The following is a 115,343-nucleotide window of genomic DNA, read 5'->3' on the forward strand; positions in this document are numbered from 1 at the left end:
GGTCAGGCTGTTGCCGAAGCCATTCGGCAAAAGGTAGAGCTAGAAGGGATACTTGATGCCCTGAAGCCTGGCGAATCGGTGGTAGTGGCACGGGAAAGTGTCGAAAAAGTAGCTCCTAACCGAAAGCTGATCGCAATACTTACCGTAGTACTGGGCTTTGTGGCAGCGTTTGTTGCTGTCTACTTCGCTGAGTTTGCATCTCTGGTCAGAGAAAAGCTGAAAGAACAGAAGGCTCGATAGTTCATTGACTTCGAGGCTTATGAAACACCCAGATTGAGAGATAAAGTATGACTAAAAAGTTCGCACTTATTGGTGCCGCTGGCTATATCGCACCACGTCACATGAAAGCAATCAAAGATACTGGGAATGACCTGATTGCTGCCATGGATAAGAACGACTCGGTAGGCATCATTGACAGCCATTTTCCGGAAGCCGATTTTTTTACTGAGTTCGAACGGTTCGATCGCCATATCGACAAGTTGCGGCGTGCAAGAAATGGCGGGGCGGTTGATTACATTTCTATCTGTTCGCCGAACTATCTGCACGATAGCCACATGCGTTTTGCACTGCGTGCTGGAGCTGATGCGATCTGCGAGAAGCCCCTGGTGTTGAACCCCTGGAATATCGATGGTCTGCTCGATATTGAGAAGGACACTGGTAAAAAAGTTAACACTATCCTGCAGTTGCGGGTTCACCCGTCCATTATTGCTTTGCGGGAGAAAGTCCAGTCAGAAGAGAGAAGCACCAAGCACGAGGTTGACTTGACGTACATCACCTCTAGGGGGCATTGGTATCTTCAGTCCTGGAAAGGAGACCAGAAAAAATCGGGTGGCATTGCAACCAATATTGGCGTGCATTTTTACGATATGTTGCACTTCATCTTTGGCGAGCTGCAGGGGAATATCGTTCATTATAGCGATGATACGATGGCTGCTGGCTACCTCGAGTATGAAAAGGCACGGGTACGGTGGTTCCTGTCAGTGGACTACAAATATGTACCAGAAAGTGCCAAAGCACAGGGCCAGCGTACCTATCGCTCTATCACAGTAGATGGCGACGAGATTGAGTTTTCGGGCGGATTTACTGACTTGCATACTCGGAGTTACGAGGAAATTCTTGCCGGGCGTGGGTTTGGCCTGGAGGAGAATCGGGTTGCCATCGAGACCGTTTCAACGATTCGAAACTCTACGCCTGTGGGCCTCACCGGCGACTATCACCCCTTCCTGAAGGGGTGATGATCAATTATTGCTTGCCTCTTGTCCTCTCCTCTGAATTGGTGGAAGAGAGGACATGAAAGACAATTGATGGAGCAAATATGTCTGTAACCATTCATCCCAGTGCTATCGTCGATGAGGGGGCTCAAATCGGCGAAGGTTCTCGAGTTTGGCATTTCGTGCACGTATGCGGTGGAGCCCGGGTTGGTAAGAATGTGTCCATGGGCCAGAACGTGTTCATTGGAAACAAAGTAACTATCGGTGACAACTGCAAGATTCAGAACAATGTGTCGGTATACGACAACGTCCATCTTGAAGACGGCGTGTTCTGTGGCCCGAGCATGGTATTCACAAACGTATACAACCCTCGTTCTCTGATTGAGCGCAAGAGTGAATATCGCGACACACTCGTGAAGAAGGGTGCAACCTTGGGTGCCAACTGCACGGTAGTGTGTGGTGTCCAAATTGGTGAGTTTGCGTTTGTCGGTGCCGGTGCAGTCATCAACAAGGATGTACGTCCCTATGCTCTGATGGTCGGCGTGCCGGCGAGGCATATTGGCTGGATGAGCGAGTTTGGTGAGCAGTTGGATTTGCCCCTTACAGGGGATGCAGAAACTGTTTGTAGCCACACCGGCGACAAGTATGTTCTGTCCGGTGGTGTGCTTTCAAAGGCCTGACCGGGTTCAGGTGACAACACTCATTGTGAATATCAGCGAATTTCGCAGCTAGAAAAGGTTATCGTCAATATGCAATTCGTAGACTTGGCTGCCCAACAGGCAAGAATCAAAGAAAAGCTTGATGCCAATATCCGGAACGTTCTTAGTCATGGAAAGTACATCCTCGGGCCGGAGGTCGCTGAACTCGAAGAAAAGCTGGCCGCGTTCGCGGGTACAAAGCACTGTATAACGGTAGCTAACGGTACAGATGCTTTGCAGATTGCTCAGATGGCTCTTGGCGTCGGCCACGGGGATGAGGTGATAGTGCCGGGGTTTAGCTATATCGCAACTGCTGAAACTCCTGCGGTGCTTGGCGCTAAGCCAGTGTATGTAGATGTAGACCCGAAGACATACAACCTGGACGTCAGCAAGCTTGAGGCAGCTATCACGCCACGTACGAAAGCGATCATTCCTGTATCACTGTACGGACAGTGTGCTGACTTTGACGCTATTAATTCAATCGCAGATAGGCATGGGATCCCTGTTATCGAGGATGGTGCGCAGAGCTTTGGTGCAACATACAAAGGGCGGAACTCCTGTAACCTGAGTGCCATTGGCTGCACGAGCTTTTTTCCGTCTAAACCTCTGGGTTGCTATGGTGACGGTGGGGCAATTTTTACCAATGACGAGGAGTTGGCGGTTGTTTTGCGCCAGATTGCTCGACATGGGCAGGACCGTCGCTACCACCACCTTCGTGTTGGGGTTAATAGCCGCTTAGATACGCTTCAGGCAGCAATCCTTTTGCCTAAGCTGGAAATCCTTGCTGAAGAAGTTGAATTGCGTAATCAGGCCGCGCAGCGGTACACGCAATTATTTGATGATGCGGGTATCGAAACAACGCCATTTGTTGAAGCCCATAATGTCTCCGCCTGGGCGCAATATACCCTCCAAGTTGAAAATCGCGGAGCAATACAGGACAAACTACAATCCGAGGGTATTCCGACAGCGGTCCATTACCCGATACCTCTGAATAAACAGCCAGCGGTCGCAGATGGCAGTGTCAAGTTACCGGTTGGCGACGCGGTGGCGGAGGTTGTCATGAGTTTGCCAATGCACCCGTATATCACTGAGGAAGAGCAGAAGAGTGTTGTGAGAGCGTTAACGAAGTGAGTGCTCTGAAGTACCGTTCTGACGTCCAGGGATTAAGAGCCATTGCGGTGTTAGCTGTGATGGTTTTTCACCTGAATCCGTCTTGGATGCCCGGCGGTTTTATCGGGGTCGACGTGTTTTTTGTGATCTCCGGCTTTTTGATTACGTCGATTCTGATAAAGATGAAAAATCAGCCCGATTTCAGTCTGGCCGGTACTTTGAGGTACTTTTATACCAGTCGTTTCAAGCGAATCGCACCCGCTTATTTTGCAACGCTTCTGGTAGTGACACTTGTCGCTGCGACACTTTTTCTGCCCTCTGATTTTGCGACGTACAAAAATGGTCTGGAAAAGGCTGCGTGGTTTTTCAGTAATGATTATTTTGCCAATTTCGGAGATTACTTTGCTCCATCCAGCCATGAACAGCCACTACTGCATACATGGTCATTGGCGGTAGAAATACAGTTTTATCTGCTGGCACCTTTGCTCATTCTGTTATTGTCCCAAAAGTATGTTAAGTGGGTACTGGCTGTCCTTTTGGTTGGCTTCGTTCTGTTGTCAGAGTATAGGTTACGAGTTACGGGGGTTGAACAGGCAACGTATTATAGCTTGTACGCTCGGTTACCAGAATTCTTCGCAGGTTGCCTGGCGGCGTTTTACCAATCCGATTTCCGGCGGAAATCCATACCCGGAGGCGGGGCGCTGGGTTTGCTTTTGATTATATCAGCAGCTTTAGCCCAACCTTCGCTGGGACATTTCCCGGGAATGCCGGTTTTAGTGCCTATTGTTGGCAGTGTTTTACTTCTGATCTCCAGCAAAGAAACAATCGCGAGCAAAATTCTTTCCACCAAGGCGCTTCTGTGGATAGGTACATTGTCATATTCCCTGTACCTGTGGCACTGGCCCGTACTGGCCTTTATCCGATACTTCACGGGTGCTGATGTGCTGGATATAACATTCACTCTTTTGTTTGTTCTGATGACTTTTGGCTTGTCGATGATTTCTTATTATTGGGTGGAACGCCCACTGAGATCACGGACCACGGGGAAAAAGCAACTTGTGGGATGGGCCATATTAGTGGCTGCTATGTTGGGAACGTCGCAAACTATGGCCAAGGTCAATGACGCTTTTAGTCCCCCATTGCTCGATATCGAGTACCGCCGATATGCCGATCCTGCAACAATCTGCCACGGAAAAGTGATTTCAGATTGCATTCGCGGTGATAAGCTGAGCTCGCGGGAAATACTGGTTCTCGGTGATTCTCATGGGGCAATGCTTAATTCTTTTTTTGATGCGGTCGGCAAAGATTTTGAGTTCAAGGCGAGGGTGATAACCGCTAGTGGTTGTTTAACAATACCCGGCTTCGATTACTGGCGTATCGCAGAGTGGGCTCAGAATGATTGCATAAGGCAGATCAAAGAAGGGGAAAAGTATATTGGCGAGGTTTCTACCGTGGTGTTGGTTGGTAAATGGCGCTATCACGTTCCCAATTCGGAGTTTATGGAAGCGTTGTCGGACTTTTTAAAAGTCATGGATTCGAATGGGAAGTCCGTTGTCATTTTGTCCCAGATCCCAATGTTTACCCAGAGTGCTCTCAGGGCTAGGCGGTTCAAAGCGTTGGGTACGGACGGAAGTCTGGAAAAGGACCCTGCTTACCTGTCTGCTAATAAGAAAGTCGAAGCGTTGGTTGCAGAATATGCCAATGCTCGATATGTCGATTTAAGCAATCTTCCGCTCTTTGATGACGCCCCCTTCTATCATAACAATTTGATTTACAAGGATCGGCACCACCTTAACGAAGTAGGGGCTCAGGCTTATGCGCAGGATGCTATACGTTATCTGTCAGGTCCTGAAGGGAGTTCATCGGCGTTTTAAGGTGCTCCCCTTTTGCCGAGAAAGTGGTAAAGCAGGACGAGTATAGCTCTAAGTGTTGAGGCAAAGCAGAACTTCCGTGTTGAAAAGACTTTCTGAACATCGCTTTTTTAGGGCTGTGGTGACACTTGCGTCTGCGAGTGCGGGAGGGCAGTTGATAATGCTGGCGGCCATGCCGCTGCTTACTCGACTGTACGCTCCGGATGCCTTTGGAGTTTTCTCGGTATTTGCTTCAGTCATGGGCGTTGTCCTGGTCATATCCAGTTTAAGGTATGAATTGGCGGTTCCCTTGCCAGGAGCACGCAGAAGTGCTCTGCAGCTGCTTTTGATTGCTCTGGTAATCAATGTTTGCATTTCGTTAATTGCCACAGTTGCAGTTGCCGTGTTTCGCTTTGAAATTGCGAGTTTGGTTGATACACCGTTACTAGCGTCCTATTTATGGCTATTGCCACTGGCGATATTGAGTGGCGGCACCTTCAAGGCGTTGAATTATTGGGCAATTCGCAGCAAGGATTATCGCAAAATTGGTGTTACCAAACTGACTCAGGCTTGTTCGAATGTAACTGTTCAAATTCTGGGTGGAGTTTCCGGTTTAGGGGCTTTCGGGCTTATTCTGGGTCAGATTTTGGGGCAGTCCGCTGGAATAACCCGGTTGGCTAAAGGGTTGAGCTTAAATGAGCTAAGGGAGGGGTTTAACAAACTGCGCTCAATGGCTTTGTTTACGCGATACAGTAACTTCCCCAGGTATGATGCGCCCGCCGCAGCGGTTAACGTGTTGAGCGCTCAGCTTCCGAATGTTGCCATGGCGTTACTGTTTGGGCCAGCAGCAGCAGGCTTTTATTATTTGGCAGATAGGGTCTTGGCGGTCCCGATGAGCATCGTAGGCCAGGCTGTGGGGCAGGTCCTGTTCAGCCAGGCAAGAGAAGATTTGGCGTCGGGGGCATTATTCAAGCGGGTTCTGGGATTGTTGTTAGGGTTGTCAGGGCTGGCTTCCGCGATTTGTTTGGTGGTCACTCTAATTGCTGAGCCTGCTTTTGTTTTTATTTTTGGTGACGGTTGGAGGGATGCAGGGGTTTTTTCCAGTTGGTTGATACTGGGGTTGTCTGTTCAATTTTTATACTCTCCACTATCTACTGTGCTGATGGCGACCAATGGGCAGTTGGTCAACCTTTCTATCCATACTCTTCTTTTGCTTCTCAAATTTTCGGCTCTATATGCTGCGTTTATCTTGGACAGTCAGCTAATTGCAGTTCAATTAATCTCTGGCGCGATGTTCCTGGGTTACGGGGTCGGTATTTTTGTGATTGTGTATCGGGCGCGCGGATATCGTCGTGAGGGTGTTTCTTGAAGTTAGTGTTTCCGAACTTTGACCATGCTGCGTTAAAGCTATTTTACTTTGTGAGTCTGGTGCTTTTTCGCCTGTCTCTGGATTTCACGTACCTCTTTGTGATCGCCCCAGTCTATAGTTTCATGGGGTTTGGGGTTGAGTTCGATGTGGGCACGTACCTGCTGTCCTGGGCCGGTTTCCTGATTTTTTATCCCTTTCTTCCCGTGGTATTAGAGCGCTTGAGCGACGTCATACTCTTGCTGGCATACCTGACATTCTTGACGCCACTCAGCAGTTTCTATGGGATGACGGACGTTTCGGCGTTTCCATTTTTCGTCTCAACGCTATCTTTCTTTACGTTTTTGGTGCTGACGAGAAAGCCGGTTCTCAATGTGGTTCCTCAGGTTGTATACCTTCGTGAGGGGAGATCGATAGTTAAACTTGTTTCGCTCTTGCTTTTGGCGTTCCTGGTGAGTTGGTATTTCGCTAGCGGTGCGGTTCGATATATTAACTTCGATTTTTCAAAGGTATACGAGTTCAGGGAGTTGTCGGCAGAGGTAGCTAATGTCGGATTTCTGGCATATCTGAATTCTTGGATTTACCAAGTGGTGAGTATATTCCTCTTAGCTGTATGCCTCTGGGAACGAAAATATTTCTTCGTTGCCTGCCTGTTCTTGGTCCAAATATTTTTCTTTGGAGTAACGGGTCATAAATCTCTGCTTTTCTACCCCTTTCTTGTACTTGGGGTCTGGTTCTATTTTAAGCGAACCTCAAGTGCTCTATGGTTGCCCACTCTTTTGTTAGGACTGGTTTTCACAGCTACGGCTACCTATTTCCTGATTGACAATATCTGGCCAGTTTCTCTTTTTGTAAGGAGAGCTTTGTTTATTCCTGCGTCCTTAACATACGACTATTTTTCATTTTTCTCAGTTAATGATTTTGTGTTTTGGGGAAACTCAGTTCTCTCTTCGGTAGTTGAGTATCCTTACTCTAAGAATATTGCCCCAATGATAGGTGAATATAACGAGCTAGGTGGAAATGCAAACAATGGTTTTGTATCTAACGGCTACGCTCATGCGGGTTTGGTAGGGGTATTTATCTACACGGTTATATTCTCGGCTTTTGTGCTGCTACTTGAGAAATTTACAGAATATTTTCCGTTATGGTTTTCTGTAGCCATAACGGTGATCCCGATTCGTTCGGCCATTATTTCTTCAGATTTGCTCACGGTTATTCTTACTCATGGGCTTCTCTTGACACTGATTTTTGTTCTTTTATTCAGGTTTGGGAAGCCATCGAGGCAGCGCTAACGTTTCTGTTTACCTCCTGGAAGCCGTTCCGAAACTTAATTATTGAGATATAGCGAAAATACCTTATGAATGTTGCCCATTTAACCTCTGCTCATCCGCGCTATGATACCCGTATTTTTCTCAAGGAGTGCGTATCGTTAGCGAGCAATGGTTACGCCGTCGCCTTGGTAGTTGCCGATGGCAAAGGCGATGAAAACGTAGATGGCGTGTCCATATATGATGTGGGGTCGTTTTCAGGGCGTTTCCAAAGAATACGGCTCGGGCCAAAACGGGTCCTGGAAAAGGCCATCGAACTGGATGCGGACGTGTATCATATGCACGATCCGGAACTCATTCCGATCGGCCGTGCACTGCATAAACGTGGCAAACGGGTTGTATTTGATGCCCATGAAGATGTGCCCAAGCAGTTGCTGGGGAAGCCCTATCTCAACAAACCTGCAAGATGGTTGTTGTCAAAAACCTTTTCCGTATTTGAACGTTATGCCTTGCGAAAATTTGATGGTGTGGTGACTGCAACCCCCTACATTCGCGATAAGTTCCTGGCAATGGGTTTTCATTCTCTCGATATAAACAACTTCCCTCTGTTGGGGGAGCTTTCTTCTGGCGATCCAGATTGGTCGAACAAGAAGGCTGAGGTTGCTTATGTTGGAGGGATTGCCCAGATTCGGGGAATTCTGCAAGTTATTGAAGCTATGGGGGATACCCGCTCCGAAGCGCGCCTACAGCTGGCTGGAAAGTTCAATGCAGCGGCAGTTGAACAAGTTGCAAAAGAAAGTGAGGGGTGGCGTCAGGTTGATGCTTTAGGGTTTGTAAATCGGGAGCAAGTCAGGGATCTCCTGAGCCGTTGTGTAGGTGGCCTGGTTACTTTCCTTCCATCTCCTAACCATATCGACGCCCAGCCCAATAAGATGTTCGAGTACATGAGTGCTGGTGTTCCCGTGATTGGGTCCCACTTCCCTCTCTGGAAGGAAATCATAGAGGGGAATGAGTGTGGCATCTGTGTGGATCCTCTGGACCCTGTTGATATCGCCAAAGCCATCGATTACTTGGTTACGCATCCTCGTGAAGCTGAAGTAATGGGGCGAAATGGCCAGATTGCGGTTCAGGAAAGGTATAATTGGGGCATTGAAGAGAAGAAGCTCCTGAATTTTTACGAAAAGCTTAAGTGAATCTACTATGCAGAAGATCCTGACCATTATCGGTGCCCGCCCTCAGTTCATTAAGGCAAGTGTGGTGTCGCGTGCAATTCAGCAAGCAGAGGGTATCGGTGAAATAATGCTGCACACTGGTCAGCATTTTGATGCCAATATGTCCGATGTGTTTTTCAATCAGCTTGGCATCCCTCGACCAGATATCCAACTGGATATTCACGGGGGGAAGCATGGAGAGATGACTGGGCGGATGCTCATTGAGATTGAGCAGGCTCTTGCGGAGCACGAACCTGACAGGGTTCTGGTTTATGGTGATACCAACTCCACGCTTGCTGGAGCGTTGGCAGCGTCAAAGCTCCATATCCCGGTAGCCCATGTTGAGGCCGGCCTGAGAAGTTTCAACATGGATATGCCAGAAGAGATCAATCGAATTCTGACTGACCAGGTCAGCGACGTACTGTTCTGCCCAACCACAACAGCTGTTCAGAACCTCGATAAGGAAGGCTTTGGAAATAAACCAGCCAAGGTACTGCAAGTTGGTGATGTGATGCAGGATGCTGCTCTGCTGTTTGCGGAAAAAGCCGCGCCCCCTGTCTCGGATACTGCTCTTCCCGACAAATTTGTATTGGCGACGCTGCACAGGGCTGAGAATACCGACGATCCTGTGAGGCTTGAGCAGATCGTACATGCGCTCAACCTGGTCCACGAAGAGCAGGCACCTGTCGTCCTCCCGATTCACCCGCGTACCCGTAATCTGATTGCAAAACAGAATCTAGATCTCAAAGTACGTGTCATTGATCCCGTCGGTTATTTCGAAATGGTTTGGTTATTGAACCATTGTCAGTTGGTGTTGACCGACAGCGGAGGCGTTCAGAAAGAAGCGTTTTTCTTTGGTCGGCCGTGCGTGACGATGCGTGACCAAACCGAGTGGGTGGAATTGGTTGATGAAGGCGTCAATGAGCTGACCGGGGCCGACACTGCGCGGATAGTGGGTGCTGTTAGTCGCAATCTTGGGCGCCGGGTGGTCGATACAAATCAACTTTATGGGGGCGGTCAAGCTTCGAAAAGGATCGTTGAAGAGCTGAAAGCGGCAAGGTAATGGCAAAAACTATCTGGATCATAAATCAGTATGCGTCTACGCCTGAGTATGGTTATGCGGGTCGCCACTACTACCTTGGGCGGGAATTAGCGAAGCTCGGCTTTAACGTATACCTCATTACCTCTGCTGCTCATCACTTGTTAAGGGAAAAACCCGTCTTTGATTCCAAATTCCATTTTGAGAAGGAGGGCGGGCTAACAGTCGTGTGGGTGAAAATGCCCGAATATTCGGAGGCGCATAGTCAGGTAAGGGCCCTCGGATGGTTCCTTTTCCCTTGGAGAATTCAGTCTTTAGCCAAACGAATAAAAGATCGTCCTGACGTAGTCTTATGTTCATCTCCCTCAATTTTTTCATTTTGGGGCGCTAAGCGGTTAGCTCGGAGATTTGGTGCACGGCTAATGTTTGAAGTACGAGACATCTGGCCGCTGACCTTGACTGAAATTGGCGGACATTCTCGGTCCCACCCATTTATTCGGCTGATGCAGAAAGTTGAAGATCAGGCTTATCGTGATTCTGAACGTGTGATTTCCAATCTAAAAAATGCAGTTGAGCACATGGTCGAGCGCGGAATGGAACCGAGGAAGTTTTCCTGGATCCCGAATGGGTTTTCACGGGATGAAGTAGAGTCGGAGGTTCCTCTGGATAGCAGTGTTCTGGATCAGTTACCTGAAAATAAATTTGTTGTTGGGTACACGGGCACCATAGGTGTGGCAAACGCTCTCGACACACTGATTGACGCGGCAGCTCTTCTGCGAGAAGAAGGGGATATCGTATTTTTGGTCGTGGGAGGCGGTAAGCAAAAGCAGGAATTACAGTCCCGGGTGGACGCAGAAGGACTGAAAAACATTTGCTTTATTGATCCGATTCCGAAGGTTCAGATTCAGGCAATGTTATCCCATTTTGATGTGTGTTACCTCGGATGGTTGGACGATCCTCTATACCGGTTTGGGATTGGTGCCAATAAAATTCCTGAGTACCTTTACGCGGGAAAGCCTGTACTGCATGCCTATTCAGGCAGTTGTGACCCTATCGCAGAGGCCAGCGCTGGTGTTTCCGTTGCAGCGGGACAGCCGGATAAATTAGCCGCCGCTGTAATGGAACTCTATGAAATGTCAGCCAGTGACCGCGATGCCCTCGGGAAAAACGGGCACAATGTAGCAATGGAAACATATGAGTACGGTCACCTGGCTAAACAACTCCGGGACGTCATGTTTTCGGAGGGTGTGACGTGAACGTATTGCTGACCGGCGCCACGGGATTTGTTGGCAAGGCACTGGCGCGGGCACTTCGCGATGATCCGAAGTATACGCTCACCTGTTCTGTCAGAACCGAATCGTCGGAAGTGCCCGGAGTGAAAGTTGTAACCGGCGATATTTCTGGCGTAACAGATTGGTCAACAGCGCTCCATAATCAAGATGTGGTGATTCATTCTGCTGCACATGCTCATGTTATGGATGACGACAAGAGCGATTCGCTTGACGCCTATCGCCGAGTTAACGTCGAGGGAACGCTTCGGTTGGCTCGACAATCGGTGGAAGCCGGTGTGCGACGTTTTGTTTTCATTAGTTCTATAAAGGTTAATGGAGAGCAGACGCGGCCTGATTGTCCCTACACGGAGGAGGATGTTCCCGCACCAGTCGATGCTTGTGGGTTGTCTAAGCTGGAGGCGGAGACAGCGCTACTGGAACTTGGCAGAAGGTCTGGGTTGGAAGTTGTCATCATTCGGTCACCGTTGGTTTATGGTCCAGGCGTAAAGGGAAATTTCGCCTCATTAATCAAGTTAGTTGATCGGAGCGTTCCTCTGCCACTGGGTATGGTCAACAACCAGCGCTCATTGGTGGCATTGGCGAACCTTGTGGACCTCATTATTCTATGTGCGGACCATCCGGCGGCGGCTAATGAAGTATTTCTGGCAGGCGATGGGCAGGATCTTTCAACAACCGAGTTGTTACGAGCGGTTGGCGAGGCCTTAGGGCGGTCCCCAAGATTGTTGCCCGTACCCGTAAGTATCTTGAATCTGGGTGCGCGATTAATGGGCAAAAAAGAAATGGCTTATCGAGTGCTGGGGTCGCTTCAGGTTGATATATCAAAGGCCCGTAATCTTTTGGGGTGGAAGCCTCCGGTTACGCCGCAGGGCGGGCTTGAGCAATGTTTTGAGCAGGAGAATATAGAGTGATCCGTGCCTTTGATTTTTTCTTCTCTCTGGTGGGGCTGGTGGTGGGATTTCCAATCCTGATCGTTCTGCTGGTCGTCGGTTTTTTTGATACAGGGTCGCCAATCTTTACTCAGCAACGTGTTGGGCGGAACGAAAAACCATTTACCTTGGTGAAGTTCCGTACTATGAAAAAGGGGACGGCGTCCGTTGCCAGCCATCTGGCAAGTGCCGATTCGATTACTCCCTTTGGACAGTTCCTTCGCCGAACTAAACTGGATGAATTACCGCAACTCTGGAATGTGTTGAAGGGCGAAATGAGCCTGGTCGGCCCGAGACCTTGCTTGTTCAATCAGGAAGAGTTGATTAGTGAAAGGAAAAGGAGGGGCGTTCTGGCTGCGCGCCCGGGCATTACGGGGCTTGCACAAGTTAATGAAATCGATATGTCGACACCGGCTTTACTTGCGGAGACCGATGAGAAAATGCTGCAGTCGCTGGGGGTCAGGGATTATTTCCGGTATATCGTTCAGACAGTATCGGGAAAAGGTGCAGGGGACCGTGTGCGCCGCTGATGACGGCACCGTTTGCCAGAATTGGAATGCTTGGTAGAGGCAATTGTTTTGAAATCAGGTTTGATCAGCAAAATTATCAGTCTATCCAGGCCAGCTAAACGCGCAATATCTGTTGTGACGGATTTGTGCTTGCTCTCGCTGGCTATATGGGCTGCCTTCGCGTTGCGTTTCGAGAATCTTAATTGGTGGCCCGACAGTAAGCAGTTGATGGTTTCAGCGCTGACAATAGTGCTGACAATCGCAGCTTTTATTAAATTGGGCCTTTATCGGGCCGTTATTCGTTATCTGAGTGAACATGCATTTCTAGCGATTATGCTTGGAGTGGCGTTTTCGGGGATTTCGCTCATCGTATGTGGTTTCCTCTTTCAGGCGTTAGTTCCGCGTTCGGTGCCTGTAATCTATGGCGCCTTTGCTTTCCTGTTGGTGGCGGGTACACGCTTCACAGTGCGTGCTGTCATCGAGCAGCGTGGACGTAAGGTGAAAGATGGTGTTTTGATAGTCGGTGCCGGCCCCAAAGGCCGGCAGTTGGTATCCGCGTTGTCGCAAGGCACTGAATATCGGCCGGTTGGTTTTATTTCGACTGTGGATTCTAATCATAAATCCTTGATAGGGAACTTGCCGGTATTTTCGATTGATCATATTGAAAGGGCTGTGCGAGAACTGGGAGCTTCCAGGGTACTGCTTGCGCTGGAGGATTCGGTGCCCGTCAATCGAAAAGACCTGATGAAGGTTCTGGAAGCTTTATCAGTCCCTGTACAGACGGTACCGTCAATGTCTGAACTCGTTGCGGGTTTGGCCAGGATCAATGACATTCGTGATCTGGAGATTGAAGATCTCCTGGGACGAGATCCGGTGCGGCCGGACACAGCGATGGTTTCCTCAAGCTTGTCCGGTAAGGCTGTATTAGTCACCGGTGCCGGCGGTTCCATTGGCTCTGAGCTCTGTCGCCAGATTCTGCGACACAAACCGAGCGCTCTGGTGTTATTTGAACAGTCTGAGTTTTCACTTTACTCGATAGAGCGAGAACTCAAGTCGATTAACCAGGTTGAAGCTCTCGGTGTATCTTTACATGCCGTTCTCGGAAGTGTGACGCACCGTCGACGTTGTGAGGCTGTGATGAAAGCATTTGGTATTCAAACTGTATACCATGCCGCAGCCTACAAACATGTTCCGTTGGTAGAGCATAACGTTATCGAGGGGGTCCAGAACAACGTATTTGGAACTCTCCACGTGGCCGAAGCCGCGATTGCGACGGGCGTTGAACGTTTTGTCCTCATTTCAACCGACAAAGCCGTACGACCGACGAACGTGATGGGGGCATCCAAGCGCATGGCGGAACTGGTTCTGCAGGGCCTGGCCAAGCGGCAGCGTGAAACTGTTTTTTCAATGGTACGGTTTGGCAACGTGTTGGGCTCTTCAGGGTCTGTGGTCCCGTTGTTTCGCGACCAGATTCGTGACGGTGGCCCTGTTACGGTTACCCATCCGGATATTATTCGTTACTTCATGACCATACCCGAAGCCAGTCAGTTGGTACTTCAGGCTGGCAGTATGGGGCAAGGCGGTGAAGTGTTTGTGCTGGATATGGGGGAGCCGGTAAAAATTGCCGATCTCGCTCGTAAAATGATCCATCTGATGGGCCTTGAAGAAAAAAATGAGGACAATCCAGATGGTGAGATCGAAATCATTTTTTCCGGCCTTCGCCCTGGTGAAAAGCTGTTTGAAGAGTTGCTTATAGGTGACAATCCGCAGGGAACGGCACACCCGAGAATTATGATGGCGCGGGAAGTTTCGTTGCCGTGGAGCGAAGTTGCTGAATTGTTAGAAAGCCTCTCTCGTTCGAGCCAGGCTTTTGACTGTGGGGCAGTCATTGGTTTGTTGAAAGAGGCTCGGACAGGGTATGCACCCAATGGCGAGCTTGCGGATCTGGTTTGGTGTAATAGCGGGAGTCATAAGCCAGAGGTGCCGAACGATAGCAATATCTTTCACCTGAAGTAGAGTCTCTAGTTCAGGAATTTGTTTTGTAGGGTTGCTGTGAATCTGGACCACGGTGCTCAAAGTTTTTGGGGCTATAAAAGCCCCATATTTTTGGAGGTAAAATGAAAAAAATCGCGGTTGTCGGCCTTGGGTACGTTGGTCTGCCTTTGGCAGCGGCATTCGGTGAAAAGCGTGACGTGGTGGGCTTCGATATTAATGCGAAGCGCATTAACGAACTAAGGAAGGGTATCGATTTCACACGTGAGGTGTCCGGTGAAGAACTGGCGGCCGCCAAGGGACTGTCATTTTCCGAGACGGTAGAGGGCATTTCAGAGTGTCAGATTTATATCGTAACTGTTCCAACGCCCATTGATGAATTCAAGACGCCCGACCTTACTCCGCTGATAAAAGCCAGTGAAACGGTTGGTAAGGTACTGAACAAGGGTGACATTGTTATCTATGAATCCACAGTATACCCGGGAGCTACCGAAGAAGTTTGCGTTCCGGTCCTGGAGCGCGTTTCTGGCCTGACGTTCAACTCAGACTTCTACGCGGGTTATAGCCCTGAACGTATTAATCCGGGCGATAAGGAACACCGGGTAACGACCATCAAGAAAGTTACATCCGGCTCTACACCGACTATTGCTGATGAAGTGGATGCCCTGTACGCAGGTATCATTACAGCTGGGACCCACAAAGCCAGCTCTATTAAAGTGGCCGAGGCCGCGAAGGTTATTGAGAACACTCAGCGAGATCTGAACATTGCTCTGATGAATGAACTATCGATGATCTTTGCCCGGTTGAATATCGATACTCATGAAGTGCTGGCGGCTGCGGGCACTAAATGGAATTTCCTACCATTCAAGCCAGGCCTGGTTGGCGGGCACTGTATTGGTGTCGATCCTTACTACCTGACCCACAAGGCGCAGGCGATCGGCTACCACCCTGAGATTATCCTTGCCGGGCGCCGTGTCAATGACAACATGGGCCCTTATGCTGCTGCAGAGCTAGTTAAAGCTATGATCAAGTCTGGGAAAGCGGTTGCGAACTCGAAGGTTTTGGTCATGGGACTCACGTTCAAAGAGAACTGTCCAGATCTGCGCAATACCCGGGTTATTGATGTCATCAAGGAGCTCGAGGATTATGGCTGTTCAGTAGATGTCACTGATTGTTGGGCAGATGCGGCTGAAGCAGAGGAGGAATACGACATTGCACTGAAAGCTTCTCCCGATGTAAGTGCATACGATGCCTTGGTCCTTGCTGTACCTCACCAAGAGTATGCCGGAATGTCTGCGCAGGAGCTGCGTGGTTATCTTAAGCCCGACGGCGTCTTGTTTGATTTGAAAGCTGTTTTGCCCCTGGGGGATGCGGACCTTAGGCTGTAAATCCGACCGGCCAGTTCGAATCTTGATGGTAAATTAGAGAACTAATATCAAAATTACCGGTTCCTTTTCATATGTTTAACAACAGCTCCATTCTGGTTACAGGCGGTACGGGTTCTTTCGGCCACACCTTCGTCCCGATGCTTCTGGAAAAGTACAATCCGAAGAAGGTAATCATCTTCTCCCGAGATGAAATGAAACAGTGGGAGATGGCCAAGAAGTTCGCGGGGGATCAACGGGTCCGCTTCTTTATTGGTGACGTTCGTGATAAGGACCGTTTGTACCGCGCTCTTGATGGTGTCGATTACGTAGTCCATGCCGCTGCCACAAAGATTGTGCCTACGGCTGAGTACAACCCGTTTGAATGCATCAAGACCAATATCAACGGCGCGATGAACCTTATCGATGCCTGTATAGACAAGGGGGTTAAACGGGTCGTTGCTCTCTCTACGGACAAGGCAAGTAGTCCAATTAACCTCTACGGAGCCACGAAACTCGCCTCGGATAAGCTATTTGTATCCGGAAACTCCTACGCTGGCGGACATGAAACACGATTTGCTGTCGTGCGGTACGGCAATGTCATGGGTTCTCGGGGCTCGGTTATTCCCTTTTTTATGTCGGTTAAAGACAACGGAGTTCTGCCCATTACCGACGAACGTATGACCCGTTTCATGATTTCCCTGGAAGAGGGTGTGGAACTGGTCTGGCATGCGTTTGAAGATATGGAAGGTGGCGAAATTTATGTCAAGAAGATCCCATCCATGAAGGTGACGGATCTTGCCCGTGTTGTTGCCCCGGAAGCTTCCCACGAAATTGTAGGCATCAGGCCGGGAGAGAAGCTCCATGAGCAGATGATTGGTGCTGAAGATTCTTATTACACCTACGAGTATCCGGAGCATTTCAAGATCTTGCCTGCTATCCACGATTGGAGCGCCGATGCGGCGAGGATCAAGGATGGGAAAAAGGTTCCGGAGGGGTTTGTCTACTCCAGTGACAACAACACCGAGTGGATGAAGGATGAGGAGTTGCAGCGCTGGATTGATGCCAACCGGGAAAAAATCGGGAGTATCTGATTGATGATCCCATACGGGCGCCAGGAAATTACCCAGCAGGATATTGATGCTGTTGTTGACGTTCTGAAATCGGATTTTCTGACTCAGGGACCGAAAGTGCCTGAGTTTGAGGCGAAAGTCGCCGAACATGTGGGCGCCCGCTTCGGTATCGCGGTGAACAGCGCAACCTCGGCATTGCATATTGCGTGTGCCGCTTTGGGGTTAGGTGAAGGGGACTACCTGTGGACGTCCCCGGTAACGTTTGTTGCTTCTGCAAACTGCGGGCTTTATTGCGGTGCCCGGATCGACTTCGTAGACATTGACCCTCGCACCTATAACCTGTGTCCGGATGCCCTGGAAAAGAAGTTGATCCAGGCTCGCTCTGAAGGGCGCCTGCCAAAGATCGTTGTGACGGTTCATCTTTGCGGCCAGTCATGCGACATGGAGAGGATCAAAGCGCTTTCTGACGAATATGGGTTCCGAATCGTCGAAGACGCTTCCCACGCCATTGGCGGTAAATATCAGGGTGAGTTCGTCGGCAACGGGCGATACAGCGATATTACGGTCTTTAGCTTTCATCCCGTCAAAATTGTAACGACCGCTGAAGGCGGCCTTGCAGTCACCAACAATCCGGATTTGGCCAGTAAGATGGAGTTACTGCGTAGCCACGGCGTGACTCGAGATCCTGCGCTGATGACACATGAGCCGGATGGTCCCTGGTATTACCAGCAGGTCGGCCTTGGATTTAATTATCGGATGACGGAACTTCAGGCAGCCCTTGGCGTTAGCCAGATGGAGCGGCTTGATGACTTTGTGTCGCGCCGCCATAAGCTGGCCCGGCGGTACGATGAACTCTTGGCTGATTTGCCGGTGGTAACGCCATGGCAGCATCCGGATTCCTATTCGGGTCTGCACCTCTATGTGATACGTCTCAAATTGGGTGAGCTTGGTGTGAGTCACCGTCAGGCCTTCGAATCTCTGAGGGATCAAGGCGTCGGAGTGAATTTACATTATATTCCGGTTCACACCCAGCCATACTACGAGTCCATGGGGTTCTCTGCAGATGATTTTCCGGAGGCAATGCAATATTACCGTGAGGCCATTAGCATCCCGATGTTTCACGGTCTGACGTTTGAGCAGCAGGACGAAGTGGTCGAAGCTCTCAAGCGAGCACTGACTTTATGAAGCTTGCGATCATTCCTGCAAGGGGAGGGAGCAAGCGAATCCCGGGAAAGAATATCCTGGATTTCTCCGGCAAACCGATGATCGCCTGGTCGATCGAAGCTGCACTGGAAAGTGGGTGCTTTGATGAGGTGATTGTCTCCACGGACGATGAGCAAATTGCTGACGTAGCTCGCTCATTTGGAGCAACTACGCCCTTTAGAAGGCCGGATAGCCTCGCTGACGACTACACCGGCACCCTGCCGGTTATCAAGCATGCTGTTGAGTGGTTCTTAGCGACAGGTAAGCCGGTAGATCGGGCGTGTTGTATCTATGCCACTGCCCCTTTTATCACTGCGGCTGATATTCAGAAAGGTGAGCAAACGCTGCTGAAGTCTGGCGCCAGTTATGCGTTTTCTGTGACAACCTACGCTTTTCCAATCCAGAGGGCACTCCGGCTGCTTGAAGGTGAACGCATTGCCATGATGGACCCTCAGCAATTTTCTACACGTTCTCAGGATCTGGAAGAAGCATGGCATGATGCCGGTCAGTTTTATTGGGGGACGGCTGAGGCGTGGCGAGCGGAGCGGGTGATATTCGGACAAGACTCTGTTGCTGTGCCGATTCCCAGGTATCGCGTTCAGGATGTTGATACGTTGGAGGATTGGGAATCTGCTGAGTATCTGTTTGACGCTGTCAGGGCTCGGTCGAGGAATAACTGAAGTGGCCAGGTTCGGTTTCCGTGTGGATGCGTCATCACAGATTGGTTCTGGTCATGTTATGCGTTGCCTCACATTGGCAGACGTTTTGATGGAACGGGGCGTGACATGTCTCTTCATCATGAGAAAGCATCCAGGTCATCTGCAACAGCAAGTATTGGATAGTGGGCATGATGTCATCATGCTTCCCGAACCCTCCGTGCTTGCTGAAAACGATAACGCTGATGAGTCTTCAGCCCATGCTTCCTGGTTGGGTGTAGGCTGGGATACAGATGCTCGGGAAACTCTTGAATCTATTGCTTCAGATACACTCGACTTTCTTGTCGTCGATCACTATGCACTGGACTATCGTTGGGAATCCTTTGTTTCGCAATCGGTCGGTCATTTGATGGTCATTGATGATCTTGCGGACCGTAAACACGAATGCGATGTTCTGTTGGATCAGAATCTGGGGCGGGAAACCTCGGATTATGGATCGTTAGTACCCTCCGCAACGACAAAGCTGATTGGAGCTCGCTACGCTCTTCTACGCCCCGAATTCAAACTCGCAAGGCGGCGCAGTCTGGCAGCGAGGACGCACCGAGAGCCCTGTTCGCTATTCGTGTCCATGGGGGGCGTGGATCGCGAGAATGTTACAGCCAACGTACTGCATATAATTGAGGGTATTGCTGAGCTTTCCGGGTGGAATGTAACAGTTGTTTTGGGAAGCGCTTGCCCTCATGTGGCGTCAGTCAGTGGTTTGGCAGAGACTATGAGTTTGAAGACTCGGGTCATTGTGAATGCTGGCAACATGTCAGAGCTAATGACGGAGGCAGATTTGGCCATCGGTGCTGCCGGTGGCTCCGCCTGGGAGCGCTGTTGTTTGGGATTACCCGCTTTGTTGGTTGTTATGGCCGAAAACCAGAGGCAGGGGACGCACTCCCTTGAGTCTCTGGGAGCGGCGCTATCGGTAGGGGCTCCATATGAAATCGGCGGGACACTGGCTCCTTCGCTACGACAAGCCCTTGTACCGGGTGAGTTGGCCCGTATGAGTGGGATTGCTGCAGGTGTATGCGATGGCAATGGGGCTGACAGGGTCGTTGATGTTCTGATGAAGGCGATAGCATGATGCAAAAACGGCTGCGCCCTATGAATCGGGAGGATTTGCCTCAGGTACTTAATTGGCGTAATCACCCGGATGTGCGCCAGTTCATGTATACAAGCCACGTCATTACTCCAGAAGAGCATGCCCGATGGTATGCCCGAATGAGTTGCCAGGAAGGGATCTGGTTATTGATATTTGAGGTTGGCGCAGTGGCAAAAGGCTTCGTCAATATCTCGAGGACGCGATGTCAGCATGTGGCAGACTGGGGTTTCTATCTTTCACCGGACTCGGAGAAAGGTACGGGAAAGCTATTGGGGCGCGCAGTACTTGAGTATGCATTCGATGAACTGGGGTTACACAAGCTTTGCGGACAGGCACTGGGATTCAATGAGCGCTCAATTCGGTTTCATGAGCGGCTTGGCTTTAATCGCGAGGGTGTTCTCCGTGATCAGCATTGTGATGGGAACGGCTTCCATGATGTTGTTTGTTTTGGACTGCTCTCTTCAGAGTGGCGATGTGGTAATAGACAAAGGGAGGGCCATCAATGACTGACTCTAAAATCGTTATCAATGGTCGTGAGATATCTCAGGCGCAGCCTCCGTACGTGATCGCAGAATTGTCGGCGAACCACAATGGCAGGTTGGAAACCGCCATGCAGATTATTGACGAAGCTGTTAGAGCGGGAGCGGATGCTGTCAAGCTCCAAACCTACCGACCAGATACGATCACTTTGAATTCGGACGCACCGGATTTCAGGATTGAAGGCGGCTTGTGGGATGGGCGAACACTTTATGAGCTCTATGAAGAAGCTCATATGCCGTGGGAATGGCATAAGCCTCTTTTCGAGCATGCAAAAGAACGCGGAATTACTATTTTCAGTTCACCGTTCGACCGAACTGCCGTAGATCTGCTGGAAGATTTGGGGGCCCCTGCCTATAAGATTGCCTCGTTTGAGGCGGTGGATCTTCCGTTGATCGAGTACGTTGCCAAAACTGGAAAGCCGATGATTATTTCCACTGGCATGGCTGATGCCGAGGAAATTCAGGAGGCAATCGACGCCGCGAAGGGTGCTGGCTGTACCCAGTTGGCTATCTTGCACTGCGTGAGTGGCTACCCTGCACCTGCTGAGGATTACAACCTGCGAACGTTGGTTGATATGCAGCGGAGGTTCGGTCTGGTGATGGGCCTGTCTGACCACACACTCGATAACACTACCGCGATTGCAAGTGTTGTTCTCGGCGCATCCATTATAGAGAAACACTTTACTCTTGATCGCTCTGGCGGTGGTCCGGATGACAGCTTCTCTCTTGAGCCTACGGATATGTTGGCGTTGTGTCGGGACAGTAAAACTGCCTGGAAAGCGTTGGGGCAGGTGGATTATGGAAGAAAGTCGAGTGAGCAGGGTAACGCCCAGTTTCGACGATCTTTGTACTTTGTGAATGATATTGCCGAAGGTTCAGTGATCAAACCGGGTGATGTGCGGAGTGTCAGGCCCGGGTTTGGTTTGCCTCCCAAATTTTTAAACAAGGTTATCGGCAAGGTCGCCACACGTGACCTCAAACAAAACACCCCGGTAAACGAAGACGACTTCTGTTGATCCTTTAAATAAGGATTGTTCCGGGCAAACAAGGATGTTCGTCCATGATCGAAATTAACCACCATGGCGCCACCACCGGCGTCACCGGCTCCTGCCATGAGCTCACGCTTGGTTCTGGCACCGACAAGTCCGGTATCCTCATAGATTGTGGCCTGTTTCAGGGGCAGGAGGAGGGGCGCGATGGCAGTGCCTCAGATCTCGCGATCGGTTTTCCCATTGGCCACATCAAGGCATTGGTGGTTACCCACGTCCATATCGACCACGTGGGCCGTATTCCATACCTTTTGGCCGCAGGATTTGACGGCCCTATTTATTGTTCGCAGCCCTCCGCCATCATGCTTCCCGAGATTCTCGAAGATGCGCTGAAAATTGGATTTACCCGCGATCGCAGGCTCATTGAAAAGTTCCTGGACCTGATTCGTTCCCGACTGGTTCCGCTTCCATACAATCAGTGGCAAAGGGTATTTTCCGATCACTCGTCACTGGATATCAGGCTCCAGTCTGCTGGGCATATTCTGGGATCGGCCTATATTGAGTGTGATGCGGTTTCCGACGGGGTGGGGGAGAGAATAGTCTTCAGCGGCGACCTGGGAGCCTCACATTCCCCTTTGCTACGGGATGTTGTATCTCCTGAACGGGCTGACCGGTTAGTCATTGAAAGCACCTACGGCGACAAGAATCACGAAGATAGGGAAGGCCGGCGTTTCCGTCTCAAGAGTATTCTGAAACACGCTTTGGCCGATGGCGGAACGGTCCTGATACCGGCGTTCAGTATTGGTCGAACGCAGGAGTTGCTCTACGAACTGGAAGGACTGATCCATCAATTTGGCAGTCAGCCGGTTGCTCCTGAGCTGCCTTGGCGGGACCTCGAGGTTGTAGTGGATTCGCCGTTGGCTGCAGATTTCACGCGAATTTACAGGGACCTCAAGCCCTTTTGGGACAATGAAGCCCTGAGCTTGGTGGCGAAAGGGCGCCATCCGCTGTCATTTGAGCAACTGACGGTCATTGACTCCCACCAGGACCATTTGAACGCAGTTGAGTATCTTGCCAGGTCTCACCGGCCATGCGTTGTGTTGGCTGGTTCCGGAATGTGTGCCGGTGGTCGTGTGGTGAACTATCTGAAGGCATTGCTGGGTGATACACGTAATGATGTCTTGTTTGTTGGCTATCAGGCGGCGGGCACTCCAGGGCGGGACATACTTTCATACGGGCCAAAGGGAGGATGGGTAGAGCTCGATGGCGAGCGCTATACTATTCAGGCTGGTGTGCATCAGGTTGGGGGCTATTCGGCTCATGCAGGACAGTCTGATTTAGTCAGGTTCGTGTCTGGAATAGACGTTCTCCCGCGGGAAATCCGGTTGGTTCATGGAGATACCAGTGCCAAACAGGCGCTTAGGAAATGTTTCCAATCACTCGGTTCTACGGACATAATAATTCCAGAGCATTAGGTAAAATAATCTATTCGGCCGGTGCCCCAATAAAAAAAATCAGGGTGAAAGATATGATGGTAGCTGGTGAGGTTCATTATTAACCAAGCGTAAATTAAATAATTTGCCCCATCTTTAAATGTTGTTTATTATTACCTCGACTTTTGGTCAAATTCCTATTTTATTTTTTAAAACCCTTCATTGATTAAGGTTTTAATTCCATGGCAAAGATTAACGATTACTACCAGAAAAAACAGCTTATGGAAAAGCTTGCTGCAGAGCTGGAACAGCTTGAAAAAGACCAGGCTCTGAAAGGCGAACTGGAGTTTGAAAATAAAGTTCGTGATTTGATGAAGGAATATGATAAATCACCGAAAGACGTACTGCAGATTCTGTCCGCGATTGATCCTTCTATCGGTGGCGTCAAGGTTGAAGCAGCGGCGGGTACTCGCGCCAAGCGTCCTATGAAGACCTACAAAAACCCGCATACTGGCGAGGTTGTTAAAACTCGTGGCGGTAACCACAAAACTCTGAATGAGTGGCGTGAGAAGCACGGTAAGGAAGCTGTTCAGAGCTGGCAGCAGGATTAATATCCTTAGCGTGTAACGGTTTTAAAAGGCCCGGCATTTGCCGGGCTTTTTTATGATTGAAATACGATCACGCGATTTCGGCCGGCTTCTTTCGCTGAGTAAAGAGCATTGTCCGCCTGTTGCATCCATTGCATGTAGTTTTCGGGTGTGTCTGTTAATTGAGCAATACCCATGCTGATGGTGTATTGAATATTGCCTGCGGTTGTATCCACAATGCTCTGTTCAATTGATTCCCGAATGCGTTCGCAGATGATACTGGCGCCCTCGGCATCCGTCTCCGGTAGAATTATCCCGAACTCCTCACCGCCATAACGTCCAGCACTGTCTGATTGTCGGAGATTATGTCGAGTCAGGTGCGCTGCATGTTTTATGACTTCATCACCTGCGAGATGTCCATAGGTATCGTTTACGTTCTTGAAATGATCAATATCGAACATGACCAGTGATGTGGTGTGTCCATATCGGCGATATCGCTCATATTCAGCATCCACCAGGTTTTCCCAGGTTCCCCGGTTCTGAAGCCCGGTCAGGCGGTCGGTCATGCTGAGTTTCGCCAGTTGCTCATTGGCCCGTTCCAGGGCCCGCTTGCCGGTAGCGATGTCCGTGACGTCATACACCATCAGGCACACTTTCTCGACCTCCCCGGTACTTCCGGAGAGAGGGCTGATGGTCAGGTTCTGGAACATATAGGCTTCGGTGCCTGTGATTGGTCGGGTGTTCCGGAACCTGAACAGGTAAGGGCGCTGCTCCCAGGAGGTAAAAGCACGGGTCTTCAGCATGGCAACCGCATCGACCTTCCGTGTCAGCCAGGCTTCAGGGATGTCTGGAAAAACATCAAACAGGACCTGATCACGGATTTTGCTGGCGGTAATGCCGCTGTGATTTTCCATAAAGCCGTTCCAGGCCTGAACCCGGAAATCCAGGTCCAGTACCACCAGGCCAACCTCAACCGATTCCAGCATGTCGGCCAGCCAGTGGAATTCGTTCAGTTCGGTGTGAGTCATCGGCATAGGATCAGTCCGTAAGGTATTCGAGGCGTTGTTCCAGGTAGGGTACCGAGTCTTCCGTTAACAGCACGAGCATATCGCATTGAATGTTGCGATCTTCAAGCTCATAGCTGATTTCTATACAGAGCAGTTGCTCATCCCGGCCGCTGTGATGTTCCAGCAGTTCGTTAATCTGGCGATGTTGTCCGAGTACGGTTGGGTGGCCCAGCCCGAGTTTGAGATCCAGTTGATCGCCGATCCCTTTGAGAAATGCCCCAAACAGAATGCTGGACATGTCCATAAGAACTTCGACATTAACCGCTGCTCCCTCCACGGAGTCGTAGTGCAACATTTCCGCCATTTCGCCGAAGCTGGCGTCTGCAAAAAGGAGTAAGGCTTCCCCTGCGATGCCTGCCCCGGTAAAGCCCTGGCAGACCGCAGAGTATGTATCGTCTTGCTGGGCAGCGGATATCGCCATGTGCAGTTCGGAATTTGCAATAAAGGCGACCTTGGGAATCGGTTGTTTAACAAACACCCTGAGCAATCGAGCGAGGAGATCTGACGATCGTCCCATGGCTACGTTGGATATTTCCTGAAGATAGTCATTCAGGGGCACTGAAATCTCGGCGGAATGGCTGCCCCGGTTATCTTTCAGCGCGCAGTCATTCAGCGCTGAATCTTCAAGGTCACTCGGACTGTAGAATCCATACTCCCTGAGCAGGGAGAGTACGATGCCGGTTTCAGTAGGCTTCTTGATGAAATCGATGGCGCCAAGTTTCTGAACGCGTTCACGGGCCTCAGGCTGGATATCGCCTGACACCACGATGGTGAGAACCGGAAGATCTTCCTGGCGTATGATCTCGAGTACCTGATAGCCGTCAATCTCCGGCATATTCAGGTCTAGAAACAGAAGCTCGGCTTCATGACGCCTCAGCTTGTCGAGGGCTTCTCTTCCGTTTTCTGCAAACTGGATATTGGCTGCAAGAATGTCTGGTAAAGCCCTCGCCATCTGTTTTCTGGCAAGTGCGGAGTCATCGCAGATAAGAATGCCGGTGGTCATGCGTGTTGCCGTGCCGGGTGAGTGGTCAATATGAAAACCTGTATTCAATAAGCAGCAAAGTATAACAGTGGCTGCATTCATGTACACATAGGCTACATCACGTATTCACTGATCAACGTCTGCGTTGCTCTATCGGCTTCTTTTCTGTGAGTAAAGTCAAACTTGGCTCACGATTAATCGTTTGTCACCAGTGAATGTGATGATATTCACGCTATTGGCTGCGTTGCCTCAGATATAGTGCATTTGTGGCCAACAGGAAACATTGAGTAACAAAAAGAAAGGCCGCCCGCCAGACACGGTAAAACCAAGAATAAGCCTGCTGGTGGAAGAGTCGGGCGTCGGAAACGGACTCTAACAACACTAATCAGAGACATTTGCTATGAAGCAGCATGCGTATGGATACGCTGCCCTGGTCATTTCCTGTCTGGGTATGGCGCCCGTTGCCCTGGCAGAACTCAGGCCCATTTCGGATGAAGCCATGGGCGATGTGACTGGGCAGGCATTTATGCAGGTCGAGAATATTCCGGGGCCGAACCACGAATTTACCCGCATGACTCTGGGCGTGGATGTGCAAACCCGGGTAAATATCGACGACATCCAGGCGGGCACTATCAACGGTGGGTCGGATTTTTCCGCTACTTACGTTGCGCTTGGCCATATTTCCAGAGATGGGACGACCGTCCAATACGACGGCAATACCTATGCCGAGGGCGAGACGGTTCCTTTCGAAGCGGTTCAGCCCTACATCGAACTGGCAGAAGATCCCACGGGCCAGGAATTGGCTGGTTTCCGGATGGGGTTCCAGCAAGCACGGGGATCGGTCTCGTCGGTTACCTCCAGTTTCAGTGGTAATATTGGTGTCACACTCGTGGACGGTGCCGGAGTATCTCACGCGGCGACGCTGTTTGATGCCAATACCCAGGCAACGGACTATCGAGCCACCCACATTGGCATTAATGATGGCTCGGCTGACTGTTCAGCGGGGACCAACTGCGCCCCTCTGAGCCATCTCCAGTCGATCATCGTGGGCACCGACAATGGTGATGGTACCACCGGGTATACGGATGACTTCTTTATCGGATTCCAGCGTGAAGATGTGGAGTGGCAAAGCCCGGATGGAGCGAATGTCATCAATGCAGGGCAGGGTGTCTATATCAACCTGCCGAGCAGCATGCAGGTAGACCTCGGACAGCTGACGAGCAGTAATGGTATTTCCCGGCTACGCACCCATCAGACCGATTTGGGGGCGAAGCTGTTTTAAGTGTTAAACTCCTGCAGCATTGAAACCTATCAGGCAGGAGTTTTACCTTGATCCGCTCGTTTTACTGGCATGACTACGAAACCTTCGGTGTGGACCCGGTCCATGACCGCCCGTCCCAGTTTGCCGGTATCCGTACCGATGCGGATCTGAATATCATCGAAGACCCCCTGGTCATGTACTGCAAACCAGCAGACGATTATCTGCCATCTCCCGAAGCTTGCCTGATCACAGGAATTACCCCCCAGAAGGCACTGGAAGACGGGTATCCCGAGGCCGAGTTTATTGCTCAGATCAACGAAGCCTTCAGTCAGCCGGGAACCTGTGTGGTCGGCTACAATAGTCTCCGTTTTGATGATGAGGTCACTCGCCACACACTCTATCGCAATCTCCGGGACCCTTACGGGAGGGAGTGGCAGAACGGAAACTCCCGGTGGGACATAATCGACATGGTGCGGTTGACCTATGCGTTGCGCCCGGATGGCATCAACTGGCCGAGAAAAGAAGATGGCAGCCCGAGTTTTCGTCTCGAAGAGCTGACCGTGGCCAATGGTATTGCTCACGAAAGTGCCCATGATGCGATGTCCGATGTGGAAGCCACGATTGCGGTTGCGCGGCTGATCAAGGAAAAGCAGCCGAAACTGTTCGACTTTGTACTACAGAACAAAGACAAGCATTCCGCACGGGGAATGCTGGATACCGGCACGATGAAGCCGGTCTTTCATATTTCGGCGAAATACCCCGCCAGCCGGGGATGTTGTGCGCTGGTGGCCCCTGTTGCAGAACACCCCACTAACAAGAATCTCGTGATCGTCTACGATCTTCGGGAAGATCCCGAAGAATTGATTCAGGCATCACCGGAACAGATTCGTGAGCGAGTGTTTACCTCTCAGGCAGAGCTGGGAGAAGGTGTGAGCAGATTTCCCCTGAAGGGCGTTCAGTTGAACAAATGCCCGGTGCTGGCCCCGGCCAACATGCTGTCCACACTGTCGAAAGAGAGGCTGTCTGAGTTGGAGTTGGATGGCAATCTGTTGCGTGAAAATCTCGCAAAATTGCGTAAGGCCACAGACCTGCCTGCACGTATTGCACAGGCCTTCGACCAAAGCTTTGAGGGCAGTGATCTGACGGATCCGGATGAGCAGCTATACGCTGGCGGGTTCATGAGTAAAACGGATCGGGAGAAACTGAACTGGCTGGTTCAGCAACCTGTTGAAAGTCTTGGCGAACAGGATGTGCGCTTCGACGATGATCGGCTGCCCGAAATGCTGTTCCGATACCGGGCGCGGAATTTCCCGGGCACCCTGATTGGGGAGGAGATGGAGCGCTGGGAGTCCTTCCGATCTCAACGGCTTATGCATCCGAAGAAGGGATGGCGGTCCCTGGAAGCGTATGGACAGGAGCTGCAACGGCTCGCTGCCGACCCGGAACTGACTCCGGAGAAGCAACAGATTCTCGAGGATCTTCATCTGTATGGGGAATCGTTGATTCCTTACATGTGAACTACGCATGGGGACAGACTTAAGTCTGTCCCCATATCTACTCAGCGTCGTTTGGTGAAGTAAACGCTTAGCCCTTGTCCGGTCAGGCTTTGTACTTCGTTGCCCAGCGCTTCCGCCTGAATCTGTTTCTGCACAGGAAGCGTTGCCAGACTGTGGCCGTCTGTATCCCGGGCTTTGATCAGTTTCCAGTCCACCTCATTGCTTACCAGCCCCATCAGTTCCCGGAACTGTGCTGTATCCTGCGGCTGGAACCAGCGATCACGACATCCGCCAAGGGTGTAGAAATCATCATCGGCCAGCAATTCCTGCCAGACGGAATCCTGGCGGTTAGTCATCACCATCCGGCGTAATTGCTTCAGTGCACTCCGTGTTGGCTGGAGCCCGTGCTCGGCAATCAACCGGCGGATCTGTCGGTCGCCTTTTGTCTGTTCCGCAATACTGGTGTGCATGTGAACCACTGCGCCGGTGCCCGTAGCCTCAGAAACCAGAGCGGCGAGAGACAGTTCGGTCATGGCAGGGGAGGGCATTCGGCCAACTTCAATCCAATGAACCTGATGGCCGTCTGCGATAAAGTGCTGGGCGATAGACCAGGGCCAGAACACAATATTGTTCAGGTCCATGTCTGCTGCCATCCGGGTTGCCCTGGCAATGTTTGCCAGGGACTCGTCGACCGCAATCACCTCTACATCATCAAGGTAGCGGGCCAGTTCCATTGCCCTTTGCCCGGACTGGGCGCCGCAAACCATGATCCGCAGTGTCTCCGGCAGATGATCGGTGCCAAGTTTAAGCTCCGAGGCCATCAGGCGCTTCAGGCTTGATCCGGTTCGATAGGCCAGCTGTGACCATGTGGGCCATGCCTGAGGAACATCGACTTTGTCCAGGCAAAGTTCGTCCGCCTTCTCATCAAAGTTCTGTTTAATGGCTTCTTCGCTTGCACGGTCGTAGTAGCTGGCGGCAAGCAACGGCTGAAGGCCCAGAGGCCAATCCGTCAGAGCCCATTGGCCTAATTGCACGGCAACGTCCTGGTGGAACAGGGCTCCGTACATGGCACTGATTATCAGAGATCCGGCCAGGGCGTCTTGAGGTTCGCCCATAGCGAACTGCGCCTTGAGGCTTTCGTTGATGGCCAGAATCAGGCGCTCTTCATCATCTTCTGCACACAGTGCGAAACCGGTCCGGTTGGCGTACTCACCGATCGCCAATGCCAATGCCTGCAGTTCGTCCCGCAGCTCGACTGTATGAGCTACTTCTGCCAGTACCGCACGGCGCAAGAGGGCAACGAGCTCTTCGATCGCAGGGTTGGGCATCAGTGTTTTCTGCAGGGCCAGAATCAGTAACTCATCTTCTGACGCCGCCTCCAGCAGGATCTGGGCATCCGGGTTGTCCAGATCATATTGCTGATGGATGATGGCTCCGACGAATCGGCCAAGTTCCTGATGGGGTAAGCCTGGACGGCTGAGAAGCGCAATGGCATCCAGCGCCAGTGCTGAATCTGCTTTCTTCACTTCAAGGTGCTGCGCGCAGGAAAGCATACCGCTGTAGACAGATTCCCACTCGGCACCGGTCTCGAGAAGCTTGCGGTAGTGGAGGTACGCAACGTCGAACTGGCCCTGAAGCCTCTTGGCATGTGCCACACCACAAAAAGCGGCCGCCGATTGCCGGTCGAGCTCCAACGCTTGCAGGAAATACTGTTCAGCCAGAGCAGGGCGTTCGGTCTTGAGCGCCCAATAACCGAGGTTTGTGAACTGTTGAGGCTGCTCGGGGTTCGCATCCAGGCTCGCATTGAACAGTTCCTGAGCTTTGTCGAGCCGCCCATCGTCCATCTCAACCCGCCCCAGCAAACCCAGAGCCATGGCACTGTTCGGCTCCAGTTCGAGTGACTGCTGCAGGTAACTGCGGCATTCTGCCCGAGCCTTCAATCGGCTGATGTGGCTCAGCGCCGGATCGTTTGAAACCCGGTAGGCCTCGTTAGCCTGGAGCAACTGCCGTGCGGCATCGGCCTGCTGGCCTCTGGTTTGCTGAATGTGATGCTGTGCTTGCATGGGACACCTCTTGGAATCTGCCGTTTAATGGGAGCGGCAAAAATCTGCAGTTTTGACGTTCGTGCTGCTGTTATGGAGGGATATAGCGAAAGGCGTGCCAATGAGTAGTCACTGCGTTGATTTCGGTGCCTGTGTTAATCTATGTGATAAGTCGACAGTGAGAATGGATATGGCGCAAGAGCAGGATGTTCGCTGGTTGCAGCGATTTGAAAACTTCAAAAAAGCCTACAGACAGCTGGATAGTGGTATTGCGCTGTCCGCTTCGAGAGAGCTCTCGGATCTGGAAAAGCAGGGGTTAATCCAGGCCTTTGAATATACCTATGAGCTTGCCTGGAATGTGCTCCGTGATTATTTGCGCTGGCAAGGTAATGCCGACATCGTGGGTTCCAGGGATGCTATTCGGGAAGCGTTTGCCAGCAGTTTGATTGAGGACGGCGAAGGTTGGATGCGAATGCTGAAGGACCGAAACCGCACCTCCCATACCTATAATGAAGAAACAGCTCGTGAAATTCTGAATAACATTGTGGGGTCTTATCGGGCGCTGTTTGAGAGCTTGCAAAACCGAATGAATGGGGAGGCTGAGAAGCATGGCCTCGCCTGAGCTCGTTGTAACTGATGAAAGTGTTGGCCTTCCGCCCTATGTGATGAAGCAACTGAAGGTGGTGTTGGAGGCGCATAAAACGGTCGAGGCTGTAACGCTGTTTGGCTCCCGGGCTAAGGGTAACTACCGTCCGAATTCAGATATTGATTTGATGCTGACTGCGCCGGACCTCTCGTGGGAGGAGTTTACTCAGATTGAATGCGAAGTGGATGAGTTGTTGCTTCCCTGGAAGGTAGATCTTGTTCTTGAGCATCAGGTTGATAACCGGGCGTTATTAGATCACGTAACGCGGGTAGGAATTCGGGTAAAATAAAAATGGCCGGGCAATTGCCCGGCCATTTTGTCAGGGCGTAAAACTTAACCCTGGAGCAACTGCAGAACCTGCTGTGGGCGGGCATTTGCCTGGGCAAGCACGGAAAGGCCGGCTTGCTGGAGTACCTGGGTGCGAGCCAGCTCCGCAGACTCTGCTGCGAAGTCGGCATCCTGAATCCTGGAACGGGCTGCCGACAGGTTTTCGGACGTGGTGCTCAGGTTTGCAATGGTGGATTCCAGGCGGTTCTGGACGGCACCGAGGTCGGCACGGATCCCGCTGATGGTTTCCAGAGCGGCGTCCAGAATAGAGAGTGCGCTGGTTGAACCTTCAACAGTGCTGATGTCGACTTCGGCAACGGTTTCCGGTTCTGATCCCACGGCTACGCTGGCAGTTGCATTGTTGATAATGCTGCCTGATCCCGCCGTTGCGGATGAGGATACGGCAAAGCTGACGGCTGAATCGAATGTCAGCTCGCCGCTTGCGCGAATGCTGTTCGCTGCCCCGCTGGTTAGCGGTGTGGCCGCGGTATCTGCGCTACCCTGGAAATTGACGGTATTGAGAGTCGCATTAGTGGTGAAATCTTCAAGAACGATATCACGACCATTTTCCTGAATAAGGGTTAGTGTCCCGTCTTTTACCTCGGCTGTAATCCCTGTCTGGCCACTCGCGGCGTTAATTTCCCGTGCTAGGGGGGACAGATCGTTAACATCTGAAATCTGGGCGGAGATTGTAGATGTTTGGCCGCCACTGCCGAGTGTCATGGACACTGTTCCAACGCCGCCCAGTGATGAGAGCGTTGCGGTGGTGCGTGCGTAGGCTGTTACACCGGTGGTACTTGCCGTTGCATTGATCGCTGCAGCGATTTCCTCAGCGGTGTCGCCAGCCTCTACAGTCACATCCTGGCTGTCCAGGGAGCTGGAGATCGTGACCGTCTGTGCTCCTATCGTATTTTGAGTAGGGGCCGGAGCGGCTTGAGCTGCTGTGGCTGAACCTGTTCCTTGCTCCGCGGTCGCGTTTGCCTCGCTAACGGTGTTGTTGGCGAGTGAATCAACGCGGGTGCCTGTGATGGATACGGATATCGTTTGGTTTTCGTTGGCTCCGGCCTGGAATTTCTGAGCCTGGAACGTGCCATCCAGAAGCGCGAGCCCGTTGAATTCAGTGGTCGTTGCGATTCTTTCCAGCTCGTCTTTGAGCTGATTTACTTCTGCTTGCAATGCCTGGCGGTCTGAGGCTGAGTTGGTAGCGTTTGCAGACTGAACGGCAAGTTCCCGCATTCGCTGGATAATGTTGCTGGATTCTCCTAGCGCTCCCTCAGCAACCTGGGCCAGAGATATACCGTCGTTGGCGTTTCTGATCGCCTGATTCAGGCCTCGTACCTGTGAGGTAAACCTTTCTGAGATGGCAAGCCCGGCAGCGTCATCTTTTGCTGAGTTGATACGCAAACCTGACGACAGTCTCTGAAGAGTCGTGTCTGCATCACGCTGAGATGTATTCAGGTTGCGCTGTGCATTGAGTGATGCAATGTTGGTGTTAATGATTTGTGGCATGGTTTATCTCCCTGCTCCTGAAAGCCAGGATCAGCGATTAACTCTGGATTTCGCGGATGCCGGCAAAAGAATGTCGTTTGCAGGAATAAAGGCGAAGTGTGTGCCATCGATAAAATAATTAATTAAAAACAGATAGTTGTTTTTAGCGCTGGGCTTGAGTGACGGATCGTCGGTGGCCTGCTTTGCCGATTCTTTGGCACAATGAAGGCAGCGAATTGCCGGTTTTACATTCCTTTACAAAGTTTCTTTAAATTTCTCTAAAGGTCAGAAAGCTGGTGCCGTTAAGTGGAGTAACAGGGCGGCGCTACCAACCAAAAAATCGGGCGCCAGACCTTTTCCATGAAATAACGACATATGTCGAAGGGGAAGTACTATGGCTCTCGGTATCAACACTAACGTCGCATCTCTTAACGCTCAGAACCAATTGGGTCGTTCTCAGAGTCTTTCTGATCAGGCTCTGCAGCGCCTTTCTTCTGGTTTGCGGATTAACTCGGCAAAAGATGACGCGGCAGGTATGGCAATTTCCACCCGCTTCGATGCGCAGATTCGGGGGCTGACAGTAGCTCAGCGTAATGCCAATGATGGTATTTCACTGGCTCAAACTGCTGAAGGTGCTTTGAACGAGGTGACTAATAACCTTCAGCGTATCCGTGAACTCGCAGTACAGGCTGCGAACGGAACCAATAGCACTGAAGACAAGGCGGCTCTCCAGCAAGAAGTGACCGATCGTTTAGCGGAAATTGATCGTTTGGTAACTGACACAAGCTTTAATGGTGTTCAGGTTCTGAATGGTCCGGCGACCGCTATCGATTTTCAGGTTGGTGCTAACAGTGGCGAGAAGATCTCTATTGATCTGAGCGGAAACAAAATGGATACAACCACTCTGACGGTGAATGGGCTGGCTGTAACTGGGGATAATGCGACTATTGGTGCGGAGATCGATAAGGTTGATGCTGCGCTGACTAAAGTTAACGAGTTCAGAGGTAAGTTGGGTGCTGTTCAAAATCGATTCGAGAGTACAATTGCTAACCTGGGTACCTCGATTGAAAATATGAGTGCGGCTAATAGCCGGATTCTGGATGCGGACTTCGCGGCAGAGAGCGCCAAGTTGGCTAAGTCGAACGTGCTCCAGCAAGCAGGTATTTCTGTTCTGGCGCAGGCCAATGCCCGTCCTAACCAGGTTCTGTCTCTCCTGCAGTAATTGAGACAGCGCGGTGATCGCCGGCCCTTTCCGTAAGAGAAGGGCCGGCTTAACGCCGTTTAGAGGATAGCGAGGTAAAGCTATGAATGACGTGAACCTGAATGGCTCGGGCTTGAAGCTGGTAACAGCCGGTGGGCAGGCTTCGGCGCGGGCTGGTGCGTCTCCTCAGAACGAAGGCAGTAATGCCCCCGCTCAAGTTGCTGGTTCGGGAAGTCCGGCTGGCGTCGTGCAGGTTTCCAGGGTGCAGGATGCATCGGAATCCGCGAATGCAAAAGGCAGGTCGGCTGAGCATCTGGACCAAGCGGTGTCCAGGCTCAACGACTATGTTCAGAGTGTTCGGCGTGATTTGCAGTTCGAGGTCGACAACGACCTGGGAGAGACGATTGTGCGAGTCGTTGATCAGGAAACCCAGGAGGTCATCCGTCAGATTCCTGATGAAGTGGCATTGAGGTTGGCAGAGAAGTTGCAGCAGGATGAACCGCTGACGTTATTTAACATAGAGGTCTGAATCTCATTGCCGCCTTGTCGGCAGCATGTTAAGTGACGGTATTTCGGCGCCGCCGCACCCTGGCAGGGTCCGGCGGCGTGCCCGTTTAAGTGCGCGGAAATTACGTTTCGTAACATTTTATTTGCTGCTTGAGGCAAAGTTTTGCCGGTTTTTGCCGTTAACCTTATCAAGTCGCAGAGACGCCTTTCAGGAGGCAGTTACCATGGCATCCATATCATCGCTCGGGGCAGGTTCAGGCCTGTTCACAAATGATCTTGTGAATCAGCTTGTCAGTGCGGAGCGTGCTCCAGCGGAACTGCGGCTGAATCAGCGGCAGGCTGAGGCTGAAGCTGAAATATCCGCATACGGTAAAATCAGCAGTGCTCTGGAGGCTTTGAAGGAGCCGTTGGATGCTTTGAGCGATATTGACAGCATGCGTGCCTTTGTTGGTTCGAGTTCCAACGAAAGCGTCGCCACAGCTTCTGTTGATGTGTCCAGCGCCAGCCGTGGTTCTTATAGCTTGGATGTTCAGCAGTTGGCTCAGGCCCAGTCTCTTGCGTCCGCTAGTTTTGCCGACAGGGATACCACAGCGGTCGGCACCGGCACCCTTAGCTTGAATGTTGGCGGCACCGTAACGGATATCACCGTTGATGGGTCGAATAATACCCTCGATGGGCTTGCGGCCGCGATCAATGATTCCAATGCGGGGGTTTCTGCCAGCGTTATCGATACCGGCTCCGGATTCAAACTTGTGTTGTCTGCGGATGAAAGCGGTACAGCGAATGCGGTGCAGGTTTCTGTGACGGATAGTGACGGAGACAACACTAACGCCTCCGGCCTTTCTCAGTTTGCGTTTGATGGCGTCACCAGCAACATGCAGGAGACGGTTGTTGCCAAGGATGCGATCTTCAACATTAACGGCATCGAGGTGACTCAGCCGGGGAATACGATTGAAGGTGTTATTGATGGTGTAACGTTCAACCTGTTGTCCGTTGGTACCTCGGTCGTCAAGGTTGATCAGGATCCGGATGCTGTTACCGAGCGCGTGCAGGCATTCATTGATAAGTTCAATGAATTGCAGGATGTCGTTAGCTCAGTTGCAGGTTTTGACTCCGGCTCCGGAGTCGGTGGTGTTCTAAGTGGCGATTCTGCTGTGCGGAGCATTCAGAATACTCTGAGAGGTATGCTGACATCGATTCCGGCTGGCCTGGAAAATTCTCCGATCCGTACATTGGGCGATATTGGTATTACCACGGATCCGTCGACCGGGAAGCTCGAGTTTGATGAGAGCTTGTTTAAGGATCAGTTGCAGGGTTATCCCGATAGCCTGACGACGCTGTTTGCTGAAACAGATAGCGGGGATGGGATCGCCGCTAAAATGGCAGTGTCTCTCGACGGTTTCCTTAAGAGTGATGGGCTTCTGGATAATCGCACTGATGGGTTGAATAAAACCCTGGAGAACATCAGTGATCAGAGAATCAGGCTGGATGATAGAATTGCTTCATACGAAGAGCGCTTGATAAGGCAGTTTTCGGCTGCTGATTCTCTGATAGCGCAAATTCAGAGTACGGGGAATTATGTATCCCAGCAGTTGGCGGCCATTGCGCCCCAAAGCTCTAGCGAATAACCGTTAACAGGCAGGATTGGTTAAGGTCACTCGACAAAGACTTGGCCATTTGTTGAAAGAGGTTTGATATGAACGGGTTACAGGCATACCAGCGCGTAAACACCCAAACCAGTATCACCGACGCGGATCCGCATAAACTGATCCAGTTGCTGTATAACGGTGCTATTGAGCGAATTAACATGGCTAAAGCCCGGGTCCAGGCTAAGGACTATGAGGGCAAAGGGAAGCTGCTCAATAAGGCGATTGAGATCATCGGCGGTCTTCGTAGCTTTCTGGACTTCGAGAAGGGCGGCGATCTGGCGGTTCGGCTGGAGGGACTATATGACTACATGGAGCGCACTTTGCTTGAGGCGAGCGCCAGGAATGACGTGGCAAAGCTTGATGAAGTTCTCGACCTCCTGCGCTCCATCAAAGAAGGCTGGGACGGCATCCGCGAAGAAGCCATCCAGCAGCCCAATCATACCGCAGGCTAACCTCCTTCCTGTCCGTTTGTTCTGGCCCCGCTGCTTTCGTCGCAGTGGGGCTTTATAGCCATTCCCCCCGCCATCCCGTACAATATGCGCCTTATTTTCGATACATCCATTCTGTTCAGTCTGGAGCAAGGGCATGTCAGATATTAAAAAGGTGGTGCTGGCCTATTCCGGTGGCCTGGATACTTCCGTAATCGTTCGGTGGTTGCAGGATACCTATAACTGTGAGGTGGTGACCTTCACCGCCGATATTGGTCAGGGCGAGGAAGTTGAGCCGGCGCGTGCGAAAGCCGAAGCGCTGGGCGTTAAGGAAATCTACATCGAGGATCTGCGCGAAGAGTTTGTTCGCGACTATGTGTTCCCGATGTTCCGAGCTAACACCATCTATGAGGGTGAGTACCTGCTGGGTACGTCCATTGCCCGTCCTCTGATTTCCCGTCGTCTGATTGAAATCGCCAACGAAACTGGCGCAGACGCGATTTCCCACGGTGCGACCGGTAAAGGTAATGACCAGGTTCGTTTCGAGTTGGGTGCCTACGCGCTCAAGCCGGGTGTGAAAGTGATTGCACCGTGGCGTGAGTGGGATCTGAATTCCCGTGAGAAACTGCTGGCTTACTGCGAAGAGCGCAACATTCCGGTTGAGATGAAGAAGGGTAAGAGCCCGTACTCCATGGATGCCAACCTGCTGCACATCTCTTACGAAGGCATGAACCTGGAAGATCCATGGTCCGAAGCCGAGGAAGATATGTGGCGCTGGAGCGTGTCTCCGGAAGCCGCTCCGGATAAGCCGACCTACGTCGAGCTGACCTATCGTAAAGGTGACATCGTTGCCATCGATGGTGAAGAGATGAAGGCGCACGTTGTTCTGGAAACTCTGAACAAGCTGGCGGGTGCCAACGGTATTGGTCGTCTGGACATCGTTGAGAACCGTTACGTGGGCATGAAGTCCCGTGGCTGCTACGAAACTCCGGGCGGAACCATCATGCTGCGTGCACACCGCGCCATTGAGTCTATCACTCTGGACCGCGAAGTGGCTCACCTGAAAGACAGCCTGATGCCGCGTTATGCGGAAGTGATCTATAACGGCTACTGGTGGTCTCCTGAGCGTGAAGCGCTGCAGGCACTGATCGACAACACCCAGGAATACGTCAACGGCACCGTTCGTCTGAAGCTCTACAAAGGCAACGTCGATGTTGTTGGTCGTAAGTCTGAGGATTCTCTGTTCGATGAGAAGATCGCAACCTTCGAAGAAGATCAGGGCGCCTACAATCAGAAAGACGCTGAAGGCTTTATCAAGCTGAACGCGCTGCGGCTGCGTATTGCTGCCGGCAAAGGGCGCAATAAGCTGTAATCAGCGTTGCGCTTTGCCTCTCGACGCCCGGAACTCTCCGGGCGTCTTGCGTTTTACGGCCTTGAATTTTCGGTGGAATGAGGTCGTTTCGCTGTACCCTAATCGAAGAGCGATTTCGGGAATCGGCAAGTCGCTGTTAAGCAGATAATCCTCCGCCATTGTCATGCGAACCTCATCCAGCAGCTTCTGGTAAGACACCTTTTCCTGGCTCAGCTTGCGTTGCAGCGTCCGGCTCGTCATTCCCAGCTCTTCGGCCACCATGTCCTGCCGGGTAATGCCGTGCACCAGCTGCTTCTGGATGCTGCTTTTGACCTGGGATGTAAGATCGCTGTCTGTATCCAGCGAAGCTAACTGGGTGAGTGCATGGGCTTCCAGGGTTTTGCGGAGCATTGGGTCGGGCTGGCGCAGTCGGGTATCCAACAGAGCTTTCTTGAGACTGACGCTGTCCTCGCTGGCGCCAAAATACACCGGGCAATTCCATCGCTCCTGATAGGCCTGTTCGTATTCCTTGCCGGGTGACTGGCGCTGAAGCATCACGGAGGTGGGGGAGGCGGTCCGGTTGTCAGCCAGCCAGCGGGCGTACGTGATCCATGAGGAGAAAATGTTGTCGACCAGTTGTGGGCGCACAACCGGGTCGTTGTAGTTGCAGTGCCAGGATAGTTTTATCTCGTCGCCGCTCACGGAAAGCCGGGTTGTTCCCATATCGCCCACGAGTCGCTCAAAAGGGGCGATGCGAGCAACCGCTTCGCCAAGCGTGGCGCAGCTCATGGTGATATAGCCCAGTACGCTGTAGGTGCCGGGCTGTACGAAATCACCGGTTTCCAGCCCCAGTATGGGGTTATGGGTTTGCTCGACAAGAAGGTGAATGAACTGTTGGAGCTGGCGCCCGTCAATACGGCCGTCGTCACTGTTCAGGGTGGCCTGGTTGAGGCCAGAACTGGTCAGGAGAGCGCTGGTATCGATACCAGAGGATTCAGCCGCCCGAACATATTGTCGCAGGGCAGAAACCGAGGCTGTTCCGAGGGAGGTCATGGCTACTTCGCTGTTGTTAGAGTCATTGTAGCGAGAGTATAAAATAAAAAGGCCAGCTAAGAAGCTGACCCCAAATTAGGAAAGAACGAAAGTGCCTGAAAAATTCGTTAATCCGGTGGATTGTGTCCCCATATGGCGGCGGAGGTACTACTCGGCTCCTCCGCCATGGGGGATACTGCTTAAATCCACAATTGCAGAATAAGGCTTTCGGTCATCCCTGTCTGTTTGTGAAGTGTGTCCCACTGTTACAGAGTGTTCGTTTTTTGGCCAAGGGTGCGTCAGGTTTCCTCGCGAATCTCCGGCGACGTTTCGGTAAACCTTCGGGTTTCGTAGGCGTCGACCAGCCCCTGAACGGCGGTACGCTCCACGCACTGAACCGAGGGAGTGCCGTTCTGTGCATCCGACCGGCAAAGCACCATGCCGGCTTCTACCGAGACGTATCCTGCGGTCGTTTTCAGGGCCTTGTGGTTAATGCCGTCGAAAACGCGACGGAAGGCTGTTGTGGTGCAAAGGTCGCTGTTCGGGAAGTAGGCGATGATGACGTACTGGTTGTCGCCCACACGGCAGAGCACATCCAGCGGGCGGATGAGAGTGCTTAGCCGGCGTGCGATGCCCACTGCCAGTTCGCTGATGACGGTAGGAGGGTGCTGCCGTTTCAGTTCCTGCCAGTTGCGTATTCCGCAAAGAACATAGGCTGACGATCCGCCCCGGGATTCGGCATGGCGTAGCATCTTGCCCAGCTGCTCACGGCAGTATTTGCTGTTGCACAGCCCGGTTTCCAGATCAATGATGTTGGTTGCTTCGAGTTCGCGGTTGTTCTCGATCAGCAGCGCGTTCGCCCGTAACAGCGTATTCTGGCGGTCAGCCATTCTATCTGCGGCGTAGATGCGGGGGATCAACTGTTTGGTCATATCCGATTTGTAGATAAAATCGTCCACACCCCGGTCAAACGCCTCAGAAAGGGCTTCGACGCTTTCCTTTGCAGTGAGCAGGATAACGTAGGTGTAATGGTTATTCTGCTCATCGTGCTGCCGAACCTGGTCAGACAGTTCCAGTCCATCCATTTCCGGCATCAGCCAGTCAGCGATCAGCACACTCACGGGGCGCTGCTCCATGAGTTCCAGTGCAGCCAGGGCGTTGTTGGCAATGCGTACGTCGCGATATCCGGCATTTCGCAAGGTACGGCCAACCACCATACTGCTGAACTTGGCGTCATCAACGACCAGGATGGGTAAATCCAGGTTTGGCATGATCAACTTCTCATCAGTCCATGGCCGAATGCGATGCCCGTGCCAGATGCGGTCTGGCGTGGGTCTTGGTATCCTTTGGCACCTTGATACATCCGGGATTGAATAAAGGCAGAAGTATACCCTTACTGTCCAGTGGAGAATAACGACCATGCCTTCTTTTGACATTGTTTCTGAAATTGATATGCACGAAGTCACCAACGCGGTGGACCAGGCCAAACGCGAGCTAGGTAATCGCTGGGATTTCAAGAATGTGGAAGCCGATATCGAGCAGGATGATAAAGGCCTTACCCTGAGCGCCGAGCAGGAGTTTCAGCTTGAGCAGTTGATGGATATGTTGCGGATGGCGTTTGCCAAGCGAAACATCGACAGTCGTGCCATCGCTGAGGATGGCGACAGCAAAGCGGGTAAGCTGGTGAAGCAGCACCTGTTGCTGAAGCAGGGGATCGAGACGGATATGGGCAAGAAGATCGTAAAAATGATCAAGGATGCCAAGCTGAAAGTTCAGGCCAGCATTCAGGGCGACAAGGTACGGGTCACCGGCAAAAAACGTGATGATCTGCAAACCGCCATTGCCCTTCTTCGCGAAGCAGAGCTGGATATTCCTCTGCAGTTCAACAACTTCCGCGACTGATCCGGGAGCTGAACTATCATACCCAGCCGCCTCGCATTGTTCCGGGACACGCTTTATACCTACACCCGGTGGCAGGTCATTGCCCTGCTGTTTCTTGGCTTCTCTGCGGGGCTGCCATTTCTTCTTGTGTTTTCCACCCTGAACGCCCGGCTGGCGGACGTCGGCGTGGAGACCGCAACCATCGGTTTCTTCAGTTGGCTGGGGATCACTTATTCCATCAAGGTGTTCTGGGCACCGGTGGTCGACCGGCTGAAACTTCCTCTGCTCGATCGCATTCTGGGTAAGCGCCGAAGCTGGATTCTTCTGGCTCAGGCTGGAATTGCTACCGGTCTCTACCTGATGGCGCACGTGGATGCCACGCTCGCACCGGAAATGATGGCACTGTGCGGTCTGCTGGTGGCATTTTCATCCGCTACGCAGGACGTGGCGATTGACGCCTACCGGATAGAAATTGCAGAAGAGCGTTTGCAGGCGGCCCTCGCCGCCACCTACATTTTTGGGTACCGACTGGCGCTTCTGGTAGCTGGGGCAGGGGCGCTCTATCTGGCGGAGTACTGGTCCTGGCAGGTGTCCTACGAAGTCATGGCCTGTCTGGTGGGCGTGGGCGTTCTGACGGTACTCCTGGTCCGGGAACCAAGGGTAAATCATTACTCCGCGGCCGAGGATATTGCTCACAGGGTGGAAGCAGAAGCAGCCAGGCGCTCCCATCTCAATCCGCGACTGGCAAAGCTGGCTGGCTGGTTCTCCGCCGCCGTTGCCGGCCCGTTTCTCGATTTCTTCAGACGATACCGTGAGTTATCCATCGCCATTCTGATCATGGTGGCGGTCTATCGGATCTCCGACATCGCCATGGGCGTGATGGCCAACCCGTTCTATCTGGATTTCATGGGTTTCAGCAAAACCCAGGTGGCGGACGTCACCAAAATCTTCGGCTTCTTCATGACCATTGCCGGTTCATTGATCGGCGGGGTCATGGTCGTGCGATACGGCGTCCGCAAGATCCTCCTGCTGGGTGCAGTGATGACCGCCGCGACCAACCTGTTATTCGTACTACTCGCGCAATACCCGCCAGACGTCGTCACCCTCGCGGTCGTCGTCAGCGCCGATAACCTGAGCGGAGGCATCGCCAACGTGGCCCTGATCGCCTGGCTCTCCAGCATGACAAGCGCATCGTTTACCGCTACCCAGTACGCCCTGTTCAGCTCGCTGATGACCTTGCCGGGCAAATTCATCGGCGGATTCTCAGGCATCGTCGTCGCAAGCTATGGCTACGCCGAATTCTTCCTGGTAGCGGGCGTTATGGGCGTACCCGCGATCCTCCTCGCCCTCTACATGATCCGCCAAGGCAACCGACTGGACCAACTTGCCCCACCAAAAGACAACGAGACCACGCCCGAGGCTCAAACCGCCCACGGATCCTGAATCATGGAAGAAACCAAAGACCAGAAAATCTGGCAAGTCGTTCTCTCCATCCCTAAGGGAAAAGTCGCCAGCTACGGCCAGGTCGCTCAAATGGCGGGTCTGGGTAGACAGGCCAGATACATCGGCCGCGCCCTCGGCAAACTCCCCAGTGGTCACCAGATCCCCTGGTACAGAGTACTCAGAAGCAACGGCCAGATAGCCTTCCCGGAAGGATCTGAACAGTTCGAAAAACAAAAGAAGCGATTGGAACAAGAAGGCGTAAAAGTGGAGAAGGGAAGAGTGAAGCTAGGCGTCTATCAATGGCGCCCATAATGCTGTGCACACCCACGAGCGGCCAAACGCCGGAGTCTGATCGGCAGAGAGGTGGGAGTCCTTTTCTGCCGGAACAAAGCTGTCCGAGCAAAGCGAGTTCTTTGTCCAAAAGAAAAGGACTCCCACCTCTCTGCCAGCCCCCAATCAATGAGGGCTTGCATTCAAAAGGTGAAAGTAAGAATCAGAGAATCAGAGCCGCAAAGCCCCATCAACCTCGATCATCCGCCCAGACACATAGTCATTCTCAAAAATAAACGCCGCCGCCGAAGCAATCTCCTCCGGCTTACCCATCCGCTTCAGCGGAATGCCAGCCGTCATCTTCTCCAGTGCTTCAGGCTTCATAGACGCAGTCATCTCGGTCTCGATGAACCCCGGCGCAATACCCATGCAGCGGATACCGTAACGAGCCAGCTCTTTGGCCCATACCGGAACCAGTGCTGAAACACCGGCTTTTGCGGCTGAGTAGTTACTCTGACCCATGTTGCCAGCGCGGGAAATGGAAGCGATATTGATGATGGCACCCTGATCACCATTCTTGATCATCTGGGTGGCAGCTTCGCGACCACAAAGGAACACACCGGTCAGGTTTACATCAATTACGGACTGCCACTGAGAAAGCTCCATGCGCTTCTCGATCTGGCCATCCTTCACTTTAACCATCAGGCCGTCACGCAGAATGCCGGCATTATTCACCAGACCATTCAGGTGGCCAAAGTCCTGAACAATGGCTTCGAAGGTTTTCTCGACGTCTTCTTCCTTCGCTACGTTACAAACGTAACTTCTGGCGTCCACGCCGGCGGCTTTGCATGCAGCAACCGCTTCATCCAGCTTCTCTGGCATCAGGTCGATCAGAGCCAGTTTGGCGCCCTTGGACGCCAGGTATTCAGCCATCGCACGGCCGAGACCCTGGCCGCCACCGGTAATTGCAATTACGGAATCTTGAAGTTTCATGTTTCGCCCTAACTTCTGTTATCAAATGGTTTACGTTTGCTGCGTGCCCAGTGTTCTAGCGTTGGCTTCTGCAAGGGAGTCGGCGTTGCCGGTGCATCCCCTCCGTGGAACCGCTGCGAGTACGTCCATGTACGCTTGTTTCCGGCCATCCTTGGCCTCCAACGTTCCACGGAGGGGATGCACCGGCAACGCGTCGAGTTCTGTGCGAGCCATCTTTGTCATTTGAAGGCCCGGGAGTATACCAGACCTTCCTTCATTCAAATTCAGACCGTGAGGGCCTGATGGGAATTTTTCTTTTTCTGTTTATCGTAATGCCGATTGCCGAGATGGCCGTGTTGATTCAGGTTGGCGGCATGATTGGTGTGTTGAATACAGTGGGGCTGGTGTTTCTGACGGCTGTGATCGGGGCCTGGTTCCTGCGTCAGCAAGGGTTGGCAACGCTGCTGAGAGCCAATGAACGGCTGAACAGTGGCGAGCTTCCAGCCAAAGAAGTTGCGGAGGGTCTGATCCTTGCGGTCGGCGGGGCGTTGCTGCTCACACCGGGCTTTATTACAGACACCATTGGCTTCCTGTGCCTGCTGCCGGGTACCCGGCATCTGATGGCCGCACAAGCGCTGAAGCGTATGGTGGTCTCGGGACAAAGCCGCAGTTTCCATTTCCGTGCTGGTGGGGGTCAGGGGCCTTTCGGCCAGGATCCGTTTGGTGGACCGGAACATCCCTTTGGCCGCCAGAGTCCGTTTGATCGTGACAGTAACGGAGACATCATTGAAGGCGAATACCAGGATCAAACTGAGTCGGACCGCGACCGGATCGAAAAAAAGTAAAATTTTTTTCGTCCGGGGTGTTGAAAACACCTATGCCAACCCCATTTAGTTTTCACAAGTTTGCCACGGGCGGATAACGGCTGAAAATCAGCCGGTTATACAACCGGGCGTTGGAGTCGGTGCGGTAGTTCCGGGCCGGCCGTTTTAACATGAACTGTCATTGCCACATTAATCTGGCTATTGGAGAAACCGAGCAATGAAAATTCGTCCGCTTCACGATCGTGTAGTCGTGCGCCGTAAGGAAGAAGAAGAGAAGACCGCAGGCGGTATCGTTCTGCCGGGTGCAGCCAAAGAGAAGCCTTCTCAGGGTGAAGTGATCGCCGTTGGTAACGGTCGCGTCCTGGATAACGGAGAAACTCAGGCGCTGGCGGTCAAGGTGGGTGACACCGTGGTCTTTGGTCAGTACGCCGGTAACACCGTAAAAATCGACGGTGAAGAGCTGCTCATCATGAGCGAGAACGACATTTACGGCGTGATCGAGTGATCCGATAGCGATCAGCACACTTTTTCATTAAACCGATAGACGATATTTCGGCTTAACGAACAGGAATCAAAGACATGGCAGCAAAAGACGTAAAATTTGGTGATAGCGCTCGCAAGCGCATGGTCGCAGGTGTCAATATCCTGGCAGACGCAGTAAAAGTTACCCTGGGTCCCAAGGGTCGTAACGTGGTTCTGGAGAAGTCTTTCGGCGCTCCTAACGTAACCAAAGACGGCGTGTCTGTGGCCAAGGAAATCGAGCTGAAAGACAAGTTCGAAAACATGGGTGCCCAGATGGTCAAGGAAGTTGCTTCCCAGGCCAACGAAACTGCTGGTGACGGTACTACCACTGCCACCGTTCTGGCTCAGGCTATCGTGAACGAAGGTATCAAGGCGGTTACTGCCGGCATGAATCCGATGGACCTGAAGCGCGGTATCGACAAGGGTACTGCTGTTGCTGTTCAGGCAATTCGTGACATGGCCAAGCCGTGCGACGACAGCCGCAACATCGCTCAGGTTGGTACTATCTCTGCCAATGGCGACGAAACCATCGGCAAGATCATCGCCGACGCCATGGAGCGTGTTGGTAAAGAAGGTGTTATCACCGTTGAAGAAGGCCGTGGCCTGGAAGACGAGCTGGACGTGGTTGAAGGTATGCAGTTCGACCGTGGCTACCTGAGCCCGTACTTCATCAACAACCAGGACAACATGTCTGCCGAGCTGGATGACCCGTACATCCTGCTGGTTGACAAGAAAATCTCCAACATCCGTGAGCTGCTGCCGGTACTGGAAGCTGTAGCCAAGGCTGGTAAGCCGCTGCAGATCATCGCTGAAGACATCGAAGGCGAAGCGCTGGCTACTCTCGTTGTAAATAACATGCGTGGCATCGTTAAAGTCAATGCTGTGAAGGCTCCTGGCTTCGGTGACCGTCGTAAGGAAATGCTGCAGGATATCGCCATCCTGACCGGTGGTACTGTCATTTCAGAAGAAGTAGGCCTGTCTCTGGAGAACACCACTCTGGACGACCTGGGTACTGCCAAGCGTGTTAACGTTACCAAAGAGAACACCACCATCATTGGCGGTGTCGGTGCTGAAGCGGATATCCAGGCTCGCGTTGAGCAGATTCGCAAGCAGATCGAAGAAAGCTCCTCCGACTACGACAAGGAGAAGCTGCAGGAACGCGTTGCCAAACTGGCTGGCGGTGTTGCCGTTATCAAAGTAGGCGCTGGTTCCGAAGTCGAGATGAAAGAGAAGAAGGCCCGCGTTGAAGACGCGCTGCACTCTACCCGCGCTGCCGTTGAAGAAGGTATCGTTGCCGGTGGTGGCGTAACGCTGATTCGCGCTATCGCTGCTCTGGAAAATGTTGATGCCATCAACGAAGAGCAGATCGCGGGTGTTAACATCCTGCGTCGTGCGATGGAAGCGCCTCTGCGCCAGATCGTATTCAACGCTGGCGGTGAGTCTTCTGTTGTTGTTGCCAAGGTCCGCGAAGGTGAAGGTTCCTTCGGCTTCAACGCAGCGACCGAGCAGTACGGCGACATGCTGGAAATGGGTATCCTGGATCCTGCCAAGGTAACTCGTTCCTCCCTGCAGGCGGCGGCTTCCGTTGCTTCCCTGATCATCACCACAGAGGCGATGGTTGCGGATGAGCCTCAGGAAGAAGGCGCTGGTGGCGCTGGTATGCCTGACATGGGTGGCATGGGCGGAATGGGAGGCATGGGCGGCATGATGTAATGTCGGCCTGATCCCTGCCAGGCCTCAATTCTGTAGGCCTGGCCTGATCTACCCATAAAAACCCCGCGCTGGTTCACACCGACGCGGGGTTTTTTGTTTTTTTGTCATGAACTTGCAGGATGGCTTTGCTAGACTCGGATTCCGGTTCATTTTCTGTGTAAGACTGAATGAGTGACGCAACACCCAAATCGTTTCTTCGCCCCGGCAAGATTATTCTCCTTATTCTGCTTGCGGTACTCGTCTATCTATTCGCGTTGATTACGCTGGTCCCCGCCGGCTGGCTTTGGCAAAAGGCTGCGCCGCACGTTCCGTTGCCGCGCCAGGTTCTGGTACAACAAGTGTCTGGCACCCTCTGGGATGGGGCTGCCGGGGTCATGGTGGCCGGCTTCCCAGTGCGTGTAGGCTGGCAGTTTGGCTGGCCGTCGATAACTGCTTTGTCTCTTCCGTTGGATGTTACAGTGGCATCGTCACAATCTTCTCTTGACGGAAATGTAACCGTTGGCTGGCCTCTGAGCGCGGAGATCAACGCGACGGGTAAAGTGGCTGTGGCAGAGTTTGAGGACCTGATCCGTCGTAGTGGTGGAGCTATGATTGAGGGCGATGTGACGATTGACCGACTTCACCTGGCATGGGCGGATCAGAAGGTGACTCGTGCCGAAGGTTCAGGCCGGTGGGCCGGTGGCCCGGTGTCCTGGCCGATGGGCAATCAGACAGGCCAGGCTTCGTTTCCGCCTATGCAGGCGGTGCTGGATACAACCAGCGGGGGCGTTGAACTTACCGTTATGGAACAGGGTGGTGACGGCCCTGCGGCGGATGCCAATGTGTTGTGGAACGGTATGATGGAAGTTCGGGTCTATAAGCGTATGGTTGATCTGGCGGGTCAGCCCTGGTCAGGCTCCGCCAAACCATCGGATATCGTGTTCCGGGTCAGGCAGCCACTGCTACCGGGAGGGCGGTAGGATGACCGCATTCAGTATCAGCGCCCAGACGCGTATTTCCCGGATACTGGCGAACTTCTGTTTGCTTGGGCTGGTTTTTTATCTTGCTGTTGCGTCGGCAAAAATAACCTGGTTGCTTGCCTGGGATGACCGCCCTGTACCGGCTGCCCTGGCAGCTGAAACGGGTCGTGAAGGTTCACGTTCTGGTGCTGCAGGCTACCCCGTGGCCAGCTACGATTTCTTCGGTCGACCGGAGAATACTGGCACTGTCGCTGCGGCTGCCAAAAGGTCTGCTCCTGAAACCGGGCTTCGCCTGACGCTGGAAGGTGTACTTGTTGGACAGCGCCCCGAGGACTCCGGTGCTATAGTTGCGGGGAGCAATGGAGAAACTGAATATTATCGTGTAGGCGAGGTCCTGCCGGGTAATGCAGAGTTGGCAGAAGTGGAGCCTACCCGAATACTCATTCGCCGGGGTGGGCGTTATGAGTCACTGACCTTTGAGGAAAAGGATTCCGGAGGACTTGTTGCAGAGGTTGAGGAGCGGCCCACGGGCGGATCTCCTGATGCTTTCCTTGCAAATGCCAGGACACGCCTGGATAACGAGGGGGTTGCAGCCCTGAACACCTTCGGTTTACGCCCGGCGGAGGGTGATGGAGCCTACGGTTATGTCTATGACGGTTCCAACGCAATGCTGAATGCGGTTAACCTTCAGCCCGGTGATGTGATTACCGCCATCAATGGCCAGCGGCTGGGTGATATAGAGCAGGACAAGTCCCTGTTGGAGAGCTGGCGAGACCAGTCCCAGCTGGATATAGAAATTGAGCGTGACGGAAGCATCCTCACAGTAAGTTATGCCATACCCGAGCAGTGGCGCTGACCGGGTTCATCGATACAGGACGAAATCGCCAGATGTATAACCACAAGACCAACCTTTTTCGGGTTCTAGTACTGCTTATCTTGTTGCCGATGATGTCGCTCGCTTATGGGCAGCAGGAGGAGACCTGGAGGCTGAACCTCAAGGATGCAGACATCCGCGCATTTGTGACCCAGGTGGCCGACATCACCGGATACAGTTTTGTGGTGGACCCCCGGGTAAAAGGGAAGGTCACGGTCCTCTCCAGCGCTCCTATGAACAAAGGGGAGATCTACGATCTGTTCCTGGCGGTGCTGAATGTCCATGGGTTCACGGCGATTCCTGGCGAAGAGGTCATCAAGATCGTTCAGCAGGTGGATGCCAAGCAGTCAGCGGAATCCCTCGAACGCTTCGATACGACCCCCTCGGAGCAGTTGATTACCCGGGTTATCCAGATTGATAACGCCAATGCCCTTGAGCTGGTACCTATTCTCCGTCCCCTCGTTGCCAAATACGGCCACCTGGCCGGTGTTGCCGCCGCTAACGCACTGATCGTCAGCGACCATTCAGCCAATATTCAGCGCATTGAACAGATCGTTCGGGAGCTCGACAGCCCGTCGAAATACGAAGTGGAAGTGATTCAGCTGGACGAAGCCTGGGTGGGCGACATGGTGACCCTGCTGCAGGAACTGGCGCCGGATGAACTGGGAAAATCCGGTGGAGAGAGCGCCGCCCGTAAGTACAGTGTGACCGCGGATGAGCGCAGCAACCGCCTGATCCTCCGCGGCGATCAGACCTTCCGGGACAAGATGCGTGGCTTGATCCGCCAACTGGATCAGCCCTCCGCGACGGGCGGAACCACCAAGGTCATTCGGCTCAAGCATGCAGATGCGAAGAACCTGACAGAGATCCTCAAGGGTGTGATGGGCGAACTGGTTAAAGAAAGTGCAGGCAGCTCATCCGGTGGTTCAGGAGCTGCCTCCAAGCCGAATAGTAACTTTGCTGTATTTGCCGATGAGGGACTGAATGCCCTGGTTGTCCGGGGCGAACCGTCGCTGATGCAGGAAGCCGAGCTGATTGTGAGCCAGCTGGATGTACGTCGTGCCCAGGTACTGATCGAAGCTGCGATTGTCGAAATCAGTGACGAGCTGGGTGAGGACCTGGGTGTTCAGTTCGCGGTTGGCGATGAGTCCGGGAGCTCCACACCCGTTCTGGGAACCAACTTTGGTAATGTCGGCCAGAGCCTGGGCGACGTCATTGGCGCCATCGTATCCGAATCCGTTATTTCTCCGGCGACCGGGGGTATTACCATCGGTGCGGGGCAGCGTAACGAAGATGGGATTACCTGGGGTGTTCTGCTTCAGGCTCTTTCATCATCCGCTGCGGCCAACCTGCTGTCCACGCCGAGCATCATTACTCTGGATAACCAGGAATCCGAAATTATCGTGGGTCAGAATGTGCCGTTCCGTACGGGCGAGTCCACGGTTAGTGGTGACGGTACCACCAACCCCTTTACCACCATCGAGCGTCGCGATATTGGTCTGACGCTTAAGGTGACCCCCACCATCAGCGCTGACGGCCTGGTTCGTCTCGTTGTCGAGCAGACGACGGAGAACGTGACAGATAGCGTTGAGAATGCCTCGGATATTGTCACCAACAAGCGTGAAATCAAAACGACGGTACTTGCTGACGATGGGGAAACCATTGTGCTGGGCGGCCTGATCCGGGACGACTACATGATCAACAAGAGCAAAGTGCCTCTGCTGGGAGATATTCCCTTCATCGGCCGTCTGTTTTCCTCGGAGTCTGAAAGCCGCGTGAAGCGTAACCTTCTGGTGTTCCTGCGCCCGACGATTATGCTGGGGAAAATGGAAGCCGCGGCAGCGACTTCCGACAAGTTCAACGAGTTATGGGAAGTTAACCTCAACATCCGGGAGAAGCTGGGTCAGCCAGAAGTTGAGGGTGAGCCGGACATCAACGTGCTGTTTGATTCCCGAAGCCGGGAAGCGTACCGCTGATTCAACCTGCCAGTGGCGGCATCGGGCAGTCGAGCTGATCCGCCACCAATCTCATCAGTTCGTATTCCCGCACCTCCACCTTGCCATCGTGGAGAATACAGTGACCACAGGCATCGATGACGGCAGGCTTGAGCAGGGGAGATAGCTCGTTCAGTGCCAGCAGAGCCGCCCTCAGCTGCAGCATGGTCACTTTCTCCAACACCTGATGCTCATTGCCTCGGGTGTCTACAAAGCCTGCCATGGCCTCTCCATACAGCTTTTGAGCTTCATCTGCATTTGTTGTTCCTGCCCGGGCCATCAGGGTCAGAAGTCGTTGCAGAGCCGGTATTACCTTACGGTAGCTTCGGTGCCTGACCGGAACTGACCGACGAGCATCGGGAGCAAGGTGCCGTGACAGGAAACTGGTTAACGCGAGTTCAAACAGAGTGACCCGGTTATCCGCTGCAACCAGCTTCTGGACGTTATTCATCAATCCCTGCCGCTCTTCCGGATCAAGCTTGCGCAGGGCCGGCATGGCCAGCTCCAGGGCAGGGAAGTACACACCCTCGCCAATGGTTCTGAGGCTGGGGATCAGTTTGTCCAGCAATAGTGGTTCCGGGCTCAGTAAGGGGTGTGGAGGAAGAAGTTCCAGGCGTTCCTGTTGCTGCCCCTTCGAGAGTTCGCTGATCAGCATGGCGTAGCACAGTTGAATGGCTCCGGCCCGGGTGTACAGAAGGCTGCGGAAGGTCGCCGGCAGCTGTTCCAGAAAGCGGGCAGCGAATTCTTCTCCATGATGGCTGACGGTACCCACCCTGTCAGACAGGTTGGCTGGCCGGGGCTGAGGTTCCGGTGCAACGCTTGACGCCAGCGGAGAGGTCCTGGACCTGCCCACCGCTTTATAGACGTCGCTGGCCAGGTCAGGAAATCCTGCAACCGTGCCTGGTTGCAATGAACTTGTGGCGGCCTTGATGTTCTGGCCGGATTCGGTATCCCGCATCCGGCTCCGCAGGCGCGCGAGCATCCCCGGTTGAATGCTGTTGATGCGTTCCTCGATCGGAGGGTGAGAGGCAAGCAGGGAAGTGAACTTCATGCGGGTGCTTTCCCCAAAACACATATGATTCATGTCACTGGCGTGGCTTGTGGTATAGAGGTAACCGCCTTTCAGACCAATCTTGAACAGGGCGCCGGCGATACCTTCCGGGTTTCGGGTGAATTGGACCGATGACGCATCCGCAAGCATTTCTCGCTGCCTCGATACGGCTGCCTGAATCAACCGACCGAAGAAAACTCCGACATAACCAATAACAAACAGGGCCAGACCAATAGCGCCAAAGGCTGCCTGGGAGCGCCCGTCCCGGGATGAGCGGGAAGAGCGGTTCTTGCTGAAAAAAGAAGCTCTGAGCAGGAAAGCGCCAATCTGACCGATCATGAGTATGCCGGCCAAAAGAGCGATCAAGCGTACGTTGAGACGCATATCGCCATTGAATATGTGACTGAACTCATGGCCCACAACGCCCTGCAGTTCATCGCGGTTCAGCTGAGTAATGGCGCCGTGGGTGACAACCATAACCGCTTCTCCCGGTGTGTAACCGGCTACAAAGGCGTTTATTCCGGTTTCATTAGTCATGATGAAAAGATCCGGAACGGGCACACCGCTGGCGATTGCCATCTCTTCGACAATGTTTCTCAGCTTGCGCTCGTCTGCGTCCCGAGTGTCCGGATCTATCGGGCGGGCGCCGACCATCCTGGCTACCCGCTCTCCACCGTCGGCAAGATCAACCCAGCGGACAACGGAACCAATCGTGATCAGTGCAACAACGGCACCTGCGGTCATCAGCCCGTGATAGGAGAGCAGCCAATGATGAAAGGCCAGGTTCGATGATTCGCCACGGGTAACGAAGTAACCAACGACGCAGACGGCCAGAGTAATAAGCACGACCGCGGAGAGGAACAGAAATACCAGCAGGCTGGTGTTGCGCCGGGCCGAAGCCTGGCGCTGGAAAAAACCGGGATGAGCCATGTGTCAGGGCCTCAGAAGGCCACTTTCGGTGCTTGGCGGGCTTCCGGGGATTCGAGTTCGAGCTGAGAGGTTTCCTTGAAGGCAAACATTCCCGCGATGATATTGTTCGGAAACTGCTCCCGGAACGTGTTGTAGCCCATGACGCTGTCGTTATAGGCCTGGCGGGCGAAAGCGACGCGGTTTTCAGTGCTGGAGAGTTCTTCCATCAGTTGCTGAATGGTTTCATTGGCCTTCAGTTCGGGATAGTTCTCGGCTACCGCGTAGAAGTTGGCAAGAGCTTTGGTCAGCAGGTTTTCGGCGCTGCCCAGGCGTTGAATCTTGGTGCCGTCGCCGGGGTCACTTGCAGCATCCTTCTGGGCACTCACCGCATTATTTCGTGCCTCCATAACCTGAGTCAGTGTAGATTTCTCATGGTCGAGGTAGGCCTTGGCTGATTCAACCAGGTTTGGAATCAGGTCGTGGCGGCGCTGGAGCTGGACATCAATTTGTGCAAAGCCGTTCTTGAACAGGTTCCGCAGCGAAACCAGTTTGTTGTAGATAAATACCAGGTAAAACACGACAACCGCGATAACAATCAGACCAATGACAGTAGTTCCCATGCTTACTCCTTTGGGGGTGTTGATTCAGGCGTTATTCTCTACGAAATTCTGGTGAAAACCTTTTACGAAGGTCTCAAATTCCCGTGAGGGCAGTGGCCGGCTGAAGTAATATCCCTGAGCGAGTTTGCACCCGCGCTGAGAGAGGTAGTACTCCTGTTCGGCGGTTTCGACGCCCTCGGCAACCACAGACAGATTGAGGCTCTTTCCGAGATCGATAATGGTGTTGGCTATCCTGGTGTCTTCTTCATTGACCAGAAGATCCCGAATAAATTGCTTGTCGATCTTGAGGTGCTGCACCGGCATCTGCTTCAGGTAGGTCAGTGAAGAGTAGCCGGTGCCAAAGTCGTCCACGGCGATGCTGATCCCGGCCTGGTTAAGGAGGTGGAGCTTTTCCACCGCATCGCTCAGGTTTGTCATGAAGCTTGTTTCTGTAACTTCCAGCTCCAGGTGCCCGGCATGAATATTATGCCGCTTAAGGGTGTTCAGAATGTCATGAACGATCGTAGGCTGGCGGAGTTGCACGGCTGAAAGGTTAACCGCAATCCTCAGCTGGGTACCTTCCGCAGCCCAACGTGCGGCTTGCCAGCATGCCTGCTCAAGAACCCACTGGCCGATCTCTACAATGGTGCCATTGGCCTCGGCGACCGGGATGAAATAGTCCGGCGGCACCAGGCCTCGGGTAGGGTGTTCCCACCGGATTAGAGCTTCTGCACCGATAACCCGTTTTGTTTCGAGGTTAATCTGGGGTTGGTACACCAGATGGAACTGATGGTTACCAAGTGCCTGAGTCAGGTCTTTTTCAAGCTGCTTGCGGTCCCGGATCTCCTGGTCGATGCTGGCAACATAGAACTGGAAATGGCCATGTCCGTTCTGTTTTGCCAGGGTCATGGTCTGCTCGGCACTCTGGAGCAAACGGTCCGGCAGTTCCGCATCGGAAGGATAAAGCGCAACGCCAATGGTTGCTGTCATGGCAATTGTCTGGCCTTCCAGCATCATTGGTTTGTTGATGTATTCCAGTATCCGCTCTGTTGTGTCTGCTGCCTGAAACCCGTCCCTGAGCCCTTTTTCCAGCACAACAAACTGGTCACTTCCCAGACGGGCAAAGGTGAACCGGGCGTTGCCCAGTTTGGAGGTCAGTCGATCGGCAACGGTTTGGAGAATAAGATCGCCGGTCCGGAACCCACATTGTTCGTTAATTGATTTGAAGTCATCAATACCAATAACGTTCAGGGACAGTGTGTTGTTCCGGCTTTGCGCGGCAGATATGTCCCTTTCGAGAAGTTCCATGAAGGTGTCCCGGCTGGGGAGGCCGGTCAGTTGGTCGTAGCGTGCAAGCCGGCTGACCCGGTCTTCCGCTTCCTGGTGTCGTTTCTGGCTGTCACCGATGGCCACCAGGAGGTTGTTGGTTGCGTTGACCCATAGCCCCAGTTCATCCCGTTCATGTCCGCTGGGAATGGGGACAAGCCGGTCATCCGGCCTGGCCGGATCAACCTGTTTGACGGATTGCACAATGCGCAACAGCGGCCGCGTCAGGATGAGGTGGAACACGTAGTAGAGCACCATCCCGAGAATAAGAGCGGTTGCAATAACCGAGGCAAAGGTGATTGTCGCACGGTGGAGCCAGACTCTGGCCACCGGGGCGGTGTCGTAGTTCAGGTTGAGGTAACCGTAAACTGTGCCGGGACTGGACTCCCGGACCAAAGGGGTTCGGTAAACGCGCTCGTCCCCAAAGATCGGGTCGGTCAGTGGGCGAAGGGCATCTTCCTGTAAGGGCCGGGAACGAGTGCCCAGTGCTTCGCCATCGGGATGGACGATGCGGGCGCTGTGCACAGGTTCCAGGGCAAAGAGACCGTCAACGACCTGTTGGGCAAGCTCGTCGTCGATACTGAAAACCGCTTGGGATGCCGCGTCCTTCACCATGCTGATTGTCTGCGCAGCCTGATTATCCAGGTCGTTCGACACCCTTCTGGCATCCAGAGTGACCTGCACGGCGCTGACAATGACACCTATGATCAGGGCGACAGCAAGAATCCAGCCGAGGATTCGATAGCCCAGCCGATGTTCTACATTAAAAGAGTTCTGCATTCAGGTTCGTTGCTTTTCCGTTCCTTGAGAAAGCCATATTCGCACAATTGACACTGCGAATGGAGTTGAGGCTTAAGCGTTGCCCATTAGTATGGTTCACCGGATGCTTAACTTCACTGAGTATCGGTGATTTCGCCACAGAATGTAGATCTGGTATGTAGTATTTTGTAAGAGTTTACATTCTGGCAGAAAAAGTCCGGATAGAAACGAAAATGCCCGCACGAGGCGGGCATTTTTGATGGCAGCCCGGGAGGCTGCCATCTGGCTGTTCACAGCCGGTGATCAGGCCAGGTTTTCGTTGACGAAATCCCAGTTGACCAGGTTCCAGAACGCTTCCAGGTAGTTCGGGCGGGCGTTGCGGTAGTCGATGTAATAAGCATGTTCCCATACATCAACGGTCAGAACCGGCTTGTCGGCGCCAGTCAGCGGGGTTTCCGCGTTGCTGGTGTTAGCGATGGCAACGCTGCCGTCGTCTTTCTTGACCAGCCAGGTCCAGCCAGAACCGAAGTTGTTGGCCGCCTTGTCGTTAAACTCGCTCTTGAAGGCCTCGAAAGAACCGAAAGCTTTCTCGATGGCTTCCTTGGCTGCGCCAGTCGGCTCACCGCCACCGTTCGGGCTCAGGCAGTGCCAGTAGAAAGTGTGGTTCCACACCTGGGCTGCGTTGTTGAACAGCGGGCCACTGGCGCTCTTGATGATGTCTTCCAGAGACTTGTCGGCGTTGTCGGTACCCTCAACCAGGCCGTTCAGCTTGGTTACGTAGGTGTTGTGGTGTTTGCCGTAATGGTACTCGAGGGTTTCCTGAGAGATATGTGGTTCCAGTGCGTTCTTTTCGTAAGGCAGTGCGGGAAGTTCAAATGCCATGAGGTCGTTCTCCCTGTCTCTCTGTTTATGTGAAGGTACGTTCCAGCAATATAAGGTCGATTTGAGTTAAATCAACCCTTTGCTGTTAAAGAACTTTTAAACTCCGGGCTGCCGGGCAGGAACTGCGCGCAATTCCGGACCCGCCAGACCAGTTCTTCGTAGCTGTCCGCCAGAATGTTCACGTGGCCGAGCTTTCGTCCCGGGCGTTCTCCTTTATTGTAAAGGTGAACGTGGGCATAAGGCAGTTCAAGGATACGCTCGATGTCGCCGTGTTCGCCAATGATGTTGATCATACAGCTTAGGCCACGGGGTTCGACATTGCCCAGCGGGTGGCCGCTGACCGCCCGGATGTGGTTTTCAAACTGGCTGGTCATGGCGCCTTCAATGGTCCAGTGCCCGGAATTGTGAACCCTGGGCGCCATTTCGTTGGCAACGAGTCCTTCAGCCGTTTCGAACAGTTCAAGTGTCAGTACGCCAACGTAGTCCAGTTCGTTCAGCAGAGCTTTGATATAGCGCTCTGCATCGTCCTGGGTATGTTGTGCCAGGCCGGGGGCTGGTGCAATGGAGTATCGCAGGATACCTTCGTGGTGGGTATTCTCGGCGATTGGATAAAAGGCCACATCGCCGTCTTCGGCCCGTACTGCGATGATGGATACTTCGCGGCTGAAGGTGACGAATTTCTCCACGATGACCCGGTCGTGCCCGATGCTCTCCCAGCCTGCCTGCGCTTCGTCCGGGCTTTTCAGAACAGCCTGACCTTTGCCATCGTAACCTTCTGTGATGGACTTGGCGACAACCGGGCAGCCCAGCTCTTCTGCTGCGGCTTTGAGAGACTCCGCGCTGTCTGCAATGCGCCATTCCGGTGTGGGGATTCCCAGTTGGCCGAACAGGGTCTTTTCTGCTTCCCGGTTCTGGCAAACCTGAAGTGCGCGGGGGCAAGGATGAACCGGTTTCCGTTCGGCCAGCTTTTCCGCAACGTCTACGGGCAGGTGTTCGAATTCGTAGGTTACCCGGTCAACACGAGACAGGAAGTCGTCCAGGTAGTTGCCTTCGCGGTCAATGATGACTTCGCCAAGGCCAGCGCTGGGGCTGCCGGACATGTCATAGAAAACAAAGGTCTTGGCCAGAGGGTATCCGGCGAGGGCCAGCATGCGTCCCAGTTGGCCGGCGCCTAGTACACCAATTCTCATTTGTGTTCTCCTGCCGGTTTGTCGGCAATTAACGTGGTGGATGAGCGGGCTGGGGAACACTGTCCAAAACACGCTCCTTCGGCACGTCCATGTGACGCTTGAGCTTCGCCATCCATGGCTTCGCACAGTTTTGGACAGTGTTCCCCAGCCCGCTCAGCGAACTCGGGTGCAAGCCTGATAAAAGCGATCGGGTTTCGTTAGGCTAGCCGGGAATCTGATTTTGCCATCGGAATGCCCGGTACAAAAGTCCGGGAAGTGCGTGGTGCCCTGTTTCCAAAACTGTTGAGGGCCATGGATGGCCCGAATCAAGCGACACAGGGATGTGCTTGAGCGGGTTTTGGAAACAGGGCACCACGCACTTCTGCCTCCGAGGTTGGAGGATTACCGTTTATTGATCGCTAGGATCAGGATTATCAAGAACTGTCTGGGTCTGAGTCGCCCGGAACTCTTCGACGGCTTTGCGAACGGTGTCATCGGATGTGCCAATAATCTGTGCTGCCAGCAGACCAGCGTTAGTGGCACCAGCTTTGCCGATGGCCAGTGTGCCAACGGCGATTCCGCCTGGCATCTGGACAATCGAAAGCAGGGAGTCCAGGCCGTTCAGGGTTTTGGACTGTACGGGAACACCCAGTACGGGTAGCGCGGTTTGTGAAGCGACCATGCCAGGCAGGTGCGCAGCGCCGCCGGCACCGGCGATGATGACTTTCAGGCCGCGATCTGTGGCGGTCTTGGCGTAGTCAAACAGCAGATCCGGAGTCCGGTGGGCGGATACCACCTTGGTTTCGTAGGGCACGCCAAGTTTTTCGAGCATGTTGGCGGCGTGTTCCATGGTGGGCCAGTCGGATTTGGAACCCATGATGAGGCCTACGAGCGGCTGCATAAGCAACAGTCCTGTGATAATTGGAAAGCCGGCCATTGTATGTTTTGGTTACTTACCATGCAAACTTCTCACGACGGTGTTTTGCCTTGCCTCCGTCAGAGTCGTTCGATTTGGATGAGTCAATGAAAATCAAGTTGAAAGACCTTCATTTCAACCCTTGAATAAGTGCAGGTATTATCGGGGTAACTTTTTAGAAATATTCAGATTCCAGGAGCAGTAATGGAACCCATCCGTCCAGATGATGACGAGTTGAGAGCTGAAGCACCAATTGGCAGTGCGGGTAGCCGAAAGCCGGCCGAGAAGAAGGTGGTCCCGACCAAAGAAAGGGGTGGAGAGAAGCCGTCGAACGAGTCGAAAACGACTGCTCGTCAAAAGCCTGTGGCTACCAGTGGAGGCGGTGGCAAGGGTGGCCTGATGTTGGTATTGCTCGTGGTTATTGCCGGTGCGACAGCTGCGGGTTGGTATTCCCAAAATCAGCGTATCAAAGCACTGGAAGGTCAGCTTGAGGAAGCTGACTATTGGGCGCGGCAGAGCAAGCTGGCTTTGGCCCGGTTTGAGGGTGAGCTGTCAGAAACCGGGGAAAGTCTGCAGGAAAGTGGCGAGTCTCTCGGGGCTCAGATCGCATCCAACAAGAAGGCGGTGGACACTGCCAACAGTGAGATTCGCAAGCTGTGGGTGGTGGCCAACGAACGTAATAAGGCTCGGCTGAATGAGCATCAGGAACGGATCGCGGCGGTGGAAAAGTCTGCAGCTGAGGGCTCAGCGGCGCGCTCCGGGCTGGAGGCCTCTTTGGAGAAAGCGCGTTCTTCACTGGCTGCAGATCTGGTGGCTCTGGAGGAACAGACCCGCACCTCGCTGGTAGCGCTGGAAGATGCTAGCCGGGCGGCCTCGGACCAATTGACCGTGCTGAATCAGCAGGTTGCAGATGTGGATCAAGTGGTTGAAAACCGTATCCGTCGGTTCGAGCAAGAGCAGAAGCTTGGGCTGAACGGTATGGAAAGTCGTATCACTGCTCTTGAAAAGGATGCCAGCGGCCTGGCCGGTGCGGATCGTGTTCAGGCGTTGCAGGGAGAGTTGGCCGCGCTGCGGAAGACAGTCGATGTGCTGGACTCGTCCAGGTCCCAGTTAACATCGCGGCTGGTGCGTTTGTCTGAGGAAGTGAATGCACTCAGGGCTCAATCGGCCCAGTAAGCTCTTTTATCGTCAGTGATTGTCGAAGCCGGGTGGGTAGGTGCTCCCGGCTTTGGTCCTTTTCTGGTTTGTAACTGTTTGTTATTCATCCCTTGCGGTAGCTCTCATTTCTGCTGGCTGCGTGTTGTTATGATCGAGCCACTCGCCAACGGATGAAGAGTGAACAACAATGAAAGCCCCTTTATTCCTTGCCCTCTCTGTGATGTTGCTGGGGTCCGGTTGTACGGTGTACCAGTCAATCGGCAAAAGTACCGGCTCGTTTCTGCATCCGGTGTCCGGCCCTGATTTTGTCCATATTCCCGATGATAGTTGGAACCGAAATAACGCATTGCTGTATTTCTACCGCACGGATTCCCAATGGGCTGCGGACGAAATAGAGGCGCCGAGCGTTTATATCGATGATCGGCATTATTTCAATATTCGCAATGACAGCTATACCTGGCTGGAAGTCAGTCCGGGAGAGCGGCATATCGCCATGAGGCGTCCGCTGTTGGGGTTGGAGGGGCTGAATGGATTTAGTCTTAGCCTGATCGCAGACGGTAACCTAAATGTTGAATCTGGGCACATCTATTATCTCCGGTACAACGAGTTGTCTGAACCTGGGAAGGCGCATCCGGATCTCGACCCTGAGCATCCCCTGGGGCAGGGGGACTTGCAACTGGTTACGCGGGACTATGCTATGCAGGCCGGAGAAATTGTCAGTACCCGCTTTCTGAACAGCGATCTGCTGGCTCCCAATCATGCAGCGACGTCAATCGTTGAGGTTAATGAGGATGCGGATTACGAAAAGCGCATGGCGGCACTTCACGAGGAGCGTGAATTGGAGATTGAGCGTCTTCAGGGGGAGGGTAAGTTCGAGCCTGCCGCGTGGTACTGGCCGTTCGGTGGTGGACCGACGGTGCCGCTTGAAGCCGATCGGAAAATCGAGCAGCTGGAAACGGAATATGCACAGCTTGAGCAGGAACGGGAACGTCGGGCAGAGGCTGAGTCCGGTGATGGCTGGTGGATTTTCTGAGTCGTTGGCTGAATCGACATAGAGTGTGAGCGGTTTCACAATTGTCGGTATGCGATGCTCTTACTACACTGACAAGACTGAAATCGCAGGAAAGAAAAACAATGAAGTTGATCGATGTATTTCAGGGGCGCCTCGAACGGGTTTCCGAGGAGGTATTGCCCCAGTTGCAGGAAGCCTGGGTTGACCTCAGGAAACGGCTGGATGGGTTGAATTGTTCATTGGCCAACAAAGCAGTGCCGGAGACAAGGCGTTCCCGGGTCAGCGAGCTGTCGCTGCAGGAAAAAGCTGAGAAGGCGGGCCAGGGTAAAGCGGCTATGACAGCGATCAAGTCGCCAGGTAAACGTTCTTCGGCGAAGTGATCGGCTGATCATAAATTGCACGGAATTTAAGGGGTTAAAGGTTTTTTTAGAAAATTTCAGGAAAACGTTTGACACTGCCGGCGAAATGCTTAAAATGCGCGTCTCACTTGGTTGAGACAGCAACGCTGAATCAGCAAACAGTGCTAGGCGCTGCAAGTGAATGCTTTGAAACGGCTTGAAATAATAGCCCGGTGCGGGTGGTTAGCTCAGCTGGGAGAGCATCGCCCTTACAAGGCGAGGGTCACTGGTTCGATCCCAGTACCACCCACCATTTTCAAAGCGATGCCGGGGTTGCCCGGTTGCAGGTTCAACACATAAGGCTAAAAGTCAGGTGTTTGAATCGATGCGGAGCGGTAGTTCAGTTGGTTAGAATACCGGCCTGTCACGCCGGGGGTCGCGGGTTCGAGTCCCGTCCGCTCCGCCACCTAATTCCCGGGTGGTTAGCTCAGCTGGGAGAGCATCGCCCTTACAAGGCGAGGGTCACTGGTTCGATCCCAGTACCACCCACCATATATATCAGAAAAGGCAGGCCTCAGGGCCTGCCTTTTTTGTTCTTACTTCCCGATCAGTGATTGCCCGCACACACGCACGACGTTTCCGTTCACCCCGTTTGATGCCGGATTGCAGTACCAGGCAATGGCCTCTGCCACATCCACTGGCTGCCCGCCCTGAGACAAGCTGTTCATGCGTCTGCCTGCTTCCCTGATAGTCATAGGCATTGCGGCTGTCATCTGGGTTTCGATAAAGCCCGGAGCGATGGCGTTGATGGTGATGCCGTTTTTGAGTTGCTTTGCCATAGACTCCACATACCCGATCACGCCGCTTTTGGCTGTCGAGTAATTCGTCTGGCCAAAGTTGCCGGCAATACCGCTGATAGATGAGATGCAGACGATGCGGCCATTCTCACGCAGCAGGCCGCGATGGCTGAGTTCCTCGTCAATCAGCTCTTCCGCACTCAGGTTGACGGCAATGGTCATATCCCAGAAGTGTTCCGGCATGTTGCCCAGTGTTTTGTCTCGTGTGATGCCTGCGTTGTGAATAACGAGATCAAGGCCGCCGAAATGCTGTTCAGAGAAGTCTGCAATCAGTTTCGGGGCGCTTGCGTCGGTGATATCGCAAGCCAGAGCCTTGCCTTTGATAGCGCCAGTGACTTTCTGAAGTTCTTCCATTGCAGCGGGGATATCCAGCCCGATAACCGTCGCGCCGTCGCGGGCCAGGGTTTCGGCGATAGCAGCGCCAATGCCGCGGGATGCTCCGGTGACCAGCGCTACTTTACCGGTAAGGGGAGCTACGGGGTTGGTGGCCGGTGCGGAATTGCCCTTGCCGATGCGGACACACTGGCCGGAGACGTATGCGGACCTGGCAGAGAGGAAGAATCGAACACTTGAGTCCAGTTGATCCTCTGCGCCCGGCGCCATCCAGATAAGATTGGCGGTGGACCCTTTCTTGCCAATTTCTTTGCCGACGGCGCGAACAAAGCCTTCGAGTGCTTGCTGTGCGGCCGCATGGGGTGCTTTTCGGCACGAAGATGGCGTTTGGCCAACGACAACAATGCGTCCATTGCCCGCAATTTTCCTGATCGTCGGGTGGAAAAAATCATAGAGTGCGCGGAGTTCGTCCGGAGATTTGATGCCGGTGGCATCGAAGACCAGAGCAGAAAACTTCTGGCTGATTTCCTGGTTCACTGCCAGTGGGCTCGCTTTGTTCCCAACCAGTGCGGAATCATGCAATGTCTCTATGCCAGTGGCGTGGTGAAGCGTCGCAGGACTTCCGCCCAGTATGCGACCGAGGGTTGCCACGGTCTTTCCGCCGGGAGCGCAGCCAATAAGGATATCGCCCTCAATAAACGGCTGGTCCACCCGCTTCAGTCGATTCAGCGGGACGGGTGAGGGCAGGCCGAGGGACTGTGCTGCGGTCTTGCCGACCGGCGTGTTAACGAATTTGAGGTAGAGGTCAGACATAGTAAGTCTTCCTTGTTGTCACTTGCATGGTGCTGATAAGTAGTACTGATGGTGAATCGTACTGGTGGTTAATGATTGAAATCGACCTACAGATTAAAGAATCGTCCAGTTTTTGGATTGACTCAATGCAGATGCTGTTTTGTCAGGCATGCCAATGAGAGCACAGGTCAGAGAGCTACACTTTGTTCAATCTCACGGAAAGGACCAGATGATGGCTCAGGTACAGAAAACCGCTCAGAAGAAAACATCGCCCCGGCCGAATACCATTCGCCGGGTCGCTATTATTGGTGGTAATCGAATCCCTTTTGCAAAGTCTAATACCGCCTACAGCAAAATCAGTAATCAGGAACTGCTCACTTCGGCGCTGCGTGGCCTGGTGGATCGCTATGGCCTGGAAGGGAAGCGCATGGGGGAAGTGGTTGCCGGTGCTGTCATCAAGCATTCACGGGATTTCAATTTGACCCGGGAGAGTGTGCTGAGCAGCGGTCTGGCCCCGGAGACTTCGGCGTACGATATTCAGCAGGCCTGCGGCACAGGTCTTGAGGCGGCCATCCTCGTTGCCAACAAGATCGCACTTGGGCAAATTGAATGCGGTATTGCAGGTGGTACCGACACAACCTCTGATGCCCCGATTGGTGTTGGCGAAGGGTTGAGAGAAATTTTGCTGGATCTGAACCGGGCCAAGACCGCCAAGGAGCGCCTTAAGATTCTCAGTCGCTTCCGTCCCGGGCATCTGGTTCCGGAAATTCCCGAGAACGGTGAGCCTCGAACAGGAATGTCCATGGGCGATCACGCTCAGGTGACGGCTCATGAATGGTCGATTGGCCGGGAAGAGCAGGATCTCCTCGCCTGGGAAAGTCACCAGAAACTGGCGAAGGCCTACGGCGAAGGCTTCTTTGAAGACCTCATAACACCGATGGCAGGCCTGGAGCACGACAATATACTTCGTCCTGATACCACGCTGGAAAAGCTGGCTTCGCTGAAACCCTGCTTTGATCGTGACAATGGCACCATGACAGCGGCCAACAGCACGGCGCTGACGGACGGAGCCTCTTGTGTCCTGTTGGCCAGTGAAGAGTGGGCCAGGGAGAACAATTTTGAAGTGAAAGCCTGGCTGACGTTCAGCGAAGTGGCGGCGGTGGATTTTGTTGATAAGAAGGAAGGGTTGTTGATGGCTCCGGCCTATGCGGTTCCCCGGATGCTGGCGAGGGCGGGTCTTACGTTGCAGGATTTTGACTTCTACGAGATCCATGAAGCCTTTGCTGCACAGGTGTTGTCAACGCTCAAAGCTTGGGAAGATCCGGCCTTCTGCAAAGAGAAACTTGGGTTGGACAAGCCGCTGGGCAGTATTGATAGGGAAAAACTTAACGTTAAAGGCAGCAGCCTTGCTGCGGGTCACCCATTCGCGGCAACCGGAGGCAGGATTGTTGCGACCTTGTCGAAGTTGCTGGAGGAAAAGGGTAGTGGACGGGGTCTTATCTCCATCTGCGCCGCTGGCGGACAGGGAGTTGTGGCTATTCTTGAGCGCTAAGTTCGGGATACCCGGAAAATTCCTTTGACAGACGCCAGTCTACCCCGTATTATTCGCGCCACGTTGATGAGGGCAGTGGCCCGGTCAACAACCAGTTTGATGCGGGGTGGAGCAGTCTGGTAGCTCGTCGGGCTCATAACCCGAAGGTCGTTGGTTCGAATCCAGCCCCCGCTACCACATAACGAAAAGGCAGATCAGTGATAGCTGATCTGCCTTTTTGCTTTCAGGGAACAGTGCAATCACTTGCCGGCTGCAGCTACCCCGTTTTCATACTCTTCGTCAGTTACCTTGTCTTTCCAGATAACGTTTTCACCGTCCTTGCTTGCCGTTACCACGAAGTGAGTTACCGGTGCCTCCGGTGTCGCGCCATGCCAGTGGTCAAGTTCCGGCGGACACCATACCGCTTCGCCTTCGTTGAACCGGATCACCGTTCCATTGCGGGTGCCAGTCAGTGCCGTGCCGTCGGTAACAATCATGTGCTGTCCGGCAGGGTGCATGTGCCATGCGGTTCTGGCTCCGGGAGAAAAAGTGACATAGGCGCCGGAGTAGTGTGCTACCTCATTGCTGGGAAAGACGATGTCAACCTGAACGTCCCCCGTGAAAAGGTTTTCCGGGCCAGCAAACGACTTCAGTGTGCCCTTTGCGTAGTGGGTTTGTTCGTTCGTACCGGCATCTGATTGTTCGCCAGCAAGGCATGAGCCGCCTGCCGCCAGCAAAACTGTGGCTGTCACGGTTGAGAAAAATCTGCTTTTGCGCATGTTTAAGTCTCCGTTCAGTGGATTGTTCCAAAGTGGGTCGGATTGACTATTTCACCCATTAAAGCACCCGAACGGCTGGGCGCTTAGCCAGATACTGGTCTTTTGTTGCCTGATTCTCTTTTGGGTAGGTTGATGAAAATGTTGTTCGAGTTGGTCGGGAGCTTCCCCGCGGTCAGGAAGCCTTTGAAGAGTCCGCCCCGGTGTTTCGCACAAACAGCAAAACGGCGATGCAGCCAATGGTCGCCATGCCTGCGTAACCGACAAGCACCTGAACCAGGCTGTAGGACTCAGACAGCCTGCCTGCAATCAATGTTGGAACTGCCGCACCGGTATAGGATGTGGCATAGATGAGGCCCAATACATTGGCCCTCTGTTCCAGCGTCACCTTTGACATTACTGACTGAATGCTGCTGCTCAGCACGCTGCCCTGGGATATGCCTGCGCAGATGCTGGCGATCAGGAAAGGTACAAGCAAACCCTGTGACAATGTGAGAACAACCGTGCCGACGGATAGGGCAAAGGCAACCATGCCGATACGCTGTGCGTTGGCTGCAGAGGTTCGCCCGGCCAGTGAGGCGCCGATCGGGCTGGGCGCCATGGTAGATGCAAATACCAGGGCCGCAGCGAGTGCGCTGGAAGCGTGGAGGTATTCCATTGCCATTGCAGGCCCGAAGGCCTGGTAGAATCCGCCCAGTGCCCAGGTAGGGACGAACGTGAAGACCCCGATGCGGAAGGCGCGCCGCGCAGGAAGTGGCAGCCCTATCTGTGGTTTCAGAGATGACAGTGCACCCGGCTTTCGGTTGACCGTTTCGGGGCTGTTGAAGCACAGAAAAACGCAGGCGGCCAATACCCCGGTAATGACCAGGTAGGGCAAAACGCGTGGGTCGCTGCCAAATTCAACGAGGGTTCCGGAAATGATCCCGCCAATGGTCAGCCCGGTCATCGGGCCGCAGCTGAGGATAGCTGGCGCGATCCAGGAGGGGCGTGCAGGGGCATTGTCAACGACCCATGCTGCCAGGGCTGTGGATGCCATTCCGCAGGACAGCCCTTGAAGGAAGCGGCCGATCAGCAGCGGCGTTGCACTGTGTACATTGAGGAAACACAGTGCTGCAACGGCCATCAGTGCCAGTGTCAGGAAAGCCGATATTTTGCGGCCGAAGTGATTGGATAGCCTGCCAAGGAATAGTAGTGATGATACCGCTCCGACGAAATAAACCACCGAGCTCAGAGACAGTTCCGTGTAGCTCAAACCATCGGCGGTTCGGTAAAGGCCATAGAGCGGGATAGGTGTTGCAGACGCGGCGTAGATCGCGATCAGAGATACGCTGGCGGCAACAAATGCCCCAGTACTGCCGAATTGCTTCAACGTGATAAATCCTCTCGGACGGATTTGCGCTCCGCCCGATGATGTTTCGAAAGTATCGGTCTGGAGGGAGTTAGTCTTTCTTGATCGGGCCGCCCAGGTAATCCTCATCAGAAACCGGTTCCATCCAGGTGACCGGGCTACCATCCAGTGCTTCCTGCACTGCGACGTGCTGCATTGCGGTGGTGTCAGTTGCGCCATGCCAGTGGCGGCGGCCGCAGTTGCAGTAGATAAGGTCGCCGGGGCGGATTTCTGTTCTGGGGCCGCCTTCGCATTGAGTCCAGCCTACGCCGTCGGTCACCAGCAGTGCCTGGCCAAGCGGATGAGTGTGCCAGTTTGTGCGGGCGCCGGGCTCGAAGTTCACCACCGCCAGGCCCAGCCTTGAGGGTTCTGGTGCATTGAAAATCTTGTCAATCCGAACGGTTCCAGTGAACCATTCCGCAGGGCCCGAAATGGCGGGGGTGGAGCCTGCCCGCAGAACCTGCATGTCTTCCGAGGTGGTGTCTGTTTTGCTCATGACATTCTCCAGCATTGAGTGGTCGTGACTATTCTAAGCACTTCAATCTTTCCGGGATTGTCCTGATACTGCTCGATTCTTGCCTGATCCTGCTTTGCGGCGTAGATATGGTTGGCAGTGTTATTTGAATGTTGTTGAATCGAATCCATTCAAAGACATCGGCTCTGTCGCGGATTCTTGATTTCGATTCTTGATTTCAATAGGAGCGGTATTTCAATGAAGGTGAACCGTATGGCTAACCCCGTTGGCACTGACAATGGGCCTGTAGGCCGAGCGTTAGGGCTGGCCGCGAAGATTGAAACGCTCACTGCCGGAGAACAGAGATTGGATACGGCAGTGAAGGGCCTGACTCTGCACCGCTGGGATCACCCGACCGATCCGACCAGCTATCTTCTTCCTCCTAGTATTTGCCTGATCGGGCAAGGTCAGAAACAGGTTGTAGTAGGGGAAGGTACCTTTATATATGACGACTGCCATTTTCTGATTACATCGGTTGACCTGCCAGTGGTCACCAGGATTATCGAGGCATCAGAGGAGAAGCCTTACCTGGGGCTGTCCATGGAGCTTGATCTTCGTGTGCTCTCCCAGCTCATGATGGAGCATCCGGCTACAGTGGAACGTCCATCAAAGGACTCGCTGGGCATCGCCGTCAGTGCCCTTACGGGCTCGCTTCTCAACGCGTTCAATCGGCTGCTCGAGCTGCTTGAAACGCCTGAAGATGTTTCGGCGCTCGCCCCTCTTATTCAACAGGAAATTTTTTACCGTCTGTTGTCAGGAGAGCAGGGTGCCAGGCTTCGCCAGATTACGGCGTCCGGTCAGCACGGCTACCGTATTGTCCGGGCTATCGATTGGCTGAAGCAGCACTTCAATGAATCCATGAAAGTTGAAGTTCTGGCCGACAAGGCGGGATTGAGTGTCTCTGCCTTTCACCATCATTTCCGGGCTATGACCGCGATGACGCCTCTTCAGTTCCAGAAAAAAATGAGGCTGAGTGAGGCTCGCCGTCTGATGCTGACGGAACATATTGATGCTTCAAGGGCGGCTTTCCAGGTGGGCTACGAGAGCCCGTCCCAGTTCAGTCGTGAGTACAGCCGGTTGTTTGGTGCGCCGCCTATGCAGGACATTCGACGGCTCGTGCAGGCATCGGCGTAGAACATAAGTGATCTGAAGTGCTACCCACCTGGCGTTCTACGCTGGTTGGCCAAATGTGTTCTCTGTGCTCCCCGTTGTTAAAGAGGTTTTTGCTAAACGTTGATTCCCGTCTTTCGTGGGTTTTCTGTTTACTCTTGTAAACGCACATAAGTAGAGGACACAGAACCCTTTCCTTCGTTTATACTGCTCAAAATACTTTTGGGTAATAAGAAAAGGGGAATCCATGAGGAGACGCCGTGATGCATACTCCTGTATTGCCGCAGTAGCGCTGACGGGGTGGCTGGCCGGGTGTTCTGCATTACCAGCGGGGAACACTGGTTCTCGGCCAGCACAGGAAGAGAACAACGAGCAGTGGCAGGTTTCGTGTTCCGCGGAGGTGTCACCGGAACAACGTGCAGAGCTGGATTCCATTGAATCCCTGATGGGGGCATCGCGCAACTATGCAGCGCTGGCGCGCCTGGAAACATTGCCCTTCGAAAGCCGCGAACACTGGTTGCGCTGGGCGCGACTGCTTGCCACGGTCGGCCAGTTGGATGACTCGCAGAATGCCTACAGCAAGATCGCTGAATCCTGTGAGATCCCGGAGGCCTATCACGGTCTTGGTATCGTCGCGCAGAAGGCTGGCAATCTTCAGAAAAGCGTGGACGCACTGACCCGTGCCAAGGAGCTGGCGCCAGCGGACTCGGATATCCGGAACGATCTCGGCGTTGCTCTTCTGCGTGACCAGAAAGTTGACGAAGCTGCCTTTGAACTGCGAACAGCGTATGAACTGGCGGAAGGTCAGCAGCGCGTGGGCACCAACATGGTCGCAGCCTATTATCTCCAGGGTGGAAAACCGGCCGTTGAGCAGTTGCAGGGCGAATTGCAACTGAGCGATGAGATGGTCAGCGCCGGTATTGAGTTTTCCCAACGCTTTGCCGTCGCAAAAGCGGCGCCAGCGGCGTCTGGCACTGAATCTTCTGGCACCCAATCCCCAATGGTTGCCCAGCCTTCCCCGGGCGAGGAGACACCAGCAGAGCCAGCCGTCAGGTTTCAGAGTCAATCCCGGGAAATAGAAGAAAGTCCGGCACCGCAGCCCGGTAGCCCCATTACCGTTGCTGCTGATAACACGGTTATCGACATTCAGCCGGGCCAGTGCTGGGTTAATGCCCAGATTCAGTCCCGACCGGTGGAAGAGAGCATTCAGGTCAAGGTGAGGGATTCCGAGATCAAGCTCAAGGTAACACCGGCTGAATTCCGCCGTGGTCTCAAACGGGTAGTGACCAAAGAGGGCACCAAAACCTATCGCGTGATTCCGCCGACCTACAAGGAAATCGAGGATAAGATCCTCGTCAAACCTGAGTCGAAGCGCCTCGTGGTTGAGCCGGCGGTGTACAAAACGGTTACCGAAGAAGTGGTGATGGAAGAGGCCCGTACGGAGCTTGAGCCATGTTCAACGTCCGGTGCTACCGCGTATGGTGCCAAAGTGGCTGCGATGGGCTTCTGTACGAAAGCGATTCCCGCCAAGACCAAATCGGTTAGCGTCACCAAACTGGTGAAGGCAGAATCGACACGTACTGAGGTGATTCCTGCCGAATACAAAACCGTGGTTCGCCGGGTCGTCGATAAGCCGGCTGAAGTTGTTCCCATGGAAACCCAGGACGAGATCGACAATCTGGAAATTGCAGAATTGGTGTCCCCGGCGAAAGCCGAGCAAACCACGATTCCTGCAGTCGCCGTTGCCATGAACGTTTTGCGTTATGAAGGCAAGCCGAGAATTGTTGCTCGCCAGGCGGTATGTGACACCAATCTGACCCGGGACATGGTCAGGGAGCTTCAGCAAAAGCTGGGCGGCCTGGGTTACAACCCGGGAGAACAGGATGGATTGCCTGGTCCGGACACCATGGATGCACTGACCAGATACCAGACCGATCACGGTTTGGCTTCCGGAGCCCTGACAATGGAAACAGCTCGCCAGCTCGAGTTGATTGACTGAGCAGATCCTCCCCGGCCGCCCGGATTCACCGGGCGGCCAGACTTTCCCCCTTTCATTAACCTGACGAACTGTTTGGTCTGGCGTCATTTGGGCCAATTTTTGAACATTTTGGGTCAATGAGTCGCCCCTCCTGCCCCTCCATAATGTGAGCTAGTTCGCATTCATGGAGATAAGAACAATGAAGCTGAGAATGACCGTGCTGGCGCTTGGCACATCGTGTGTCCTGGCGGCGTGTGGTGGCTCTGATGGGGAAACCCAGCAGGCTTCCGCGATATCACCGGAAGTCCAGACATCCGGGCAGGGCAATAACAGCAATACACCCCCGGGGCAGGCGTATAAAACCCGTGCGACACTTGGCAGTCGTAACACTGAGTCTCAGCAGGTTCGTATCGAGACGTCTGGCGGTACCGAATGGCAGAGCTATGAACGGGAGGAGGTCTATCCTGAGGCTGTGAATCTCGGCAACTTCGCCATTGAAATGTCGGATGGCATCAAACTGTTTGCGAAGGTTGTTGTTCCGGGAACCGACGCATCTACCCCCGCGCCAGGCCCTCTGCCTGTCATTCTTACTCAAACATCTTATAACTCCTCCCTTGGGCAATTCGTACCGGCTATTGGCGGCGCCAGCGACTATCTCGTGAAACGGGGATATGCGTCGGTTGTGGTCGATGTGCGGGGCACCGGCAACTCTGAAGGTAACTGGGAAGCGTTTGGTGAGCGTGAACAGCAGGACTACAGCGAAGTTGTTGACTGGGTTGTGGCTCAGCCATGGACTGACGGTCGAGTGGGTCTTCAGGGAATTTCCTATCTGGGTATTACCACGGTTCTGACCGCTCAGCAGCAACACCCTGCGGTGAAAGCCGCCTTCCCGATTGTGCCCATTGGCGATGGTTACCGGGACATCGTATTTACCGGTGGGAATGTCAACGCCACCTTCATTCCCCTGTGGATGGGTGCGGTTACCGGCCTTGGCATACTTCCGCTGGAACAGCTGTCGACCACGGGAGTGGAGTCTTTCCTGACGACCATCCCAGACAGACTGGAGGGGCTGCTGCTTGATTTCCAGGTACCGACCATTCTTAAAGCCGTTCTCGGCGAAGAAGAAACTGTGTTTGATGAAGGGTTCTGGGCAGTCCGTTCACCCATGGAAGGCGTCGACAAGATCAATGTTCCCACGTTCATTGTCGGCGGCCTGAATGATATTTTCCAGCGCAGTGAGCCGCTCTGGTATGAGCGTCTTAAAGGCCGGGTTCCGGTTAAGCTGCTCATTGGTCCCTGGACCCACATCGAGGCCGCAGGAATTCCGACCAATGGTCTGCCTGCCGACGGTGTACCTGACTTCAACAACCTGCAGTTGCAGTGGTTTGACGAGTACGTGATGGGACTTGATACACCCGTCGAAGATCAACCGAACGTTACCCAGTATGTTACCGGCCTCGAAAGGTACGAGACGACCACCGATTGGCCGCATCCCGAGATGAAGGCGGAAAGGTTCTATCTGAATGCTGGCGGGCCTTTGTCGCAGGGACAGCTTTCCGGAGATATACCTGAGGCTTCAGCGACTCAGTCCATGGCACAACAGCCCCTGAACGGCCTGTGTTCGTTCAGCACGACTCAGTGGACCATTGGTGTGACAGGTTTTATTCCCCTGCCGTGCTTCGAGTCAAATGACCTGTCCGAGCTGGCGTCTTTGAAGTTCGATCTGCCCGCTGGAGACGACGGACTTTACCTCAACGGTCCAATGCAGGCGGATCTATGGGTGACGACCACTGCCAGAGACGTGCAGCTGTCGGTACGTGTGGATCTGGTGAAGCCGAGCGGTTTGTCCGAACCGATCAGCAATGGCCTGATGACGGCAAGTCTGCAGTCCGTTGATGAATCGAGATCCCGTTTCGATAACGGCTATATGTTGCAACCCTGGCATACCTTCCGTGCCGAAGATCGGGAACTGCTGACATCGACACTTGGGTTCGGTGAGGTACTGCCCAGGCAGGTATCGGTTGAGATATTCCCCTCCAGTGCCTATGTGCCGCCGGGGCACAGCCTGCGGGTATCCATCAACACCAGCAACGTGCCGCAGGGCCTTCCTCCGCTATTGGAGTTGATCGACTCGCTGCTCGGTGTGATGACGCTTCACATGGGGCCGGACACTCCCTCAAGTATCACCCTGCCGGTCGTGCCTTCTGCAACCATCCTTGAGTGAAATATAGCTTACAGGTTCGCTGGCGGGGTGAACCCTGCCAGCCCTGCTTCTTCGAGTAGCTGCCCAAACCTGATGGTGGTCAGGTCCTTACCGGGTGCGCCGATAACCTGGATGTTGTAGGGCAAACCGTCCCGGGTTCGGCCGACAGGTATCGAGGTGGCCGGCAGCCCGAGCAGGGTGGCCATGGCAATCCAGCAGAACTGATCCATGTAGGCTTTGGGTTTTCCGCCCACAGTAATGCGGCGTTTGAAGACTGGCTCTGTGTGATCATGGGGGATGGCGACCGTGGGCGTCACGGGGGTCAGAAGTACATCGATATCGTTAAACAGCGGGGTGATCGCTGCGCGCATCTTTTCCCGCTTTTCGCTCCACTGCATCCATTCGTGGATTGGCTGGTTAACGCCGCGGGCATATTCACCGATGCCCGGCGTTACGGGGCCTAGCAGGTGTAACCATCGGTCGAGGCGTGCAATCCACTTCATCTGGCGCCGCATCCCGGGTTTCAGTGATGTGCCTATCAGGCTGCCAAGCAAATTAAAGTAGGCGGGCAGTATGTGTTCCAGCTTCAGAAGGGGATGGGTGGGAGTTGTCACCAGAGCCCCCCGGCCTTCAAGTGCTTTGGTCAGGCCTCGATACCCCTCGATCAATTCATTCTCGACAGGGCATAAGGGATCTTCCAGCCACACACCGATCCGTGCCTGCTCCAGCCGCTCTATGTTTGATGGTTCCAGGGACAGGTTCCAGTTGCGGCTGTCTGCTGGTCTTGGGCCGGCGATGACCTTGAGTAGCAACTCCAGATCCTGGCTGTTTCTTGCCAGCGGCCCGCCTTCCGCCAGGTCAGGCTGAGATTCCGTTCCGGGAGGCCCGGGGATGTGGCCTCTGAACGATACCAGGCCCCGGCTGGGCTTATGCCCGAAAACGCCACAGAAATGAGCCGGGGTGCGGATGGAACCCGCAAGATCACTGCCGACCTCCAGCGGGGTAAAGCCACTGGCCAGTGCCGCTGCGGCTCCTCCTGACGATCCCCCGGGAGTACGGGATGGATCATAAGGGTTCTGAGTGACGCCGAATACTTTGTTGTAGCTCTGCACATCGGATGCGTAGAGCGGAACATTGGTTTTACCAAGGATGATTGCTCCGGCATCCTCGAGCCGCTGGATGACGTCAGCTTGTCGCTCTGGCAGGTAATGACGCAGCGCCGGTGCGCCAGCGGTACAGGTCATGCCTGCGACTTCCCAGGTGTCTTTGACGGTCAGAGGCAGGCCGTGTAACGGGCCGGTTCGTCGCCCGGCGGCACGAAGTCGGTCAGACTCCCGGGCCTTCTCCAGGGCGCCTTCTTTGTCCAGGGTGACCACGGCATTCACCAGAGGATTGTGTTCCTGGATTCGAACCAGCAAAGCTTGCACAAGCTGCTCGCTGGTGAGTGCGCCTGACTCCAGTTGTTGCAGGAGCTTACAGGCCGGTTGATAGTAGATTGCATCCATTGGGAGTCTCGTCTTTTTGTTGTTGTGTCTGTTCGTCTTTTACGGAATGTCTTCACGCCAGTACTTCACCCGGACCTGTTCCTTTATGGCATCAATGATTTCCAGGATCAGGGTAATCAGGGCTTCATTCTGAGTCTCATCTGCTTCAATCTCGTCTGGTGTGGGCAGGAACACATTGACGATATCTTCGATAAATGCGTGATTGGTTGAGGACGCCAGGTCTTCAAGTATCTGATGAACCACGTTCGCGACGATGTCACCAACAGCCTCTTCCAGCGTTTCCTGGATGGTGGGGCCCACCACTGGCAGGAATTTCAGGCGGGACAGCTCGAGGTTTTGTTGCAGTGCGGTGTCGACACGGTCCTCAAGGTAGCTTCGCAGGGCTCCGCGGTTAGGAACGTAGCCTTCTCGTGCTGCTTCTGCCACCCGGCTCGAGATCCAGTCCGAGAGCATGTCACGCCGTGGATATAGGATGTCCTGTTGAATCCGGTCAAACAGGGGTGAGCCCCGGCGCACTTCCTGTTGCACGCCGCTGAGAACCTTCAGCACGATCCGGTCAGAAAGCTCTTCCATGAAGGCTTCATAATAGAAATTGAAAAAGCGGTAGATCCTGGAGCTGGTAACATCAATGATTTTGTACTGGTGCAGCCGGTACACGATCGAAATGATCCGGAGCACCCGCAGGAAGCGGAGGCTGCCGACGGGAATGCACCCGATCAGATCGTACCAGTGAATAAACGGGTAGAAGTACCAGCGGTCATAGATCCTGGCTTTGATCGCGTACCCCCAACGCAGGAAGAATTCGCTGAGGAACACGCTGACGAATATCATGTCGTAGAAGATAAAGTTCTCATGCACCGGTTGGTACAGAGTCTTCAACGCTGGCAGGTGCTCTCTGATCAGGTTCTGGATAGCAATGAAGCCGTAGATGGAATCCCAGATAATCAGGGCCAGGTTGATAATGAGCAGCCCGAGCATCAGAAAATCGATAACGAACCAGATGAGCTGGTGACTGGATTTCAGGTTCTCTCGATTGATGTGGAGCATTCAGAACTTCCGTTGGCCTGTCAGGAGTTTACGGGCTAGTGACAGGTTAGCTTATTTCAGACCAGTAGACGACTTGGCTAACCATCATTAAATTAACTTGACCGGTCGGTGAACAACTTTCACGCTTTAACGTAAGGTACTGTTATCACTCTAATTAATGAAGTCGCTGAATGCTACCGATAAAACCTGTTTTGGCCATGTGCCGGCGCGTGCTGCTGGCTCTGGCGATTTTGGCCTCTCCGGCCCTCAGTTCCGCCCAGCAGGTTGTTGTCCAGTTGGAAGGGGATTTTCCGCGTTTAAAAAAGAACGCAGAGGCCTTCATTGGCGACGTGGAAGGGCGTACCTCTGACAACCTTCGCCGGTATGCACCGACAGCCGTCGATCAGGCCAAAAGCGCACTGAAAGCCCTTGGCTACTACAAACCGGACATGGGGTGGACAGTGGAAGAGGGAGATGGCGACGAGCCCGCCCGTCTCATCCTGAACATTACCCCGGGTGAACCGGTGCGGGTGATCTCCCGGGTGGTGGAGATTCGGGGGGCGGCGGAGTCTGATAGCCGATTTATGAGGGAACTGCCTCCGAACCCCGCCGAAGGTGATGTGCTGGACCACGGCGAGTATTCGGCGTTGCGCGATACCCTGCAGGCCCGGGCGAGGCGTCGCGGCTATTTCGACGGCAAATTCATCACTCATACTCTGGAAGTGGATCCGGATGCGGGAACAGCCGCCATAACGCTGATCTATGAAAGTGGCGAACGATACCGGCTGGGCGCGGTGACCTTTTCCGAGGGCCACTATTTCGAAACGAGTCTTCTTCAACAGTTCGTGACGTTTGAACCGGGTACGCCTTATCACTCGGACGAAGTGGCTCAACTCAGTCGCGACTTGTCGAACAGCGGCTATTTTTCTGGCGTAGACGTGGATGCTGCACCGTCCAGTGCGGTGGATGGTGTTATTCCCGTTCAGGTCACCCTCAACCAGCGGGAACGGCGGTCAGTGTCGGCCGGTGTTGGTTTTTCCACCGACGTTGGCCCCCGGTTCAGGGGCAACTGGCGTGAACACTGGATTAACCCTATGGGCCATTCACGGGGTGCGGAAACCGAGCTTTCCGCACCAAGGCAGAATCTTTCCACCTGGTATGAACTCCCCCTGGACCCTCCCATGACGGATCTGATCCGCTTCACGGCGGGTTACCAGCGGGAAGATATAGAAAATGTCGAGTCAGAATTGTTCACACTGGGTCAGCAATGGCAGCATGAGCTGGACAGCGGTTGGCTCCAGGTGCTTTCCCTGACGTGGGAAGGGGAACGGTACAACATCGGCAACGACGAGACCGGTACCAGTAGCCTGCTGCTACCCGGCGTAGGCTATTCCAAGATTCATGCGAATTCGGCCCTGGACCCTTCCCGGGGGTACCGGCTTCAGTTGGACATCAAGGGGTCTCACCGTGCCGCGCTGTCGGATGTCGACATTTTGCATGTGAATGCGCTGGCGAAGGTTTTGTTTACAGTGGCAGGAAACCACCGTTTTCTCGCACGGGGCCAGTTCGGCGCAGTCGCCACCAACCGTTTTGAGGACGTACCTCCGTCACTACGTTTCTTCGCTGGTGGTGACCAGACGGTCCGGGGCTATGGTTATGAAACCCTGTCGCCTGAGAATGACAATGGCATACCTGTCGGTGGGCGTTATCTGATGGTTGGCAGCGCTGAATACCAGTATCAGTTTGCAGATCGGTGGCGGACAGCGGTGTTTGCCGATCATGGTAATGCAGTGAACGACCTGTTTGACCCACTGGCCTCTGGCGTGGGAATAGGTCTCCGGTGGATCAGTCCGGTTGGCCCGCTGAGACTGGATATTGCTAAAGGTCTTAACCCGGAATTTGGTGGTGACTGGCGCTTGCACTTCTCAATGGGGCCCGAGCTGTGATGGACAACACAACCGACAAACCCGGGGAGAATGTAAGGGCAGCAGACACCGGGCCGGCTATGGCAAAAGGGCATCGGTGGCGCCGATTTCTGATCTGGACCGCCGTGATACTGATCCTGCTGCCAGTGCTTCTGATCACTGCAGTATTGTTGGCTTTACGTTCTGAAACCGGTACCGCCTGGGTGATCGATCAGATACCGGGGCTGGATGTGTCAGCGGGGAATGGATCGCTGTTCGGAGAGTGGCGGGCGGAGCGCCTGAAGTGGCAGGGCTATGGTGTTTTTGTGCAGGCGGAAGAACCCTACATCGATTGGTCACCGTCCTGTCTCTTCAACAAGCAGCTATGCCTCGATTCCCTGAATCTGCGGGCACTGGTCATAACCACACTGCCTTCGGAGGGTTCAGAAAAGGGGAATGAAGGCATTGATCTTCCGGATGTGGATTTACCAATAGCGTTGCGCATTGGCAACGTGAATCTGGGGCCATTTGTGCTCAATGGCTCTCCGGTCTGGGATAGCGTCGAGCTGTCGGCACAAGGCTCGGGTTCTGAGTGGCAGTTGGATAAGGTGGCTTATCGGCTTGGTGACCTGGGCGTGACGGCCCGTGGCCGGGTAACAACCCGCCGTGACTGGCCACTGGACCTGCACGTGAGCGCAGATATTCCGCCGCCATCCGGTGAAAACTGGAATATTGATCTGTCCCTCGCCGGCAGTATTCGTGACCTGAGGGTGACGGGCCAGAGCGTAGGCTATCTCAATGCGACCCTGTCGGGGCGCGTGTCGCCGCTGGATCCAACACTGCCTGCCGAGCTCAGGCTGACGTCCAGCGAGTTTCTTGCGCTTGATACGCTGCCAGCAACACTGACGCTGCAAAACTGGACAGTGGATGCGAAGGGCAGCCTTGAATCCGGTTTCCGTACGCGCACCCAGGCAACATTACCTGGAACGACCGGACCGATCGGGCTATCTGTGCGTGGGTTGGTGACGACAGGCGGCGCTCGCGATCTGAGTATTTCCCTGGATGAAAAAGCGGTTGAAGGGCAGCCGGGTAGTGTCCGTCTGGAGGGCAATGTCGACTGGCTGCAAGGGCTTAAGGCCGAGACCGGTGTCTCTCTGCAGGCCTTCCCCTGGTATTCATTGTTGCCGGACATGGCAGAGCCACCAGTCATACTGGAAACCCTGAGTGGCAACGCGAGCTGGGATAATGGTGTCTATCATGCTGGCCTCACTGCAGACGTGAACGGTCCGCAGGGGCGGGCCAATGTTGCCGCGGTTATCAACGGGGATCTGGAAGAGGCAAGCCTGACTGATCTCAAGGTGACGACGGGCGCAGGTGCGCTGACCGGAAATGGCTCGGTGAACTTTGCTGGTCCTCTATCCTGGCAAGCCGCGTTGGCTCTGGAAAACTTCAATCCCGGTTATTGGGTCCCCATTCTGGAAGCAAATCTCAGCGGTAGCGTGGAAACCCGGGGGGCTCTCCGTGGGGAGGCGATTCCCGACATGCTGGCCAACTGGGCCGTTGCGGGCACGTGGCAGGGCAAACCCGCTGTTGCCGAAGGCAACCTGGATACGTCATCAGGCCAGTGGGAGGTGTCAGATCTCGCGGTCTCGGTGGGTGACAACAGGATTTCCGGCAAGGGCGCATGGGGGCGAACACTGTTTGCGGATTTCGATGTCTTCCTCCCATCACCGGGCGATCTGGTGGCCGGACTCGCCGGCAGTGTGAGCGCAACACTGAAGGCTTCCGGCACTCCGGAGCAACCGGACGGCACGTTAACGTTGAAGGGCAGAAATCTCGGATGGCAGGACAGTGTTGATGCGGAGAGCCTTGACCTCACCGCGGAACTGCAGCCCGGTTTTCACCTCGACAGCCAACTGCAGGTGCGTGGCCTGTCTGCAGCTGGCCAGCGTCTCGAATCCATCATGCTGGAGGCGAAAGGTACACAGGAGAATCACACCCTCACGTTAGAGGCCGACCATGAAGGCGCGTCGCTTGAGCTGGCCTTTGCAGGTGGGTTTGATTCGGTCTGGGCGGCATGGAGCGGCTCGCTGGAGAGAGGGGTGATCGATGTTCCAGGTCAGAATCAACTCTGGGAACTGGCAGAACCCGCAACGCTGGATTATCCGTTTGGCAAGGAGTTGCTGTTCGGTGCTCATTGCTGGCGCTGGAGCGAAAGTTCGGTTTGCGCTGGTGATCAGATCCTGCTGCCGGAGCCCCGGATTACTTACCGAATCAGCAACTTTCCGACCGAGGCACTGGCGCCGCTATTCCCTGAAACCGTGCAGTGGAAAGCGATGATCAATGGTGACGTCGACCTGGCCGTAACGCCCTCCGGGCCGGATGGGCATCTGAGCCTGGATGCTGGCGAGGGTGAATTCCGGGTATTGCTTGATGGTGAATGGCAGTCGCTGGTACATAAAACCCTGTCATCCACGGTTACGCTCAAACCAGACAATGCCGATATGCAGCTTCTCCTGTCTGGGCCCGAGCTTGGTCAACTGGCGGTAGACCTGTCTGTTGATCCGCGAACTCCCCAGAGGAACGTAGAGGGAACGTTCAGTCTCAACGGGTTCGATTTTGCTTTGGTTGGGCTGCTGAGCGGACTTCAGGAAGTGGCTGGTGAAATCAGTGGAGAGGGTCGTCTGGCCGGTCCCCTGATGAAGCCGTCTGTTGTGGGGCAATTAGCGCTGACGGGCGGGCGGGTTGTTGACCATCGGCTGCCTGTTCCGGTGGAAGAGGCGGTCGCCAGTATCGACCTGAAAGGCTATTCAGCGGATTTGTCAGCCCGCATAAAGAGCAATGCCCGGAGCCAGACCATTCTGGATGGCACCGTGAACTGGCAGGGTAAGCCTGAGGCGGAACTCAGGGTGTCGGGGGAGCGGATACCGTTCGCTCTGGAACCCTACGCGAGCATCGAACTGGCGCCGGATCTGACGATCTCGCTACGGGAAAACGATCTCAGCATAAGCGGGCAGGTCGAAGTGCCCAGAGGCAGTATCGAGATCAAAGGCTTGCCTGCCCAGGCGGTGTCTGTGTCTGACGATGAAGTGATTGTCGGCGTTGAAAAAGAGGAACCGGTTATCCGGCAACTCAACATGGATGTGACGGTGATCGTCGGGGAAGATCAGGTGACCTTTGCCGCTTTTGGCGTGGAGGGTGATCTTGAAGGCACCATCAGAATTGGTAACGACATGGAAACCAGGGGTACGTTGCAACTTGTGAACGGCCAGTACGAGGCCTTCGGCCAGGAACTGGAGCTGCGGCGGGCCCGTCTGGTGTTTGTGGGTAATCTGACCCAGCCATACCTGGATATAGAAGCGGTAAGAACGGTTGATGCCGTGGTAGCGGGGATACGCCTCAGTGGCCCGGTGCAATCGCCGACCAGTGAAGTGTTTTCCGAGCCTGATATGCCTCAGACCGATGCTTTGTCCTACGTAATTCTCGGCCGGGCTCCCCAGACCCAGGGGGATGAAGGGCAGATGAGCAGAGCCGCACTGGCGCTCGGCCTGACTCAGGCGAGTCGGTTCACCGGGGACATCGGTGAAGAGTTCGGTATTCAGAACCTGATGCTGGAAGCGGAAGGCAGCGGTGAGGAAACCTCAGTGGTTGCAAGTGGTTACCTCACCGACGAACTCAGCGTTCGTTATGGAGTCGGGATTTTTGAACCGATAACCACCGTGGCTTTGCGTTATGACCTTGGGCGTTATTTCTATCTGGAGGCGGCCAGCGGCCTGGCTGCCTCACTGGATATTTTCTACACCCGGGATTTCTGATTCAGTCCAGTTCGAACGTTGCGTTCACCGATGCCTGAATTTCACGGATACCGACACTGGATACGGTGTCTGAAACCATTTTCGCTTCGGCCATCATCATGGGGCGTGGCCGGAAACCGCCATTAACGTTGATGGTGACGACCTCACCACAGGTTTGTTTCAGTTGAGAGGCCACGAAATCGCATCGAGACCGGGCATCGGCAATGGCCAGGGCCAACGCTTCTCGCTCAAAACGGCTTTCGTCTGAATGAAAAAACTGGCCCGGGTTGAGGGAATAGTCGAGCCCGATCTGCTGTGCCTGTTCCAGAATCGGGTTCAGCAGGTTGAGGTCGTTGATGCTGAAGCTGACAGTCTGGGACGCCACGGCCTGTTTCTCGATCTCTCCCTGACGGTCTGTCGGTTGGACGGTGCGGCTGTATAGCTGAACGTTGGCGTCTGTGTAGTCTTGCAACTGCCCACGATACTCCTCTATTGCTGTGCGCCACTGTTCGATCAGTCCGTGTACCCGTTCCGTTGCTTTCTGGGGTAATGCGTGTTCTGCGCTGGCGGTAAACTGAAGTCGAGCGCTGTCCGGTTCGTAACGTACGCTGCCTTCGCCGCTGAGAGTGACTTCACCTGCCAAGGCCAGGCCGGGCAGCAGTGCCATTGGTAGCATTGCGTGGCACAGGGTTTTGTATCCGATCATCGCATGTCTCCTTTTATGCCTGATGTATGCCTGATGGCATTATTTCGGGTTTCTCACTCGCCATCGGGTTCCAGCCGAGCGAGCTTCAGTTCTCGGGCTGCGTGGACAAACTCACTGAATATCCGACGGTGCCCGCTGTGGTAAAGCAGGTATTCCGGGTGCCATTGCACGCCCATCAGCCATTGTTCGTGGGTATTCTCAATGGCCTGGACGAACAGATCATTGTCGACAGCCACGACACGCAGGTTTTCGCCCAGCCGCTTGATGGCCTGGCTGTGTATACGGTTTGCGCCAATGGTAGGAGAGCGCATGATGCCTCCCAACCGGGTGCCCTGCACCACACGCACTGTCTGCAAGGGGAGCAACAGCGGGCGGTGGCGGGTGTGATTGCGCAAGGGGGTTACGTTCTGACAAAGTGTGCCGCCATGGAAAACATTGATGAACTGGGCACCGCGACAGATGCCAAGTACCGGCAGCCCTATCTGCTCCGCGCTTTCCAGCAAGCGTTGGTCGGTGTCATCCCTTTTGCGGTCGTACCGGGCTGTTACCCGGGATTGCTGCCCATAGCGTTCCGGATGCACGTGGGTGCCGCCCGATAGCACCAATCCGTCCAGAAGAGACACGTCAGTGTGGGCCCCAGGCCGAATATAATGGGTTTGGGCACCGCACATTTTCAGTCCCAGGCTGATCAGCCTGAGCGCCGTGCTTTTTCGCGCCGGGCCGCTGATACCAATGGTCAGCCCGGGCGTTTCTTCTTCGTACAGAGTGCTGTCAGACATAACCTTTATCGGCCAGCCAGTCTTCGCAGGAGTCTTCCCAGTTGTGTGTCAGGTTGTGGAGACTGAATTTTCGGGCCTCCCGGTACAGCGCCTTGAGCTCGGCCAGGTCAGAAGCATTAGCGGCGACTTGCTCCAGCACAACCCAGTCATTCCAGACCGTTGAAAAGTGCCAGTCGGGATTGTCTATGTCGCAGTCCGGCAGCCGATAGTGCAGGGTGGGCCGGGATTTTATGCGAGGATCCCGCACGTACTGGTCCAGCAGGGGCTTATCCAGATGGGCGAAGAGGGGCAACAGGTCCAGCGCCCGGTTGCGGGTCGGGTTGAACTCGAGATAGTCATGCATCAGGCCGGACAGCGTGGGCTGATAATCATCCTCCAGCAAGCGGTCAACATACCTGTTGCTCCAGGGCTCGATATAGGTGGTGAACTTGCGGCTGATATCAATCTGGTGACGGCGCTTGAGCCAGTTATAGAGCGCTGCAAAGGCTTGCAGGTAACGGACGATGGTTTCCGGATTAAGGTCTGGCAGCTCGGGGTTTAGCTGAAGACCGAACGCATAATACAGTGCTTCGCGGCTGCCCAGCGCACCGGCATCGCGTAGTTCGTCGACCAGTGTCTGAACCTGCTCGAGCTCGCCGAATGGTAGTGGGGGGCTGACGATTTCGAGCGGCACCACAAGCTCTGCTGCGGCATCGATCAAATCCATTGCCTGCCCACTGAGTTCCCGGAGTGAGTCGGGCAGACGTTCGTCATCCAGGTCCAGCTCCTTGATGGGATCCGAATCCAGCTCAATTGTGTACGTCCCATGCCGGGTTTCCATTCGCGTGACATAACGGGAAGCTTCCTGCGCCTGTCCGTTCAGCAGGTGGGCGACTTTCTCTACGAGATCCTTGTAGCCAAGCCCGGACAACTCTATCTCGACGCCAACACGGCGTTGCTTTCCATCACAGGTATTCAGGATATCGGGCATGTTACAGACGTTCGTACTGTTCATAGTGCTCCCTGATTATCTGGATTCCTTCCTGAGCCTATCACACCCGCCGGTGAAAGCTTGTTACACACCGGTAAAGAAAAGTGGATACAGGGTTTACACTGGATAAAACACTGTATATAGTCTCAGTTACTGTATATAAAAACAGGTGGAGAGGCTTGATGAAGCTGACAGCCAGGCAATCACAGGTGTTGGATATTATCCGGCGCTATTTGGATGAAACAGGGTATCCCCCTACGCGTGCGGAAATTGCATCAGAGCTGGGGTTCCGCTCGGCCAATGCCGCGGAAGAACACCTTCGGGCTCTGGCTCGTAAAGGCGCAATCGAAATGGTACCCGGTGCCAGTCGAGGCATCCGCCTGCCGGAAACCGAGGAAGACCTTGGCTTGCCAGTGATTGGTCAGGTCGCTGCAGGTAGCCCGATTCTGGCTCAGGAACATATTGAAGATCATGTAACCCTGAGGCCGGAATTCTTCTCTCCATCGGCTGATTACCTGCTCAGGGTTCGTGGTATGAGCATGAAGGATATCGGCATCCTGGATGGCGACCTTCTTGCGGTTCACCGTACCCAGGATGTTCATAACGGACAGGTGGTTGTGGCCCGGGTAGGTGAGGATGAAGTCACGGTGAAGCGTTTCCGAAAGGAAGGGTCGAAAGTTTACCTGATCGCGGAAAATGAAGAGTTTGCTCCGATCGAAGTCGATCTGAGAGAGCAGCAGCTTTTTATCGAAGGCTTGGGTGTTGGTGTTATCCGGCGTTCCGATCTGCACTGATCGAACTGGAACTAACGGAAACTGGAAAGCAGGTGAATCATGGAACAGCTCAGCTTTAATCAGAATCTGGCTTATCAGCAGGGTGCCATGGCTTATCAGGTACCGGCCTCTTCCGAACGGCGCACGGTAATTCGTGCCCGACGTAAACCGGATGCGGCTGAACCGGCGGTCGCGGGTAACGTCACCGAGATCATTTTGCCTCAGGGGCAAGTAGAGAACTTTCAGCTGTTACTGCCCATGCTTACCCAGTTGAACCAGGAGAAACGCTGGCTGGCGTGGATTGATCCGCCACACGAGCTGGTCAGTAAGTGGCAGAAAATGCATGGTATTGTGGCTGGCGAGCTTCTGGTGCTGCGTTCCACCGCCGAGTATCCGGCGCAGCAGCTAGCGGAAAGAGCGCTCAGCGCGGGTACCTGTCATGCCGTCGTGATGTGGACGAGCAAGCTGGGGCGTTCAGCTTTTGAAGCTTTGCAACAGGCCTCTGCAAAAGGAAACAGTCACGGGGTTGTCCTTCGACAGCGCTGATCTGCAGTAGGCCCTGATGCCAGGAAATCAGTGCAGGGTATAGCTGGGCTGGGATTCGGCCAGTTCGGCTTCCTCCTCTTCCCAGTCGATGTCGTGGGCAATATTGCCAACGGCTTCAATGCCGGCGGCGATCATTGCCTTGGCAACATTCATGTCACGATCTTCCATCATTTCGCGAGCTTCGTCCGAAAACGAAATTTTTACCAGCGGTGCGGTGTCGTCATCAACGCGGCGCAGTGCATAGTCGCCATTGCTGAGTTGTACAATTTCGAAAAACGACGGAGACATTCAATAAAACCTTTAACTTTAAGTATTTGCGATCCAGGTATGGCAGGGTGGATTACCACTCGCTGTGCTGCTCAGCCAGATCATTGGCAAAATTTTTCATCGCGTCCAGAGTCTTAAGCAGTGAGGCTGTGGAGCGATCCGGTCCGGTTTCTGCTGCGACGGCGATAATGTTCTCTGCACTCACTGTTTTTCGTGGGGCAGGGGGTCGGCTCTGGGCTGTTTCCAGCTGATCCAGATGGTTCCACCAGCTTCCGGCCTGTAGTTCCAGTTCCCGCAAACGCCGGAGTTCATTCGGGGTTTCGCCAATCACCACAGCGAGTTCCGCCAACGTGGATGGTTCTGCAGACTTGTGTTGATAGAGTCTCGCGACCATCCCCAGAAGCAGCCTTCTCGACCGAATCATCAGTTCAATGGCGCCCTGAATGGCCGCCTCCCGCCTCAGTGCCTGCTCGGCTTCCGGTACTGCCGTGTTCGAGTTGCGGTCTGAAGCACCTTCTAACTGGCCAAGTAACGTGCGGGCCAGAAACAGCTTCTGAGAGACTAAAGAGTGCCACTGCGAGGCCATGAGTTACCTACAACCGGAATAACGATTGGCCAGTTTACCACCTCCGTGGCTTCATTTCCTCCCCCATGGACCGGCTCCTCACTGACACAAGAAGATACAAATTGCAGTTGAAACGGTCGTTTGAATTTGGTGAAAATGCCACGGGCAGCTCGGTATTGTATTGGCAATCCTGCTGCATAACGGAATGATTTTCTGGAGGTGGTGAGGATGCGTAACAAACTGGTCGCCGGTGTGGCAGCAGTGTTGGTCGGCTTCTCGACTCAGTCCCTGGCCAAGGTTACTGAGGCGGAAGCGGCACGGCTGGATAAGGATCTGACTCCGTTGGGAGCAGAGCGGGCGGGCAACGCGTCAGGCACAATCCCGGCCTGGACCGGGGGCCTGAAAACGCCACCCGGAAACTGGAAGGCGGGAGATGTAGAGGTAAATCCTTACCCCGATGACCAGCCGATGTTTGTGATCAACGGTGATAATACCGATCTCTATCGGGACAAACTGACCGATGGGCATTTGAAGCTGCTTCAGGAGTACGCTCCTGACTTTTACATGCCGGTTTACGAAACCCGTCGTAGTGCTGCGTTCCCGGATCGAATTTATCGAAAGACCAGGGAAAACGCCCTGACGGCCGAGTTGCTGGATAACGGTAATGGCGTACGGAACACTATTGCTACCAGCCCGTTCCCGATTCCTGAAAATGGCCTTGAGGTGATCTGGAACCATATTCTCCGTTATCGGGGGGAAGAAGTTTCGTTCCGTAGTGCGTCTGCCACGCCGATGACCGACGGTTCATTTAACCCGGTGGTCAATCAATACGATTATTTCATCGCGTACAGTAAACAAGGGGCAGAGCTGGAAGAAATCGATAACAAGATTTTCTATCTGAAAACAGACACGATTTCTCCGCCTTCTATTGCTGGTACCATCACGCTTGTTCACGAAACCCTGGACCAGATCCGGTCGCCCCGCCTGGCCTGGCGCTATGATTCGGGATCCCGTCGCCTGCGCCGGTCACCCAATCTTGCATATGAAACTGATCTGCCAAACTCTTCATCAATGCGCTCGGTTGACCAGAAAGATATGTACAACGGTGCCCCCAACCAATACGACTGGACGCTCAAAGGGAAACGTGAGATCTACGTTCCTTATAACGCCTACCAGTTGCATGACGAAAGTGTGCGCCCTGACGATGTGATTCGTCCACGCCACATCAATCAGGAACTGACCCGATATGAATTGCACCGGGTGTGGGTAGTTGAAGCCACGGTACGTACCGGTATCAGCCATATTTACAGTCGTCGTGTGTTCTATGTAGATGAAGACAGTTGGCAGATTCTCGTCTCTGAGGAGTACGATAATGCTGGCAATCTCTGGCGTGTTTCCGAAGCTCACAACATCAGCTACTACAGTGAGCCGGTGTTCTGGACTACCATGGAGATGACCTATGACCTCAAGGCCCAGCGGTATTACGTTGATGGCCTGAGCGACGGATTCCCGGCATATGACTTCAGCCCCGGGTTCCGGAGCAAGGAGTTTTCGGCCTCCGCTGCCCGTCGCGCAGCTCGCCGCTAAACTCCTCACCAGCAAAAGGGGCCGGTTTTACCGGCCCCTTTTTGTTTTGCTAACGGCAAATGCATACAAGGAGACAGGCGATGGCGGATGTAAAAGCTCACCTGGATAAACTGGATCGTCTGATGGGGGATCTTGGCCGGGCCCTCGCAGACAGCGACTGGGAGGCGCTCGCAAAGTTGAATGCTGAGGTCAAGCCCTCAGTAGAGCCACTGATGGCATCTCTGGCAGCCGGAGAAGTGGATGCAGAAACTGTGCGTACACGGTTGCAGGAAATACAGCAATTTGTTGACGCGGCCAACGCGAGTGCCGAAAAGGCGAGAAATGAGGCGCGGGAAGCCCTGAAGGGGGTCAATCAGAACCGTAATGCAGCCAGAACTTATCAGAATGTTTCGACGAATCGCTCATCTTAGCGTCATAAAATTGACTCCGACGCGCTTACAGTCTTAAATACGGCACAAATCCATGAAGAGATTTCACTGAATGCCTCAAGACAACAAGGTGCTGGTGCTGAGCGAGGATGAATCGAGACGTCGGGATATCGTCACGATTCTGGAGTTTATTGGAGAAGAAGACATTGTGTCCGGTGAGGATGCCTTCGCAATGCTCGGATCTGGCAGCGATGCATTGGCTGACGTATCTATGGCGATTATGAATGGTGAAGATGCTTCTGTCGCTGATACGGTCACGGGCCTTTGTACGGCGGTTCAGGGGATTCCGGTCCTGATGATCGGAGACCCGGCTCTCAAAGGGTTGTCGGATGATGATTCGGCGCGGGTTATCGCCCGGATGGAATGGCCGCTTAATTACACCAAGTTCGTGGATTCTCTGTACCGGGCCCAGATCTTTCGGGATCAGTTCAGCCGCTCCCGGGAACGGGGACAGCAGCGTGGGTTACAGTTGTTTCGCAGCCTGGTAGGTACCAGTCGCAGCGTACAACAGGTTCGCCAGCTCATGGAGCAGGTGGCGGATAAGGAAGTCAGTGTGCTGATTACAGGTGAGTCCGGTACTGGCAAGGAGGTGGTTGCCCGCAACCTCCACTACCATTCAACACGCCGTGATAAGCCCTTTGTACCGGTTAACTGCGGCGCGATTCCCGCCGAACTTCTTGAGAGTGAACTCTTTGGCCACGAGAAAGGTGCTTTCACCGGCGCGATTACCGCTCGGGTAGGGCGTTTCGAAATGGCGGAAGGCGGTACGCTGTTCCTGGACGAAATAGGCGATATGCCTCTGAACATGCAGGTGAAAATTCTGCGGGTGCTTCAGGAGCGCACGTTCGAGCGTGTTGGCAGTAATCGTACTCAGTCTGCGGATGTCAGGGTCATTGCAGCAACCCACAAGAACCTTGAGGACATGATAGAGTCCGGGGATTTCCGGGAAGATCTTTACTATCGGCTCAATGTATTCCCGATCGAGATGCCAGCGCTAAGGGACAGGGTTGAAGATATTCCTTTGTTGATCAACGAGCTGATCTCCCGGATGGAAAAGGAGAAGCGTGGCTCGTTGCGGATGAATTCAGCGGCGATCATGAGCTTGTGCCGCCATGACTGGCCAGGCAATGTCCGGGAATTGGCGAATCTCGTTGAGCGTCTGGCTATCATGCATCCTTACGGCGTGATCGGGGTTCAGGAGTTGCCGAAGAAGTTCCGGTATGTGGACGACTATGATGAGAATCGCCCGGTGGATGATTCCGGAATGCCGTCGGGTGTGCCGGGACTGGTGGGGCTGGATGCGCCGGCATTGTTGCCGGTTAATGGCATTGATCTGAAGGACTATCTGTCCAATCTGGAGAAGCAGTTGATTCAGCAGGCGCTGGACGAAGCCAGCGGCGTGGTTGCCAGGGCTGCTGAGAAGCTCCGGATTCGCCGCACTACTCTGGTGGAGAAGGTCCGCAAATACGGCCTTCGGGAAGAAGAGGTCTGAAGCTGATCGGCTCACGGTTATAACGGTTTCAGTCTCCTTATTACGGCGTCAAAGGTTTGTAACCTGCGACGCCGTTGTCATTTCAGGGCGACGTAAAATTGTCATCCTCGATCCTTTTAAATTTCTTTCTAACTGAAAATTAAGAAAAAAATCAAGTTGGCACGCTGCTCGCTTGGGACCGTGTACACGAATCATCCGAATGGTTCGGTCCGGCATCGGACCGGTCAGGGGGCAAGTTTATGAGTCAGGCACAATCCATGGTCCACTCCGAAATGCATCAGGCGCAGGCGAATGCAGCGGCGGACGCTAATGACAAGGTGACCGCGTTGTTTCCCGCCCAGGGTGAAGAGGCCGTGGACTCTGCGCTGGAGATGTTTAATCGCATGTCCCGGCAGATCACCGACTCATACCGAACTCTCGAATCCCGGGTGAACCAGCTTTCTGGTGAGCTGACCCAAGAAACCATGCAGCGACAGCAGGAACTGGAAGAGAAAGAACAACTGGCTGATCGACTCTCCACGCTTCTGAAGGCCTTGCCGGCTGGGGTCGTCGTGCTGGACAGTCAGGGCGTGGTTACCCAGACAAACCCGGCAGCGATTTCGCTTCTCGGTGAGCCACTGGATGGAGAGCGTTGGGTTGACGTGATTCGCCGTTGCTTTGCGCCCCGTCGAGATGATGGCCATGAAGTATCCCTCAAGGATGGTCGCCGGGTCAGTATTGAAATCCGGACCATGGAAAACCAGCCAGGGCAGTTGATCCTGCTAACGGATCTGACCGAAACCCGTCAGCTTCAGTCCCAGCTTGCCCACGCCCAGCGTCTGTCCGCCATGGGCAAAATGGTGGCCTCTCTGGCCCACCAGATTCGTACGCCACTCTCTGCGGCCATTCTCTACGGTGGGCATCTTACTCAGGACGATCTGGACGATGAAATGCGCCAGCGTTGTGCCTCGCGGCTGATGTCCCGGCTGACCCATCTGGAACAGCAAGTCCGGGATATGCTCATTTTTGCCCGCGGCGAAACCCGCCTGGCGGAACAGCTGTCAGTGGGGAAGCTGGTATCTGCCTTGGGAGCGGCTCTTGATGGTATCAAGCGTACACCGGCTACCACGGTGACCTTCAATCATGCCGGAGGCGGGGACCGCCGTCTGATGTGTAACCGGGATGCTCTGGTTGGTGCATGTACAAATCTCGTCAATAACAGTATTGAGGCGGGCGCAAGTGCCGTGCAGGTGGATGTGGCGTCCGAAGCGGGTGACCTGGTGATTCGGGTCGCCGACAACGGCCCGGGATTTGACACCGCGGAAGCCGGTCGCCTGGTTGAGGCTTTCTATACCACCAAGTCCCATGGAACCGGGCTTGGTCTTGCGGTGGTTCAGGCCGTAGTCAAGGCGCATCAGGGACGGTTTTCCATTGAATCGCCGGAGCAGGGTGGCGCCTTGGCAACCCTGCGCCTGCCGCAATTGAAGAATAACGGATAATCGGAGAAAACCATGGCCAAAGCTCAGATTCTGATCGTTGAAGATGATCACGACCTGCGTGAAGCGCTGGTCACCACGTTGGAACTGGCGAAATTCCGGGTGCGGGAGGCGTGCGATGCCCGTGAGGCATTGGCCAGTCTGGCTGAGTCACCGGTAGATATGGTGGTCAGCGACGTTAATATGCCCGGTATGTCTGGTCATGAATTGCTGTCTGAAGTCCAGCGGCTCTATCCGGGGCTGCCGATGATGCTGATTACCGCCTATGGTCAGATCAGTCATGCGGTTTCTGCCATGCAGTCGGGCGCTATCGATTATCTTGTCAAACCATTCGAGCCACAGGTTCTGGTGGATGCGGTGACCAAGGTCGTTGGAGGCGTTCGCCAGAAGGCAACGGATGCCCCGGTCGCCGAGGATCCGGTCAGTAAACGCATGTTCCAGCTGGCAGCGAAAGTCGCAGGCAGCGATTCCACGGTCATGATTTCCGGGGAGAGCGGTACCGGTAAGGAAGTGCTGGCTCGTTACATACATCAGCAATCCCCCCGGGCAGATCAGCCCTTTGTGGCGATCAACTGTGCTGCGATTCCGGAAAACATGCTGGAAGCCATTCTGTTTGGCCATGAGAAGGGCGCCTTTACGGGAGCGGTATCTGCATCGCCGGGCAAGTTTGAGCAGGCTAACGGCGGTACGATTTTGCTGGACGAAATCTCCGAGATGGATCTGGGGCTGCAATCCAAGCTGCTGCGGGTTTTGCAGGAGCGAGAAGTTGAGAGGGTGGGTGGCCGGAAAACCATTGCCCTGGACGTGCGAGTGATTGCAACCACCAACCGGGATCTCGCCGACTATGTGCGGGAAGGACAATTCCGGGAAGACCTGTATTACCGTCTGACCGTTTTCCCGATGCATTGGCAGCCACTCCGGGAGCGCCCGCTGGATATCATGCCGTTGGCGACCTCTTTGCTGAAAAAACACTGCCGCAAGATGAAACTGACAGGGATTGCCTTCGCGCCGGATGCCAGATCTGCCCTGATGAGCCACGCCTGGCCAGGCAATGTGAGAGAGTTGGATAACGCCATCCAGCGGTCACTGGTACTGCACCAGGGTAACGTGATCCATGAGGGCGACCTTTGCCTTGAGCTGGGAATCACCGGGCGTGAAATTTACGCGTCGGCTGTCGAGCCGGTGGAGCGCTGCCAGCCGGCCGATTCAACCGAACCCATGCCCTCCGGGAATGCCGCGCAGGAGTCATTGCAAGAGGAGCATGCCGCTTCCCTTGGTGACGATCTGAGGCAGCAGGAGTTCCGGATTATCATTCAAACCCTCAAGAAGGAGCGCGGGCGGAGAAACCGCGCTGCTGAGCAGCTGGGCATCAGTCCGCGCACATTGCGCTACAAGTTGGCGCAAATGCGGGATGCGGGGATAGACCTCGATGCGGAACTGGCTATGGCGTAGCCCGCCCTTGGCTGAATCCTGACGAATCCTTCGTACTGGCACCCTTCCGGGTGCCTTTTTTATGTCTGTCAAAAGTCCGTCATCTTTAAATGATGCTTGCCAGTAATGTCTTCTAATATATTGAAAAATAATAGTAAAAGGTTTCTGGCCTGCCCCTTGCTTACAAGCATGTAACAGTGTTTCACGAGTAAGTCCTTCCTGGATGGGGGAGGAATCGGGGGAGAGTTATGGTCCAGCGTGCCGACATCAATAGTGTGCTTTCTGATATTCGATCTCTGCGAGCGCAGATGGCGCAGAACCAGCGTATCGAGCAGGATCAGTCGGTCCGGGGCCGGATTGATGGTCCGCGTCAGGTTCAGGAAATCCAGCAAACGCCGAGCTTTAACGACATGCTCAGCAATGCGGTGAACAGCGTGAATGACCTGCAGCAGAACGCAAGTGAACTCCGGACCGCCTACGATATGGGCGACCCCAATGTGGATATCACCCGCGTTATGATTGCGGCCCAGAAATCTTCGGTGTCGTTCGAGGCGCTGACCCAGGTGCGTAACCGGGTCGTTCGCGCTTATGAAGACATCATGAACATGCCGATCTGATAACGGAGCAGAGACATGGCCAGCGTTCCTGCAGATACTGCGTCAACCAATATGCCTGCGGCCCAGGAGAGTCATGATGCTCCTGAGAGCGGCAGCGATCTGTTCCTTGGTTTTAACCGGCTGAACCTGCTTCGCCAGATTGGCCTGATGGTGGGCCTTGCAGCCAGCGTAGCCCTTGGTGTGGCTGTTGTGCTTTGGGCTCAGGAACCCAACTATCAGCCGGTGGTTGGTGATTTGTCTGGCTACAATCCGCAGGACGTTACCACGATCCTGGAAAGTAACGGCATCGACTACAAAATGGATCCCCGTACCGGTGCGCTGCTGGTTCCTTCCGAGCAGGTATACAACGCGCGTCTGAAACTGGCGGCCGAGGGGGTTACCGATCAGAAAACCCTGGGGTACGAACTGCTGGATCAGGATCGCGGACTGGGTACGTCCCAATTCATGGAAACTGTCAGCTATCGCCGTGGTCTTGAGGGCGAGCTGGCCCGCACTATTGCCGCTATGCGTGGTGTTCGCAATGCCCGGGTGCATCTGGCCATTCCTGAGCGCTCGGTGTTTGTTAGAGATACCCGGGAACCGTCCGCCTCTGTGTTCCTCGAGGTATTTGCTGGTCGTCGTCCCGAGCAGGAGCAGATCAGCGCCATCGTCAATCTGGTGGCGGGCAGCGTTCCGCTGATGAAAAGAGACAGCGTCACCGTTGTGGATCAGAACGGCAACCTCCTGACCGGGGAAGAGGTCAAGAACGATACTGACCGGATGAAGGACCAGTATGAATACACAGCGCAGGTTGAAGAGCGACTGAGCCGGCGGGTGGCGTCATTGATTGCGCCAATCGTCGGGGAAGGGCGGTACCGGACCGAGGTATCGGCAGACCTGGACTTCTCTTCTGTTGAACGTGCGGAAGAGGTCTTCAATCCTGATCAGCAGGCAATCAGAAGTGAGCGGGAACTGACCGAACAGCGAAACTCCAATGGGCCGGTGGGTATCCCGGGGGCCTTATCGAACCAGCCTCCCGCCAACGCGACGGTGCCCGAGCAAGCTAACGGTAATGCCCAGGGCGGAGCCAATGCGAACGGCGAGAATGCCCCGGCAGCGCCTCCGGTTAATGTCCGGACTGAGGCCACTCGCAACTACGAGATGGATCGCAGTGTCAGCTATATCCGGCAGGAGCTGGGGCGGGTCAAACGTGTAACGGTGGCCCTTGCCGTTGATGATATGAAAGTTGTTAATCCGGAAACCGGCGAAGTGAGTTACCAGCCCTGGCCAGAGCAGGAACTCCAGAGGCTGAGTATGCTGGTCCGGGATGCTGTTGGATATTCGGCAGCCCGGGGTGACAGCGTTACCGTTATGAATACGGCGTTCGCGCCAGAGGAAGCCGTGGTGTTTGATGCCCCGGGCTTCTGGGAACAACCCTGGTTCTGGGATCTTATGAAGCAAGTGCTGGCTGGCTTGGTCATTCTGGTTCTGGTGCTTGGGCTGCTGCGCCCGACCCTGAAAAGCCTGTCTGGCGGTGGTAAGGAAGAGCGCGGCGGTGATCTGGCGGAAACCGGCTACGGAGATCTGGACGGTATTGAAGGCGGAGATGCGCTCAAAGCGGCCATGTCTTCTCAGGATGAACTGCTTTTGCCGGGCGCAACGGACAGCTATGATAGGCAGCTGAATGCATTGAAAGGCCTGATTGCGGAAGACCCGGGGCGGGTTGCCCAGGTCATGCGCCAGTGGGTGAATGTCGATGACTGATCAAGCCAACCAGCAGGGCGGGAGTGCGCCCAATAAGCCAACCCGGAAAATTCCCCGGGTGGAGCAGGCTGCAATCCTCCTGATGTCGCTCGGTGAGGCCGACGCCGCCGAGGTGCTAAAACACATGGGACCCAAGGAGGTTCAGCGTGTTGGGGTTGCCATGGCACAGATGCAGGATGTCAGTAAGGAAGACGTCACTTTCGTGCTGAATCAGTTTGTTGACGCCGTTGGCGGACAGACCGGCCTGGGTGTTGGCAACGACGACTACATCCGCACCATGCTTACCCAGGCTCTGGGTGAAGACAAGGCTGCGAGCCTGATCGACCGGATCCTGATTGGCGGTAACACCACCGGCCTTGACACTCTCAAATGGATGGAGCCCCGCGCAGTGGGCGACATCATTCGTTACGAGCATCCTCAGATTCAGGCCATTGTTATTTCTTACCTTGATCCAGACCAGGCGGCCGAAATTCTGGCGACTCTCGATGAAAAGGTCCGGCTGGATGTGATGATGCGGGTTGCTTCGCTGGAAAGTATTCAGCCCCAGGCCTTGCAGGAGCTGAACGATATTCTTGAGAAACAGTTCTCCGGCGGGTCTGCAGCCCAGACCAGTCGCATCGGTGGTATCAAGCGGGCGGCGGACATCATGAACTTCATGGATCGGAGCATTGAAGGCTCTCTGATGGATTCTATCAAGGACATGGACCCGGACCTTGCCTCGACCATCGAAGACCTCATGTTTGTGTTTGATAACCTGAAGGATATCGACGACCGTGGAATTCAGGCCTTGCTGCGTGAGGTTTCGTCAGAAGTGTTGGTTGTCGCCCTGAAGGGCGCCGACGATGCGGTCAAGGACAAGATCTTCAAAAACATGTCGAAGCGGGCCGCTGAGCTGCTTCAGGACGATCTCGAAGCCAAGGGGCCTGTCAAGGTCAGCGAAGTCGAGTCGGCGCAGAAGGATATTATTACCGTTGCACGGCGTATGGCTGAGGCGGGCGAAATATCCCTCGGTGGCGCCGGTGAAGAAATGATGTGATGAAAGATTCCTCCAAAGGCTCTGAGCCCATACCCAAGGAACAACTGACAGCATACGAGCGCTGGGAATTGCCGTTGCTGGATGCTTCGGGCAACGAGATTCCGAGGGTCGAGGAGCGCGAGGTCAAGCCTCTTACTGCGGCGGACATAGATGAAATTCGTCAGGCTGCCCGGGAAGACGGATTTCAGGAAGGTCGTGATGCCGGTTTCCAGCAAGGCTTCACCGAGGGCCATGAAAAAGGCCATCAGGAAGGGCTGGAAACCGGGCTTGCAGAAGGCCGGGAAAAAGGCGAACGGGAAGGTCTGGACGCCAGCCAGAAAGACGTGACTGACAAGCTGGAACGGCTGGAACAGGTGATGGGTGAGCTTCTGGAACCGATCAGTCGTCATCAGGACGAATTGGAATCAGCCCTGGTCAATCTCACGACCGAACTGGCCCGGGCGGTTGTCTGCCGCGAACTCGCTATGGACTCATCCCAGATCCAGTCTGTGGTTCGCCGGGCCATTGAGGCACTGCCTTCCACCTCTGAAAACGTGCGGATTCACGTTCACCCTGACGACGCGGCTCTGGTAGGCGACGTCGCAACGCGGCTGGATGCACCTGCCTCGATTGTGGAAGACACTGCGCTGCGCCCCGGCGGATGCAGGGTCGAAACCCGAAACAGCCTGGTAGATTTCACCGTAGAAAAACGCTTTCAGAAAGCCGTAAGAACTATGTTCGACAAGCAGTCCGAACTCAATGGCAACATTGAGGAAGGAGATAGCGATGACGTCGACGCTGGCTGATCGCCTCTCTCGCTATCAGGGCGCCCTTGCAAGTGGACCATCACCGGAGCTGTCCGGCCGTTTGACTCGTATGGTAGGCCTGACCCTGGAGTGTGTTGGGTGTCCGATGGTGGTTGGCGACCGCTGTGTGATCCAGGGCCAGGATACTGGCAATGTGGAAGCCGAAGTGGTCGGCTTTGAAGACGAGAAAGTCTACCTGATGCCGCTCACCGCCATTGAAGGCCTGAAGCCGGGGGCTCGGGTTATTCCATTGTCTGCCACCAGCCGGGTACCGGTGGGTCCTCAGATGCTGGGGCGGGTGGTGAATGGCAGTGGTGAGCCGCTGGATGGTAAAGGCCCGCTACAGGAAGAAGCCCGGGTATCGTTAACCGGCGATATTATTAACCCGCTCAACAGGGCGCCGGTCCGGCAATCGATGGACGTGGGTATCCGTGCGATCAATTCGTTGCTGACTGTGGGGCAGGGCCAGCGTCTTGGCCTGTTTGCCGGTAGTGGCGTGGGTAAGAGCATGCTGTTGGGGATGATGACCCGGTTCACAGATGCGGACATTACCGTGGTTGGACTGATTGGTGAGCGGGGGCGCGAGGTCAAGGAATTCATTGAGGATATCCTTGGAGACGAAGGCCTGGCGCGATCCGTTGTGGTTGCATCCCCCGCCGATGATTCGCCCTTGATGCGTCTGCGCGCCGCCATGCTCACCACCCGGATTGCTGAATATTACCGGGACCAGGGCAAGCGTGTTCTGTTGTTGATGGATTCGCTGACCCGCTACGCACAGGCCCAACGGGAAATTGCGTTGGCAGTTGGTGAACCTCCCGCGACCAAGGGTTACCCGCCGTCGGTATTTGCGAAGTTGCCCCAGTTGGTAGAGCGGACGGGCAATGGGCGCCCTGGCGGGGGTTCCATTACGGCGTTTTACACCGTGCTGACCGAAGGTGATGACCAGCAGGATCCGATTGCTGATGCCGCCCGGGCCATACTGGATGGCCATATCGTGCTGTCCCGACGGCTAGCAGAGGAAGGGCACTATCCGGCGATTGATGTCGAAGCCTCCATCAGCCGGGTTATGCCACAAGTCACCGAACCGGAGCACTTTTCCCGGGCCCAGCGTTTCAAACAGGTTTATTCCCGCTATCAGCAGGCACGGGATCTCATCAGTGTTGGCGCTTACGTGAAAGGGTCTGATCCGGAAACGGACTTCGCGATTGCCCATATTGGCAAGATGACCCAGTTCCTGAAGCAGGGTCTGAATGAAAGTGCCCCTTTACAGCAAAGCATCGAACAGCTGCTATCCGTAGTGCCTGAACGACGATCTCCGGAACGACGTAATACGGTGGTTCCCAATCCCGCGCCTGGAGTTAAGGAATAATGCTGCGATCCAAACGGTTAGCGGTGGTTCTGACGCTGGAGGAGCGTAAGGAGAAGGAAGCTCTTGAACGGATGGGCCAGGCACGAGAAGTGGTGGACCAGCAGCGCCAGCAGATTGAGAGCCTGCATCGCTACCAGCAGGAATACAGGGATCAGATACGTAGTAGCCAGCAAGGCGTTATCCAGGTAGCCCGCTTGCAAGCCTGGCAGGCTTTTATTGCCCAGCTGGATCAGGTTATCAGGCAGCAGGAGATGCAGCTTGAGAAGGCTGAACAGCTGTTTGAAGCCCGTCGCCTGGAGTGGCAACAGGCCTGGGAACGCAAGCGGGGGATGGAGAAGTACATAGAATCCTGCCGCACCCAGGAGCAACGTGAACAGGACCTTCGTGAACAGAAACTCTCCGATGAGGCCGCAGGGCGGGCGTTTGCAAGACGGCAACGTTGATCAACAACGCAGAGCCTCATTGCTGTATGTCAATCTTGCCTCCATGCCAAGCGGGCGTGGTTCGACTATTCTTAGCCGAAGACTGACCGCTGATGTATCCTAGTGGCAACTGTAATTGCGCGAGAGCTTCGGAGGTACCGGTATGTCGATTCAGACGCGCCGCGGAGAAGATGGTGAAACCCTTGTTATCAGTATTGAAGGGCGATTTGATTTCAGCACCCATCAGGCATTCCGGGATGCCTACGAGCATGGCGAGCCGGGTGTACGGAACTACATTGTAGACCTGTCCAGTACTACCTATCTTGACAGCTCGGCGTTGGGGATGTTGCTACTGCTTCGCGACTTCGCTGGTGGCGACAGTGCCCGGATCTCCATCGAAAACTGCAACAGCGACGTCCGTCGCATTTTGTCTATTTCCAACTTCGAGCAGTTATTCGCCATCCGGTGATGCCGTTGACCCCAGCCAGGGACCTTCAGTGCGAGAGCCAGTTACCGAAGACCGCCCCCTTAGAATCCTCATTGCGGATGACAGCGACAGTGATCGGTTAATCCTCCGGGCTCTGCTCAGGCGTCTTGGTCATGAGGTCTGCGACGCCCGGAATGGACGCGAGGCTGTAGAATGCTTCGAGGTCTATGGTCCGGACATCGTGTTGCTCGATGTACTCATGCCCGTCATGGATGGCATGGAGGCTGCCCGGGAAATCAAGCGCCTGGCCGGCGAGAAGATGGTGCCGTTGATTTTTCTGACCTCGTTGTCAGAAGCTGGCGAACTGGCCCAGTGCCTGGAAGCCGGTGGTGATGATTTCCTGGGTAAACCGTATAACCGGGTCATCATCGAAGCGAAAATCAACGCTTTCAATCGGATGCGTCTGATGCATCAGGCGTTGTCAGATCAGCGGGATCTGATTCGGGAACGAAACAGCCAGCTTCTGAATGAGCAAGAAGTCGCGAAACGGGTTTTTGACAACGTAGCGCATGCCGGTTGCCTGAACGCTGGCAATATTCGCCATCATGCCTCTCCTCTGTCGATCTTCAACGGCGATGTGTTGTTTGCATCCCCCGGGCCCGCCGGCGGAATGCTGGTGTTCATCGGGGACTTTACCGGCCATGGCTTGCCTGCAGCCATTGGTGCCATGCCTGTGGCGGAGATTTTCTATGGCATGGCGTCCAAGGGGTTCAACGGGGCTGATATTCTTCGGGAACTCAACCAGAAACTGCACAGGATCATGCCTACAGGCATGTTCTGCTGTGGTGCCATGGTTGAAGCCGATTTCAAACACAACCGGCTCAAAATCTGGAACGGGGGCTTGCCTGATGGCTGGTTGATCAGTCGTTCAGGTAAGCGTCTGTCGTTGCCGTCCCGCCACTTGCCGCTGGGTATCCAGCAACCTGAGCAATTTGATGACACCATGGAAACCGTGGCCACCACCAGGGGAGACTGCCTCCTGTTGATGACCGATGGTGTCCTGGAATGCCGGGATGCCCAAGGCAAGACGTTCGGCGAGGTCGGCGTTGAAAGGGCGCTGGACAGGGGTTTTGACGCCTACGACGCGATGATGGAAGAGGTTCACCGGTTTACCGATAACAGCGCCGACAGCGACGACCTGACATTGTTCTGTCTCGAAATGACAGACGCTGCCGAAAGCGCTGCGATGCCAGAACGCTCAGCGCCATCAGTGCGCTCTGGTCCCCACGAGTGGCACTGCGTCTATGAAATTCGGGAGCGCACTCTGGGAGAATTCAGCCCGCTTCCATTACTTCTGCACATCTGCATGGAAGTTCCGGGACTTCGCAGAAAAAGTGGTGAAATTTATACACTTTTGGCGGAGCTATATAACAACGCGTTGGAACACGGTGTGTTGGAGTTGCCCTCCGAGTGGAAGCAGTCGCCGGAAGGCTTCGGGCATTATTACGAAGAGCGCCGGAAACGACTGGGCAGAGTTGAAGGTCATTTTATCCGCTTTAGTCTGCATCATTGCGTGCAACCTAATGGGGGGCGACTTCGTGTAATATGTGAAGACAGCGGCCCCGGATTTGATTTTATCAATCACCCGCTATTGAATCCGGGGAAGGGTGAAATCAGTGGTACCCGATATGCTGGGCGGGGGATTCTGCTGCTTAAACGACTTGCGGAGTCAGTCACATTTCACCACCGGGGCAATCACGTGGAGATCGTTTACGATTGGGAATATACCGGTAACATGCCCCAATCGGATGCCACGGTGGAATGATCTACAGGACCACAGGGGGTTGGTATGGTCGATAAACCGCACCTTGATGAAGAGGCTTTGGCTGAGCTTCAGGACGTTATGGAAGACGAATTCGAAGTTCTTATTCACACCTTCGTCAATGATTCCCGGGAACGGATTGCCGGACTTCAGCATGCGGCAGATGCCAATGATGCAGATGCGTTTGCAAAGATGGCGCACAGCTTTAAGGGTAGTTGTATCAATATTGGAGCCCCGCATCTGGGCGAGCTCTGCCTGGAGGCAGAGAAGGCGGGGAAAGCAGACTCGCTCGACGGAGCGCCGGCGATGCTTGCTGCAATCAGGGCTGAATTCCAGATCGTAACCGATATGTTTGAAGGATTTCTGGTTCGCTGAGGCAGCTCTGGCACCGCTTTTGCAGTCTCAGGTTAAACCACCCGAAAACGGCTTCCCGCCGGCAATGACTGGGTGATCACCTGATAAAAGCGGCAAGAGGTTGCCATGCCACAGATGGTTCTTCCCCAAACCCCTGCCCCCGGGATGTCTAAAGACATGGGGCCGAGCAAAGCCGGTAACAGCAGGGAAGCCGGCGCTCCCGAAAGCCGGTATGACTCTGTCTCGCGAGTCGAGCAGGATCGCCTGGAACGCAAGCGGGCAGAGCGCAGCGAAGAGTCTCAGTCGCTTGAGGATGCCCGGCAGGCAGACCGGCTTGACGAAAAAGCTGAATCCTCAGATCCTGTGGCGAAGTCTTCTGAGGCTTCCAGAGTCACAACCCCTCCAGATTCAGAGCCGACTGACCATCAATCAGAAGATGATGAGGCTGAACTGACCTTTGTCGGACTTCAGTCACTGTTTGTTCCAGCTGCACCTGCGTCTGATGCCGCCGGCACCTCCGGTTCAGGAGCTGTTGGTCACTCGTCGTCAGGACAACTCCCTGGCGTTTTGCCCGGGAGCGCGAATTCTGGAAAGAGCGGGCAGGCCCTGCCAGGGGTGACCCAGGGTCTTCAGTTGTCTGAAGCCGTCATAGGGGCGCAAGGAGCGGAAAGCAGTCGACCGGTCGATTCGGCTTCCATTGCCGCGTCAGCGCGTTTTCAGGCGGCGATGGATATGGCTTCTCAACAGGCTGGAAATCAGGCCGCCAGGATGGCGCAGGAAACTGCTGTGCCCCTGCGCAGCTATACGACGTCCGTTGCTGTACCGATAGGGCATGCAGAGTGGGGCGATAAAGTTGCTGGCAAACTGAGTTTTCTGACCGCGCGCAATATGTCTGTGGCGGAAATCCATCTGACGCCACCGGACATGGGGCCGATGGAAGTGAAGGTTAAGGTTCACAACGAGCAGGCCAACATCACGGTCCATGCTGCCAACCCGGTGGTTCGCGATCAGCTGGAACTTCATTCTCACCGGTTGCGTGACATGTTGGGAGAGCAGGGGCTGTCGCTGGCTCAGTTCGATGTATCTGACTCCCCGCAGCAGCAAGCGGGCGGCCAGGCCTCAGGTAATGGGGATGGCGATTCTTCCGGACAGAACGGGTTCGCGTCGGGTAACGCTGAAGTGGATGGCGACGTTATGGAGAGTGGGTCCCTGGATCTTAGCTGGAAAGGCGAAGTGGATATCTTTGCCTGATCACTTCAACTGCATGTTTTCTGTTTAAAACTCCTTTCTCTCCACCATATCCAATCGGTTTTGCCCATCCTCCCCAGCAGCGCTAAACTGCGGTTCTGATCAGGCAGGATGGGCTTTCTGGCCCAGCCTTTGCATTCCATCCATTAAAGTCGCCCGGTTTGGCTCAAGGTGACGAATTTCTGGCAAAGCGAAGACTATGGCTGAAAACAACGCGTCCAACCAAGCACCTGCCAAGAAAGGCAAACTGAAAATGATCATCCTGTTGGCTGTGGTGGTCATACTGGCTATCGTGCTTTCGGTGGTGGGAACGCTGTGGTTCCTGGGAGGCAGCTTGCCCGGGATGGATAGTGGCGACGCAGCTGCTGAAACACCAGCCGAAGAGCAATTTGTACCCAGCACCTATATCGAATTGGAAAAGGCGCTGGTTACCACGATTCAGGCAGAAGGGCGTCAGCGCTACGCACAGGTTTATTTGTCGCTGGAGGCGGTGGACGCTCAGGCTCTGGCCGCTGCGCAACTGCATTTGCCACTCATACGTAGCCAACTGGTGATGGTGCTGGGAAACAGCAACTTCAACGAATTGCAGACGCCGGAAGGCCGCCGTGGCCTCGCTGACAAAATGTTGACGACGGTGAACCAGGTGCTGGAACAGGAAGGGGAGCCTGCTATCAAGCAGGTACTGTTCCGGAATTTTGTGGTGCAGTAAGGGCCACAGAGAGAATCAGGACCCAACACGGGTAAGGTAACTGACGGGCAGGACGACACATGCAGGACTTGTTGTCACAGGATGAAATCGATGCGCTACTCCACGGTGTGGATGACGGTGATATCGATACATATGAAGAGACCGATGATACCGGCGTAAAGTCCTATGACCTTGCCAGTCAGGATCGGATTGTCCGGGGCCGGATGCCGACTCTGGAAATGATCAATGAACGTTTCGCACGCTATACCCGAATCAGTCTGTTCAATCTGATGCGCCGGAATGCCGACGTTTCCACCGGCGGCGTTCAGATCATGAAATTTGGTGAATACATTCACACGCTATACGTTCCTACCAGCCTCAACCTCTGCAAGGTTCGCCCGCTGCGGGGGACCTCTCTGTTCGTTCTTGATGCCAAGCTGGTATTCAAACTGGTGGACAACTTTTTTGGGGGCGAGGGACGGCACGCGAAGATTGAAGGCCGTGAATTTACCCCTACCGAAACCCGCATTGTCCAGATGGTGCTGAATCAGGTGTTCCATGACATGCGTGAAGCCTGGCAGGCGGTGCTGAAAGTCGACTTTGAGTACCTCAACTCCGAAGTGAACCCCGCCATGGCTAACATTGTAAGCCCCAGTGAGGTGGTGGTAGTCAGTACCTTCCATATCGAACTGGACGGCGGTGGCGGCGAGCTGCATTTCGCCCTGCCGTACTCAATGATAGAGCCGATTCGTGACGTACTGGATGCCGGGGTTCAGAGTGACATCGACGATGTCGATGAGCGTTGGGTCAGTGCTTTGCAGGAAGATATTAAAGACGTACACGTACCTGTTAATTCAACCGTTTGCCGCCGTCGCATTTCCCTCAGAGACATTGCCGGCCTGAAAGCTGGCGACATTATTCCCGTCGAAATTCCCGATAAGCTGACGGTAACGGCCAATGGTATCCCAATCTACAAGGCAACCATGGGATCCCGTGACGGAAAACTGGCGTTGAAAATTCATGAACGGGCAACGCTGCCCAAGGTCAAGAAACAACTGAAGGTGGGACGCAATGGCTGACGACAACAAGAAGGACGAGCAGGAGCTCAGCGAAGACGAAAAGCTGGCCGCTGAGTGGGAAGCTGCCATGGAAGAGTCCGGCGATGTGGAAGATGCGGATATCGTAGAGGAGTCCGGGTCTGCCGAAGATGAGTGGGCTGCGGCCATGGCTGAAGCGGAAGCGACTGAACAGGACAATGTTCAGACGGCGCCGATGGAAGAGTTTGATCACGGAGGCCCGGCGCAGGGCAATGATATGTCACCGGATCTTGACGTCATCCTCGATATTCCGGTCACCATCTCCATGGAAGTCGGAAACACCCAGATTCCCATACGGAACCTGCTGCAACTGAACCAGGGCTCGGTGATTGAGCTAGATCGTCTTGCCGGTGAGCCGCTGGATGTCTTGGTCAACGGCACCCTGATCGCCCACGGCGAGGTTGTGATGGTCAATGAAAAGTTCGGTATCCGCCTGACAGACGTTATCAGCCCGGGTGAACGCATCAAACGGTTGCAGAAATAACATGCGGTATTCCATCGCGAGCCTTCTCCTGTGGCTGCCAGCGGGCACGGTATTGGCTCAGGAGGCCAAGGAGGCTGCCGAATCTTCGGCTATCAAGGCTCCTGACACGGTTGGGACACTCGTCAGCCTCGGTGTCGGGCTCTTGGCGGTGATTGCTATCATCTACGGCTGTGCCTGGATCATTCGCCGAATGAGCGGGATGACCGGTGCTAACAACCATGCAATCAAAGTGGTATCCGTCATGGCGCTCGGGGCAAGGGAGCGCATCGCACTGATTGAAGTCGGTGGGCAACAGATACTGCTCGGTATTACGCCAACGACCATCCGGACACTTCAGGTATTTGAGGAACCTGTGGTTGAGCCCGGTAGCGCTCCGTCCGGGGACTTTGCCCGTCGGTTGCAAGGCATGATCGGCAAGAACTGGACCTCACCCACAAGGAACGACTGACCCGATGATCGTTGCTACGTTCAAAAGAATCAGTCCGTTACTGATCCTGATTCTGGGGCTGACATGCGGGCAAGTAGCGCTGGCTCAGGAGCCTCCCGCTTCTGGAATACCCGGTATCCCCGCGGTGACTGTCCAGCCCGGAGACGGTGAGGGCGCCCAGGAATATTCGGTTACCCTGCAAATCCTGGCGCTGATGACCGCGCTGACCTTCCTGCCCGCGATGCTGATGATGATGACCTCCTTCACCCGGATCATCGTTGTCTTTGCTATCCTCCGACAGGCCCTGGGGTTGCAGGCCACACCATCCAACCAGATCCTGTTGGGACTGGCCCTGTTTCTGACCATCTTCATCATGAAGCCGGTGTTCGAAGAAGCGAACCGAGTCGGGCTTCAGCCCTATCTTCAGGAGCAGGTGACATCTCTTGAAGCCGTGGAACTGGCCAGCGAGCCGGTCAAGAAATTCATGCTGGCTCAAACTCGCGAAAGTGACCTCGCTCTGTTTATCCGAATGGCAGATGAACAATATGATACCCCGGAAGACGTCTCATTCTGGGTGCTGATGCCGGCATTTGTGACCAGTGAGCTCAAGACTGCCTTCCAGATCGGCTTCATACTGTTCATCCCGTTCCTGATCATCGACATGGTGGTTGCCAGCGTGTTGATGGCCATGGGTATGATGATGCTGTCGCCCATCATCATCTCACTGCCGTTCAAAATCATGCTGTTCGTACTGGTTGATGGCTGGGCCCTGATTATGGGTACACTGGCTGCCAGTTACGGATTATAGGAGGCGCTATGACTCCGGAAACCGTCATCGACATCCTGCGAGAAGCCTTGTGGCTGATTGTGTTGCTGTCGGCCGTCATCATCGGGCCGGGGCTGGTCATCGGCCTGGTGGTCAGTACCTTCCAGGCTGCGACCCAGATCAATGAACAGACCTTGAGTTTCCTGCCGCGCCTGCTGGTTACGCTGATCGTCATCATTGTGGCCGGTCCCTGGATGCTGACTCAACTGCTGGATCATGCCAACCGGCTGATCTCCAGCATCCCGTACCTGATCGGTTAAGTCATGATCCCGGCGGAAATTGGCGCAGACGTCATCGGCCAATGGGTCGGCCAGCACATCTGGCCGCTGTTCCGCATCGCCAGCTTCCTCATGGTTATCCCCATCTTCGGCACCCAGTTAGTTCCGGCACGTGTTCGCATGGGCCTGGCTTTGCTGATGACTATCCTTATCGTCCCCATGCTCCCTGAAGTCCCTCAGGTTGAAGCTCTTAGTGCTGATGCTGTGGTCATCACCCTGCAGCAGATACTGATAGGCGTAGGCATGGGCTTCGCGCTGACGGCCCTGTGGCAACTCTTTGTTGTCGCTGGCCAGATGATAGCGATGCAAATGGGCCTCGGCTTCGCCTCCATGGTTGACCCTGCCAACGGAGTAAACGTTCCTGTCCTGTCCCAGATCTACACCATCACCATCACACTCCTGTTCCTGGCCATGAACGGCCACCTGGCGGCCTTCGAAGTCTTTATAGAAAGCTTCCGGACCCTGCCCATCGGCCTGGAAGGGCTTGGCCAGGCAGGGGTATGGGATCTGGCGCATAGGGTCAGCTGGATGTTCGCCTCTGCCATGCTACTGGCTCTGCCAGCGGTTACTGCGGTTCTGATCGTAAGCATTTCTTTTGGTGTGATGACCCGGGCGGCTCCCCAGATGAACATCTTTGCACTGGGTTTCCCGATTGGCCTGATTTTTGGATTGTTTGCCATATGGGTACTGCACGCCAATTTCCTGCCGCATTTTGATCAGTACACGCGGGAAACCTATGATTTCATGCGGCAGTTGCAAGGGCAGCCTTAGATGGCCGAAGAGAACGACAACAGTCAGGAAAAAACGGAAGAGGCCACGCCTCGAAGGCTCGAAAAAGCCCGGGAGGAAGGCCAGACCGCCCGTTCCCGGGAACTGGCAACCATGGCCGTCCTGCTGGCGGGTGCCGGCGGCCTGCTGATATTCGGCGCCAGCCTTGGGGCATCACTTGAAGCCATCATGCGCGATAGCTTTGTCCTCGAACGCTCAGCCATCTTCGATACCCGCCACATGAGCATACAGCTCATCGCCTCTGCCAAAGAAGCCGCGATTGCTCTATCGCCCATATTGATCCTGCTTCTCATTGCTGCCATCGCAGGCTCCATTGGAATAGGCGGCATGCTCTTCAGTGGCAAAGCCATTGCGCCAAAACTCAATCGTATGGACCCCATCAAAGGCCTTGGGCGTATGTTCTCCATGCGTTCACTCGTAGAATTGGTCAAAGCCATCGCTAAAGTCGGACTGGTTCTGGCTGTGGCCATCCTCATCCTCGACCTCCGCACTGAGGATTTACTCAGCATTGCGGAAGAACCCACTGTTCCCGCGATGGAGCACGTCGTATGGACACTGGCCTGGAGTTTCTTCCTGCTGTCCTGCGCTACCATCATCATTGCGATGATCGACGTGCCCTTTCAGATTTATGATCACCAGAAAAAGCTGAGAATGACCAAGCAGGAGGTCAAAGACGAATTCAAGGACACCGAAGGCAAACCAGAAGTCAAAGGCAAAATCCGTCAACTCCAGCGTGAAATGGCTCAACGACGGATGATGGAAGACGTACCCAAGGCTGACGTGGTCATCACCAACCCGACCCACTATGCCGTGGCCCTCAAATACGATCAGCAGAGCATGGGAGCCCCGGTTGTCGTGGCCAAGGGCGCCGATGAAGTGGCCTTCAAGATCATGGAAATTGCCCGGGAGCACAAAGTCGAAGTCCTGCGAACTCCGCCGCTTACGAGGGCGGTTTATCACAACACTGACATCGGCGAAGAAATCCCGGATGGCCTCTACATGGCCATTGCACAGGTCCTGGCCTACGTGTTCCAACTCCGCCAGTTCCGCAAGGGACGTGGGCCCAAGCCTGGGATGCCTGATTTTCCGATTCCTTCTGATCTTCGCAGGGATGTCTGAGTCTGCATTGTAGCCTGATGGATTGGGAATCTGAGGTTAGGTGGGGCGGGCTTCCAAAACCCGCTCCTTACGGCACGTCCATGTGACGCTTGAGCTCCGCCATCCATGGCTCCGCACAGTTTTGGAAGCCCGCCCCACCTAACCTCGTTCTAACTCAGGAGATATATCCGCAATGTCGAAAGATAAAGTAATTGGCCAGTATTACTGGCTGATGTAATGCCGATGCATGAGATGTTTATGGGGATATTCTCCCAAAAATGTTGGAGGCCAAGGATGGCCGGAAACAAGCGCACATGGACGTGCTCGTAGCGGTTTTTGGGAGAATATCCCCATAAACATCCGCCACCAGATCTCGAAGGCTAGGGATAACAGGTCCAGTCAGCTCAGGAGCCAGCCTCTATAACCCGAACCATTGGTTCCCCGCGACTTTCAGGTATCGGCAACACGCCATACCACGCCCGTGGATCATGCACTGTTGCAGTCTTGAACCCGCAGTCGATGAAATGTTGATGAGCTTCCCTGTCAGAGCCGAAATGGAACGACACCTGACTTCGGGTAGCTGATCCCAGGATGCCTCCGAGGGCCGTCAGGGTGCCTTTGAGGATTGGTTGTCGAGGGCGGAAATAGCTTTCGGACAGGTACACTGAGCCGGGCCGATTGGCCATGACATTGGCAAGTCGTCGCCAGAAACTGCTGATCACTTCCAGGGAGAAGTAGCTGGTCAGCCCTTCGGTTACCACGATTATCGGCTTGTCATTGTCGAAAACCCGTTCGATAACCGCTTCAAGGGTTCGTTCCCCGTGAGTCGCCAGAATATCGACAGGTGTTACCTGATGTCCGCTTCCCAGTCTGCCGGCAGAAAGCAACCGGAGGGCTTTCTTTGCGGCCATATCCGGCAAATCAGCCTCGACCATATGTAAGCTCGGGTGTTTTTCCCTTAACCGGATGCCTCGCGGAGACATACCGCAGGCGATTTCAAGAACCTGGGTGATGCCGTGTTCATTGATCGCCTGGTCAATCAAGTGGTCGATGATCAGATGCCGCTGTAGCAGGAAGGTGCGGATATTCCCGCCGATGACAGCCTTGCTGGCTGTCTCGAAGGGGGTCATCAGGCGGTAGAGAAGGTTGCCCTGAGCGGTTGCCAGGGCGTCATCGGAGAGTCCGTACCGGTGCCAGACGGCACCGGTGTAGAGGGCGGTAAAGCTGATGCCGGAACTGTCAGTCGGCTTTTTGCTCATAGACGGCTTTTCCCCATGCCTCGCGGCGACCAGGGAGCACCAGGTTCAGGGCGATGGCGACGACCGCGCACAGCGCGATACCTTCCAGGTGCCCAAGCACCATGCCACCAATACCGAAAACCAGGGTGACACCCACAATCACCAGATTGCGAGATTCAGCCAGATCCACCTGATGGCGAATCAGTGTGTTCAGTCCCACCACGGCAATTGAGCCGAACAGCAGGCACAGGATGCCGCCCATAACCGGAACCGGAATGGTTTGCAGGACGGCGCCAAACTTGCCCACGAAGGCCAGGACAATTGCGACGACCGCAGCCCACCACATGATCCGGGGGTTGAAGTTCTTGGTCAGCATGACTGCGCCGGTAACCTCGGAGTAGGTGGTGTTGGGAGGTCCGCCGAATGCAGCGGCAGCACTGGTCGCCAGGCCGTCGCCCAGTAACGTCCGGTGCAGACCCGGTTTGTCCAGATAGTTTTTGCGGGTAATGTTGCCGATGGCGAGGATATCGCCAATGTGTTCGATGGCGGGGGCAATGGCCACCGGGATCATGAACAGAATGGCGCTCCAGCTGAATGAGGGTGCTACGAAATCCGGAACAGCCAGCCAGGCAGCTTCTTTGATCGGTGTGAGGTCAACAATGCCGGCAAAGGCGGACAGGACATAGCCAACGAGTACGCCGAATATAATCGGAATCAGTCGGAAGATGCCCTTGGCCCAGACGGACGCAATAATAGTGGTGACCAGGGATGCCATGGCGATCAGGATAGCTGTGTCATAGGGCACCAGTTCGGCGGCGCCGTCGCCGGTCCGGCCCGAAGCCATATGGACGGCAACCGGAGCCAGCCCAAGACCAATAGACATGATCACCGGTCCGATAACCACTGGTGGCAGCAGGTTACGTATAAACCCTGTACCACGCAGGCGAACCAGTCCGCTAAGCAACACATAGAGGATGCCTGCGGCCATTAGGCCGCCGAGCGTCTCTTCCATGCCGAACTTGCCTTTGGAGGCAATGATCGGTGCGATGAATGCGAACGAAGATCCCAGGAAAATCGGAATCTGGCCGCCAGTAACGATATGAAAGATCAGGGTGCCGAGACCTGCCGTAAATAGCGCGACATTGGGGTTCATGCCGGTGATCAGTGGCACCAGCACCAGAGCCCCAAAGGCGACCAATAGCATCTGGGAGCCGGCAATAGCCTGCTTCCAGGTTGGGTCGTTGGTGTGATCCAGCATGGTTATACGTCCTTTTGCTTGGTGCCGAAGATCTTGTCACCGGCGTCACCGAGTCCTGGCAGGATATAGCCTTTTTCGTTCAGCCGCTCGTCAATTGAGGCCGTATAGATGGATACGTCCGGATGTGCTTCCAGAACCTTTTCAACGCCTTCCGGTGCTGCAACCAGAACCAGCGCGCGAATTTCCGTGCTGCCGGCTTTCTTGAGCAGGTCGATAGTGGAAATCAGGGAGCCGCCAGTGGCCAGCATCGGATCAACAATGAGTGCCATGCGCTGATCGAGTTCGCCAACCAGTTTTTCAAGATAGGTGCTGGCTTCCAGGGTTTCTTCGTTCCGGATCTGGCCCACCACACTGACCCGGGCGCTGGGGATCAGGCTCAGAACACCGTCCAGCATGCCCAGACCGGCGCGCAGAATCGGAACGATGGTGACCTTCTTGCCCTGGATCTGTTCGACAGTGACAGGGCCCGCCCAGCCTTCAATGGTTTCTTCCTGCAGACTGAAATCCTTGGTGGCTTCGTACGTCAGCAGGGTGCCGACTTCCTGGGCCAGTTCGCGGAAGTTCTTGGTGCTGATATCCGCGCGGCGCATCAGGCCAAGCTTGTGTTGAATCAGCGGGTGTTTCACCTCGTGGATTGGCATGGGGTCACCTGTGTGTCTGGATTGTTGAGGAAAGCGTACAAATGCTGAAAAGGATACCGTATCTGGCATGTCGCGTCAGGCGGCGCGGAGAGATTTGTAGCGAAACTGCATAAGGAGTGGTACGGATCTTGCGATAACTCTCTTGAAAGACGTTTCTACGTCAGATTTTCGACCCTGAAAACGCCTGTTGGCGCAGCCACGCGGAGATGTTCCCGGCATGGACAGAGCTTTAGTCCTCAATAACGTCAAATCCCTGACGCAGGGAAATCTCGGTATTCCCATCATGTTGATGGGGCTGCTGGGTATGATGATTCTGCCGATGCCGGCGTTTCTGCTCGACGTCTTCTTCACCTTCAATATCACCCTGTCCATTGTCATCCTGCTGGTGTGTGTGTATGCACTGCGGCCGATGGAGTTCGCCTCATTCCCGACGGTGCTGCTGGTTGCCACGCTGTTGCGGCTGGCGTTGAATGTTGCCTCCACCCGAATTGTCCTGCTGGAAGGTCACGAGGGAGGAGATGCAGCCGGTAAGGTTATCGAGTCCTTTGGCGCAGTTTTGATTGGCGGTAACTACGCGGTAGGCCTGGTGGTCTTCGCGATCCTGATGATTATCAACTTCCTGGTAGTCACCAAAGGTGCGGGCCGGGTGTCTGAAGTTAGCGCGCGTTTCACGTTGGATGCCATGCCGGGCAAGCAAATGGCGATTGATGCTGACCTGAATGCTGGCCTGATCAATCAGGATGAAGCCAAGCACCGACGTGCCGAAATCGCTCAGGAAGCGGATTTCTACGGTTCGATGGACGGTGCTTCCAAGTTTGTGAAAGGCGATGCGGTGGCCGGTCTGTTGATCCTGGCCATCAACATCGTTGGTGGTGTCGCCATCGGCATGCTCCAGCACGGACTGGACTTTGGCCTGGCGATGCAGCGTTATGCCTTGCTGACTATTGGTGACGGCCTTGTTGCCCAGATCCCGTCGCTGCTGCTCTCCACTTCAGCCGCGATCATGGTAACCAGGGTTACATCCAGTCAGGACATGGGCGGGCAGATTATCCAGCAGATGTTCAGCGCGCCCAAGGCATTGGCTATTGCAGCCGGCATTCTGATCATTCTCGGCCTGATTCCGGGTATGCCTCATGTGGCTTTTCTGGGGCTGGGTGGCATTGCAGCAGGTGCGGCCTGGTACATCTGGAAGCAGGACCGGCAAACCGTTGAGGAAGAGGGTGCATTCCCGGGTCGCGGTGGTCCGGCCCCCGGTGTGCGTCCTGCCGGGCGTGATTTGCCGCCGGGTGGTGGTGAGCCGGCAGGTCAGTTGCCTGCGCCGGGGGAGACGAAGGAATTGGGTTGGGATGATGTAGCGACAGTCGATATTGTCGGCCTGGAAGTGGGTTACCGTCTGATACCTTTGGTCGATAAATCCCAGGGTGGTCAGTTGCTCAGCCGGATCAAGGGGGTACGCAAGAAACTGTCGCAGGATCTTGGCTTCCTGATGCCGTCAGTCCACATACGAGACAACCTGGATCTGATGCCGAATGTGTATCGCATCACCCTGATGGGCGTCACCATCGCCGAGGCCGAGATCCACCCGGAGCGGGAACTGGCGATTGATCCGGGGCAGGTGTTCGGCAAGGTTGAAGGTATTGAGGGCAAGGATCCGGCCTTTGGTCTGGATGCTTGCTGGATTGAGCCGGACAAGAAAGATCAGGCTCAGACCCTCGGCTATACCGTGGTGGACGCCAGTACGGTTGTCGCGACCCATCTCAATCAGGTGCTACAGAAGCATGCGCACGAGTTGTTGGGGCATGAGGAAGTCCAGAAGTGGCTCGATCAGCTGGAGAAAATGTCGCCGAAACTTGCGGAAGAGTTGGTGCCGACGACAATTTCCATCAGCCTCCTGTTGAAGGTGCTGCAGAGTCTGTTGCGCGAAGAAGTGCCAATCCGCGACATGCGTTCCATTGCGGAATCCATCGTGAATGTCCATCCGAAGAGTCAGGATCCGAAGCTGTTGACCACGGTTGCCCGTCAGGCGTTGCGCCGGATGATTGTGCAGAGCATATGTGGCAACGAGGCTGAGATACCGGTTATCACCCTGGATCCGGAGTTGGAACAGTTATTGCTGAAGTCTGTTCAGCAGAGTCAACAATCCGGCGGTCAGGACGATATTGGCATGGTCCTGGAGCCGAACATGGTCGAGAAGCTGCAGCGATCATTGCAGGACAGTGTTCAGCGGCAGGAAATGCTCGGCAAACCCGCCATCTTGTTGGTTTCCGGGCCATTGCGACCGGTCCTGGCGAAGTTTGCCAGCTATGGGGTAGAACGCCTTCATGTGCTCTCGTACCAGGAAATACCGGATAACAAACAGATCACGATTGTCGCGTCTGTTGGCCAGTAACGGGCCACGGACAGGTAAAGCCAGCGCAAACCAGTCGCCGGTGGAGGATAAAACAGCATGAAAGTTAAACGTTTTTTTGCTCAGTCAATGGCAGAGGCGCTGAAGCAGGTCAGTGAACAGATGGGGCCTGATGCCGTCATTCTCTCCAATCGCCGGGTAGACGGTGGCGTCGAAATCGTGACAGCGCTGGATTACGACGAAAATATGGCGCGCCAGAACCTTGGCGAGAAAGCCAGGGAGGCAACCAACGGTTCACGGTTGGCTGAAATGCAGGCGGACCATCATCGTCAGCTGGAAGAGGAACTGGGCCGTTCCCGGGATCGCATTCGGGCGGTGCGCGAAAAGCGAGCCGGCCACGGAGCATCCTATATGGACGCGGTGATTCCTGATGACAGTGTTGATAGCGATTTTGATTTTGCTCCATCCCAGCCGAAGGAGCCCATTGGGTACACCAATGAGCTGGCACAAATGCGAGCTGAGATCAGTTCACTCAGGGATTTGATGAGTGGCCGCCAGAGTGACCCGGCCCAAACCGGCAATAGTGCCGTACAGCAGCGGTTGTCAGAACGGTTGCAGGAATTCGGCCTGGGCGCAGAGCTGGCCGCGTCACTGTCCCATCGCCACCGTGGTGGCCGGTTGGAAGATGGTTGGAAGCAGTCCCTGAAGATGCTGGCGACCGGTGTGCGCACGTCTCGCCATGAATGGCTGGACGAGGGTGGAGTGTACGCCCTTGTAGGCCCTACAGGTTCGGGTAAGACCACGACAATTGGCAAGCTGGCGGCCCGCTACGTGCTGCGTCACGGCGCGGACTCTCTGGCACTGGTAACCACGGACCGATACCGGGTCGCAGCCCATGAGCAACTGTTCGTATTCGGGCGTATCCTGAATGTACCTGTACGAGTGGTGGATGAGAGTCATTCACTGGATGATATTCTTGACGAACTATCTGACCGCCATCTGGTGCTGATCGATACGGCAGGGCTGACCAGTGCTGATCGGGGGTACCAGGAGCAGCTGGCTGAACTGGCCCGCAGTCATCACAATATCCGTACCCATCTGGTGGTTTCTGCCACCAGCCAGCCGCGTATCATGAAATCCGTCTGGCATTGCTATAAGATGGCAAATCTCGCGGGTTGCGTCATGACCAAAATCGACGAAGCCCTGACGCTCGGGGAATCGCTTGGGTTTGTCATGGAAACCGGATTGCCGGTGGCTTACTACACTGACGGCCAGAAGATCCCCGAGGATCTGCATCACGCAGAAGCGGTTCCTCTGGTGCGACTGGCAGTGGAGCGGCTGAAAATACTCAAGCAACAGCAGACAGTCGCCGAAGGAGCCTGATAGAGACTATGAGCAAATCACATCCGGTGCAGGTGATTGCGGTAACCGGTGGTAAAGGCGGGGTTGGCAAGAGCAATGTCTCGGTAAACCTCGGCATCGCCCTGGCAGAAAAAGGTCGTCGTGTTGTTCTGCTCGATGCTGACCTTGGTCTTGCCAACATTGATGTTTTGCTGGGCCTTACCGCAAGCCGGAATCTGGCGGATGTTCTCTCTGGTGACTGCGATCTCAAAGACGTTTTAGTGAATGGCCCTGGCGGTATCAAGATCGTACCCGCGTCGTCGGGAACCCAACGCATGACGCAGCTCAGTCCCATGGAACATGCCGGGCTGATCAATGCGTTCAGTGAACTGGGTGATCAGATTGATGTGCTGATCGTTGATACGGCTGCGGGTATTTCCGAATCCGTTGTCAGTTTCCTTCGCGCCTCTCAGGAACTCCTTCTGGTTGTCTGTGACGAGCCTACGTCGATTACCGATGCCTATGCTCTGATAAAGTTGATGAACCGGGATTACGGCACAAACCGTTTCCGCATTCTTGCCAATCAGGTTCGTAATGAACAGGAAGGCCGTCATCTGTTTGAAAAACTTACCCGAGTTACCGAGCGCTTTCTTGATGTGGCACTACAATATGTAGGGATGGTGCCGTATGACGAGGCCATCAAAAAGGCGGTGCAACGGCAGCGTGCGGTTCTGGATGCTTACCCCCGGGCGAAAGCATCTTTGGCCATCAAAGCCCTGGCGGATAAAGTGGATAGCTGGCCGCTACCTTCAACACCCCGCGGCCACCTTGAATTTTTCGTGGAGCGGCTCGTCGAAGTCTGAATCTGATCCAGTCAAAACAACACCGGATACGTGGCATTGGCGAAACAACTGGGAATGTACCAGCAGGCTAGCGCGCAGGGGCCCTCCCGCCTGATAGAGGAACATGCGCCGCTGGTCAAAAAAATTGCCCTGCACCTGATGGCCCGGCTACCGGACTCGGTGCAACTCGACGACCTTATGCAGGCTGGAATGATTGGACTGCTTGAGGCCGCCCAACGATACAGTGCTACCAAGGGGGCGACCTTCGAAACCTACGCGGGCATCCGCATCAGGGGAGCGATGGTTGATGAAATCCGGAAGGGCGATTGGGTTCCCCGGTCAGTTCATCGTAATGCCCGCAGAATCTCTCAGGCGATCAAGGCCGTTGAAGACCGTCTTGGCCGCGAAGCCCAGGACTCCGAAGTTGCCGAAGAGTTGGGCGTGAATCTCTCCGAATACCATTCCTCCCTGTCTGACGCCAACAGTGGCCGACTTTTTAGTCTGGATGAGCTCAATGAATCCGGTGAGCTGCCGATAGAAGAATCAGAGACGAGTGATAACCCGCTCGAAGGCCTGGCGTCCGATGCCTTTCGTCGAAGCCTGGCTTCGGCCATCGAAGAACTCCCGGAACGGGAGAAACTGGTGTTGAGCCTTTACTACCAGGAAGAACTGAACCTGAAGGAAATTGGTGCCGTGCTGGGAGTCAGTGAAAGCCGGGTCAGCCAGATCCATAGTCAGGCAGCCTTGAGGCTTCGCGGGCGTTTATCCGACTGGCAACAGGGGATGGGGTAGCCGTTCGTTCATGTGTACGGGCGATAGTGCTCTGTAGTTTTTGGTAACCGGTGCTTTACAACCGGGATAAAGAACTGAAAATAAGCAGTTAAACCAGCGGCCTGCTAGACTTCGAACGCAAAGGTCAAACGAAT

The 115,343-nt window shown here is 54.4% G+C and carries 105 protein-coding genes and 4 tRNA genes (1 of these 109 only partly in view); 82 read left to right on the forward strand and 27 right to left on the reverse strand.

The window, feature by feature from the left end; genetic code table 11:
- The 22 genes from FWJ25_RS04730 to FWJ25_RS04835 all read left to right on the forward strand — a co-directional run.
- A protein-coding gene (locus FWJ25_RS04730) for a Wzz/FepE/Etk N-terminal domain-containing protein (protein ID WP_149599122.1) crosses the window boundary here: on the forward strand, nt 1-240 show its 3' end. Its footprint begins 516 nt before the window's first position; only the last 240 of its 756 coding nucleotides appear in the window; its start codon lies off the left edge, out of view; its stop codon occupies nt 238-240.
- A 47-nt stretch (nt 241-287) separates the two neighbouring features.
- Nucleotides 288-1,235 carry a Gfo/Idh/MocA family protein gene (locus FWJ25_RS04735; protein ID WP_149599123.1) on the forward strand — a complete coding sequence of 316 codons (948 nt, stop codon included), beginning with the start codon at nt 288-290 and terminating at the stop codon, nt 1,233-1,235.
- An 80-nt stretch (nt 1,236-1,315) separates the two neighbouring features.
- On the forward strand, nt 1,316-1,891 hold the full coding sequence (locus FWJ25_RS04740) for an acyltransferase (protein WP_149599124.1): 576 nt from the start codon (nt 1,316-1,318) through the stop codon (nt 1,889-1,891).
- A gap of 69 nt (nt 1,892-1,960) precedes the next feature.
- Nucleotides 1,961-3,040, forward strand: a complete 1,080-nt coding sequence (locus tag FWJ25_RS04745) for a DegT/DnrJ/EryC1/StrS family aminotransferase (RefSeq protein WP_149599125.1) — start codon at nt 1,961-1,963, stop codon at nt 3,038-3,040.
- Nucleotides 3,037-4,893 carry an acyltransferase family protein gene (locus FWJ25_RS04750; protein WP_149599126.1) on the forward strand — a complete coding sequence of 619 codons (1,857 nt, stop codon included), beginning with the start codon at nt 3,037-3,039 and terminating at the stop codon, nt 4,891-4,893. Before FWJ25_RS04745 ends, FWJ25_RS04750 begins: the two co-directional genes overlap by 4 nt.
- A gap of 76 nt (nt 4,894-4,969) precedes the next feature.
- On the forward strand, nt 4,970-6,238 hold the full coding sequence (locus FWJ25_RS04755; RefSeq protein WP_149599127.1) for a lipopolysaccharide biosynthesis protein: 1,269 nt from the start codon (nt 4,970-4,972) through the stop codon (nt 6,236-6,238).
- Nucleotides 6,235-7,527 (forward strand): hypothetical protein, encoded by a 1,293-nt coding sequence (locus FWJ25_RS04760; protein WP_149599128.1) that lies wholly within the window; start codon nt 6,235-6,237, stop codon nt 7,525-7,527. Before FWJ25_RS04755 ends, FWJ25_RS04760 begins: the two co-directional genes overlap by 4 nt.
- Before the next feature lie 65 nt (nt 7,528-7,592).
- Entirely contained in the window at nt 7,593-8,696 is a 1,104-nt protein-coding gene (locus FWJ25_RS04765; protein ID WP_149599129.1) for a glycosyltransferase family 4 protein, read from the forward strand.
- 7 nt (nt 8,697-8,703) lie between these two features.
- Complete coding sequence (gene wecB / locus FWJ25_RS04770) at nt 8,704-9,777, forward strand: non-hydrolyzing UDP-N-acetylglucosamine 2-epimerase (RefSeq protein WP_149599130.1); 1,074 nt, start codon at nt 8,704-8,706, stop codon at nt 9,775-9,777.
- Nucleotides 9,777-11,009: a glycosyltransferase family 4 protein gene (locus FWJ25_RS04775; RefSeq protein ID WP_149599131.1), complete on the forward strand. Its 1,233-nt coding sequence runs from the start codon at nt 9,777-9,779 to the stop codon at nt 11,007-11,009. Before wecB ends, FWJ25_RS04775 begins: the two co-directional genes overlap by 1 nt.
- Nucleotides 11,006-11,953, forward strand: coding sequence for a UDP-glucose 4-epimerase family protein (locus FWJ25_RS04780; protein WP_149599132.1), 948 nt, complete (start codon nt 11,006-11,008; stop codon nt 11,951-11,953). The genes FWJ25_RS04775 and FWJ25_RS04780 overlap by 4 nt, the downstream gene beginning before the upstream one ends.
- The gene (locus tag FWJ25_RS04785; RefSeq protein WP_149599133.1) at nt 11,950-12,501 is read left to right on the forward strand and encodes a sugar transferase; all 552 of its coding nucleotides are present in this window, start codon (nt 11,950-11,952) and stop codon (nt 12,499-12,501) included. Before FWJ25_RS04780 ends, FWJ25_RS04785 begins: the two co-directional genes overlap by 4 nt.
- A 60-nt stretch (nt 12,502-12,561) precedes the next feature.
- Nucleotides 12,562-14,496 (forward strand): polysaccharide biosynthesis protein, encoded by a 1,935-nt coding sequence (locus FWJ25_RS04790; RefSeq protein ID WP_188093578.1) that lies wholly within the window; start codon nt 12,562-12,564, stop codon nt 14,494-14,496.
- A gap of 101 nt (nt 14,497-14,597) precedes the next feature.
- Nucleotides 14,598-15,860 carry a Vi polysaccharide biosynthesis UDP-N-acetylglucosamine C-6 dehydrogenase TviB gene (gene tviB, locus FWJ25_RS04795; RefSeq protein WP_149599134.1) on the forward strand — a complete coding sequence of 421 codons (1,263 nt, stop codon included), beginning with the start codon at nt 14,598-14,600 and terminating at the stop codon, nt 15,858-15,860.
- A gap of 71 nt (nt 15,861-15,931) precedes the next feature.
- On the forward strand, nt 15,932-16,930 hold the full coding sequence (pseB, locus tag FWJ25_RS04800) for a UDP-N-acetylglucosamine 4,6-dehydratase (inverting) (RefSeq protein WP_149599135.1): 999 nt from the start codon (nt 15,932-15,934) through the stop codon (nt 16,928-16,930).
- A gap of 3 nt (nt 16,931-16,933) precedes the next feature.
- A complete protein-coding gene (pseC, locus tag FWJ25_RS04805; RefSeq protein ID WP_149599136.1) occupies nt 16,934-18,094 on the forward strand; it encodes a UDP-4-amino-4,6-dideoxy-N-acetyl-beta-L-altrosamine transaminase in 1,161 nt (386 codons plus the stop codon).
- A complete protein-coding gene (gene pseF / locus FWJ25_RS04810) occupies nt 18,091-18,792 on the forward strand; it encodes a pseudaminic acid cytidylyltransferase (RefSeq protein ID WP_149599137.1) in 702 nt (233 codons plus the stop codon). Before pseC ends, pseF begins: the two co-directional genes overlap by 4 nt.
- A gap of 22 nt (nt 18,793-18,814) precedes the next feature.
- The gene (pseG, locus tag FWJ25_RS04815; protein ID WP_246166681.1) at nt 18,815-19,897 is read left to right on the forward strand and encodes a UDP-2,4-diacetamido-2,4,6-trideoxy-beta-L-altropyranose hydrolase; all 1,083 of its coding nucleotides are present in this window, start codon (nt 18,815-18,817) and stop codon (nt 19,895-19,897) included.
- Complete coding sequence (gene pseH / locus FWJ25_RS04820) at nt 19,894-20,421, forward strand: UDP-4-amino-4,6-dideoxy-N-acetyl-beta-L-altrosamine N-acetyltransferase (protein ID WP_246166660.1); 528 nt, start codon at nt 19,894-19,896, stop codon at nt 20,419-20,421. The genes pseG and pseH overlap by 4 nt, the downstream gene beginning before the upstream one ends.
- A complete protein-coding gene (pseI, locus tag FWJ25_RS04825; RefSeq protein ID WP_149599139.1) occupies nt 20,418-21,470 on the forward strand; it encodes a pseudaminic acid synthase in 1,053 nt (350 codons plus the stop codon). Before pseH ends, pseI begins: the two co-directional genes overlap by 4 nt.
- Before the next feature lie 44 nt (nt 21,471-21,514).
- The gene (locus FWJ25_RS04830) at nt 21,515-22,918 is read left to right on the forward strand and encodes an MBL fold metallo-hydrolase (RefSeq protein ID WP_149599140.1); all 1,404 of its coding nucleotides are present in this window, start codon (nt 21,515-21,517) and stop codon (nt 22,916-22,918) included.
- A 200-nt stretch (nt 22,919-23,118) separates the two neighbouring features.
- Nucleotides 23,119-23,487 (forward strand): histone-like nucleoid-structuring protein, MvaT/MvaU family, encoded by a 369-nt coding sequence (locus FWJ25_RS04835; RefSeq protein WP_149599141.1) that lies wholly within the window; start codon nt 23,119-23,121, stop codon nt 23,485-23,487.
- Between the two features lie 50 nt (nt 23,488-23,537).
- On the opposite strand, the gene FWJ25_RS04840 is transcribed toward FWJ25_RS04835, so the two are convergent.
- On the reverse strand, nt 23,538-24,497 hold the full coding sequence (locus tag FWJ25_RS04840; RefSeq protein ID WP_149599142.1) for a sensor domain-containing diguanylate cyclase: 960 nt from the start codon (nt 24,495-24,497) through the stop codon (nt 23,538-23,540).
- 4 nt (nt 24,498-24,501) lie between these two features.
- On the reverse strand, nt 24,502-25,533 hold the full coding sequence (locus FWJ25_RS04845; protein WP_149599143.1) for a response regulator: 1,032 nt from the start codon (nt 25,531-25,533) through the stop codon (nt 24,502-24,504).
- Nucleotides 25,534-25,912: 379 nt separating this feature from the next.
- Here FWJ25_RS04845 and FWJ25_RS04850 point away from each other — a divergent pair, with 379 nt between their 5' ends.
- The gene (locus FWJ25_RS04850) at nt 25,913-26,794 is read left to right on the forward strand and encodes a hypothetical protein (protein WP_149599144.1); all 882 of its coding nucleotides are present in this window, start codon (nt 25,913-25,915) and stop codon (nt 26,792-26,794) included.
- A gap of 47 nt (nt 26,795-26,841) precedes the next feature.
- Nucleotides 26,842-28,290: an exodeoxyribonuclease I gene (gene sbcB, locus FWJ25_RS04855; protein WP_149599145.1), complete on the forward strand. Its 1,449-nt coding sequence runs from the start codon at nt 26,842-26,844 to the stop codon at nt 28,288-28,290.
- Nucleotides 28,291-28,331: 41 nt separating this feature from the next.
- Here the strand turns inward: sbcB and FWJ25_RS04860 are convergent, their stop codons facing one another.
- Nucleotides 28,332-30,332, reverse strand: a complete 2,001-nt coding sequence (locus FWJ25_RS04860) for a tetratricopeptide repeat protein (RefSeq protein WP_149599146.1) — start codon at nt 30,330-30,332, stop codon at nt 28,332-28,334.
- 169 nt (nt 30,333-30,501) lie between these two features.
- Between FWJ25_RS04860 and FWJ25_RS04865 the strand changes: the two genes are divergently transcribed.
- Nucleotides 30,502-30,933, forward strand: a complete 432-nt coding sequence (locus FWJ25_RS04865; protein ID WP_149599147.1) for a nucleotidyltransferase substrate binding protein — start codon at nt 30,502-30,504, stop codon at nt 30,931-30,933.
- The gene (locus FWJ25_RS04870) at nt 30,920-31,246 is read left to right on the forward strand and encodes a nucleotidyltransferase domain-containing protein (RefSeq protein WP_149599148.1); all 327 of its coding nucleotides are present in this window, start codon (nt 30,920-30,922) and stop codon (nt 31,244-31,246) included. Before FWJ25_RS04865 ends, FWJ25_RS04870 begins: the two co-directional genes overlap by 14 nt.
- Before the next feature lie 44 nt (nt 31,247-31,290).
- Here FWJ25_RS04870 and FWJ25_RS04875 read toward each other — a convergent pair whose 3' ends face one another.
- Nucleotides 31,291-32,793, reverse strand: a complete 1,503-nt coding sequence (locus FWJ25_RS04875) for a flagellin N-terminal helical domain-containing protein (protein ID WP_149599149.1) — start codon at nt 32,791-32,793, stop codon at nt 31,291-31,293.
- Nucleotides 32,794-33,166: 373 nt separating this feature from the next.
- Between FWJ25_RS04875 and FWJ25_RS04880 the strand changes: the two genes are divergently transcribed.
- From FWJ25_RS04880 to FWJ25_RS04900, 5 genes are all read left to right on the forward strand, one after another.
- Complete coding sequence (locus FWJ25_RS04880) at nt 33,167-33,994, forward strand: flagellin domain-containing protein (protein WP_149599150.1); 828 nt, start codon at nt 33,167-33,169, stop codon at nt 33,992-33,994.
- Nucleotides 33,995-34,076: 82 nt separating this feature from the next.
- Nucleotides 34,077-34,502, forward strand: coding sequence for a flagellar protein FlaG (locus FWJ25_RS04885; RefSeq protein WP_149599151.1), 426 nt, complete (start codon nt 34,077-34,079; stop codon nt 34,500-34,502).
- 25 nt (nt 34,503-34,527) lie between these two features.
- Nucleotides 34,528-36,108 (forward strand): flagellar filament capping protein FliD, encoded by a 1,581-nt coding sequence (gene fliD / locus FWJ25_RS04890; protein ID WP_306462852.1) that lies wholly within the window; start codon nt 34,528-34,530, stop codon nt 36,106-36,108.
- A gap of 68 nt (nt 36,109-36,176) precedes the next feature.
- Complete coding sequence (gene fliS, locus FWJ25_RS04895) at nt 36,177-36,581, forward strand: flagellar export chaperone FliS (RefSeq protein WP_149599152.1); 405 nt, start codon at nt 36,177-36,179, stop codon at nt 36,579-36,581.
- A 133-nt stretch (nt 36,582-36,714) separates the two neighbouring features.
- A complete protein-coding gene (locus tag FWJ25_RS04900) occupies nt 36,715-37,929 on the forward strand; it encodes an argininosuccinate synthase (protein WP_149599153.1) in 1,215 nt (404 codons plus the stop codon).
- Here the strand turns inward: FWJ25_RS04900 and FWJ25_RS04905 are convergent, their stop codons facing one another.
- The gene (locus FWJ25_RS04905) at nt 37,930-38,961 is read right to left on the reverse strand and encodes an AraC family transcriptional regulator (RefSeq protein WP_149599154.1); all 1,032 of its coding nucleotides are present in this window, start codon (nt 38,959-38,961) and stop codon (nt 37,930-37,932) included.
- Nucleotides 38,962-39,239: 278 nt separating this feature from the next.
- Nucleotides 39,240-40,211, reverse strand: coding sequence for a response regulator (locus tag FWJ25_RS04910; protein WP_149599155.1), 972 nt, complete (start codon nt 40,209-40,211; stop codon nt 39,240-39,242).
- Nucleotides 40,212-40,359: 148 nt separating this feature from the next.
- On the opposite strand from FWJ25_RS04910, the gene FWJ25_RS04915 reads away from it, so the two are divergent.
- From FWJ25_RS04915 to FWJ25_RS04925, 3 genes are read left to right on the forward strand one after another with little or no spacing between them, the layout of a single operon-like run.
- Nucleotides 40,360-40,842 (forward strand): YajQ family cyclic di-GMP-binding protein, encoded by a 483-nt coding sequence (locus FWJ25_RS04915; RefSeq protein ID WP_149599156.1) that lies wholly within the window; start codon nt 40,360-40,362, stop codon nt 40,840-40,842.
- 36 nt (nt 40,843-40,878) lie between these two features.
- Nucleotides 40,879-42,264, forward strand: a complete 1,386-nt coding sequence (locus FWJ25_RS04920) for an AmpG family muropeptide MFS transporter (protein WP_438616553.1) — start codon at nt 40,879-40,881, stop codon at nt 42,262-42,264.
- Nucleotides 42,265-42,267: 3 nt separating this feature from the next.
- Nucleotides 42,268-42,576, forward strand: a complete 309-nt coding sequence (locus FWJ25_RS04925; RefSeq protein ID WP_149599157.1) for an MGMT family protein — start codon at nt 42,268-42,270, stop codon at nt 42,574-42,576.
- 189 nt (nt 42,577-42,765) lie between these two features.
- On the opposite strand, the gene FWJ25_RS04930 is transcribed toward FWJ25_RS04925, so the two are convergent.
- A complete protein-coding gene (locus FWJ25_RS04930) occupies nt 42,766-43,527 on the reverse strand; it encodes an SDR family oxidoreductase (protein WP_149599158.1) in 762 nt (253 codons plus the stop codon).
- A 281-nt stretch (nt 43,528-43,808) separates the two neighbouring features.
- On the opposite strand from FWJ25_RS04930, the gene FWJ25_RS04935 reads away from it, so the two are divergent.
- The 6 genes from FWJ25_RS04935 to gspD all read left to right on the forward strand — a co-directional run bounded on the left by FWJ25_RS04935 (nt 43,809) and on the right by gspD (nt 50,374).
- Nucleotides 43,809-44,351, forward strand: a complete 543-nt coding sequence (locus tag FWJ25_RS04935) for an FxsA family protein (RefSeq protein WP_149599159.1) — start codon at nt 43,809-43,811, stop codon at nt 44,349-44,351.
- Nucleotides 44,352-44,547: 196 nt separating this feature from the next.
- Nucleotides 44,548-44,835: a co-chaperone GroES gene (groES, locus tag FWJ25_RS04940; protein WP_149599160.1), complete on the forward strand. Its 288-nt coding sequence runs from the start codon at nt 44,548-44,550 to the stop codon at nt 44,833-44,835.
- A 74-nt stretch (nt 44,836-44,909) separates the two neighbouring features.
- Nucleotides 44,910-46,565 carry a chaperonin GroEL gene (gene groL, locus FWJ25_RS04945; RefSeq protein ID WP_149599161.1) on the forward strand — a complete coding sequence of 552 codons (1,656 nt, stop codon included), beginning with the start codon at nt 44,910-44,912 and terminating at the stop codon, nt 46,563-46,565.
- Between the two features lie 167 nt (nt 46,566-46,732).
- Entirely contained in the window at nt 46,733-47,524 is a 792-nt protein-coding gene (gene gspN, locus FWJ25_RS04950) for a type II secretion system protein N (RefSeq protein WP_149599162.1), read from the forward strand.
- Between the two features lies 1 nt (nt 47,525).
- Nucleotides 47,526-48,380, forward strand: coding sequence for a type II secretion system protein N (locus FWJ25_RS04955; RefSeq protein WP_149599163.1), 855 nt, complete (start codon nt 47,526-47,528; stop codon nt 48,378-48,380).
- Between the two features lie 32 nt (nt 48,381-48,412).
- Nucleotides 48,413-50,374: a type II secretion system secretin GspD gene (gene gspD / locus FWJ25_RS04960; RefSeq protein WP_149599164.1), complete on the forward strand. Its 1,962-nt coding sequence runs from the start codon at nt 48,413-48,415 to the stop codon at nt 50,372-50,374.
- Nucleotide 50,375: 1 nt separating this feature from the next.
- On the opposite strand, the gene FWJ25_RS04965 is transcribed toward gspD, so the two are convergent.
- From FWJ25_RS04965 to purE, 6 genes are all read right to left on the reverse strand, one after another.
- Nucleotides 50,376-52,373: a M48 family metallopeptidase gene (locus tag FWJ25_RS04965; RefSeq protein WP_149599165.1), complete on the reverse strand. Its 1,998-nt coding sequence runs from the start codon at nt 52,371-52,373 to the stop codon at nt 50,376-50,378.
- Between the two features lie 11 nt (nt 52,374-52,384).
- Nucleotides 52,385-52,972: a LemA family protein gene (locus FWJ25_RS04970; RefSeq protein WP_149599166.1), complete on the reverse strand. Its 588-nt coding sequence runs from the start codon at nt 52,970-52,972 to the stop codon at nt 52,385-52,387.
- 24 nt (nt 52,973-52,996) lie between these two features.
- Entirely contained in the window at nt 52,997-55,057 is a 2,061-nt protein-coding gene (locus FWJ25_RS04975; protein ID WP_149599167.1) for a putative bifunctional diguanylate cyclase/phosphodiesterase, read from the reverse strand.
- Nucleotides 55,058-55,339: 282 nt separating this feature from the next.
- The gene (sodB, locus tag FWJ25_RS04980; RefSeq protein ID WP_149599168.1) at nt 55,340-55,918 is read right to left on the reverse strand and encodes a superoxide dismutase [Fe]; all 579 of its coding nucleotides are present in this window, start codon (nt 55,916-55,918) and stop codon (nt 55,340-55,342) included.
- Nucleotides 55,919-55,989: 71 nt separating this feature from the next.
- Nucleotides 55,990-57,108, reverse strand: coding sequence for a 5-(carboxyamino)imidazole ribonucleotide synthase (locus FWJ25_RS04985; protein WP_149599169.1), 1,119 nt, complete (start codon nt 57,106-57,108; stop codon nt 55,990-55,992).
- 388 nt (nt 57,109-57,496) lie between these two features.
- Nucleotides 57,497-57,988 (reverse strand): 5-(carboxyamino)imidazole ribonucleotide mutase, encoded by a 492-nt coding sequence (gene purE / locus FWJ25_RS04990; protein ID WP_149599170.1) that lies wholly within the window; start codon nt 57,986-57,988, stop codon nt 57,497-57,499.
- 219 nt (nt 57,989-58,207) lie between these two features.
- Between purE and FWJ25_RS04995 the strand changes: the two genes are divergently transcribed.
- From FWJ25_RS04995 to FWJ25_RS05020, 6 genes are all read left to right on the forward strand, one after another.
- Nucleotides 58,208-59,179, forward strand: coding sequence for a hypothetical protein (locus FWJ25_RS04995; protein WP_149599171.1), 972 nt, complete (start codon nt 58,208-58,210; stop codon nt 59,177-59,179).
- Between the two features lie 169 nt (nt 59,180-59,348).
- The gene (locus FWJ25_RS05000; protein ID WP_149599172.1) at nt 59,349-60,194 is read left to right on the forward strand and encodes a DUF2846 domain-containing protein; all 846 of its coding nucleotides are present in this window, start codon (nt 59,349-59,351) and stop codon (nt 60,192-60,194) included.
- Between the two features lie 101 nt (nt 60,195-60,295).
- Entirely contained in the window at nt 60,296-60,553 is a 258-nt protein-coding gene (locus tag FWJ25_RS05005; RefSeq protein WP_149599173.1) for a hypothetical protein, read from the forward strand.
- A gap of 195 nt (nt 60,554-60,748) precedes the next feature.
- Nucleotides 60,749-60,824 (forward strand) — tRNA-Val (locus tag FWJ25_RS05010).
- A 76-nt stretch (nt 60,825-60,900) separates the two neighbouring features.
- Nucleotides 60,901-60,977: transfer RNA gene (locus FWJ25_RS05015), tRNA-Asp, on the forward strand.
- Nucleotides 60,978-60,987: 10 nt separating this feature from the next.
- Nucleotides 60,988-61,063, forward strand: a tRNA-Val gene (locus FWJ25_RS05020).
- Nucleotides 61,064-61,107: 44 nt separating this feature from the next.
- Here the strand turns inward: FWJ25_RS05020 and FWJ25_RS05025 are convergent.
- Nucleotides 61,108-62,514, reverse strand: a complete 1,407-nt coding sequence (locus FWJ25_RS05025) for a 3-oxoacyl-ACP reductase (RefSeq protein ID WP_149599174.1) — start codon at nt 62,512-62,514, stop codon at nt 61,108-61,110.
- 211 nt (nt 62,515-62,725) lie between these two features.
- Here FWJ25_RS05025 and FWJ25_RS05030 point away from each other — a divergent pair, with 211 nt between their 5' ends.
- Together FWJ25_RS05030 and FWJ25_RS05035 are read left to right on the forward strand one after the other, a co-directional pair.
- The gene (locus FWJ25_RS05030) at nt 62,726-64,045 is read left to right on the forward strand and encodes an acetyl-CoA C-acetyltransferase (protein WP_149599175.1); all 1,320 of its coding nucleotides are present in this window, start codon (nt 62,726-62,728) and stop codon (nt 64,043-64,045) included.
- A 100-nt stretch (nt 64,046-64,145) separates the two neighbouring features.
- A tRNA-Met gene (locus tag FWJ25_RS05035) sits at nt 64,146-64,222 on the forward strand.
- A 62-nt stretch (nt 64,223-64,284) separates the two neighbouring features.
- Here the strand turns inward: FWJ25_RS05035 and FWJ25_RS05040 are convergent.
- From FWJ25_RS05040 to FWJ25_RS05050, 3 genes are all read right to left on the reverse strand, one after another.
- Nucleotides 64,285-64,803, reverse strand: a complete 519-nt coding sequence (locus tag FWJ25_RS05040) for a (R)-mandelonitrile lyase (RefSeq protein ID WP_149599176.1) — start codon at nt 64,801-64,803, stop codon at nt 64,285-64,287.
- Between the two features lie 172 nt (nt 64,804-64,975).
- Nucleotides 64,976-66,169 (reverse strand): MFS transporter, encoded by a 1,194-nt coding sequence (locus tag FWJ25_RS05045; RefSeq protein WP_223163228.1) that lies wholly within the window; start codon nt 66,167-66,169, stop codon nt 64,976-64,978.
- Nucleotides 66,170-66,239: 70 nt separating this feature from the next.
- Nucleotides 66,240-66,683: a (R)-mandelonitrile lyase gene (locus FWJ25_RS05050; protein ID WP_149599178.1), complete on the reverse strand. Its 444-nt coding sequence runs from the start codon at nt 66,681-66,683 to the stop codon at nt 66,240-66,242.
- 216 nt (nt 66,684-66,899) lie between these two features.
- Here FWJ25_RS05050 and FWJ25_RS05055 point away from each other — a divergent pair, with 216 nt between their 5' ends.
- From FWJ25_RS05055 to FWJ25_RS05070, 3 genes are all read left to right on the forward strand, one after another.
- Nucleotides 66,900-67,835 carry an AraC family transcriptional regulator gene (locus FWJ25_RS05055; RefSeq protein ID WP_223163229.1) on the forward strand — a complete coding sequence of 312 codons (936 nt, stop codon included), beginning with the start codon at nt 66,900-66,902 and terminating at the stop codon, nt 67,833-67,835.
- Nucleotides 67,836-68,058: 223 nt separating this feature from the next.
- A complete protein-coding gene (locus FWJ25_RS05065) occupies nt 68,059-69,810 on the forward strand; it encodes a peptidoglycan-binding protein (RefSeq protein WP_149599179.1) in 1,752 nt (583 codons plus the stop codon).
- Nucleotides 69,811-69,988: 178 nt separating this feature from the next.
- On the forward strand, nt 69,989-72,013 hold the full coding sequence (locus tag FWJ25_RS05070; protein ID WP_223163230.1) for a CocE/NonD family hydrolase: 2,025 nt from the start codon (nt 69,989-69,991) through the stop codon (nt 72,011-72,013).
- An 8-nt stretch (nt 72,014-72,021) separates the two neighbouring features.
- Here the strand turns inward: FWJ25_RS05070 and FWJ25_RS05075 are convergent, their stop codons facing one another.
- A complete protein-coding gene (locus FWJ25_RS05075) occupies nt 72,022-73,497 on the reverse strand; it encodes an amidase (RefSeq protein ID WP_149599181.1) in 1,476 nt (491 codons plus the stop codon).
- Between the two features lie 39 nt (nt 73,498-73,536).
- Nucleotides 73,537-74,544 carry a hypothetical protein gene (locus tag FWJ25_RS05080; RefSeq protein WP_149599182.1) on the reverse strand — a complete coding sequence of 336 codons (1,008 nt, stop codon included), beginning with the start codon at nt 74,542-74,544 and terminating at the stop codon, nt 73,537-73,539.
- A 197-nt stretch (nt 74,545-74,741) separates the two neighbouring features.
- On the opposite strand from FWJ25_RS05080, the gene FWJ25_RS05085 reads away from it, so the two are divergent.
- Both FWJ25_RS05085 and FWJ25_RS05090 read left to right on the forward strand, forming a co-directional pair.
- The gene (locus FWJ25_RS05085) at nt 74,742-76,469 is read left to right on the forward strand and encodes an autotransporter assembly complex protein TamA (RefSeq protein WP_438616555.1); all 1,728 of its coding nucleotides are present in this window, start codon (nt 74,742-74,744) and stop codon (nt 76,467-76,469) included.
- Entirely contained in the window at nt 76,469-80,242 is a 3,774-nt protein-coding gene (locus tag FWJ25_RS05090; RefSeq protein ID WP_246166661.1) for a translocation/assembly module TamB domain-containing protein, read from the forward strand. Before FWJ25_RS05085 ends, FWJ25_RS05090 begins: the two co-directional genes overlap by 1 nt.
- Nucleotide 80,243: 1 nt before the next feature.
- On the opposite strand, the gene FWJ25_RS05095 is transcribed toward FWJ25_RS05090, so the two are convergent.
- The 3 genes from FWJ25_RS05095 to FWJ25_RS05105 are packed head-to-tail and all read right to left on the reverse strand — an operon-like array spanning nt 80,244 to nt 82,700.
- The gene (locus tag FWJ25_RS05095) at nt 80,244-80,927 is read right to left on the reverse strand and encodes an SIMPL domain-containing protein (RefSeq protein WP_149599183.1); all 684 of its coding nucleotides are present in this window, start codon (nt 80,925-80,927) and stop codon (nt 80,244-80,246) included.
- Between the two features lie 53 nt (nt 80,928-80,980).
- Nucleotides 80,981-81,706 (reverse strand): gamma-glutamyl-gamma-aminobutyrate hydrolase family protein, encoded by a 726-nt coding sequence (locus FWJ25_RS05100; protein WP_149599184.1) that lies wholly within the window; start codon nt 81,704-81,706, stop codon nt 80,981-80,983.
- Complete coding sequence (locus FWJ25_RS05105) at nt 81,699-82,700, reverse strand: amidoligase family protein (RefSeq protein ID WP_149599185.1); 1,002 nt, start codon at nt 82,698-82,700, stop codon at nt 81,699-81,701. Before FWJ25_RS05105 ends, FWJ25_RS05100 begins: the two co-directional genes overlap by 8 nt.
- Before the next feature lie 155 nt (nt 82,701-82,855).
- Between FWJ25_RS05105 and lexA the strand changes: the two genes are divergently transcribed.
- On the forward strand, nt 82,856-83,470 hold the full coding sequence (lexA, locus tag FWJ25_RS05110) for a transcriptional repressor LexA (RefSeq protein ID WP_223163231.1): 615 nt from the start codon (nt 82,856-82,858) through the stop codon (nt 83,468-83,470).
- A 39-nt stretch (nt 83,471-83,509) separates the two neighbouring features.
- The gene (locus FWJ25_RS05115; RefSeq protein ID WP_149599187.1) at nt 83,510-83,995 is read left to right on the forward strand and encodes a cell division inhibitor SulA; all 486 of its coding nucleotides are present in this window, start codon (nt 83,510-83,512) and stop codon (nt 83,993-83,995) included.
- 27 nt (nt 83,996-84,022) lie between these two features.
- Here the strand turns inward: FWJ25_RS05115 and FWJ25_RS05120 are convergent, their stop codons facing one another.
- Nucleotides 84,023-84,283, reverse strand: a complete 261-nt coding sequence (locus FWJ25_RS05120) for a hypothetical protein (RefSeq protein WP_149599188.1) — start codon at nt 84,281-84,283, stop codon at nt 84,023-84,025.
- Nucleotides 84,284-84,335: 52 nt separating this feature from the next.
- Nucleotides 84,336-84,848, reverse strand: a complete 513-nt coding sequence (locus FWJ25_RS05125; protein ID WP_149599189.1) for a DUF6586 family protein — start codon at nt 84,846-84,848, stop codon at nt 84,336-84,338.
- A 207-nt stretch (nt 84,849-85,055) separates the two neighbouring features.
- Between FWJ25_RS05125 and FWJ25_RS05130 the strand changes: the two genes are divergently transcribed.
- From FWJ25_RS05130 to flhB, 23 genes are all read left to right on the forward strand, one after another.
- Nucleotides 85,056-86,414: a DUF1329 domain-containing protein gene (locus FWJ25_RS05130; protein ID WP_149599190.1), complete on the forward strand. Its 1,359-nt coding sequence runs from the start codon at nt 85,056-85,058 to the stop codon at nt 86,412-86,414.
- An 80-nt stretch (nt 86,415-86,494) separates the two neighbouring features.
- Nucleotides 86,495-86,824: a flagellar protein FliT gene (gene fliT / locus FWJ25_RS05135; protein WP_149599191.1), complete on the forward strand. Its 330-nt coding sequence runs from the start codon at nt 86,495-86,497 to the stop codon at nt 86,822-86,824.
- A gap of 70 nt (nt 86,825-86,894) precedes the next feature.
- The gene (locus tag FWJ25_RS05140) at nt 86,895-88,334 is read left to right on the forward strand and encodes a sigma-54 dependent transcriptional regulator (RefSeq protein ID WP_149599192.1); all 1,440 of its coding nucleotides are present in this window, start codon (nt 86,895-86,897) and stop codon (nt 88,332-88,334) included.
- 239 nt (nt 88,335-88,573) lie between these two features.
- Complete coding sequence (locus FWJ25_RS05145; protein ID WP_149599193.1) at nt 88,574-89,812, forward strand: sensor histidine kinase; 1,239 nt, start codon at nt 88,574-88,576, stop codon at nt 89,810-89,812.
- Nucleotides 89,813-89,824: 12 nt separating this feature from the next.
- Complete coding sequence (locus FWJ25_RS05150; protein WP_149599194.1) at nt 89,825-91,261, forward strand: sigma-54-dependent transcriptional regulator; 1,437 nt, start codon at nt 89,825-89,827, stop codon at nt 91,259-91,261.
- Nucleotides 91,262-91,488: 227 nt separating this feature from the next.
- Complete coding sequence (fliE, locus tag FWJ25_RS05155; protein WP_149599195.1) at nt 91,489-91,857, forward strand: flagellar hook-basal body complex protein FliE; 369 nt, start codon at nt 91,489-91,491, stop codon at nt 91,855-91,857.
- Between the two features lie 15 nt (nt 91,858-91,872).
- The gene (fliF, locus tag FWJ25_RS05160) at nt 91,873-93,600 is read left to right on the forward strand and encodes a flagellar basal-body MS-ring/collar protein FliF (protein WP_149599196.1); all 1,728 of its coding nucleotides are present in this window, start codon (nt 91,873-91,875) and stop codon (nt 93,598-93,600) included.
- Nucleotides 93,593-94,636, forward strand: coding sequence for a flagellar motor switch protein FliG (fliG, locus tag FWJ25_RS05165; RefSeq protein WP_149599197.1), 1,044 nt, complete (start codon nt 93,593-93,595; stop codon nt 94,634-94,636). The genes fliF and fliG overlap by 8 nt, the downstream gene beginning before the upstream one ends.
- Nucleotides 94,636-95,421 carry a flagellar assembly protein FliH gene (locus tag FWJ25_RS05170; protein WP_149599198.1) on the forward strand — a complete coding sequence of 262 codons (786 nt, stop codon included), beginning with the start codon at nt 94,636-94,638 and terminating at the stop codon, nt 95,419-95,421. Before fliG ends, FWJ25_RS05170 begins: the two co-directional genes overlap by 1 nt.
- Nucleotides 95,402-96,790, forward strand: a complete 1,389-nt coding sequence (gene fliI, locus FWJ25_RS05175) for a flagellar protein export ATPase FliI (protein WP_149599199.1) — start codon at nt 95,402-95,404, stop codon at nt 96,788-96,790. Before FWJ25_RS05170 ends, fliI begins: the two co-directional genes overlap by 20 nt.
- On the forward strand, nt 96,790-97,233 hold the full coding sequence (fliJ, locus tag FWJ25_RS05180) for a flagellar export protein FliJ (protein ID WP_149599200.1): 444 nt from the start codon (nt 96,790-96,792) through the stop codon (nt 97,231-97,233). The genes fliI and fliJ overlap by 1 nt, the downstream gene beginning before the upstream one ends.
- A gap of 142 nt (nt 97,234-97,375) precedes the next feature.
- The gene (locus FWJ25_RS05185; RefSeq protein ID WP_149599201.1) at nt 97,376-97,681 is read left to right on the forward strand and encodes an STAS domain-containing protein; all 306 of its coding nucleotides are present in this window, start codon (nt 97,376-97,378) and stop codon (nt 97,679-97,681) included.
- A 28-nt stretch (nt 97,682-97,709) separates the two neighbouring features.
- Nucleotides 97,710-99,464 carry an ATP-binding SpoIIE family protein phosphatase gene (locus FWJ25_RS05190; RefSeq protein ID WP_149599202.1) on the forward strand — a complete coding sequence of 585 codons (1,755 nt, stop codon included), beginning with the start codon at nt 97,710-97,712 and terminating at the stop codon, nt 99,462-99,464.
- A 24-nt stretch (nt 99,465-99,488) separates the two neighbouring features.
- Nucleotides 99,489-99,836, forward strand: coding sequence for an Hpt domain-containing protein (locus FWJ25_RS05195; RefSeq protein ID WP_149599203.1), 348 nt, complete (start codon nt 99,489-99,491; stop codon nt 99,834-99,836).
- A 105-nt stretch (nt 99,837-99,941) separates the two neighbouring features.
- Nucleotides 99,942-101,066: a flagellar hook-length control protein FliK gene (locus FWJ25_RS05200; RefSeq protein ID WP_149599204.1), complete on the forward strand. Its 1,125-nt coding sequence runs from the start codon at nt 99,942-99,944 to the stop codon at nt 101,064-101,066.
- A 196-nt stretch (nt 101,067-101,262) separates the two neighbouring features.
- Nucleotides 101,263-101,772 carry a flagellar basal body-associated FliL family protein gene (locus FWJ25_RS05205; RefSeq protein WP_149599205.1) on the forward strand — a complete coding sequence of 170 codons (510 nt, stop codon included), beginning with the start codon at nt 101,263-101,265 and terminating at the stop codon, nt 101,770-101,772.
- A 59-nt stretch (nt 101,773-101,831) separates the two neighbouring features.
- Entirely contained in the window at nt 101,832-102,830 is a 999-nt protein-coding gene (gene fliM / locus FWJ25_RS05210; RefSeq protein WP_149599206.1) for a flagellar motor switch protein FliM, read from the forward strand.
- A complete protein-coding gene (gene fliN / locus FWJ25_RS05215) occupies nt 102,823-103,332 on the forward strand; it encodes a flagellar motor switch protein FliN (RefSeq protein ID WP_149599207.1) in 510 nt (169 codons plus the stop codon). Before fliM ends, fliN begins: the two co-directional genes overlap by 8 nt.
- A 1-nt stretch (nt 103,333) precedes the next feature.
- A complete protein-coding gene (gene fliO / locus FWJ25_RS05220) occupies nt 103,334-103,780 on the forward strand; it encodes a flagellar biosynthetic protein FliO (RefSeq protein ID WP_149599208.1) in 447 nt (148 codons plus the stop codon).
- Nucleotides 103,781-103,784: 4 nt separating this feature from the next.
- On the forward strand, nt 103,785-104,567 hold the full coding sequence (gene fliP / locus FWJ25_RS05225) for a flagellar type III secretion system pore protein FliP (RefSeq protein WP_149599209.1): 783 nt from the start codon (nt 103,785-103,787) through the stop codon (nt 104,565-104,567).
- Nucleotides 104,568-104,575: 8 nt separating this feature from the next.
- Nucleotides 104,576-104,845, forward strand: a complete 270-nt coding sequence (gene fliQ / locus FWJ25_RS05230; protein WP_149599210.1) for a flagellar biosynthesis protein FliQ — start codon at nt 104,576-104,578, stop codon at nt 104,843-104,845.
- A 3-nt stretch (nt 104,846-104,848) separates the two neighbouring features.
- Complete coding sequence (gene fliR, locus FWJ25_RS05235; protein WP_149599211.1) at nt 104,849-105,634, forward strand: flagellar biosynthetic protein FliR; 786 nt, start codon at nt 104,849-104,851, stop codon at nt 105,632-105,634.
- Nucleotides 105,635-106,771, forward strand: a complete 1,137-nt coding sequence (gene flhB / locus FWJ25_RS05240; protein WP_149599212.1) for a flagellar biosynthesis protein FlhB — start codon at nt 105,635-105,637, stop codon at nt 106,769-106,771.
- A gap of 383 nt (nt 106,772-107,154) precedes the next feature.
- Here the strand turns inward: flhB and FWJ25_RS05245 are convergent, their stop codons facing one another.
- The 3 genes from FWJ25_RS05245 to upp are packed head-to-tail and all read right to left on the reverse strand — an operon-like array spanning nt 107,155 to nt 109,887.
- Nucleotides 107,155-108,009: a class I SAM-dependent methyltransferase gene (locus FWJ25_RS05245; protein WP_149599213.1), complete on the reverse strand. Its 855-nt coding sequence runs from the start codon at nt 108,007-108,009 to the stop codon at nt 107,155-107,157.
- Nucleotides 107,990-109,246, reverse strand: a complete 1,257-nt coding sequence (locus FWJ25_RS05250) for a uracil-xanthine permease family protein (protein WP_149599214.1) — start codon at nt 109,244-109,246, stop codon at nt 107,990-107,992. The genes FWJ25_RS05245 and FWJ25_RS05250 overlap by 20 nt, the downstream gene beginning before the upstream one ends.
- Before the next feature lie 2 nt (nt 109,247-109,248).
- Nucleotides 109,249-109,887, reverse strand: coding sequence for a uracil phosphoribosyltransferase (upp, locus tag FWJ25_RS05255; protein ID WP_149599215.1), 639 nt, complete (start codon nt 109,885-109,887; stop codon nt 109,249-109,251).
- 217 nt (nt 109,888-110,104) lie between these two features.
- On the opposite strand from upp, the gene flhA reads away from it, so the two are divergent.
- The 4 genes from flhA to FWJ25_RS05275 are packed head-to-tail and all read left to right on the forward strand — an operon-like array spanning nt 110,105 to nt 115,209.
- A complete protein-coding gene (flhA, locus tag FWJ25_RS05260; protein ID WP_149599216.1) occupies nt 110,105-112,276 on the forward strand; it encodes a flagellar biosynthesis protein FlhA in 2,172 nt (723 codons plus the stop codon).
- 57 nt (nt 112,277-112,333) lie between these two features.
- Entirely contained in the window at nt 112,334-113,617 is a 1,284-nt protein-coding gene (gene flhF, locus FWJ25_RS05265) for a flagellar biosynthesis GTPase FlhF (RefSeq protein WP_149599217.1), read from the forward strand.
- 8 nt (nt 113,618-113,625) lie between these two features.
- A complete protein-coding gene (locus FWJ25_RS05270; RefSeq protein WP_149599218.1) occupies nt 113,626-114,438 on the forward strand; it encodes a MinD/ParA family protein in 813 nt (270 codons plus the stop codon).
- A gap of 30 nt (nt 114,439-114,468) precedes the next feature.
- Nucleotides 114,469-115,209: an RNA polymerase sigma factor FliA gene (locus FWJ25_RS05275; protein WP_149599219.1), complete on the forward strand. Its 741-nt coding sequence runs from the start codon at nt 114,469-114,471 to the stop codon at nt 115,207-115,209.
- Nucleotides 115,210-115,343: the final 134 nt, after the last annotated feature.

The sequence above is a fragment of the Marinobacter salinexigens genome, assembly GCF_008370345.1.
GTDB lineage: Bacteria > Pseudomonadota > Gammaproteobacteria > Pseudomonadales > Oleiphilaceae > Marinobacter > Marinobacter salinexigens.

Coding starts and splice junctions, on each gene's coding strand:
- FWJ25_RS04735 (WP_149599123.1), top strand. CDS start 288: ATGACTAAAAAGTTCGCACTTATTGGTGCCGCTGGCTATATCGCACCA.
- FWJ25_RS04740 (WP_149599124.1), top strand. CDS start 1,316: ATGTCTGTAACCATTCATCCCAGTGCTATCGTCGATGAGGGGGCTCAA.
- FWJ25_RS04745 (WP_149599125.1), top strand. CDS start 1,961: ATGCAATTCGTAGACTTGGCTGCCCAACAGGCAAGAATCAAAGAAAAG.
- FWJ25_RS04765 (WP_149599129.1), top strand. CDS start 7,593: ATGAATGTTGCCCATTTAACCTCTGCTCATCCGCGCTATGATACCCGT.
- wecB (WP_149599130.1), top strand. CDS start 8,704: ATGCAGAAGATCCTGACCATTATCGGTGCCCGCCCTCAGTTCATTAAG.
- FWJ25_RS04775 (WP_149599131.1), top strand. CDS start 9,777: ATGGCAAAAACTATCTGGATCATAAATCAGTATGCGTCTACGCCTGAG.
- tviB (WP_149599134.1), top strand. CDS start 14,598: ATGAAAAAAATCGCGGTTGTCGGCCTTGGGTACGTTGGTCTGCCTTTG.
- pseB (WP_149599135.1), top strand. CDS start 15,932: ATGTTTAACAACAGCTCCATTCTGGTTACAGGCGGTACGGGTTCTTTC.
- pseC (WP_149599136.1), top strand. CDS start 16,934: ATGATCCCATACGGGCGCCAGGAAATTACCCAGCAGGATATTGATGCT.
- pseF (WP_149599137.1), top strand. CDS start 18,091: ATGAAGCTTGCGATCATTCCTGCAAGGGGAGGGAGCAAGCGAATCCCG.
- pseH (WP_246166660.1), top strand. CDS start 19,894: ATGATGCAAAAACGGCTGCGCCCTATGAATCGGGAGGATTTGCCTCAG.
- pseI (WP_149599139.1), top strand. CDS start 20,418: ATGACTGACTCTAAAATCGTTATCAATGGTCGTGAGATATCTCAGGCG.
- FWJ25_RS04830 (WP_149599140.1), top strand. CDS start 21,515: ATGATCGAAATTAACCACCATGGCGCCACCACCGGCGTCACCGGCTCC.
- FWJ25_RS04835 (WP_149599141.1), top strand. CDS start 23,119: ATGGCAAAGATTAACGATTACTACCAGAAAAAACAGCTTATGGAAAAG.
- FWJ25_RS04840 (WP_149599142.1), bottom strand. CDS start 24,497: ATGCCGATGACTCACACCGAACTGAACGAATTCCACTGGCTGGCCGAC.
- FWJ25_RS04845 (WP_149599143.1), bottom strand. CDS start 25,533: ATGACCACCGGCATTCTTATCTGCGATGACTCCGCACTTGCCAGAAAA.
- FWJ25_RS04850 (WP_149599144.1), top strand. CDS start 25,913: ATGAAGCAGCATGCGTATGGATACGCTGCCCTGGTCATTTCCTGTCTG.
- FWJ25_RS04860 (WP_149599146.1), bottom strand. CDS start 30,332: ATGCAAGCACAGCATCACATTCAGCAAACCAGAGGCCAGCAGGCCGAT.
- FWJ25_RS04865 (WP_149599147.1), top strand. CDS start 30,502: ATGGCGCAAGAGCAGGATGTTCGCTGGTTGCAGCGATTTGAAAACTTC.
- FWJ25_RS04870 (WP_149599148.1), top strand. CDS start 30,920: ATGGCCTCGCCTGAGCTCGTTGTAACTGATGAAAGTGTTGGCCTTCCG.
- FWJ25_RS04875 (WP_149599149.1), bottom strand. CDS start 32,793: ATGCCACAAATCATTAACACCAACATTGCATCACTCAATGCACAGCGC.
- FWJ25_RS04880 (WP_149599150.1), top strand. CDS start 33,167: ATGGCTCTCGGTATCAACACTAACGTCGCATCTCTTAACGCTCAGAAC.
- FWJ25_RS04885 (WP_149599151.1), top strand. CDS start 34,077: ATGAATGACGTGAACCTGAATGGCTCGGGCTTGAAGCTGGTAACAGCC.
- fliD (WP_306462852.1), top strand. CDS start 34,528: ATGTTAAGTGACGGTATTTCGGCGCCGCCGCACCCTGGCAGGGTCCGG.
- fliS (WP_149599152.1), top strand. CDS start 36,177: ATGAACGGGTTACAGGCATACCAGCGCGTAAACACCCAAACCAGTATC.
- FWJ25_RS04900 (WP_149599153.1), top strand. CDS start 36,715: ATGTCAGATATTAAAAAGGTGGTGCTGGCCTATTCCGGTGGCCTGGAT.
- FWJ25_RS04905 (WP_149599154.1), bottom strand. CDS start 38,961: ATGACCTCCCTCGGAACAGCCTCGGTTTCTGCCCTGCGACAATATGTT.
- FWJ25_RS04910 (WP_149599155.1), bottom strand. CDS start 40,211: ATGCCAAACCTGGATTTACCCATCCTGGTCGTTGATGACGCCAAGTTC.
- FWJ25_RS04915 (WP_149599156.1), top strand. CDS start 40,360: ATGCCTTCTTTTGACATTGTTTCTGAAATTGATATGCACGAAGTCACC.
- FWJ25_RS04925 (WP_149599157.1), top strand. CDS start 42,268: ATGGAAGAAACCAAAGACCAGAAAATCTGGCAAGTCGTTCTCTCCATC.
- FWJ25_RS04930 (WP_149599158.1), bottom strand. CDS start 43,527: ATGAAACTTCAAGATTCCGTAATTGCAATTACCGGTGGCGGCCAGGGT.
- FWJ25_RS04935 (WP_149599159.1), top strand. CDS start 43,809: ATGGGAATTTTTCTTTTTCTGTTTATCGTAATGCCGATTGCCGAGATG.
- groES (WP_149599160.1), top strand. CDS start 44,548: ATGAAAATTCGTCCGCTTCACGATCGTGTAGTCGTGCGCCGTAAGGAA.
- groL (WP_149599161.1), top strand. CDS start 44,910: ATGGCAGCAAAAGACGTAAAATTTGGTGATAGCGCTCGCAAGCGCATG.
- gspN (WP_149599162.1), top strand. CDS start 46,733: ATGAGTGACGCAACACCCAAATCGTTTCTTCGCCCCGGCAAGATTATT.
- FWJ25_RS04955 (WP_149599163.1), top strand. CDS start 47,526: ATGACCGCATTCAGTATCAGCGCCCAGACGCGTATTTCCCGGATACTG.
- gspD (WP_149599164.1), top strand. CDS start 48,413: ATGTATAACCACAAGACCAACCTTTTTCGGGTTCTAGTACTGCTTATC.
- FWJ25_RS04965 (WP_149599165.1), bottom strand. CDS start 52,373: ATGGCTCATCCCGGTTTTTTCCAGCGCCAGGCTTCGGCCCGGCGCAAC.
- FWJ25_RS04970 (WP_149599166.1), bottom strand. CDS start 52,972: ATGGGAACTACTGTCATTGGTCTGATTGTTATCGCGGTTGTCGTGTTT.
- FWJ25_RS04975 (WP_149599167.1), bottom strand. CDS start 55,057: ATGCAGAACTCTTTTAATGTAGAACATCGGCTGGGCTATCGAATCCTC.
- sodB (WP_149599168.1), bottom strand. CDS start 55,918: ATGGCATTTGAACTTCCCGCACTGCCTTACGAAAAGAACGCACTGGAA.
- FWJ25_RS04985 (WP_149599169.1), bottom strand. CDS start 57,108: ATGAGAATTGGTGTACTAGGCGCCGGCCAACTGGGACGCATGCTGGCC.
- purE (WP_149599170.1), bottom strand. CDS start 57,988: ATGCAGCCGCTCGTAGGCCTCATCATGGGTTCCAAATCCGACTGGCCC.
- FWJ25_RS04995 (WP_149599171.1), top strand. CDS start 58,208: ATGGAACCCATCCGTCCAGATGATGACGAGTTGAGAGCTGAAGCACCA.
- FWJ25_RS05000 (WP_149599172.1), top strand. CDS start 59,349: ATGAAAGCCCCTTTATTCCTTGCCCTCTCTGTGATGTTGCTGGGGTCC.
- FWJ25_RS05005 (WP_149599173.1), top strand. CDS start 60,296: ATGAAGTTGATCGATGTATTTCAGGGGCGCCTCGAACGGGTTTCCGAG.
- FWJ25_RS05025 (WP_149599174.1), bottom strand. CDS start 62,514: ATGTCTGACCTCTACCTCAAATTCGTTAACACGCCGGTCGGCAAGACC.
- FWJ25_RS05030 (WP_149599175.1), top strand. CDS start 62,726: ATGGCTCAGGTACAGAAAACCGCTCAGAAGAAAACATCGCCCCGGCCG.
- FWJ25_RS05040 (WP_149599176.1), bottom strand. CDS start 64,803: ATGCGCAAAAGCAGATTTTTCTCAACCGTGACAGCCACAGTTTTGCTG.
- FWJ25_RS05050 (WP_149599178.1), bottom strand. CDS start 66,683: ATGAGCAAAACAGACACCACCTCGGAAGACATGCAGGTTCTGCGGGCA.
- FWJ25_RS05055 (WP_223163229.1), top strand. CDS start 66,900: ATGAAGGTGAACCGTATGGCTAACCCCGTTGGCACTGACAATGGGCCT.
- FWJ25_RS05065 (WP_149599179.1), top strand. CDS start 68,059: ATGAGGAGACGCCGTGATGCATACTCCTGTATTGCCGCAGTAGCGCTG.
- FWJ25_RS05070 (WP_223163230.1), top strand. CDS start 69,989: ATGAAGCTGAGAATGACCGTGCTGGCGCTTGGCACATCGTGTGTCCTG.
- FWJ25_RS05075 (WP_149599181.1), bottom strand. CDS start 73,497: ATGGATGCAATCTACTATCAACCGGCCTGTAAGCTCCTGCAACAACTG.
- FWJ25_RS05080 (WP_149599182.1), bottom strand. CDS start 74,544: ATGCTCCACATCAATCGAGAGAACCTGAAATCCAGTCACCAGCTCATC.
- FWJ25_RS05085 (WP_438616555.1), top strand. CDS start 74,742: ATGTGCCGGCGCGTGCTGCTGGCTCTGGCGATTTTGGCCTCTCCGGCC.
- FWJ25_RS05090 (WP_246166661.1), top strand. CDS start 76,469: ATGGACAACACAACCGACAAACCCGGGGAGAATGTAAGGGCAGCAGAC.
- FWJ25_RS05095 (WP_149599183.1), bottom strand. CDS start 80,927: ATGATCGGATACAAAACCCTGTGCCACGCAATGCTACCAATGGCACTG.
- FWJ25_RS05100 (WP_149599184.1), bottom strand. CDS start 81,706: ATGTCTGACAGCACTCTGTACGAAGAAGAAACGCCCGGGCTGACCATT.
- FWJ25_RS05105 (WP_149599185.1), bottom strand. CDS start 82,700: ATGAACAGTACGAACGTCTGTAACATGCCCGATATCCTGAATACCTGT.
- FWJ25_RS05115 (WP_149599187.1), top strand. CDS start 83,510: ATGGAACAGCTCAGCTTTAATCAGAATCTGGCTTATCAGCAGGGTGCC.
- FWJ25_RS05120 (WP_149599188.1), bottom strand. CDS start 84,283: ATGTCTCCGTCGTTTTTCGAAATTGTACAACTCAGCAATGGCGACTAT.
- FWJ25_RS05125 (WP_149599189.1), bottom strand. CDS start 84,848: ATGGCCTCGCAGTGGCACTCTTTAGTCTCTCAGAAGCTGTTTCTGGCC.
- FWJ25_RS05130 (WP_149599190.1), top strand. CDS start 85,056: ATGCGTAACAAACTGGTCGCCGGTGTGGCAGCAGTGTTGGTCGGCTTC.
- fliT (WP_149599191.1), top strand. CDS start 86,495: ATGGCGGATGTAAAAGCTCACCTGGATAAACTGGATCGTCTGATGGGG.
- FWJ25_RS05140 (WP_149599192.1), top strand. CDS start 86,895: ATGCCTCAAGACAACAAGGTGCTGGTGCTGAGCGAGGATGAATCGAGA.
- FWJ25_RS05145 (WP_149599193.1), top strand. CDS start 88,574: ATGAGTCAGGCACAATCCATGGTCCACTCCGAAATGCATCAGGCGCAG.
- FWJ25_RS05150 (WP_149599194.1), top strand. CDS start 89,825: ATGGCCAAAGCTCAGATTCTGATCGTTGAAGATGATCACGACCTGCGT.
- fliE (WP_149599195.1), top strand. CDS start 91,489: ATGGTCCAGCGTGCCGACATCAATAGTGTGCTTTCTGATATTCGATCT.
- fliF (WP_149599196.1), top strand. CDS start 91,873: ATGGCCAGCGTTCCTGCAGATACTGCGTCAACCAATATGCCTGCGGCC.
- fliG (WP_149599197.1), top strand. CDS start 93,593: ATGACTGATCAAGCCAACCAGCAGGGCGGGAGTGCGCCCAATAAGCCA.
- FWJ25_RS05170 (WP_149599198.1), top strand. CDS start 94,636: ATGAAAGATTCCTCCAAAGGCTCTGAGCCCATACCCAAGGAACAACTG.
- fliI (WP_149599199.1), top strand. CDS start 95,402: ATGACGTCGACGCTGGCTGATCGCCTCTCTCGCTATCAGGGCGCCCTT.
- fliJ (WP_149599200.1), top strand. CDS start 96,790: ATGCTGCGATCCAAACGGTTAGCGGTGGTTCTGACGCTGGAGGAGCGT.
- FWJ25_RS05185 (WP_149599201.1), top strand. CDS start 97,376: ATGTCGATTCAGACGCGCCGCGGAGAAGATGGTGAAACCCTTGTTATC.
- FWJ25_RS05195 (WP_149599203.1), top strand. CDS start 99,489: ATGGTCGATAAACCGCACCTTGATGAAGAGGCTTTGGCTGAGCTTCAG.
- FWJ25_RS05200 (WP_149599204.1), top strand. CDS start 99,942: ATGCCACAGATGGTTCTTCCCCAAACCCCTGCCCCCGGGATGTCTAAA.
- FWJ25_RS05205 (WP_149599205.1), top strand. CDS start 101,263: ATGGCTGAAAACAACGCGTCCAACCAAGCACCTGCCAAGAAAGGCAAA.
- fliM (WP_149599206.1), top strand. CDS start 101,832: ATGCAGGACTTGTTGTCACAGGATGAAATCGATGCGCTACTCCACGGT.
- fliN (WP_149599207.1), top strand. CDS start 102,823: ATGGCTGACGACAACAAGAAGGACGAGCAGGAGCTCAGCGAAGACGAA.
- fliO (WP_149599208.1), top strand. CDS start 103,334: ATGCGGTATTCCATCGCGAGCCTTCTCCTGTGGCTGCCAGCGGGCACG.
- fliP (WP_149599209.1), top strand. CDS start 103,785: ATGATCGTTGCTACGTTCAAAAGAATCAGTCCGTTACTGATCCTGATT.
- fliQ (WP_149599210.1), top strand. CDS start 104,576: ATGACTCCGGAAACCGTCATCGACATCCTGCGAGAAGCCTTGTGGCTG.
- fliR (WP_149599211.1), top strand. CDS start 104,849: ATGATCCCGGCGGAAATTGGCGCAGACGTCATCGGCCAATGGGTCGGC.
- flhB (WP_149599212.1), top strand. CDS start 105,635: ATGGCCGAAGAGAACGACAACAGTCAGGAAAAAACGGAAGAGGCCACG.
- FWJ25_RS05245 (WP_149599213.1), bottom strand. CDS start 108,009: ATGAGCAAAAAGCCGACTGACAGTTCCGGCATCAGCTTTACCGCCCTC.
- FWJ25_RS05250 (WP_149599214.1), bottom strand. CDS start 109,246: ATGCTGGATCACACCAACGACCCAACCTGGAAGCAGGCTATTGCCGGC.
- upp (WP_149599215.1), bottom strand. CDS start 109,887: ATGCCAATCCACGAGGTGAAACACCCGCTGATTCAACACAAGCTTGGC.
- flhA (WP_149599216.1), top strand. CDS start 110,105: ATGGACAGAGCTTTAGTCCTCAATAACGTCAAATCCCTGACGCAGGGA.
- flhF (WP_149599217.1), top strand. CDS start 112,334: ATGAAAGTTAAACGTTTTTTTGCTCAGTCAATGGCAGAGGCGCTGAAG.
- FWJ25_RS05270 (WP_149599218.1), top strand. CDS start 113,626: ATGAGCAAATCACATCCGGTGCAGGTGATTGCGGTAACCGGTGGTAAA.